Annotated in this window: 87 protein-coding genes and 1 riboswitch (1 of these 88 only partly in view); of the genes, 59 read left to right on the forward strand and 28 right to left on the reverse strand. The window is 42.5% G+C overall.

The genetic code is table 11. The annotated features are described in order from the left end of the window. The 3 genes from ptsH to crr form a co-directional block, all read left to right on the forward strand. On the forward strand, window positions 1–157 hold the 3' portion of the coding sequence (gene ptsH, locus HPC40_RS00325) for a phosphocarrier protein Hpr (RefSeq protein ID WP_208117484.1). Its footprint begins 101 nt before the window's first position; the window shows 157 of its 258 coding nt (coding positions 102–258); its start codon lies beyond the left edge, outside the window; the stop codon is at window positions 155–157. 54 nt (window positions 158–211) lie between these two features. Then, complete coding sequence (ptsI, locus tag HPC40_RS00330; RefSeq protein WP_208117485.1) at window positions 212–1,939, forward strand: phosphoenolpyruvate-protein phosphotransferase PtsI; 1,728 nt, start codon at window positions 212–214, stop codon at window positions 1,937–1,939. Window positions 1,940–2,000: 61 nt separating this feature from the next. Beyond that, complete coding sequence (crr, locus tag HPC40_RS00335; RefSeq protein ID WP_208117486.1) at window positions 2,001–2,501, forward strand: PTS glucose transporter subunit IIA; 501 nt, start codon at window positions 2,001–2,003, stop codon at window positions 2,499–2,501. 91 nt (window positions 2,502–2,592) lie between these two features. Here the strand turns inward: crr and arcA are convergent, their stop codons facing one another. Next, entirely contained in the window at window positions 2,593–3,306 is a 714-nt protein-coding gene (gene arcA, locus HPC40_RS00340) for a two-component system response regulator ArcA (RefSeq protein WP_208117487.1), read from the reverse strand. Window positions 3,307–3,479: 173 nt separating this feature from the next. Continuing rightward, window positions 3,480–5,069: a peptide chain release factor 3 gene (gene prfC, locus HPC40_RS00345; RefSeq protein WP_208117488.1), complete on the reverse strand. Its 1,590-nt coding sequence runs from the start codon at window positions 5,067–5,069 to the stop codon at window positions 3,480–3,482. 210 nt (window positions 5,070–5,279) lie between these two features. Between prfC and HPC40_RS00350 the strand changes: the two genes are divergently transcribed. The 5 genes from HPC40_RS00350 (at window position 5,280) to leuD (ending at window position 10,203) form a co-directional block, all read left to right on the forward strand. After that, complete coding sequence (locus HPC40_RS00350; RefSeq protein ID WP_208117489.1) at window positions 5,280–5,462, forward strand: hypothetical protein; 183 nt, start codon at window positions 5,280–5,282, stop codon at window positions 5,460–5,462. Between the two features lie 74 nt (window positions 5,463–5,536). Continuing rightward, window positions 5,537–7,093 carry a 2-isopropylmalate synthase gene (gene leuA / locus HPC40_RS00355; protein ID WP_208117490.1) on the forward strand — a complete coding sequence of 519 codons (1,557 nt, stop codon included), beginning with the start codon at window positions 5,537–5,539 and terminating at the stop codon, window positions 7,091–7,093. Next, window positions 7,093–8,178: a 3-isopropylmalate dehydrogenase gene (leuB, locus tag HPC40_RS00360; RefSeq protein ID WP_208117491.1), complete on the forward strand. Its 1,086-nt coding sequence runs from the start codon at window positions 7,093–7,095 to the stop codon at window positions 8,176–8,178. The genes leuA and leuB overlap by 1 nt, the downstream gene beginning before the upstream one ends. 16 nt (window positions 8,179–8,194) lie before the next feature. Further along, a complete protein-coding gene (gene leuC / locus HPC40_RS00365; protein ID WP_208117492.1) occupies window positions 8,195–9,601 on the forward strand; it encodes a 3-isopropylmalate dehydratase large subunit in 1,407 nt (468 codons plus the stop codon). Continuing rightward, window positions 9,601–10,203 (forward strand): 3-isopropylmalate dehydratase small subunit, encoded by a 603-nt coding sequence (gene leuD, locus HPC40_RS00370; protein ID WP_208117493.1) that lies wholly within the window; start codon window positions 9,601–9,603, stop codon window positions 10,201–10,203. Before leuC ends, leuD begins: the two co-directional genes overlap by 1 nt. 39 nt (window positions 10,204–10,242) lie before the next feature. Here leuD and HPC40_RS00375 read toward each other — a convergent pair whose 3' ends face one another. Further along, window positions 10,243–11,457 carry a pyridoxal phosphate-dependent aminotransferase gene (locus HPC40_RS00375; protein WP_208117494.1) on the reverse strand — a complete coding sequence of 405 codons (1,215 nt, stop codon included), beginning with the start codon at window positions 11,455–11,457 and terminating at the stop codon, window positions 10,243–10,245. A 139-nt stretch (window positions 11,458–11,596) separates the two neighbouring features. On the opposite strand from HPC40_RS00375, the gene HPC40_RS00380 reads away from it, so the two are divergent. From HPC40_RS00380 to accC, 9 genes are all read left to right on the forward strand, one after another. Beyond that, on the forward strand, window positions 11,597–12,907 hold the full coding sequence (locus HPC40_RS00380; protein ID WP_208117495.1) for an isochorismate synthase: 1,311 nt from the start codon (window positions 11,597–11,599) through the stop codon (window positions 12,905–12,907). Further along, window positions 12,888–14,591 carry a 2-succinyl-5-enolpyruvyl-6-hydroxy-3-cyclohexene-1-carboxylic-acid synthase gene (gene menD, locus HPC40_RS00385; protein ID WP_208117572.1) on the forward strand — a complete coding sequence of 568 codons (1,704 nt, stop codon included), beginning with the start codon at window positions 12,888–12,890 and terminating at the stop codon, window positions 14,589–14,591. The genes HPC40_RS00380 and menD overlap by 20 nt, the downstream gene beginning before the upstream one ends. Continuing rightward, window positions 14,584–15,321, forward strand: a complete 738-nt coding sequence (menH, locus tag HPC40_RS00390; protein WP_208117496.1) for a 2-succinyl-6-hydroxy-2,4-cyclohexadiene-1-carboxylate synthase — start codon at window positions 14,584–14,586, stop codon at window positions 15,319–15,321. The genes menD and menH overlap by 8 nt, the downstream gene beginning before the upstream one ends. Before the next feature lie 9 nt (window positions 15,322–15,330). Continuing rightward, window positions 15,331–16,188 (forward strand): 1,4-dihydroxy-2-naphthoyl-CoA synthase, encoded by an 858-nt coding sequence (gene menB, locus HPC40_RS00395; protein ID WP_208117497.1) that lies wholly within the window; start codon window positions 15,331–15,333, stop codon window positions 16,186–16,188. A gap of 43 nt (window positions 16,189–16,231) precedes the next feature. Next, a complete protein-coding gene (locus HPC40_RS00400) occupies window positions 16,232–16,678 on the forward strand; it encodes a hypothetical protein (RefSeq protein WP_208117498.1) in 447 nt (148 codons plus the stop codon). Further along, entirely contained in the window at window positions 16,675–17,664 is a 990-nt protein-coding gene (menC, locus tag HPC40_RS00405; RefSeq protein WP_208117499.1) for an o-succinylbenzoate synthase, read from the forward strand. Before HPC40_RS00400 ends, menC begins: the two co-directional genes overlap by 4 nt. A gap of 95 nt (window positions 17,665–17,759) precedes the next feature. Beyond that, window positions 17,760–18,200 carry a type II 3-dehydroquinate dehydratase gene (gene aroQ / locus HPC40_RS00410; protein WP_408021811.1) on the forward strand — a complete coding sequence of 147 codons (441 nt, stop codon included), beginning with the start codon at window positions 17,760–17,762 and terminating at the stop codon, window positions 18,198–18,200. Window positions 18,201–18,347: 147 nt separating this feature from the next. Then, window positions 18,348–18,809: an acetyl-CoA carboxylase biotin carboxyl carrier protein gene (gene accB, locus HPC40_RS00415; RefSeq protein WP_208117501.1), complete on the forward strand. Its 462-nt coding sequence runs from the start codon at window positions 18,348–18,350 to the stop codon at window positions 18,807–18,809. 49 nt (window positions 18,810–18,858) lie between these two features. Beyond that, the gene (gene accC, locus HPC40_RS00420) at window positions 18,859–20,199 is read left to right on the forward strand and encodes an acetyl-CoA carboxylase biotin carboxylase subunit (protein WP_208117502.1); all 1,341 of its coding nucleotides are present in this window, start codon (window positions 18,859–18,861) and stop codon (window positions 20,197–20,199) included. Window positions 20,200–20,245: 46 nt separating this feature from the next. Here the strand turns inward: accC and pssA are convergent, their stop codons facing one another. Beyond that, complete coding sequence (pssA, locus tag HPC40_RS00425; RefSeq protein ID WP_208117503.1) at window positions 20,246–21,613, reverse strand: CDP-diacylglycerol--serine O-phosphatidyltransferase; 1,368 nt, start codon at window positions 21,611–21,613, stop codon at window positions 20,246–20,248. 152 nt (window positions 21,614–21,765) lie between these two features. Between pssA and HPC40_RS00430 the strand changes: the two genes are divergently transcribed. After that, on the forward strand, window positions 21,766–22,773 hold the full coding sequence (locus tag HPC40_RS00430) for a TrmH family RNA methyltransferase (protein WP_208117504.1): 1,008 nt from the start codon (window positions 21,766–21,768) through the stop codon (window positions 22,771–22,773). On the opposite strand, the gene HPC40_RS00435 is transcribed toward HPC40_RS00430, so the two are convergent. Beyond that, on the reverse strand, window positions 22,774–23,034 hold the full coding sequence (locus HPC40_RS00435; RefSeq protein WP_208117505.1) for a YfhL family 4Fe-4S dicluster ferredoxin: 261 nt from the start codon (window positions 23,032–23,034) through the stop codon (window positions 22,774–22,776). Between the two features lie 80 nt (window positions 23,035–23,114). Between HPC40_RS00435 and HPC40_RS00440 the strand changes: the two genes are divergently transcribed. From HPC40_RS00440 to fbaA, 3 genes are all read left to right on the forward strand, one after another. Continuing rightward, window positions 23,115–23,837 carry a ribonuclease T2 family protein gene (locus tag HPC40_RS00440; protein WP_208117506.1) on the forward strand — a complete coding sequence of 241 codons (723 nt, stop codon included), beginning with the start codon at window positions 23,115–23,117 and terminating at the stop codon, window positions 23,835–23,837. 150 nt (window positions 23,838–23,987) lie between these two features. Further along, a complete protein-coding gene (pgk, locus tag HPC40_RS00445; protein WP_208117507.1) occupies window positions 23,988–25,157 on the forward strand; it encodes a phosphoglycerate kinase in 1,170 nt (389 codons plus the stop codon). Between the two features lie 52 nt (window positions 25,158–25,209). Beyond that, window positions 25,210–26,292 carry a class II fructose-bisphosphate aldolase gene (fbaA, locus tag HPC40_RS00450; protein WP_208117508.1) on the forward strand — a complete coding sequence of 361 codons (1,083 nt, stop codon included), beginning with the start codon at window positions 25,210–25,212 and terminating at the stop codon, window positions 26,290–26,292. 58 nt (window positions 26,293–26,350) lie between these two features. On the opposite strand, the gene cpxA is transcribed toward fbaA, so the two are convergent. The 3 genes from cpxA to mutH form a co-directional block, all read right to left on the reverse strand. Then, window positions 26,351–27,787, reverse strand: a complete 1,437-nt coding sequence (gene cpxA, locus HPC40_RS00455) for an envelope stress sensor histidine kinase CpxA (RefSeq protein ID WP_208117509.1) — start codon at window positions 27,785–27,787, stop codon at window positions 26,351–26,353. A 23-nt stretch (window positions 27,788–27,810) separates the two neighbouring features. After that, entirely contained in the window at window positions 27,811–28,524 is a 714-nt protein-coding gene (locus tag HPC40_RS00460) for a response regulator (RefSeq protein WP_208117510.1), read from the reverse strand. A gap of 61 nt (window positions 28,525–28,585) precedes the next feature. Continuing rightward, window positions 28,586–29,254, reverse strand: a complete 669-nt coding sequence (mutH, locus tag HPC40_RS00465; protein WP_208117511.1) for a DNA mismatch repair endonuclease MutH — start codon at window positions 29,252–29,254, stop codon at window positions 28,586–28,588. A gap of 559 nt (window positions 29,255–29,813) precedes the next feature. On the opposite strand from mutH, the gene rppH reads away from it, so the two are divergent. The 11 genes from rppH to HPC40_RS00520 all read left to right on the forward strand — a co-directional run bounded on the left by rppH (window position 29,814) and on the right by HPC40_RS00520 (window position 41,317). Then, window positions 29,814–30,404 (forward strand): RNA pyrophosphohydrolase, encoded by a 591-nt coding sequence (gene rppH / locus HPC40_RS00470; protein ID WP_208117573.1) that lies wholly within the window; start codon window positions 29,814–29,816, stop codon window positions 30,402–30,404. Between the two features lie 12 nt (window positions 30,405–30,416). Beyond that, the gene (locus tag HPC40_RS00475) at window positions 30,417–31,208 is read left to right on the forward strand and encodes a sulfite exporter TauE/SafE family protein (protein ID WP_208117512.1); all 792 of its coding nucleotides are present in this window, start codon (window positions 30,417–30,419) and stop codon (window positions 31,206–31,208) included. Between the two features lie 15 nt (window positions 31,209–31,223). Then, window positions 31,224–32,024, forward strand: coding sequence for a prolipoprotein diacylglyceryl transferase (lgt, locus tag HPC40_RS00480; protein ID WP_208117513.1), 801 nt, complete (start codon window positions 31,224–31,226; stop codon window positions 32,022–32,024). 21 nt (window positions 32,025–32,045) lie between these two features. Further along, window positions 32,046–32,897, forward strand: a complete 852-nt coding sequence (locus tag HPC40_RS00485) for a thymidylate synthase (RefSeq protein ID WP_208117514.1) — start codon at window positions 32,046–32,048, stop codon at window positions 32,895–32,897. 71 nt (window positions 32,898–32,968) lie between these two features. Then, window positions 32,969–33,415 (forward strand): peptidoglycan-binding protein LysM, encoded by a 447-nt coding sequence (lysM, locus tag HPC40_RS00490; RefSeq protein ID WP_208117515.1) that lies wholly within the window; start codon window positions 32,969–32,971, stop codon window positions 33,413–33,415. A 223-nt stretch (window positions 33,416–33,638) separates the two neighbouring features. Then, window positions 33,639–34,937: a trigger factor gene (gene tig / locus HPC40_RS00495; protein ID WP_208117516.1), complete on the forward strand. Its 1,299-nt coding sequence runs from the start codon at window positions 33,639–33,641 to the stop codon at window positions 34,935–34,937. Between the two features lie 137 nt (window positions 34,938–35,074). Next, window positions 35,075–35,674 carry an ATP-dependent Clp endopeptidase proteolytic subunit ClpP gene (gene clpP / locus HPC40_RS00500; RefSeq protein WP_208117517.1) on the forward strand — a complete coding sequence of 200 codons (600 nt, stop codon included), beginning with the start codon at window positions 35,075–35,077 and terminating at the stop codon, window positions 35,672–35,674. Window positions 35,675–35,676: 2 nt separating this feature from the next. Beyond that, window positions 35,677–36,948 carry an ATP-dependent protease ATP-binding subunit ClpX gene (gene clpX, locus HPC40_RS00505; protein ID WP_208117518.1) on the forward strand — a complete coding sequence of 424 codons (1,272 nt, stop codon included), beginning with the start codon at window positions 35,677–35,679 and terminating at the stop codon, window positions 36,946–36,948. Between the two features lie 123 nt (window positions 36,949–37,071). Continuing rightward, window positions 37,072–38,550 carry a ribonuclease G gene (gene rng / locus HPC40_RS00510; protein WP_208117519.1) on the forward strand — a complete coding sequence of 493 codons (1,479 nt, stop codon included), beginning with the start codon at window positions 37,072–37,074 and terminating at the stop codon, window positions 38,548–38,550. 21 nt (window positions 38,551–38,571) lie between these two features. Further along, the gene (gene tldD / locus HPC40_RS00515; RefSeq protein WP_208117520.1) at window positions 38,572–40,017 is read left to right on the forward strand and encodes a metalloprotease TldD; all 1,446 of its coding nucleotides are present in this window, start codon (window positions 38,572–38,574) and stop codon (window positions 40,015–40,017) included. Window positions 40,018–40,108: 91 nt separating this feature from the next. Further along, window positions 40,109–41,317: an aspartate aminotransferase family protein gene (locus tag HPC40_RS00520; protein WP_208117521.1), complete on the forward strand. Its 1,209-nt coding sequence runs from the start codon at window positions 40,109–40,111 to the stop codon at window positions 41,315–41,317. Here the strand turns inward: HPC40_RS00520 and lsrK are convergent. Both lsrK and lsrR read right to left on the reverse strand, forming a co-directional pair. Next, window positions 41,314–42,885, reverse strand: coding sequence for an autoinducer-2 kinase (gene lsrK / locus HPC40_RS00525; protein ID WP_208117522.1), 1,572 nt, complete (start codon window positions 42,883–42,885; stop codon window positions 41,314–41,316). The genes HPC40_RS00520 and lsrK overlap by 4 nt on opposite strands. A 28-nt stretch (window positions 42,886–42,913) precedes the next feature. Beyond that, a complete protein-coding gene (gene lsrR / locus HPC40_RS00530) occupies window positions 42,914–43,876 on the reverse strand; it encodes a transcriptional regulator LsrR (protein WP_208117523.1) in 963 nt (320 codons plus the stop codon). Between the two features lie 239 nt (window positions 43,877–44,115). On the opposite strand from lsrR, the gene lsrA reads away from it, so the two are divergent. The 7 genes from lsrA to HPC40_RS00565 are packed head-to-tail and all read left to right on the forward strand — an operon-like array spanning window position 44,116 to window position 50,622. Beyond that, a complete protein-coding gene (gene lsrA, locus HPC40_RS00535) occupies window positions 44,116–45,627 on the forward strand; it encodes an autoinducer 2 ABC transporter ATP-binding protein LsrA (RefSeq protein ID WP_208117524.1) in 1,512 nt (503 codons plus the stop codon). 2 nt (window positions 45,628–45,629) lie between these two features. After that, a complete protein-coding gene (lsrC, locus tag HPC40_RS00540; protein WP_208117525.1) occupies window positions 45,630–46,610 on the forward strand; it encodes an autoinducer 2 ABC transporter permease LsrC in 981 nt (326 codons plus the stop codon). 21 nt (window positions 46,611–46,631) lie between these two features. Further along, window positions 46,632–47,621 (forward strand): autoinducer 2 ABC transporter permease LsrD, encoded by a 990-nt coding sequence (gene lsrD / locus HPC40_RS00545; protein ID WP_208117526.1) that lies wholly within the window; start codon window positions 46,632–46,634, stop codon window positions 47,619–47,621. Window positions 47,622–47,646: 25 nt separating this feature from the next. Further along, window positions 47,647–48,672 (forward strand): autoinducer 2 ABC transporter substrate-binding protein LsrB, encoded by a 1,026-nt coding sequence (gene lsrB, locus HPC40_RS00550; protein ID WP_208117527.1) that lies wholly within the window; start codon window positions 47,647–47,649, stop codon window positions 48,670–48,672. 18 nt (window positions 48,673–48,690) lie between these two features. Next, window positions 48,691–49,569, forward strand: coding sequence for a 3-hydroxy-5-phosphonooxypentane-2,4-dione thiolase (lsrF, locus tag HPC40_RS00555; RefSeq protein ID WP_208117528.1), 879 nt, complete (start codon window positions 48,691–48,693; stop codon window positions 49,567–49,569). A gap of 54 nt (window positions 49,570–49,623) precedes the next feature. Further along, window positions 49,624–49,923, forward strand: a complete 300-nt coding sequence (gene lsrG, locus HPC40_RS00560; RefSeq protein ID WP_208117529.1) for a (4S)-4-hydroxy-5-phosphonooxypentane-2,3-dione isomerase — start codon at window positions 49,624–49,626, stop codon at window positions 49,921–49,923. A 3-nt stretch (window positions 49,924–49,926) separates the two neighbouring features. Continuing rightward, entirely contained in the window at window positions 49,927–50,622 is a 696-nt protein-coding gene (locus HPC40_RS00565; protein WP_208117530.1) for a beta/alpha barrel domain-containing protein, read from the forward strand. Window positions 50,623–50,649: 27 nt separating this feature from the next. On the opposite strand, the gene HPC40_RS00570 is transcribed toward HPC40_RS00565, so the two are convergent. The 6 genes from HPC40_RS00570 to murJ all read right to left on the reverse strand — a co-directional run bounded on the left by HPC40_RS00570 (window position 50,650) and on the right by murJ (window position 58,103). Further along, window positions 50,650–51,009 carry a ComEA family DNA-binding protein gene (locus HPC40_RS00570; RefSeq protein WP_235972246.1) on the reverse strand — a complete coding sequence of 120 codons (360 nt, stop codon included), beginning with the start codon at window positions 51,007–51,009 and terminating at the stop codon, window positions 50,650–50,652. A 115-nt stretch (window positions 51,010–51,124) separates the two neighbouring features. Then, window positions 51,125–52,069 (reverse strand): 4-hydroxy-3-methylbut-2-enyl diphosphate reductase, encoded by a 945-nt coding sequence (ispH, locus tag HPC40_RS00575; RefSeq protein WP_208117531.1) that lies wholly within the window; start codon window positions 52,067–52,069, stop codon window positions 51,125–51,127. Further along, window positions 52,050–52,562, reverse strand: coding sequence for a signal peptidase II (lspA, locus tag HPC40_RS00580; protein WP_208117532.1), 513 nt, complete (start codon window positions 52,560–52,562; stop codon window positions 52,050–52,052). The genes ispH and lspA overlap by 20 nt, the downstream gene beginning before the upstream one ends. A 34-nt stretch (window positions 52,563–52,596) precedes the next feature. Beyond that, on the reverse strand, window positions 52,597–55,401 hold the full coding sequence (gene ileS / locus HPC40_RS00585) for an isoleucine--tRNA ligase (RefSeq protein WP_208117533.1): 2,805 nt from the start codon (window positions 55,399–55,401) through the stop codon (window positions 52,597–52,599). Window positions 55,402–55,457: 56 nt separating this feature from the next. Next, window positions 55,458–56,438 (reverse strand): bifunctional riboflavin kinase/FAD synthetase, encoded by a 981-nt coding sequence (gene ribF / locus HPC40_RS00590; protein ID WP_208117534.1) that lies wholly within the window; start codon window positions 56,436–56,438, stop codon window positions 55,458–55,460. Between the two features lie 90 nt (window positions 56,439–56,528). Beyond that, window positions 56,529–58,103: a murein biosynthesis integral membrane protein MurJ gene (gene murJ / locus HPC40_RS00595; protein ID WP_208117535.1), complete on the reverse strand. Its 1,575-nt coding sequence runs from the start codon at window positions 58,101–58,103 to the stop codon at window positions 56,529–56,531. A 281-nt stretch (window positions 58,104–58,384) separates the two neighbouring features. Between murJ and rpsT the strand changes: the two genes are divergently transcribed. Continuing rightward, window positions 58,385–58,651: a 30S ribosomal protein S20 gene (gene rpsT, locus HPC40_RS00600; RefSeq protein WP_208117536.1), complete on the forward strand. Its 267-nt coding sequence runs from the start codon at window positions 58,385–58,387 to the stop codon at window positions 58,649–58,651. Between the two features lie 78 nt (window positions 58,652–58,729). On the opposite strand, the gene HPC40_RS00605 is transcribed toward rpsT, so the two are convergent. Beyond that, entirely contained in the window at window positions 58,730–59,386 is a 657-nt protein-coding gene (locus HPC40_RS00605; protein WP_208117537.1) for a YtjB family periplasmic protein, read from the reverse strand. 101 nt (window positions 59,387–59,487) lie between these two features. Between HPC40_RS00605 and serB the strand changes: the two genes are divergently transcribed. The 12 genes from serB (at window position 59,488) to HPC40_RS00665 (ending at window position 71,317) form a co-directional block, all read left to right on the forward strand. After that, window positions 59,488–60,441: a phosphoserine phosphatase SerB gene (gene serB / locus HPC40_RS00610; RefSeq protein WP_208117538.1), complete on the forward strand. Its 954-nt coding sequence runs from the start codon at window positions 59,488–59,490 to the stop codon at window positions 60,439–60,441. Window positions 60,442–60,464: 23 nt separating this feature from the next. Continuing rightward, window positions 60,465–60,956: a YajQ family cyclic di-GMP-binding protein gene (locus HPC40_RS00615; protein ID WP_208117539.1), complete on the forward strand. Its 492-nt coding sequence runs from the start codon at window positions 60,465–60,467 to the stop codon at window positions 60,954–60,956. A gap of 8 nt (window positions 60,957–60,964) precedes the next feature. Further along, window positions 60,965–61,129 carry a DUF5363 family protein gene (locus tag HPC40_RS00620; RefSeq protein WP_208117540.1) on the forward strand — a complete coding sequence of 55 codons (165 nt, stop codon included), beginning with the start codon at window positions 60,965–60,967 and terminating at the stop codon, window positions 61,127–61,129. Window positions 61,130–61,300: 171 nt separating this feature from the next. Continuing rightward, window positions 61,301–62,782: a carbon starvation CstA family protein gene (locus tag HPC40_RS00625; protein WP_208117541.1), complete on the forward strand. Its 1,482-nt coding sequence runs from the start codon at window positions 61,301–61,303 to the stop codon at window positions 62,780–62,782. A gap of 92 nt (window positions 62,783–62,874) precedes the next feature. Beyond that, a riboswitch (TPP riboswitch) is annotated at window positions 62,875–62,965 on the forward strand. Window positions 62,966–63,096: 131 nt separating this feature from the next. Beyond that, window positions 63,097–63,921 carry a bifunctional hydroxymethylpyrimidine kinase/phosphomethylpyrimidine kinase gene (thiD, locus tag HPC40_RS00630; protein WP_208117542.1) on the forward strand — a complete coding sequence of 275 codons (825 nt, stop codon included), beginning with the start codon at window positions 63,097–63,099 and terminating at the stop codon, window positions 63,919–63,921. Next, the gene (gene thiE / locus HPC40_RS00635) at window positions 63,918–64,571 is read left to right on the forward strand and encodes a thiamine phosphate synthase (RefSeq protein WP_208117543.1); all 654 of its coding nucleotides are present in this window, start codon (window positions 63,918–63,920) and stop codon (window positions 64,569–64,571) included. Before thiD ends, thiE begins: the two co-directional genes overlap by 4 nt. A gap of 321 nt (window positions 64,572–64,892) precedes the next feature. Further along, the gene (locus HPC40_RS00640; RefSeq protein ID WP_328805291.1) at window positions 64,893–66,800 is read left to right on the forward strand and encodes a TonB-dependent receptor domain-containing protein; all 1,908 of its coding nucleotides are present in this window, start codon (window positions 64,893–64,895) and stop codon (window positions 66,798–66,800) included. Between the two features lies 1 nt (window position 66,801). Next, entirely contained in the window at window positions 66,802–67,617 is an 816-nt protein-coding gene (locus HPC40_RS00645; RefSeq protein ID WP_208117544.1) for an alpha/beta hydrolase, read from the forward strand. A 123-nt stretch (window positions 67,618–67,740) separates the two neighbouring features. Beyond that, complete coding sequence (locus HPC40_RS00650) at window positions 67,741–68,694, forward strand: ABC transporter permease (RefSeq protein ID WP_208117545.1); 954 nt, start codon at window positions 67,741–67,743, stop codon at window positions 68,692–68,694. Continuing rightward, window positions 68,687–69,640: an iron chelate uptake ABC transporter family permease subunit gene (locus HPC40_RS00655; RefSeq protein ID WP_208117546.1), complete on the forward strand. Its 954-nt coding sequence runs from the start codon at window positions 68,687–68,689 to the stop codon at window positions 69,638–69,640. The genes HPC40_RS00650 and HPC40_RS00655 overlap by 8 nt, the downstream gene beginning before the upstream one ends. Then, on the forward strand, window positions 69,637–70,416 hold the full coding sequence (locus tag HPC40_RS00660) for an iron ABC transporter ATP-binding protein (protein WP_208117547.1): 780 nt from the start codon (window positions 69,637–69,639) through the stop codon (window positions 70,414–70,416). Before HPC40_RS00655 ends, HPC40_RS00660 begins: the two co-directional genes overlap by 4 nt. Window position 70,417: 1 nt before the next feature. Next, a complete protein-coding gene (locus HPC40_RS00665; RefSeq protein ID WP_208117548.1) occupies window positions 70,418–71,317 on the forward strand; it encodes a siderophore ABC transporter substrate-binding protein in 900 nt (299 codons plus the stop codon). 80 nt (window positions 71,318–71,397) lie between these two features. Here HPC40_RS00665 and gap read toward each other — a convergent pair whose 3' ends face one another. Next, complete coding sequence (gene gap, locus HPC40_RS00670; protein WP_208117549.1) at window positions 71,398–72,417, reverse strand: type I glyceraldehyde-3-phosphate dehydrogenase; 1,020 nt, start codon at window positions 72,415–72,417, stop codon at window positions 71,398–71,400. A 390-nt stretch (window positions 72,418–72,807) separates the two neighbouring features. Here gap and nhaB point away from each other — a divergent pair, with 390 nt between their 5' ends. Together nhaB and dsbB are read left to right on the forward strand one after the other, a co-directional pair. Continuing rightward, window positions 72,808–74,355 (forward strand): sodium/proton antiporter NhaB, encoded by a 1,548-nt coding sequence (gene nhaB / locus HPC40_RS00675; RefSeq protein WP_208117550.1) that lies wholly within the window; start codon window positions 72,808–72,810, stop codon window positions 74,353–74,355. Window positions 74,356–74,364: 9 nt separating this feature from the next. Further along, window positions 74,365–74,901, forward strand: coding sequence for a disulfide bond formation protein DsbB (gene dsbB, locus HPC40_RS00680; protein ID WP_208117551.1), 537 nt, complete (start codon window positions 74,365–74,367; stop codon window positions 74,899–74,901). Between the two features lie 48 nt (window positions 74,902–74,949). On the opposite strand, the gene cpdA is transcribed toward dsbB, so the two are convergent. Both cpdA and nudF read right to left on the reverse strand, forming a co-directional pair. Further along, entirely contained in the window at window positions 74,950–75,777 is an 828-nt protein-coding gene (gene cpdA / locus HPC40_RS00685; RefSeq protein WP_208117552.1) for a 3',5'-cyclic-AMP phosphodiesterase, read from the reverse strand. A 125-nt stretch (window positions 75,778–75,902) separates the two neighbouring features. Next, window positions 75,903–76,535: an ADP-ribose diphosphatase gene (gene nudF / locus HPC40_RS00690; protein ID WP_208117553.1), complete on the reverse strand. Its 633-nt coding sequence runs from the start codon at window positions 76,533–76,535 to the stop codon at window positions 75,903–75,905. 151 nt (window positions 76,536–76,686) lie between these two features. Between nudF and HPC40_RS00695 the strand changes: the two genes are divergently transcribed. Beyond that, window positions 76,687–78,042: a TolC family outer membrane protein gene (locus HPC40_RS00695; protein ID WP_208117554.1), complete on the forward strand. Its 1,356-nt coding sequence runs from the start codon at window positions 76,687–76,689 to the stop codon at window positions 78,040–78,042. Between the two features lie 63 nt (window positions 78,043–78,105). Here HPC40_RS00695 and HPC40_RS00700 read toward each other — a convergent pair whose 3' ends face one another. Then, window positions 78,106–78,429, reverse strand: a complete 324-nt coding sequence (locus HPC40_RS00700) for an AzlD domain-containing protein (protein WP_208117555.1) — start codon at window positions 78,427–78,429, stop codon at window positions 78,106–78,108. Next, the gene (locus HPC40_RS00705) at window positions 78,416–79,135 is read right to left on the reverse strand and encodes an AzlC family ABC transporter permease (RefSeq protein ID WP_208117556.1); all 720 of its coding nucleotides are present in this window, start codon (window positions 79,133–79,135) and stop codon (window positions 78,416–78,418) included. The genes HPC40_RS00700 and HPC40_RS00705 overlap by 14 nt, the downstream gene beginning before the upstream one ends. A 51-nt stretch (window positions 79,136–79,186) precedes the next feature. Here HPC40_RS00705 and HPC40_RS00710 point away from each other — a divergent pair, with 51 nt between their 5' ends. Beyond that, window positions 79,187–79,945 (forward strand): 4'-phosphopantetheinyl transferase family protein, encoded by a 759-nt coding sequence (locus HPC40_RS00710; RefSeq protein ID WP_208117557.1) that lies wholly within the window; start codon window positions 79,187–79,189, stop codon window positions 79,943–79,945. On the opposite strand, the gene HPC40_RS00715 is transcribed toward HPC40_RS00710, so the two are convergent. From HPC40_RS00715 to cmoA, 5 genes are read right to left on the reverse strand one after another with little or no spacing between them, the layout of a single operon-like run. After that, window positions 79,942–80,769 carry a D-hexose-6-phosphate mutarotase gene (locus HPC40_RS00715; RefSeq protein ID WP_208117558.1) on the reverse strand — a complete coding sequence of 276 codons (828 nt, stop codon included), beginning with the start codon at window positions 80,767–80,769 and terminating at the stop codon, window positions 79,942–79,944. The two genes, HPC40_RS00710 and HPC40_RS00715, sit on opposite strands and share 4 nt — an antisense overlap. A 38-nt stretch (window positions 80,770–80,807) precedes the next feature. Then, entirely contained in the window at window positions 80,808–81,374 is a 567-nt protein-coding gene (locus HPC40_RS00720; protein WP_208117559.1) for a DNA-3-methyladenine glycosylase I, read from the reverse strand. 1 nt (window position 81,375) lies between these two features. Then, window positions 81,376–81,789: a group III truncated hemoglobin gene (locus HPC40_RS00725; protein ID WP_208117560.1), complete on the reverse strand. Its 414-nt coding sequence runs from the start codon at window positions 81,787–81,789 to the stop codon at window positions 81,376–81,378. Window positions 81,790–81,798: 9 nt separating this feature from the next. Next, window positions 81,799–82,761: a tRNA 5-methoxyuridine(34)/uridine 5-oxyacetic acid(34) synthase CmoB gene (cmoB, locus tag HPC40_RS00730; RefSeq protein WP_208117561.1), complete on the reverse strand. Its 963-nt coding sequence runs from the start codon at window positions 82,759–82,761 to the stop codon at window positions 81,799–81,801. After that, window positions 82,761–83,492, reverse strand: a complete 732-nt coding sequence (cmoA, locus tag HPC40_RS00735; protein WP_208117562.1) for a carboxy-S-adenosyl-L-methionine synthase CmoA — start codon at window positions 83,490–83,492, stop codon at window positions 82,761–82,763. The genes cmoB and cmoA overlap by 1 nt, the downstream gene beginning before the upstream one ends. 267 nt (window positions 83,493–83,759) lie before the next feature. Between cmoA and dnaK the strand changes: the two genes are divergently transcribed. Together dnaK and dnaJ are read left to right on the forward strand one after the other, a co-directional pair. Next, window positions 83,760–85,676, forward strand: coding sequence for a molecular chaperone DnaK (dnaK, locus tag HPC40_RS00740; protein ID WP_208117563.1), 1,917 nt, complete (start codon window positions 83,760–83,762; stop codon window positions 85,674–85,676). Between the two features lie 116 nt (window positions 85,677–85,792). Further along, the gene (gene dnaJ, locus HPC40_RS00745; protein ID WP_208117564.1) at window positions 85,793–86,938 is read left to right on the forward strand and encodes a molecular chaperone DnaJ; all 1,146 of its coding nucleotides are present in this window, start codon (window positions 85,793–85,795) and stop codon (window positions 86,936–86,938) included. A 208-nt stretch (window positions 86,939–87,146) separates the two neighbouring features. On the opposite strand, the gene HPC40_RS00750 is transcribed toward dnaJ, so the two are convergent. After that, window positions 87,147–87,665: a MarR family winged helix-turn-helix transcriptional regulator gene (locus HPC40_RS00750; RefSeq protein WP_208117565.1), complete on the reverse strand. Its 519-nt coding sequence runs from the start codon at window positions 87,663–87,665 to the stop codon at window positions 87,147–87,149. 147 nt (window positions 87,666–87,812) lie between these two features. On the opposite strand from HPC40_RS00750, the gene HPC40_RS00755 reads away from it, so the two are divergent. Next, window positions 87,813–88,457 (forward strand): EamA family transporter, encoded by a 645-nt coding sequence (locus tag HPC40_RS00755; protein WP_208117566.1) that lies wholly within the window; start codon window positions 87,813–87,815, stop codon window positions 88,455–88,457. Window positions 88,458–88,616 lie beyond the last annotated feature (159 nt).

Here is an 88,616-nt window from a genome sequence, read left to right on the forward strand (position 1 = left end):
AGTTACGTCAAATGGTAAAAGTGCCAGTGCCAAAAGTTTATTTAAATTGCAAACCTTAGGATTGGTGCAAGGCACAACTATCACGATCAGTGCCGAGGGTGCAGACGAAGAAAAAGCCGTTGAGCATTTGGTTGCCTTGATTCCAACATTGGAATAACCGCACTTTTGATTAAATGTGGTTTGTGATTAACTCCTAAAATAAGGGTATATTATGATTTCAGGTATCCCAGCATCTCCAGGTATTGTGTGTGGAAAAGCATTGGTATTAAAAGAAGAAGATATTGTGCTTAACACCAAGCCTATTAGTGCCTCGCAAGTTGAAAGCGAAGTACAACGTTTTTACGATGGTCGTGCTAAAGCGGTTGAACAGCTTGAGGCGATTAAAGAAAAAGCGACGCGGACATTAGGCGAAGAAAAAGGCGCGATTTTTGATGGTCATTTGATGATTTTAGAAGATGAAGAGCTGGAAGAAGAGATCGTTGCTTTTATTAAAGATGAGTTAGTCACAGCCGATATGGCGGCAAGCACAGTCATTGATCAGCAAGTTGCGATGTTATCTGAAATCGATGACGAGTATTTAAAGGAACGTGCTGGGGATATTCGTGATATTGGTAATCGGTTGCTAAAAAATATTTTAGGGATGACGATTGTTGATTTGGGCGAAATTAAAGATGAAGTTATTTTAATTGCCAATGATCTTACACCATCAGAAACCGCACAGTTAAATTTAGAAAAAGTGCTTGGTTTTATTACAGATATTGGTGGACGTACATCGCATACATCCATTATGGCGCGTTCATTAGAGTTACCCGCCATTGTAGGCACTAATGTGGCGACTCAGCGGATTAAAAATGGCGATATGTTAGTGTTAGACGCTGAGAATAACCAAGTGTTGATAAATCCAAGTGCCAGAGAGCTTGAAAAAATTAAAGCACTGCAAAAGACATTGGCAGAAGAGAAGGCGGAATTGGCAAAATTAAAAGATTTGCCTGCGATTTCCCTTGACGGACAGCGTGTTGAAGTATGTGCAAATATTGGTACCATCCGAGATGTGGACGGTGCACTGCGTAACGGTGCAGAGGGCATCGGGCTTTATCGTACAGAGTTTTTATTTATGGATCGCGACCAGCTACCGACAGAAGAAGAGCAATTTAAGGCTTATAAAGATGTAGTTGAAGCGATGGATGGGCGTTTGGTGGTGCTACGCACGATGGATATTGGCGGCGATAAAGAACTGCCATATTTGAATTTGCCAAAAGAGATGAACCCATTCTTAGGCTGGCGTGCTATTCGTATCGCACTGGATAAACGTGAAATTCTAAATGCGCAATTAAGAGCGGTATTGCGTGCCTCAGCGTTTGGTCAATTAGCGGTGATGTTCCCTATGGTGATCTCCGTTGAAGAGATCCGCACGTTGAAAGCCGTGTTAGCCGAATTGAAGCAAGAACTGCGTAATGAAGGCAAGGCATTTGATGAAAATATACAAGTAGGTGTGATGGTGGAAACGCCATCAGCGGCGGTAAATGCTCGTTTCTTAGCAAAAGAAGTTGATTTCTTTAGTATTGGTACTAATGACTTAACCCAATATACATTGGCAGTGGATCGTGGCAATGAGTTGATTTCACACTTGTATAATCCAATGACGCCATCAGTATTAAATCTCATTAAACAAGTGATTGATGCTTCTCACGCTGAAGGCAAATGGACGGGAATGTGCGGTGAGTTGGCTGGCGATGAGCGAGCGACCTTATTATTGTTGGGTATGGGATTAGATGAATTTAGTATGAGTGCGATTTCTGTACCACGTATTAAAAAATTGATCCGAAATGTGAATTTTGCTGACGCACAACGGTTAGCAGAAGAGGTATTGGCACAACCGACGGCGGCTGATATTGAAGCCAAAATTGCAGATTTCTTAGCAGAAAATGGATTGAACTAGATACAAACACAGAAATTTCGGTTAATATACTACTGATTTGAATTAAAACAGGAGAGCAAAAATGGGTTTATTCGACAAACTTTTTGGTTCAAAAGACAATAAAGGCGCAGAGGTGGAAATCTATGCCCCCCTTTCTGGTGATATTGTGAATATTGAAGATGTGCCAGATGTTGTTTTTTCTGAAAAAATCGTAGGTGATGGTATCGCAATCCGTCCAACAGGCAATAAAATTGTGGCACCAATTGATGGTGTTATTGGTAAAATTTTTGAAACGAATCATGCGTTTTCAATGGAATCAAAAGAAGGGGTAGAGCTTTTCGTTCACTTTGGTATTGATACTGTTGAGTTAAAAGGCGAGGGTTTCACTCGTATTGCTGAAGAAGGGCAAGAGGTTAAAAAAGGGGATACTGTAATTGAATTTGACCTTGCATTGCTTGAAGAGAAAGCAAAATCAGTCCTCACACCAGTTGTGATTTCAAATATGGATGAAATTTCGAGTATGGAAAAAGCAAGTGGTCAAGCCGTTGTTGGAGAAACTGTGGTATTAAGACTGAAAAAATAACCGCACTTTATATTAAAAAAACCGCCTTTAATGGCGGTTTTTTTAGTGACCAAATAAACGCTAAATCAGAACTCAGCGGTTATGTGATTTTTTATTCAAGCTCTCCACAAAAACGATAGCCTTCTCCATGAATAGTTGCAATGATTTCTGGTGTTTCAGGGTGGCTTTCAAAATGCTTACGAATGCGTCGAATGGTAACATCAACAGTGCGATCATGTGGTTTAAGCTCTCGCCCTGTCATTTTTTTTAGCAAATCTTCACGTGTTTGAATTTTGCCCGGATTTTCACAAAAGTGCAACAACGCACGGAACTCACTACGCGGCAGTTTATTGGCTTCATCTGTTGGTGAAATTAATGTACGGCTATTGATATCTAGCGTCCAGCCATTAAAGCGATAAGCATCAATATGGTCATTACTGATGCTAACCTCTTTATCTCCCATCGTGCGTTGTAATAAATTACGTGCACGAATCGCAAGTTCACGCGGGTTAAATGGCTTAGTGATATAATCATCGGCACCAATTTCTAGCCCTAAGATTTTATCCACTTCATTATCACGCCCTGTTAAAAACATCAATGCAGTATCGGCATTTTCACGCAATTCACGTGCGAGCATTAAGCCATTTTTGCCTGGCAAATTAATATCCATAATAACCAAATGGATTGTGTTTTCGCTTAATATAGCGTGCATTTTATTACCATCGGCTGCTTCTAACACATCATAACCTTCTGCCTCAAAAATGCTTTTTAGCGTGTTGCGTGTTACCGCTTCGTCTTCAACAATTAATATTTTAGGCGTTTGCATAATCAGTCCATTTGCTTTATTCATAATGGTTAACAGTTGTTTACATCGTAAAAAATTTATTGCATCTTTGCAACGTGACTATAACATAACGTTGTATAAAAAATGTATTATATTTTACAATTTTTGATTTAAGTCATCGTAATATGTGCGTTAAGATCTAATTTTATTTTGGATCAGTGCTCTTTGGTTTTGAAAAATTGCACGTCAGGATACCGCTCTTGTGTTAAATTCAAGTTAACCATCGTTGGCGCAATATAGGTTAAATGATCACTGCCATCAAGTGCGAGATTTTGCTCATTTTTTCGCTTAAATTCGTCAAATTTTTTCTCATCGCTACATTCAACCCAACGTGCTGTCGCAACGTTAACTGACTCGTAAATAGCCTCGACATTATACTCACTTTTTAGCCGTGCAACCACCACATCAAATTGCAATATGCCGACAGCACCGACGATCAAATCATTATTGCTTAACGGACGGAAAACTTGCACGGCACCTTCTTCAGACAGTTGTACAAGTCCTTTGAGTAATTGTTTTTGCTTGAGCGGATCTTTTAGGCGAATGCGGCGGAATAGCTCAGGGGCAAAGTTTGGAATACCGCTAAATTTCAGGCGTTCCCCTTGCGTGAAGGTATCCCCAATTTGGATGGTGCCGTGGTTATGTAACCCAATAATATCGCCAGCAAATGCTTCATCTGCATGCGTCCTATCACCAGCCATAAAGGTTAACGCATCGGAAATAACAACATCCTTTCCTAACCGTACATGGTGAAACTTCATCCCTTTTTCGTATTTGCCTGACACCACACGCATAAATGCAACACGGTCACGGTGTTTAGGATCCATATTTGCTTGAATTTTAAACACAAAGCCGCTGAGTTTTTCTTCAAATGGGGAGACTTCACGCACATCGCTTTGGCGTGATTGTGGAGTTGGAGCCCATTCAGTTAAGCCCAAAAGCATATGGTCAACCCCAAAATTTCCCAGTGCGGTGCCGAAAAAGACAGGGGTGAGTTCACCTTTTAAAAATAGTTCTAAATCAAATGGATTAGATGCACCTTGCACCAGTTCTAACTCATCACGCAATTGTTGCGCTAAGTCTTCACCGACCGCACTTTCAAGTTCAGGATTATCCAGTCCCTTAATCACTCTTACATCTTGAATGGTATGCCCTTGTCCACTTTGATAGAGATAAGTTTCATCGTTATAAAGATGATAAACGCCTTTAAAGAGCTTGCCGCAACCAATAGGCCAAGTGATCGGTGCACAGTGGATTTTCAGCACACTTTCCACTTCATCGAGCAGCTCCATCGGGTCGCGAATATCACGGTCGAGCTTGTTCATAAAGGTCAAAATCGGTGTATCGCGCAAGCGGGTCACTTCCATCAATTTAATGGTGCGTTCCTCAACCCCTTTGGCGGAGTCGATTACCATCAGGCAGCTATCCACTGCGGTCAAAGTGCGGTAGGTATCCTCCGAGAAATCTTCGTGTCCAGGAGTATCGAGCAAGTTCACCAGACAATTGTTATAAGGAAATTGCATCACGGATGTGGTAATGGAAATCCCCCGTTGTTTTTCCATTTCCATCCAGTCCGATTTGGCGTGCTGTGCATTGCCACGCCCTTTTACCGTGCCCGCAGTTTGAATCGCTTGCCCGTAGAGCAGAACTTTTTCAGTAATGGTAGTTTTCCCCGCATCGGGATGGGAGATGATCGCAAAGGTGCGGCGTTTATTCACCTGCTCTGGATAGGCTTTCTCAGACATAATATTCACTTTAGTTCATTTTAAATGCGCTTATTTTCCCTGATTGCGGGCATAAAAACAAATAGAAATCATATTTTTGCCTAAAAGTAGGATTGACTAGCGTAATAAAAAATAGGTTATGACTTATACTGCTCAAGTTTTATATTTTAGATTTTTGTTTTGATTTTTATTTTATTTTTAAATTATTACACTGCTAATTGTGGTAAGATAATGATTATTTTAGATAAAAATACTAAAAAGGGAGTTGACTTTGGTTCTGGTGCAGGTATGATGATTTCCGACATTGAGTTTTTACTTTTTATTTTTCGTGGTTTAATTATGTTTACATTCCAAGTGTGTTCTCTACTTCTCGCTCTCTTGCGCATTTCCAATGTGCGGTTTGTGCGTGGATAGAACATAATTTTTGCCCACACAACCCGCACGTATTGCGGGTTTTTTTATAACTGTGTTTAACTAAAGGAGCGATTATGAGCGATAAAGTGATTATTTTTGATACAACACTGCGCGATGGCGAACAAGCATTAAGTGCCAGTTTAACGGTGAAAGAAAAATTACAGATCGCCTTTGCCCTTGAACGTCTTGGGGTGGATGTCATGGAAGTGGGGTTTCCTGTTTCTTCAGCGGGAGACTTCAAATCGGTGCAGACCATTGCACAAAACATCAAAAACGCTCGTGTTGCGGCCTTGGCGCGTGCGGTGGATAAAGACATTGATGCCGCCTTTGAAGCCTTGCGGGTGGCACAGCAGTTTCGTATTCACACTTTCATCGCCACCTCCGCATTGCATGTGGAGACCAAGTTAAAGCGCAGTTTTGAGGATGTGGTCGCCATGGCACAAAGTGCGGTTAAGCGTGCACGGAATTACACGGATGATGTCGAATTTTCGTGTGAAGATGCAGGTCGCACGGGCATTGATAACATCTGCCGTATTGTGGAAGCTGCCATCAATGCGGGGGCAACCACTATCAATATTCCTGATACTGTGGGCTATACCGTGCCTAACCAATTTGGGGACATTATTCATCAGGTGATGAACCGTGTGCCTAATGTGGATAAGGCCATTATTTCTGTGCATTGCCATAATGATTTAGGCATGGCAACCGCCAATTCATTAAGTGCGGTACAGCAAGGGGCACGCCAAATTGAGTGTACGATTAACGGCATCGGAGAGCGTGCGGGCAACTGTTCATTAGAAGAAGTGGTGATGGCATTAAAAACGCGCCGTGATGTATTTAATGTGGATACCAACATCAACACCAAAGAGATTTATCGCATCAGCCAAATGGTTAGCCAAATGTGCAATATGCCCATTCAACCGAACAAAGCCATTGTGGGGAGCAATGCGTTTGCCCACTCGTCGGGCATTCATCAAGACGGCATGCTTAAAAATGCCAACACCTATGAAATTCTCTCTCCTGAAAGCATTGGGTTGAAAAAAGAAAAGTTGAATTTAACTGCACGTTCAGGGCGAGCAGCGGTGAAAAGTCATATGCAGGATATGGGCTATAGCGAGCAAGATTACGACTTGGACAAACTTTACACTGCATTTTTGGCACTGGCGGATAAAAAAGGGCAAGTATTTGACTATGACTTAGAAGCATTAGCCTTCATTGATATGCAGCAAGGAGAGGGCGATCGTCTTCGGTTGGAATCGATTTCCGTGCAATCGGTTAGCCAACTTCCTGCCACAGCCTCAGTCCAAGTGACTTTAGACGATAAAGTGCGGTTAGATGCGGCAACAGGCAATGGGGCAGTTGATGCCGTGTATAACTGCTTGTTGCGGATTACTGAGCTGGATTTAAACATAGTAAGCTACAAATTAAGTGCCAAAGGCGAGGGCAAAGATGCACTTGGGCAAGTGGACATCGTGGTGGATTATCAATCACGCCGTTTTCATGGCGTGGGTTTGGCAACGGACATTGTGGAAGCCTCCGCGCGTGCGTTAATCCACGGCATTAATGCCATTTATTTAGCACAGAAAGTGGCGGATTTTAAAGATAAAAAATCACAGTTGGAGACAGTATAATGAACAAGTTTACGGTAGCAGTATTACCTGGCGACGGCATCGGTCCTGAAATTATGCGTGAAGCAGAAAAAGTGCTTCATGCCGTTGAACAAAAATATCAAGTGCGGTTTGATTTACACCATTATGACGTGGGCGGTGTGGCGATCGATAACCACGGCTGTGCCCTGCCGCAAGGCACCATTGAAGGCTGTGAGCAAGCCCAGGCAGTGCTATTTGGCTCGGTGGGGGGGCCAAAGTGGGAACATTTACCGCCAGCCGAACAACCTGAGCGGGGTGCATTATTGCCATTACGCAAGCACTTTGGCTTGTTTTGCAACCTGCGTCCTGCCACGCTTTATCAAGGTTTAGAAAAATTTTGCCCCTTGCGCGCTGACATTGCCGCTACAGGCTTTGATATTGCGTGTGTGCGAGAGTTGACGGGGGGCATCTATTTTGGGCAACCTAAAGGGCGTGCAGGCGAGGGCGCACAAGAGCATGCCTTTGACACCGAAATTTATCACCGTTTTGAAATTGAACGCATTGCTCGTATTGCCTTTGAAAGTGCCCGCAAACGCCGCAAACATGTGACCTCTATCGATAAAGCCAACGTGCTCACGAGTTCCGTGCTCTGGCGTGAGGTGGTATGCGAGGTGGCGAAAGAGTACCCAGATGTGACGCTCGATCACCTCTACATCGATAACGCCACCATGCAACTGATTAAGCAACCGCACTTTTTTGATGTGTTGCTCTGCTCAAATATGTTTGGCGACATCATCTCCGATGAATGTGCGATGATCACAGGTTCTATGGGCATGCTGCCGTCAGCCAGCCTTAACGAAAAAGGCTTTGGGCTTTATGAACCCGCAGGTGGCTCAGCCCCTGATATTGCAGGCAAAGGCATTGCCAATCCGATTGCGCAAATTTTATCGGCTGCCATGATGTTGCGTTACAGCTTTGGGCTTGATGATGCGGCTAATGATATTGAAAGTGCGGTCAAAACCGTGCTCGCCCAAGGGCATCGTACCGCTGATCTTAGCGACCAAAGTCAAGCCATTTCCACCAGCGAAATGGGCGATTTGATTGCTGCACAAATAACCGCACTTTAAGGCTACAGGAGTCGTTATGGCAAAAACCTTATACGAAAAATTATTTGATGCCCATGTGGTGCGCGAGGTGGAAGGCGAAACGCCGATTTTGTACATCAACCGCCACTTAATGCATGAGGTAACCAGCCCGCAGGCGTTTGATGGCTTGCGAGTGGCTGGGCGCAAAGTGCGGTCGCCAGAAAAGACGTTTGCGACCATGGATCACAGCATCTCCACCCAAAGCCGTGATCCCGCCGCCTGTGGCGAGCAGGCGCGCATTCAGGTGCAGGAGTTGGACAAAAACTGTCAAGCGAACAATATTTCACTCTACGATCTGCAAAATGAAAAGCAAGGCATTGTGCATGTGGTGGGGCCTGAACAGGGTTTGACGTTGCCAGGCATGACCATTGTGTGTGGCGATTCTCACACAGCCACCCACGGTGCCTTTGGTGCGTTGGCATTTGGCATCGGTACCTCGGAAGTGGAACATGTGCTTGCCACGCAAACCTTAAAACAAGCGCGCGCTAAAACCATGAAAATTGAAGTGCGTGGCAAAGTGCGGTCAGGCATCACAGCGAAAGACATTATTTTGGCGATCATCGGCAAAACGACGATGGCAGGCGGCACAGGTCATGTGGTGGAGTTTTGCGGGCAGGCGATTCGTGATCTCTCCATGGAGGGGCGAATGACTGTATGCAATATGGCGATCGAAATGGGGGCGAAAGCAGGTTTGATTGCACCCGATGAAACCACGTTTGATTACCTCAAAGATCGCCCTTATGCGCCGAAAGGTGAAATGTGGGAGCGCGCGGTGGCGTACTGGAAAACATTGAAAAGCGATGATGATGCGCAGTTCGATACGGTGGTGGTGCTTGAGGCGAATGACATTGCGCCACAGGTAACATGGGGAACTAACCCAGGGCAGGTGATTGCCATTGACCAGCGAGTCCCCGATCCCGCCAAAATGACAGATCCTATTGCACGCCAATCGGCACAAAAAGCCCTTGATTATATGGGGCTTGCACCTGAAACCGCACTTTGTGATGTGAGCGTGGATAAAGTCTTTATTGGCTCGTGCACCAATTCACGCATTGAAGATTTGCGTGCGGCAGCGGCGATTGCTAAAGGGCGCAAAGTAGCGCAAGGCGTGCAAGCATTGGTGGTGCCGGGTTCTGGTTTAGTGCGAGCGCAAGCTGAGCAAGAAGGCTTGGATAAAATTTTTATTGACGCAGGTTTTGAATGGCGTTTACCAGGCTGCTCAATGTGTTTGGCGATGAATGACGACCGCCTTGGGGAATGGGAGCGTTGCGCCTCAACCAGTAATCGCAATTTTGAAAGCCGACAAGGGCGCAACGGGCGAACCCACCTTGTCAGCCCCGCGATGGCGGCAGCGGCGGCGGTGTTTGGTAAATTTACGGATATTAGAACATTGGAGGAGGCATAATGGCAGGCTTTAAACAACATACAGGATTGGTCGTGCCCTTAGATGCCGCCAATGTGGATACGGATGCCATCATCCCAAAACAGTTTTTGCAAGCAGTTACCCGAGTGGGTTTTGGCAAGCATTTATTTCACGAATGGCGTTACCTCGACGAGCAAGGTAGCCAGCCTAATCCTGAATTTGTGCTCAATTTTCCGCATTATCAGGGGGCAACAATTTTACTGGCACGCGAGAATTTTGGTTGCGGCTCTTCGCGTGAGCATGCGCCGTGGGCATTGGCGGATTATGGCATTAAAGTGATGATAGCCCCGAGTTTTGCGGATATTTTTTACAGTAATAGCTTGAATAATCATCTGCTTCCCATTCGGCTCAGTGAAAGTGCGGTTGATGAAATATTCAACTGGGTGCAGGCAAATCCTCATCAAGCCATCACCATCGATCTTGAACAACAAACGGTATCTGTTGGTGAAATGGTCTATCACTTTGAGCTTGATCCATTTCGCAAACACTGTTTAATCAATGGGTTAGACAACATCGGCTTGACGCTCCAGCATGAACAAGCGATTGCCGATTATGAAAAAACTATTCCCGATTTCCTGCGTTAAACAAAAACCGCACTTTTAGATAAAGTGCGGTTTTTTGCGTTATTGACGGTAAGTGCTTAGGAAATTTTCTAGCTGTTTAAGTGCGGTTTCGAGCTGTTGGACGTGGGGCAGGGTCACCACGCGGAAGTGGTCTGGCTGGTGCCAGTTGAAGCCACGACCGTGTACGAGCAGCACTTTTTCTTGTAGTAACAGATCAAGCACAAATTTTTCATCATCGTAAATGTTGTACATGTTGGTATCGATTTTGGGGAACATATACATTGCACCCATCGGTTTCACGCAGCTAATGCCTGGAATGCTATTGAGCATTTCATAGGCTTTATTACGTTGCTCCAATAACCGCCCACCCGGAAGAATATATTCGTTAATGCTTTGATAACCGCCAAGTGCGGTTTGAATGGCGTGTTGCATTGGCACATTGGCACAAAGCCGCATGGAGGCAAGCATATCTAACCCTTCAATGTAGCCTGCTGCCGCGTGTTTTGGTCCGTGTAATAACATCCATCCTTGGCGAAAACCCGCCACACGGTAGGCTTTAGAAAGCCCATTGAAGGTTACGGTCAGTAAATCGGGGGCTAGGGCGGCGATATGGTGATGCACAGCACCGTCGTAGAGAATTTTGTCGTAAATTTCATCGGCAAAAATGATTAATTTATTTTGTCGTGCGATTTCGGCAATTTGCAATAGCAATTCACGACTATACACCGCCCCCGTTGGGTTATTTGGGTTGATGATCACAATCCCTTTGGTGCGTTCGGTGATTTTGCTTTTAATATCATCAAGATCAGGAAACCAATCCGCACTTTCATCGCAGATGTAATGCACGGCTTTACCGCCTGATAGGGTAACAGCGGCGGTCCATAATGGATAGTCAGGCATTGGCACTAGTACTTCATCACCATCGTTGAGTAAGGCTTGCATCGACATTACGATCAATTCTGATACGCCATTGCCGATATACACATCATTCACTGATGGGCTACGCAAGCCTTTGGATTGATAATATTGCACCACGGCTTTGCGGGCAGAATAGAGCCCTTTTGAGTCGCAATAACCTTGTGCGGTTGGCAGATTACGCATTACATCGACCAAAATTTCATCGGGGGCTTCAAAGCCGAAAGGCGCAGGATTGCCAATATTCAGTTTGAGAATTTTATGACCTTCTTCTTCCAGACGAAGGGCTTCTTTATGCACCACGCCACGAATATCGTAGCAAACGTGTTCTAATTTATCTGATTTAGGAAACGTGTTCATTGGCAATCCTTAACAATGAGAGAGTAGTGTTCTTACTTTACGCTTTTGATGCAAAAAATTAAAGATTTTCTCCGCACTTTTTCTAAAAGTGCGGTAAAATTTCCATTTTAAGTAAAATGAATGTATTTTGGAGTTTAGCGTGCCAACTTGTTGGGCATTATTAAAACAAGCGTTCAACACAGCGATCATTGCGGCAGAAAATCAGCATGATCAGGATTATTACGCACTAACATGTCGTGTGCCTGTTACGAATGAAGATGTTAATGTATTGGCGTGGCTAAAAGGGCAGACGTGTTTTCCGCAGTGTGTTTGGCGTGCACGTCATACCAATGAGTATGTGGTGGCATTAGGGCAAGTCATCGTCTTTGATGACATCACGTTAGCACAGCATTTTCTGGCACAGCAGCATGAGTTACGTTTAATTGGTGGCATGAAATTTGATGGGCAAGCACAATTTTTACTACCACGGTTACTGCTTCGTTGCTCAGCAACGGAGCTTCAGGCGACACTGTGTTTGCACGCAGATGAAGATAAAAGTGCGGTTATGGCGTGGTTGACAGCACTTGCTGAACCACGCTCAATCACACCACTTGACACCCAGCTTGTGTTTCATTCTCAGGCGTATAGTCAATCGCAGTGGTGTGCATTGGTTGAGCGTGCGTTGCAGGCGATCGCCTCAGGGGATTTTTTGAAAGTCGTCCCCGCACAAGTGAAATACTATACTGTGCAGGGTGAATTTAATCCCGTGGATTTTATTGCCCATGCCAGTGCAGAGCAACGTGAGTGTTATGGTTTTTTATGGGCAGATAGCCCAACCCATGCCTTTTTTGGCATTAGCCCAGAGCGTTTTTATTGTCGAGACGGCGAGCATTTATGCACAGAAGCCTTAGCTGGCACGGTAAAGTGCGGTCAGCATCCGCAAGAAAATCAGAATGCACTGGCGTGGTTGATGAAGGATGTGAAAAACAGCCATGAGAATGCGTTAGTAGTGGACGATATTGTGCAAAAACTGACACCGCTGGCTAAGCAAATTACCGTGGCGGATTTGGAAGGGCGGCAATTGCGTTATGTACAACATCTTGCTCGTCCCATTCGTGCCACGTTAAAAAGTGCGGTTGGAGATTGCGACTGCATGCGTGCGATCCATCCTAGTGCAGCGGTGGGGGGATTACCAACCGCACCAGCCAAGGCATTTCTGGCACAGCATAATATTGAACGAGCGTGGTATGCAGGCACATTTGGCGTGATGGCACGTCAACACAGTGAATTTTGTGTGACAATTCGCAGTGCGTATTATCAGCAAGATCAAATCAGTGTGTATGCAGGTGCAGGGATTGTGAGAGGCTCAGATCCCTTGTTAGAATGGCAAGAAATTGAGCGTAAAACAGCGGGTATATTATCGTTGTTTCGCAATATAAGGGAGAATAATGATGTCAGTAGCCCTGTTTAATCGTGTTTGGGCGCGAGTGATTTTAGAAAGTATTGTGCGCCAAGGTGTGAAGCATATTTGCATTGCGCCAGGATCGCGTTCTACACCCTTAACACTAGAAGCCGCAAGGTTGGAGCGAGAGCAAGGCGTGCAGCTGCATACGCATTTTGATGAACGCGGTTTAGGCTTTTATGCGTTAGGTATTGCAAAAGCAACACAGCAACGCGTCGCAATAATTGTGACCTCTGGCACGGCAGTGGCAAATGTGTATCCTGCGGTGATTGAGGCGTCTTTAACGGGGGCAAAATTGGTGGTGCTTACCGCTGATCGCCCGATTGAATTATTACAGTGCGGTGCTAATCAAGCCATTGATCAGGCTGGGATTTTTGCAAATTATCCCGTAGCGAGCCTCAATCTGCCTCGCCCTGATAGTCAATTAAGTGCGCAATGGTTATTAAGTGTGACTACAGATGCACTATTTAAGCAGCAAAACGGTGGCGTAGTGCATTTCAATGTGCCGTTTGCTGAACCGCTTTATGATGTTGATGAAAGTGCGGTGAATGTGCATCCGTGGCTTGCCCCGATTCAAACGTGGTTGAAAAGTAAGCAGTGTTGGCGTGTTTATCCGAGTGGCCAGCAAGATGTTATGGTGCATGCACAGTGGGACGAATGGCGTACGAAACGGGGTGTGATTATTGTAGGACAGCTTTCAGCGCGTGAATGTATGGGGCTGACACAATGGGCACAAACGCTAGGCTGGGTACTCATCAGTGATATTCAATCAGGCATTAGTGCGTCGTTGCCATATGCGGATATTTGGCTGGCAAATGACGCGGTGCGTGAAAAATTATTGCAAGCGGATATTGTGATTCAGTTTGGGCGACAAATCATCAGCAAGCGGGTACACCAGTTTTTGGCGACATTCCACGGTGAATTTTGGCAGGTAGATAGCAGTGCAACCGCACTTGATCCGCATCACCATCAAGGCACACGTTTTATTGCGCCTGTTCATCATTGGCTACGAGCACACCCTCCACTGCGACAACGTGAATGGCTACTTGAACCATTAGCATTATCAAAATTTTGCCGTCATTTTATTGCTCAGCAAGTGGGAAGCAAACTCAATGAGGCGTCATTAGCCCATTTTATTGAGCGTATTTTGCCACGCAATGGCGTATTATTTTTAGGCAATAGTTTATTTGTGCGTTTGGTCGATGCACTCGGTTTTCTGCCCGAAGAGTATCCTGTTTATACGAATCGGGGCGCTAGTGGCATTGATGGTTTAGTTGCCACTGCCGCAGGGATTGGACAGGCAACAGGGCAGCCTTTGGTTGCCATGTTAGGTGATGTGAGCGCACTTTACGATCTCAATTCGCTTGCACTGTTGCGTCAAGTGCCACAACCTACGATTTTATTTGTGATTAATAATAATGGTGGGGCTATTTTCGATATGCTCAATGTGGATCAACAGGTAAAAAATACCCTTTATCGAATGCCACATGGGCTTGAATTTGCGCAAGCGGCAGCAATGTTTGGGCTAAATTATCAACGACCATACACATGGGCGGATCTTAACAGCATATTGAAACAAGCCTACGCACGCAAAGAAACAACGCTTATTGAAATTAAATCAGCACCGAGTGAAGGAAGTCAAATTTATCAGAATTTATTAAGTCAAATTGCGAAGGCGGTGATTGGTGACTAAGCCTGTTGCGGTATTCTTGCATGGCTTGCTTGGTGATAAGCACGATTGGCAGGCGGTCTGTGCGCACTTGCGTATAGACAGTATCTGTTTGGATTTACCAGGTCATGGCGATCATCGTCATATTAATGTTGATAGTTTTTTTGATGTGGCATGCTGGCTAGATAATGCGCTTAAGCCCTATTACAACCGCCCATTGATTTTAATTGGCTACTCATTGGGTGCCCGTATTGCACTCTATTACAGTTATGCTTTTTTGCCAACGTCGCGCCAACCGCACTTATTGGTGTTAGAAGGTGCAAATATGGGGCTGCCAGAGGCAACGCAGCGGCAGTTGCGCTGGGAACATGATCAGCAGTGGGCAGATTATTTTCGACAACATAGCATGACGCAATCACTTATGGGGTGGTATCAACAAGAGGTATTTGCACACTTAACCGACTCGCAACGTCATGCCTTAATTGCCACTCGAGGCAGCAATGATCCTCACGCTATTGCCAAGATGTTATTGGCAACGAGCCTTGCTAAACAGCCTTATTTACTTGACTGTGCGCGCCAAAGTCCTTTCCCTGTGCATTATATCTGTGGTGAAAGGGATAAAAAATTTCGCCAATTGGTAAAGGAGTACGCATTACGCACCCATTTTATTGACCATGCTGGGCATAATGCCCATCGTGAAAATCCGGCGGCATTTGCTGCGGCACTGACCGCACTTTTACAACCATTTTTATAAGGAAAAACCATGTTATACCCAAGTGAAGAGATGTTATATGCCCCTGTTGAGTGGCATGACCACAGCCACGGTTACAGCGATATTTTGTATCACAAATCCAGCGATGGTATCGCTAAAATCACCATTAATCGCCCACACGTTCGCAACGCGTTTCGCCCACAAACGGTGAAAGAAATGATTCATGCGTTTGCTGATGCACGTTTTGATGAAAACATTGGCGTGATTGTCTTGACGGGGCAAGGCGAAAAGGCCTTTTGTGCAGGGGGCGATCAAAAAGTGCGGGGGGATTACGGCGGATATAAAGACGACAGCGGCGTGCATCATTTAAATGTGCTGGATTTTCAACGGGATATCCGCACATGCCCGAAACCTGTGGTCGCCATGGTGGCAGGATATGCCATTGGCGGTGGGCATGTGTTGCATATGATGTGTGATTTAACCATTGCCGCAGACAATGCTATTTTCGGACAAACAGGACCAAAAGTCGGCTCATTTGATGGCGGTTGGGGTGCAAGTTACATGGCTCGTATTGTTGGGCAGAAAAAAGCACGCGAAATTTGGTTTTTATGCCGTCAATATAATGCACAAGAGGCGTTAGATATGGGCTTGGTCAACACTGTGGTGCCTTATGCCGAACTGGAACGTGAAACCGTGCGTTGGTGTCGTGAAATGTTACAAAACAGCCCAATTGCCCTACGTTGCTTGAAGGCGGCACTCAATGCAGATTGCGACGGGCAGGCTGGACTACAAGAGCTGGCGGGTAATGCGACTATGCTGTTTTATATGACGGAAGAAGGCCAGGAAGGGCGCAACGCATTTAACCAAAAACGCGAGCCTGATTTCAGTAAATTCAAACGTAACCCGTAAGCCAAAGTGCGGTTGACCGCACTTTTAAGGTGAAGGAGAGAAAATGCGAAAGTTGTGGTTAAAATGGAGTTTATTGGTTGGGCTAAGTGCGGTGGTAAGTTTTGCATTTGGTCTTGGCGTGTTGAGTACACCGGCCTTTATCATTGGAATGGTGGCAGGCATAGCCTGTTTTATCATGTTTTATGTGTGGCTGGATAACAAACTTATCTTGTGGCAGCGTCCGCGGTGGCGTAAAGCCTTGCTACTCGGCGTGGTAATCAAAATGCTACTACAAGTTTGGCCTATGATTGAAATGTACTGTGGCATAGTATCACTTGCAGTACTAGACACCTTATTTGGGCAGTCTATTCCCTTATTTTGGCATGGCTTTTTAGGCACACTTGGCACAGGCACACTACTGTCGCTGGTGGTGGGTATTTTTACCGCACTTTCGTATGGGGTATTAGGCTTGTGGCAACGAACAATGACACATTCAAAGGAGAGGGTATGACAATGCGATCTTATCAACTTTATCATTACGCCATCCCGATGGACTCACAGGTAGTGTTACGCAATCGTTTTTTGAAAGTGCGGGAAGGGCTTTTGGTCAAGGTCAAGTGCGGTGAACACGAGGGCTGGGGCGAAATTGCCCCATTGCCTGAGTATAGTGTTGAAACGTTGGAACAAGCCAAAGCACAGGCGTTGAGCTGGCTTTCTGCATGGGATGAAGCACGTTGTAAAGGGGAAAAATTGCCGTTTGATGGGCTTTATCCATCGGTGGCATTCGGGCTAAGTTGTGCGATGGCAGAACTGAAAGGATTGCTTGGTGAGGCGAGCAACATGCGCAGTGCGCCACTGTGTTATGGTGATCCTGATGAACTTTATGCCAAGTTGGATAAAATTGAAGGCGAAAAAGTGGCGAAAATCAAGGTTGGCTTATATGAAGCGAACCGTGATGGATTGATTGCGGATATGTTTTTAGAAGCCATTCCTGATCTAAAGCTGCGCCTTGATGCCAATCGCACATGGACGCTCGAAAAAGCATTACAGTTCGCTAAATACGTTAAACCACAGCATCGTGCACGCATTCAGTTTATTGAAGAGCCGTGCAAAACGCCTGACATGAGTCTTGAGTTTGCACGTCAAACAGGCATTGCACTGGCATGGGACGAAAGTGTGCGCGAACCGCACTTTGAGGTGCGCAACGCGGAAAATGTGCGTGCGATTGTGATTAAACCGACACTCGTTGGCAGCCTTGAGCGTTGCATTGCGTTAATCGCACAAGCACATGCGCAAGGCATGCTCGCGGTGATCAGCTCGTCGATTGAATCCAGCTTTGGGCTAACCCAATTGGCGCGTATCGCTGCGCAATATACGCCAAATACCACACCAGGGCTGGACACGTTAGATTTAATGCAGTTGCAACTGGTGCGCCCTTGGCAGGGAGCAAGTTTGCCGTTAGTCGGGCTTGAAAGTGAATTTGTAACCGCACTTTAATGTTGAGTGAGGCACAAAATAAGGGAAATGCATAGAAAAGTGCGGTTATTTGATTAAACTTGCGTATAATGGCTGCGATGTGGAAAGGATATGATATGAAGATTTTATTACTCAATGGACCTAATCTGAATATGCTAGGCAAGCGTGAGCCTGAGCATTATGGGCGATTAACATTAGCACAGATTGAGCAAAATGTCGCGCAAGAAGCGCAAACATTAGGCGTGTCGTTGGATTGTTTTCAAAGTAATAGTGAGGTCGGGCTAATTGATAAAATTCACCAAAGTTTTCAACATATTGACTTTATTATTATCAATCCTGCGGCATTTACCCACACTAGTGTTGCCTTGCGTGATGCACTATTGAGTGTGGCAATTCCCTTTGTGGAAGTGCATTTATCAAATGTTCACGCACGCGAACCTTTTCGCCATCACTCTTATTTAAGTGATAAAGCGGTGGGCGTGATTTGCGGCTTGGGCGCACAGGGTTACCACTATGCGTTGCGGTTTGCCGTTGATTATTTGCAACAAAAAAGGTAAATTGGACGCAATATTCACTAATTTCAGTGAAATTTATCGCAATTTTCCCGAAATTAAGGTAACCTAGATAAAGTACCGTAACGTTATTTTTATAAGTTGAAACTATTTTGGCTTAATATTTTATACATGAACAAGTGAGCGAATGTAATGGATATCCGTAAAATTAAAAAACTAATTGAGTTAGTCGAAGAGTCTGGCATTATGGAAATTGAAATTTCCGAAGGTGAAGAGTCAGTTCGTATTAGTCGTGGCAGTGCAGCACCGCAAGCCGTGCAATATACATTACCTGCCAGTGCGCCTGTACAATCAGCCCCTGCTGCACCGAGTGTAAATGAAAGTGCGAATGTAGCAGCACCAGCACCAGCAACCCCAACAGGACATGAAGTGCGTAGCCCAATGGTCGGCACATTCTACCGCGCACCAAGCCCAGAAGCTGCACCGTTTGTCGAAGTTGGCAGCCAAGTTAAAGTAGGTGATCCGCTCTGTATCGTGGAAGCAATGAAAATGATGAACCGCATAGAGTCTGATAAAGCGGGTGTGGTCAAAGCAATCATTGTTGACGATGGCGATGCGGTTGAATTTGATCAGCCTCTAATCATTATTGAATAATTTTTAACCGCACTTTTAAGGTGTGGTTTGACGAGCGTGGATTGAGAGTATGTTAAAAAAAGTTGTGATCGCTAACCGCGGAGAAATTGCGTTGCGCATTTTGAGAGCCTGCAAAGAGTTAGGCATTAAAACAGTGGCGGTGCATTCCACAGCGGATAGAGATTTAAAACATGTTTTGCTAGCCGATGAAAGTATTTGTATTGGGCCTGCGCCATCAAGTAAAAGTTATCTAAATATTCCTGCACTCATTGCAGCTGCGGAAGTGACAGGTGCTGATGCCATTCACCCAGGTTATGGGTTTTTATCTGAAAATGCGGATTTTGCGGAACAAGTTGAGCGTTCAGGTTTTGTGTTTATCGGTCCGACCGCAGACGTTATTCGTTTAATGGGAGATAAAGTTTCGGCGATTAATGCCATGAAAGCAGCGGGTGTGCCGTGTGTGCCAGGATCAGATGGTCCTTTAGGAAGCGATATTAAGAAAAATCTTGCGATGGCAGAAAAAATTGGCTATCCGGTTATTATCAAAGCCTCTGGCGGTGGCGGTGGTCGCGGTATGCGTGTAGTGCGTAGTGCCGATGAGCTGGAGCAAGCAATTGCGATGACCAAATCTGAAGCAAAAGCGGCATTTAATAATGACGTGGTGTATATGGAAAAATATTTAGAAAATCCGCGTCATGTTGAAATTCAAGTGCTTGCGGATACCCATGGAAATGCCGTTTATCTTGCCGAGCGTGATTGCTCTATGCAACGTCGCCACCAAAAAGTGGTGGAAGAAGCTCCTGCACCAGGGATTGATGATCAATTACGCAAAGACATTGGGCAGCGTTGTGCCAATGCATGTGTGGAAATCGGTTATCGTGGTGCTGGTACATTTGAATTCTTATATGAGAATGGCGAATTCTATTTCATTGAAATGAATACCCGTATCCAAGTTGAGCATCCAGTTACTGAAATGATCACAGGTGTTGATTTGGTCAAAGAGCAGTTACGTATCGCTTCAGGGATGCCGTTATCGGTGAAACAAGATGACATTAAAGTACGTGGGCATGCTATTGAGTGTCGTATTAACGCAGAAGATCCACGTAACTTCCTGCCATCACCTGGGAAAGTGACACGTTTACATACACCAGGCGGCTTTGGTATTCGCTGGGATTCGCACATTTATGATGGCTACACCGTACCACCACATTATGATTCCATGATTGCAAAACTGATCAGTTATGGTGAAACGCGTGAAGAGGCGATTACACGAATGCGTAATGCACTTTCAGAAGTGATTATTGAAGGACTAAAAACCAATATTCCACTCCATGAAATGATTATGGATGACGACGCTTTCAACCGTGGCGGTAGCAATATTCACTATCTTGAGAAAAAACTGGGGTTATAATGTATAACCGCACTTTTTAACAAAACGGCGCATAGTGCGCCGTTTTTTATAATATCATTTTTACGATTTTATCTGCCTTTATGCGTTTAAACCGCTTAAGCAAACGTTTAACCTGCGTAGGGTAGTCTTGTAATTTATCTAAACATTGATAATTGTGTAAAATAGCCGTATGTTCACGGATAATTTCAAGTTCTTTTGTGGTTTGCTCCAGCAATGTATGTTCTGGATCGTGAATTAACAAACCATTTTCAGCGTCTAAACGCCATGCACGAGGGTTGAGATTGTTACCCGTTAACAAAATAAACTCTTCATCTACCCAAACGCCTTTGAGGTGATAGGAATTTTCACCGTGCTGCCATATACGAATAGTTAATAATTTATCATCAATAGCATGACGGAATTTTTTGCAAAAATTGCGTAGGTTCATTTCATATAAATACGGCAGAGCCGATGCCATATGAAAAGGCGCATCAGGTGGTGTATAAAAATCATTAGCGGTCTTATCGCCAACGATAATTTCAACCTGTTTTCCTTCATGTAGGCGTTGCTTAATTTTGTGTTGCAAATGGCGTGGAAAATTAAAATAAGGGGTGCAGATAGTCAGCTTTTGCTGTACGGCATCAAATAACTGTTCAATTGTCGCATTGAGCAAATTATTGCTCCCTAAACCAAAAATAGGGGCAATTTGTAATTGTGTATTGCTCAACGTGTGTGCATTCTCAACACGATATTGCCCCTGAGACGCAAGCATTTTGCGGTATTGACGTATTGATGGACGCAAAGTGCGGTCAAATGTTACGCCTTGATCTAAGCGTTTTACCACGGGTGCATCCAATATATACTCCTGCACGAATGCCACGATGGTATTGGCTAATTCGGGATTGATAATTTTTTGATAGCGGTCATAACGATAACGCTGATGTTGGTGTAAATAGACATCATTAATGCTTGCGCCGCTATAAAGCACGGTGTCGTCGAACACAAAACCTTTTAAATGCAGCACCCCAAATAGCTCGCGCGTGTTGATGGGAACACCTAAAAAACGAATTTCCTGTTCGGCAGGCAAATTATGTGCAAGGCGTTGCTGTTCATACCATTGCGCGTTGGTTTGGCTTTCTTCTTCACCTAAACGTCCACGTTGTGCACGGTGCATATCCACTAAAACGGTAATATCAAGCTGTGGGCAAATCTGCTTGGCGTGATATAATGCGTCTAAAATCTCTTGTCCCGCGGCATCGTTTTGCCAATAAAGTGCGGTCATCACAATGCGTGATTTGGCATTTTTGATTAATGCTAACAGCGTTTGTTTGAACGCAGCACTGGAATAAATAAATTCAACATCACTGGCCTTTTGAGGCAAAAACGCTAAACGATTAAGCTGTGTTATTGCATGAGAATAGTGAGTATTTTGCATATCGTATTATGGTAAAGCCAAATTCATAATCCTTTAGTTTACTCTGAAATGAGATTATTTAACAGTAAAATCAAAAACCGCACTTTGTGTCACAAAATTTGCTATACTGATAGCCATACCATTCTATTTAACTGCAACAATTAAGGCATGCAATGAGCGAGCAATTTAAAAAGCAACCCCACTTTCAACACGATAACGGTAAACAACGTTTTGCCGAGAAGAAATCGCCACGCAATGATCGTCAAAAAGAGCGCACTCAGACACTGCGAGGGGCGAGAAACACTAAAGCTGAGGCTGATGGATTTGTGTGGAAACAGACGGAAATGGCGGCACAAAAAGCAGGAAAAAACGCAAGTGGCAGCGTAAGCGTGATGATAAAAGGAGAGGTGAGTGGTAAAAAAACAGGCCCACTTTCCCCTCGAGCGCCCGAGAAAATTCGCAAAAATCGTGATGAAGAGATGAAAATTTATGGGGTTGAGGCTTGCCTTGCTCGCTTTAAACAACACCCAGATAGTATTGTTCGCTTGTGGGCGACAGTGGAAATGAGCCATAAATTGGGCGAGCAGTTGCGTTTTTTAGCCAGTCAACGGAAAGCATATCATGTGGTCAGTAGTGAGGAATTGGCGTTAGTGAGTGGTAGCGAACATCATGGTGGAATCTGTTTATTGGTGAAAAAAACGCTACCTATGGATTTGGAACGTTATCTTAAACAGGTAAAATTGCAAGACTGCGTACTGATTTTGCATGATATTCACAACGCACACACGATAGGGGCTATTTTGCGTACAGCGGCATTTTATGGCGTTACAGGGGTTATTAGTCAACGGCCTGAAAAACTGCCAAGCCCAGCAGCGGCGCGTGTGGCAGAAGGGGCGTTGGAGTATGTGAATTTTATTGCTAGTACGCATCTTGATGCGACGATCGCACGCCTGCAGCGAGCAGGTTATCAAGTGATTGCGCTCACGCAAGACAAACAAGCAACAGCATTAAATAAAGTGCGGTTTGGTGACAAAGTGGCGTTGATTTTAACGGAAAATGCAACCGCACTTTCAGCGTCAGTGGATGAACAGGTTGTGTTGTCATTTGACAGTCCTTTAGCCAATGGCGTGAATAGTGCAGTCAGTGCGGGAATTGTGCTTTCTCGGTGGTATTTTCGATAATCATAATTTATCGCTGTGATGCAAGAGTGCGAAGCGTTCCCATAGCGTCTCTTCTGATTCAATGTGTTCGGGGTCGGTGATAATACAATTGTTGATCGGGCACACTTTTTGGCAGGTGGGGGTATCGTAATGCCCCACGCATTCCGTGCAAAGGGCGGGATTAATCACGTAGATCTCTGCCCCGAAACTGATTGCCTCATTTGGGCACTCAGGCTCGCACATATCGCAGTTAGTACATTTTTCGGTGATTAATAACGCCATTGCTGAATACTTGTTGGTGTTTAAAAAAAGCGTAGATTATAATCTAAAAGCACGCTGAAAACCAATTTTATGGATATACTATGACTTATTCTCCCGCTCAATTACGCCGTATTGTGCGTATTATTGTGATTTTTATCTCTGTGGTCGTTACCGCACTTTTCTATTCTCGCCAAGATAAACAGGCTGAAAATGATGTAGCGCAAGACTCGCCAAACATACAAAAAACGGACGCTAATCCCCATTATGATGTGTCGTTGGCACAAGATAAACTTGGACAAAATAAGCACGCCAGTGTTGATTACTATATGTTAGTGTTGTCATGGTCGCCTGGTTTTTGTGCTGAGCAGCGTGAGCACTATGGCAATCATCTTCCAGCAGGATTGCAATATCAATGTGATTCCCAACAACAATTTGGGTGGGTTGTACACGGACTTTGGCCGCAAAATGCGAATGCACGCAGTATTCATCAGCACCCTCGTTTTTGCCAAGGGGATCTTCCGCCAGTTGACCGCACTTTGCTAGTGCGTTATTTATCGATGTCGCCAGGCTTGCAGTTATTGCAAGGAGAATGGGAAAAACACGGTGCTTGTGCTTTTAATCAAGCGCAAGCCTATTTTGATCAGGCGCAGCGTTTATTTAACAGCTTAACGTTGCCATCAGAAAAATTGAGTAAAGGGGAATTATTTCGCTTTATGCGTAAAAACAATCCGCAATTAGCGGGCAAGTATATGAATGCTTCACATAATGAATTGAAAATTTGCTACGATCTTGCTTGGCAACCAATGGATTGCCCAATGAAATAGTAAAGTGCGGTTGAGTTTGACGTTAATCAAGGAATTAATTAATAGCCTAAAATAATAGCGTCTTTCTTGCATTTTACATTGAGATGAAAGATTAACTTGTTATAATTTAACCGTGTTGATTTTTATTTTTAACCCAAAAGAGGACTTATTATGTCAGTAATCAAAATGACCGATTTAGATCTGAATGGCAAACGTGTGTTGATTCGTTCAGATTTGAACGTGCCTGTTAAAGATGGCAAAGTAACATCTGATGCGCGGATTAAAGCATCTATTCCAACCATTAAGCGTGCTTTAGAGCAAGGTGCAAGCGTGATGGTTACCTCTCACTTTGGTCGTCCAACTGAGGGGGAATACAATGCCGAGTTCTCTTTACAGCCTGTTGTGGATTACCTTAACAATGCGTTAGATGTGCCTGTGCGTTTAGAAAAAGATTACTTAAATGGTGTTGAGGTAAAACCTAACGAATTAGTTGTGTTGGAAAATGTACGTTTTAACAAAGGCGAGAAAAAGGATGCTGATGAGTTGGCAAAACAGTATGCCGCACTTTGTGATGTATTTGTGATGGACGCATTTGGTACAGCACACCGTGCACAAGCCTCTACACATGGCGTAGCAAAATTTGCGCCTGTTGCTTGCGCAGGTCCATTGCTTGCGAATGAATTAGACGCATTGGGTAAAGCATTAAAGAACCCAGCTCGCCCAATGGTTGCGATTGTGGGCGGGTCTAAAGTATCAACGAAATTAACCGTGTTGGATTCATTGTCTAAAATTGCGGACCAATTAATCGTGGGTGGTGGTATTTCCAATACATTTGTGGCAGCTCAAGGGTTGAATGTGGGTAAATCGTTACATGAACCTGATCTTATCCCTGAAGCACAACGTTTACTTGGCGAATCGGATATTCCATTACCAACAGATGTACGCGTTGGCAAAGAATTTTCAGAAACTGCACCTGCAACTGTGAAACCAGCAACCGATGTTCAAGATGATGAAGAAATTATGGATTTGGGTGATCAATCGGCAGAAAAATTAGCTGAGATTATCCGTGGTGCGAAAACCATTTTGTGGAATGGCCCGGTTGGGGTATTCGAGTTCCCGAACTTCCGTAAAGGAACTGAAATTGTGGCTCGTGCGATCGCAGATAGTGATGCGTTCTCCATTGCTGGAGGCGGCGACACACTGGCGGCAATTGATCTATTTGGAATTGCAGATCAAATTTCATATATCTCAACAGGAGGCGGTGCATTCTTAGAGTTTGTGGAAGGTAAAGTGTTACCAGCCGTTGCGATTTTAGAAGAACGTGCAAAAGAACAAGCGTAATAATCCTCAAGGCGAGCGTCGCTCGCCTTCCCTTTAATATAAGGAAATGACTATGTCTAAAATTTTCGATTTTGTAAAACCAGGTGTTATCACTGGTGATGATGTGCAAAAAGTATTTAATGTTGCAAAAGAAAACCAATTTGCATTGCCTGCGGTTAACTGTGTTGGTTCGGATTCAATTAATGCGGTACTTGAAACGGCAGCACGTGTAAAAGCACCTGTCATTGTGCAGTTTTCAAATGGTGGTGCAGCCTTCTATGCGGGCAAAGGAATTAAATTACCTGAGGGGCAACGTGCTGACGTGCTAGGTGCAATTGCCGGGGCAAAACATGTGCATCAAATGGCTGAACATTATGGCGTGCCAGTCATTTTGCATACAGACCACTGTGCGAAAAAATTATTGCCATGGATTGATGGCATGTTAGAAGCAGGTGAAAAACACTTTGCTGAAACGGGTAAACCGCTCTTTTCTTCTCATATGATCGATCTATCTGAAGAGCCATTAGAAGAAAATATGGAAATCTGTAAAAAATACCTTGAGCGTATGTCTAAAATTGGTATGACATTAGAAATTGAATTAGGTATCACTGGTGGTGAGGAAGACGGTGTGGATAATTCAGACCGTGATCCAATGGAATTGTATTCTAAACCAGAAGAGATTGATTATGTATATACCGAGCTCTCAAAAGTTAGCCCACGTTTTACTGTGGCTGCGGCATTTGGTAACGTGCACGGTGTGTATAAACCTGGTAATGTGAAATTGACGCCGAAAATTTTGAAAGCTGGTCAAGATTATATCCGTGAAAAACACGGCTTGAGCAGTGAAAAACCAGTGTCTTATGTATTCCACGGTGGCTCAGGCTCAACACATGAAGAAATTCAAGAGGCGGTTAGCTATGGTGTGGTAAAAATGAATATCGACACCGATACCCAATGGGCATCTTGGGATGGTATTTTACAATACTACAAAGCCAACGAAGCCTATCTACAAGGTCAGTTGGGTAACCCAACGGGTGAAGATGCGCCAAACAAAAAATATTACGATCCACGTGTTTGGTTGCGTAAAATGGAAGAGTCTATGTCTAAACGTTTAGAGCAGTCATTTGACGATCTAAATTGTCGTGATGTTCTATAATTCTACATTCGACAGAAAACCGCACTTTTATAAAAGTGCGGTTTTTCTATGTACTTGATTATAGCTTTAATGGCAAGATAATTTGAATACGCAATCCACCAAGAGGGCTTTTGCTCGCTTGTACACTGCCACCATGTTGCTCAATGGCATTAGCGACAATTGAGAGACCTAATCCCGTTCCACCAGTCGTTCGTGCGCGAGCTTCATCAGTGCGATAGAATGGTTTGAAAATACGCTCATATTCACTTTCGGGCACCCCTTCGCCGTTATCGTCGACCAAAATTTCCAGTTTTGAACCATGTAGCTGGGTGGTGGTTAAATGGACTTCGCCATTCGCATATTTGAAAGCATTACGAATGACATTTTCCAGTGCGCGCGCTAAAATTTCACTATTTCCCATCATTGAGAGCTTTTCGGGGTGTTGTATAAATTGCGAGAAGATAAAAACGATATTACGCTCTTGGCTTTCAAAATAGGCATCTTCAACGACACTTTCCCAAATATCAACTATCGGAAAAGCGGTACGGTTAATCTCAATGGTGAAATAGTGGCGTGACATTTGTAATAATTGCGCAATCATTTTATCCATACGCTCTATTTCTGTTTCGATCCGAGTCACTTCCGTTGTTTCGCCATTACGACGACGTAGCAGTGATGTCGCCAGTTGTAAGCGTGTCAATGGCGTGCGTAATTCATGGGAAATATCGGATAAGAGACGTTGTTGTGAATGAATCACATTGTCAACAGAATTGATCATCTGATTGAAACTTTTACCCACTTCGCGCAGCTCCATTGGACCTGATGATTCAAGTTCAGGCATCACTTGCAGATGTCCATGACTAATGTCATTTGCTGCATTACGCAGGCGTTTAATTGGTCGCGTTAAACTAAAAATGAGCAGAATCAGTAAAGGTGTACTCGTTATCATTAATAACGAAAGCATAATAAGCGGGTGGTCAAAAATAAAATTCACGAATTCTTGCTGTGGATTGACGGTTTCAATAAAGTACAGCAAGTAAGGTTCAGAATCTGAAAAGGGATAGGAGGACACAAAAGGCCCAACAACGTCCAGGTTCGAGAAGCGTTTTTTCTTTGGCTCTAAAGGATTGGCTGATTCTCGAACAAATTGATATAAGATAGATGACTGGTCGGAATCTAATGCACCGATAATATTATCGTAATTATTTGGATTGACGAGGGCGATGTTACGAGTAAATTTTTTACTGTCTTTTTCTTTAAGAATAGCATCATGCGAAATGGCATTTTTGTCAAAATATTGTAGGTCATGCAAGGTATTATCAGATGAGGCTTTGATCACTTTGGTTTGGAAAAGATGGATCTCTTCATCTGATAACAGGCTTAGATTGCGGGCATCCATATTGGGAATAAAAAATGCCACGCCCATCAGTGCAAAGAAAGCAAACCAAATTAACCAAAAAAGGGCGAAGATTTTAACATTAATGGAATTGATTGCAGGGTAACATTTTAGCCCCATATCTACACCCTTTTATACGATGATTAATTTTCGGTTACCAGTAAATAACCCCGCCCTCTCAAGGTTTTTACCCACGGTAGATCATCATTACGCTTAGGTAATTTTTTACGGAGATTGGATACGTGCATATCAATTGAGCGATCAAATGGCGCAAGGCGTTTACCGAGAATTTCGAGGCTGAGCAATTCGCGTGATAAAATTTTACCTTGATGTTTAATTAACGTGTAAAGCAATGCAAATTCAGTGCCTGTTAAATCCAAGTCTTGTGTGCCGTGCATGGCTTGCTGACGACCAGGATAGAGTGTAACACCTGCAAAGGTAATGTGTGTATGTTCGTCAATGTCGTGATGGACTTTATCGCTGAGATCATCATTAAGTGCGGTGCGACGTAAAATAGCTTTAATTCTCGCAACCAATTCACGATCATTAAACGGCTTAGCAATGTAATCATCTGCGCCTAATTCGAGCCCTAATACGCGATCAATATCATCTCCGCGCGCAGTTAGCATAATGATTGGTGTAGAGTAGGATTGGCGGATACGCTTTAAGGTTTCGATCCCATTTAATTCAGGCATCATGATATCCAATAAAATTACGTCATGACTGGAATTTAGCGTATCTAACGCTTGCACGCCATTATGCACTGTTTCTACCTCAAATCCTTCTAATTGCAGTACTTCTGCAAGTAGCTCTGTCAGTTCGATATCATCATCGACCAGTAAAATTTTCTTTGCCATTGCTAACTTCCTTATGTTTAATACATTAGCCTCGCCTACTGAACAATAATCTTACTACACTTTAACGGTTGAGAAAATCCTGCAAGATTTTTTGAGTGAAAATTTTACGTAAATAAAATCCCAATGGTAGCGTTTGAATTGAATTTCCTTTTACATCAATCCCTAACGTGCGGGATCGGCTATTAGCTCCCTTAGGGCGCAATTGTAAAACTTCCCCAATACGCGCATTAATTTTGCCGTAATCACCCAGCACAATCAGCTCCATTAATTCTTCCCAATCTTGTGCTAATTGCCTTTCTTGTTCTATGCTAGGTTGCCATAAAATAGGTACACCCACTCGTCTTTGCTCTAGCGGAATCTGGCGTTCACCTTCAACAGGAATCCATAGCACTTTTTGTAACTTTTTGCGTACATGGCTATTTTCCCACAGTACTCCCGTATTTTGTGTCAACGGAGCAAGACTGACAAAGGTGGTCTCTAAAGGTTGTCCAGCCGCATTAATAGGAATTGTTTTAAGCTCAATGCCGAGAGCGTGAAAATCTTGCTCCGCTTTGCTTCCTGCACTTGCCCCAAGTGCGGTTTCGAGCAACATGCCTACCCAACCTTTATGTTTTTGTAAGTTTCTAGGAACAACAATGCCGAGCTCTTCTGCGATCTCTGCCAAGGTTAGCCCCGCTAAACGCTGTGCATTTGCTAATAATTCCTGTTCTGTTTGAGGGGTATAACTCATCACTATTCCAATTTATTTTTTAGGCGTCTGTCACATATCGATTTTTCCATCAATCTTTTATTGCCTACAACAGATACAAGTGCTTTGTTTTATCTTATTGATTTTACTTTTAAAAAACAATATATCAAAGTGCGGTTAATGACCATAAACAATCTATAAATCATTCACTCACACTGTTATCCACAGAAATATGGGATAACTTACCGCACATTGTGAGGTTTGTAAAAAAGCGTTTATAATCTTTTTTCTTTGTTGAAAAAATAAGTCAAAATTGAGTGGATTCTCACCTGTGATGTTTTTTTGAACACGGTGATCATCACATTTTTGTCTCGCGCTGTGCTAAGCCAAAAAACCTTATCATTATTCACATTTGACCGAAAGAAAGTGAAAAGGTTCACAGAGGATATACCGTTAACACACAGCGTTATCCACAGAAATTGTGGAATCCTAAACCTCACTTTGTATTTTTTGTGATCGCGACCGTGTGAATTGGTTGTCAGCGTTGGCAGAATATGAAACAATCAACGCATTATACGAGTTGAATAAAAAGGTTTCGACAGTGATCGATTTTGATGGATATAGACCAAATGTTGGGGTCATTATCTGTAATAGACATGGTCAAGTGCTGTGGGCAAAGCGTTTTGGACAAAATTCGTGGCAATTTCCTCAAGGTGGCATTAATGAAGGGGAAACACCAGAGCAGGCAATGTTTCGTGAATTATATGAAGAGGTTGGACTTGGTGCCCAGGATGTGCAAATCTTAGCGACCTCTAAAGGCTGGTTGCGTTATAAGTTGCCAAAAAGATTAGTGAGAGCCGATACAAATCCCGTCTGTATTGGGCAAAAACAACGCTGGTTTTTATTACGTTTAACGTGTGCAGAGAGCCAGATTAACTTAAATGCGACGAAACACCCGGAGTTTGATGGTTGGCGATGGGTCAGTTATTGGTATCCCGTTCGCCAAGTGATTGCGTTTAAACGTGATGTGTACCGTAAGATAATGAAAGAATTTGCCCCTGTGGTGATGGCATATGCCCAGCAGCAAAGTGAAGGGGGGCAACATCAAAGTGCGGTTGCCCGCCGAGGAAAAGGGCATAAAAAACGCCCGCGTCGCTGGCGAAATGATCATAAAAATGTACAACATGATTAGGAGAGGGCATAAATGACCACTGTAATCATTGCCTGCTTATTAACGGGGGCAATAGCGGGTTTTTTCTCGGGGTTATTTGGGATTGGTGGCGGTGTGATTATCGTGTCCGTCATGATCTATATTATGCCGTTAGTTGGCGTGCCTGATGCACAATTAATGAATGTGGCGTTAGGTACAACGTTTGCTTCAGTTATGATGACATCTTTTGCATCGGCATTGCGCCATTACCGCCTTGGCAATGTGGATATGCGGGCAGCAACATATTTGACTCCTGCGCTTGTGATATCGATTTTTATTGCTGGGCAGTTTGTTGCGTATTTGCCAAAGGCAATTACCAGCAAATTATTCGCCTTGATGGTACTGTATTTGGCAATTAAAATGATTGTATCAATAAAGCAAAAGCCAGCAAATAAACCATTGACACGCTCAGCATGTTTTATTGGTGGTGGGGTGATTGGCGTATTGTCGAGTTTTGCGGGCATCGCTGGTGGGAGCTTCATTGTACCATTTTTAAATGCGCGAGGGGTGGAGATGAAGCGAGCAATTGGCACGTCTTCAACCTGTGGTATTTTTTTGAGTATGTCAGCGATGATGAGTTTTATTATCAGTGGCTGGAATCACGGATTAATGCTTGATTATTCCATTGGCTATGTTTATTTACCTGCGGTTATTTTATTAACACTGACCTCATTTATCACCACGAAACTTGGTGTGCACCTTGCCAGTTCGTTACCCGTTGCCACTTTGAAAAAAGCCTTTGCTGTGCTGTTGCTGGTGATGGTCGCAAACATGTTAATGCACTAATATTTAAGGAAAATTATGAATGCGTATATTGCCTTCCCCAATTTTGATCCTGTGATTTTTGAATTTGGACCTATTGGGCTGCGTTGGTATGGTTTAATGTATTTAATTGGGTTTATTTTTGCGCGTTGGTTAGCCGTGAAACGTGCGAAAAAGCCTCATAGTGGTTGGACAGTTGAGCAAGTTGATAACTTACTTTTTAATGGTTTTTTAGGGGTGTTTCTCGGCGGTCGTATAGGCTATGTGTTGTTTTACCACCTCGACTTTTTTTTGCAAGATCCACTTTATCTATTCCGTGTATGGGAAGGGGGAATGTCGTTTCATGGTGGCTTAATGGGCGTTATTATTGCCATGTGGCTTACAGCAAAGTGGCAACAACGCCCGTTTTGGGCGATGGCTGATTTTGTTGCACCATTGATTCCATTTGGTCTAGGTGCAGGACGGATTGGTAATTTTATTAATGATGAACTTTGGGGACGTGTTACGGATGTACCGTGGGCGGTATTATTCCCATCTGGGGGATATGTGCCACGTCATCCATCACAATTATATGAAGCAGTTTTAGAAGGCGTTGTGCTGTTTATTATTTTAAATTGGTTTATCCAAAAGCCGCGTCCACAAGGTGCAGTTGCAGGATTATTTCTGCTGTGCTACGGCATTTTCCGTTTTGTCGTGGAATTTTTCCGTGAGCCAGATGCGCAGTTAGGACTGTTTTTTGGACAAAATGTATCGATGGGACAGATTTTATCATTACCTATGATTATTATTGGGGCGTTGATTATGGTTATTGCTTATCGACGCAGGCAAAGTGCGGTTTAAAAGTGCGGTTTAGGAGATGCAATGCGACAATATCTTGATCTATGCCAACGTATCATTGACCAAGGGCAATGGGTAGAAAATAAACGGACAGGAAAACGTTGTTTAACCGTAATCAACGCTGATTTAGAATATGACGTTGGGGCTGGTGAGTTCCCACTTATTACTACGCGGAAAAGTTATTGGAAAGCAGCGATTGCGGAGTTTTTGGGCTATATTCGAGGTTTTGATAATGCGGCCGATTTTCGTAAGCTAGGCACAAAAACATGGGATGCGAACGCGAATCTTAACCCCGACTGGCTAAAAAATCCTCATCGCAAAGGGGAAGATGATATGGGGCGGGTTTACGGTGTGCAAGGTCGGCGTTGGCGTAAACCTAATGGCGAACACGTAGATCAGCTTGCGAAAGTGGTGGCGAATTTACGTCAAGGGATTGATGATCGCGGCGAAATCATCACTTTTTATAATCCTGGCGAAGTTGACCTAGGGTGTTTACGCCCTTGTATGCACACCCACACATTTTCATTATTAGGCGATACTCTGTATTTAACCAGTTATCAACGCTCATGTGATGTGCCATTGGGACTAAATTTTAATCAAATTCAAGTGTACGTATTTCTGGCCCTAATGGCACAAATCACTGGGCATAAGGCAGGTAAGGCGTATCATAAAATTATCAATGCGCACATTTACGAAGATCAGCTGGAATTAATGCGTGATGTACAGCTCAAACGTGAGCCATTACCCCTGCCAAAACTGATCATTAACCCAGAGATCAAAACATTACAGGATTTGGAAACGTGGGTAACGATGGCAGATTTCAAAGTGGAGGGGTATCAATCTCATGCACCTATTGCATACCCATTTTCGGTATAAGGATTGATCTAAAACATAAAGTGCGGTATTAATAACACGAACTTTTAACGCGTTTAACTAAGGATGAAAAAATGGGACTATTTGATTTTGTGAGTGATATTGGTAAAAAATTATTCAGTAAAGAAGAGGACGCCTCTAAAGCGGTAACCGAGCACATTAGTGAAGACAATCCTGGGGTCGAAAATGTGAACGTGACTGTTGAAAATGGTGTAGCCAAAATAGAAGGGCAAGCCAAAGATGCAAGTGCACTGGAAAAAGCGATTTTAATGGCAGGTAACATCGCGGGAATCACCAAAGTGGAAGCCGATGGCGTAACGGTGGCAAGTGGTGAAACAGTGGACGATTCTGACGATGCATTTTACGTCATTCAAAAAGGTGATACATTGTGGAAAATTGCTGAGCGTACCTATGGCAATGGTGCAAAATACACCGCAATCGTTGAAGCGAATAAAGAAGTGATTAAAGATGCGGATAAAATTTTCCCTGGGCAAAAAATTCGCTTGCCAAAAGGATTATAATCATCCGTTCGTACCAAAAGCCTAGATTGATCTAGGCTTTTTCACATGATAACAGACCGCACTTTGCTGTTTTTGTTTAATTTATCAACAAATATGCGCTTTTCACCGTTTACATCTCGACGAAATTTGTTTGAATCGGTATAATCTAGCATCTATTGTTAGTTATTCGGTGTTTGTCGATCAGTTTTGTGACGCCGAGATCATCTGAATTTTGAGGTAAAAAATGCAATCTTCTGTAGAAACAACACAAGGTCTTGAGCGCCTTATCACCATTACTGTACCCGCAGCCGATATTGATGCAGCGGTGCGTGAAGAAATGAAGCGTGTCGCCAAAAATGCACGTATTGATGGTTTCCGCAAAGGCAAAATTCCACCCGCCATTTTGGAGCAACGCTTTGGCGCGTCTGTGCGTCAAGATGTGTTGAGTGATTTAATGCAAAAAAGTTTTTTTGATGCGGTTATGCAAGACAAAATTAACTTTGCTGGTCGTCCAACATTTGAGCCTGAGCAATATGAATTAGGCAAAGATTTTGTCTTTAAAGCCCGTGTGGAAGTTTACCCTGAAGTTGAATTAAAAGGTTTAGAGGCAATCAATGTTGAAAAACCTGTAGTTGATGTAACAGAAGCTGACATTGATAAAATGGTTGATGTGTTGCGTAAACAACAAGCGACATGGAAAACCATTGATGGAGCTGCAAAAGCTGATGATCGCGTTACGATTGATTTTGATGGTAGCGTTGATGGCGAAGCATTTGACGGCGGTAAAGCACAAGATTATGCGTTATTGATGGGGCAAGGTCGTATGATCCCTGGGTTTGAAGACGGGATTGTGGGGCATAAAGCGGGTGAGCAATTTACCATTGATGTCACATTCCCTGAAGATTACCACGCAGAGAACTTAAAAGGGAAAGCGGCTAAATTTGATATCAACTTGAAAAAAGTTGAAGAAATGGAATTGCCAGAGGTTACCGATGCGTTTGTACAAAAATTTGGTCCAAACACAAAAACTGTAGCGGATTTGCGTGCCGAAATTAAGAAAAATATGGAACGTGAGTTGAAAAATGCGGTGATGACTCGAATCAAAAATCAAGTGATTGATGGTCTTTTAGCACAAAATGAGATTGACGTGCCAAAATCTGCGGTAGAGCAAGAGATTGATGTATTGCAACAGCAAGCAATGCAACGCTTTGGTGGACAAGCACCAAAAGATTTCCAATTGCCACGCGAAATTTTTGAAGAGCAAGCTCGTCGTCGTGTACAAGTTGGCTTATTGTTAGGTGCGGTAATCTCTAGCAATGAATTGAAAGCCGATGAAGCGCGTGTGAAAGCGATGATTCAAGATATCGCAGCAGCGTATGAGCAACCAAAAGAAGTGGTAGAATATTACAATTCAAACAAAGAATTGCTAAACAATATTCGCAATGTTGTGCTTGAAGAACAAGCTGTTGAAAAAGTGTTAGAAAAAGCACAAGTGAGCGACAAAGCAGCAACATTTGATGAGATTATGAATCCGCAAGCGTAATGCGAATTGTGAATATCAAAGTGCGGTCTAAGACCGCACTTTTTGTTTGTAGCATAAATAATATGCGGTTTTTAGGATTTTTATGATGATTTAGGCTAGAATATGCCTCAGTTATGAAGAAGAGTTAAGAGGATTATATGGCATTAGTACCAATGGTGGTGGATCAAACCTCACGTGGCGAGCGTTCTTATGATATTTATTCGCGTTTATTAAAAGAACGTATCGTCTTTTTAAGCGGTGAGGTGGAAGATAATATGGCAAATTTAATTGTTGCCCAATTACTTTATCTCGAATCAGTTGATCCAGAGAAAGATATTCATCTTTATATTAACTCTCCTGGTGGTGTGGTAACGGCAGGATTGGCAATTTATGACACGATGCAATTTATTAAACCTGATGTTAGCACGTTATGCGTAGGGCAAGCTTGTTCTATGGGAGCATTTTTGTTATCGGGCGGTGCTGCGGGTAAACGTTTTGCATTGCCGCATGCACGGGTAATGATTCACCAACCGTTAGGCGGCTATCGTGGGCAGGCAAGTGACATTCAAATTCACGCACAGGAAATTTTAAAAATTCGCAAAACCTTAAATGAGCGTATTGCTTATCATAGCGGTAAAGCACTAGAACAGGTTGAAAAAGATACCGATCGTGATAATTTTATGTCCGCACAACAAGCGAAAGAGTATGGTTTGATTGATGAGGTGTTAACGTCTCGTAATGAGGCAGTGAGTAAATAATTATGGCAGATGAGAAAGATAAATCCAAATCGCATCGTTGTTCGTTTTGTGGGAAAGATGAGCATGAAGTTGAACGCTTAATTTCAGGCGTTGATGGTTACATTTGTAATGAATGTATTGACCTGTGCCACGATTTGTTATCGGATGAAGCAGACGATAAAAGTGCGGTTGACACAACATCAAGTGATGATTTTGCTACCCAAAAATTACCTACCCCACACGAAATTCGTCAACATCTTGATGATTATGTCATCGGGCAAGATCATGCGAAAAAAGTGTTGGCTGTGGCGGTATATAATCACTATAAACGTCTGCGTAATGAAGTTAAAGGGGATGTGGAATTAGGCAAAAGTAATATTTTGCTGATCGGGCCGACGGGCAGTGGCAAAACCTTATTGGCGGAAACCTTGGCGCGGATGCTTAATGTCCCATTTGCCATGGCGGATGCGACCACATTAACCGAAGCGGGTTATGTGGGCGAGGATGTGGAAAATATCATTCAAAAATTGCTGCAACGCTGTGATTATAAGCCAGAGCAAGCTGAACGCGGCATTATCTACATTGATGAAATCGATAAAATTACGCGTAAATCTGAAAATCCGTCAATTACCCGTGATGTTTCAGGAGAAGGGGTGCAACAAGCCTTATTGAAACTGATTGAAGGTACGATTGCTTCAGTGCCGCCACAAGGTGGGCGAAAGCATCCGCAACAAGAGTTTTTGCAAGTTGATACCTCCAAAATTTTATTTATTTGTGGTGGTGCGTTTGTTGGGCTGGATAAAATTGTTGCGCAACGTGAAAATGTACATGTTGGCATCGGCTTTGGTGCAGAAGTGAAAGGTAAAAAAGAGCAAGAAGACATCAGTCAGTTGTTGCAAAAAGTGGAGCCTGAAGATTTGACTAAATTTGGTCTCATTCCAGAATTTATCGGGCGTTTACCTGTGGTTGCTTCGCTAAGCGAATTAGACGAAGATGCGTTGGTGAAAATTTTAACCGAGCCTAAAAATGCACTAACGAAGCAATACCAAGCCTTATTTGCGTTAGAGGATGTGGCATTAGATTTCAGTGATGATGCACTGCGTGCAATGGCGAAAAAGGCCTTAGCGCGTAAAACAGGTGCACGAGGTCTGCGTTCAATTTTAGAGGCCGTGCTGTTAGATACGATGTATGACCTGCCATCTATCGAAAACTTAGACAAAGTGATCATCGACAAAGGCGTGATTGAAGACAACGAGCCGCCAAAATTGCACTATAAACAAGCCAACGCAGGCTAATTATTCATTATTCAGATACATTAAAAGACTAAGTGTGAACTTAGTCTTTTTTATTTAAAAAGTCGATTTTGCAAAACCGCACTTTGCGTTAGAATAATGCCATTGAATTAATTAGGAAAATATATGAGCTCAAGTGTTGAACTGTTAGTGAATGTGACGCCCAATGAAACACGCATTGCACTGTTAGATACAGGGGTGTTAAAAGAGGTGCATATTGAGCGCGAAGCCAAGCGAGGCATTGTTGGCAATATTTATAAAGGGCGCGTAATGCGTGTGTTGCCAGGTATGCAATCCGCGTTTGTTGATATTGGGTTGGATAAAGCTGCTTTTTTACATGCCTCGGATATTGTATCTCACACCGAATGTGTTGATGAGTGTGAAAAACAGCAATTTGTTGTAAAAGATATTGGTGAGTTGGTGCGTGAAGGGCAAGATATTGTAGTACAGGTGGTAAAAGATCCGCTTGGCACAAAAGGCGCACGCCTGACAACCGACATCACATTGCCGTCACGTTATTTGGTGTTTATGCCCGAAAATAGCCATGTAGGGGTATCGCAACGGATTGAAAGCGAAGAAGAGCGATTACGGTTAAAGGAATTGGTTAGCACGCATTGTGATGAGCTGGGCGGTTTCATTGTGCGAACGGCGGCAGAAGGGTGTAGTGAAGATGAGATCAAACAAGATGTACAATTTCTCAAACGCCTATGGCGTAAAGTTATGGAGAGAAAAAGCCGTTATCCAACTCGCTCAATGTTATATGGCGAATTGGCGTTAGCGCAGCGTGTGTTGCGTGATTTTGTCGGAACACCGTTAGATTTGATCCGAATCGACTCAAAATTGACACACCAAGATGTCAAAACATTTACCGAAGAATTTATGCCTGAATTGACAGATCGCGTGAGTTTATACACGGGTAATCCGCCATTATTTGATCTTTATGGTGTAGAAGAGGCGATAGGACGAGCGTTAGATAAACGTGTTAATCTCAAATCGGGTGGGTATTTGATCATCGAACAAACGGAAGCGATGACGACCATTGATATTAACACTGGTGCATTTGTTGGGCATCGAAATTTAGAAGAAACCATTTTCAACACCAACATAGAAGCCACACAAACCATTGCTCAGCAGCTACAATTACGCAATCTTGGCGGCATTATTATTATTGATTTCATTGATATGCAAACTGAAGAGCATCGTGCGCGCGTGTTACAATCGCTAAGTGAAGCATTGTCGAAAGATCGTGTGAAAACAACCGTCAATGGCTTCACCCAACTGGGTTTAGTGGAAATGACCCGTAAGCGTACTCGTGAAAGCCTTGAGCATGTATTGTGTCAAGAATGTCCCGCCTGTCACGGGCGTGGTATGGCGAAAACAGTGGAAACGATCAGCTACGAAATTGTACGGGAGATCGTACGTATTCATCATCAATATGACTGCGAACAATTTCTTGTGTATGCCTCGCGTGCCGTGGCAGATTATTTGATTAACGAAGAAGCGCACGGTATTTTAGCCGAATTGGAAGTTTTTATCGGCAAACAAGTGCAGATAAAAACCGAAGTTTTTTATCACCAAGAACAATTTGATGTGGTTATGATCTAACCGTACTTTAAGGAATAAGCTATGTTGCCACAGGTGAGTAACGCACTATTAGGCCCTGAGAATTTAACGTTTGATGATCTCAGTAATTTGCTCGATCAATACAGTGATCGCCGAGTGGATTATGCCGATCTTTTTTTCCAAAGTAGCAAAAATGAAAATTGGGTGCTAGAAGATAGCATTATCAAAGAAGGCGGTTTTTATATTGATCGTGGTGTTGGCGTGCGTGCAATCAGCGGTGAAAAAACAGCGTTTGCATATGCTGATCAAATTACGCTTGCACAACTGAATCAATGTGTGAAGGCGACTAAAGGCATTGCACAGGCAAAGGGTGATCTCAAGTGCGGTTTGCAACTTAGTGGCGTGCATGCAATGCAACGCTATGCTCCCATTGATCCGCTGGAGAGCCTTACGCGTGAGGAAAAAATTGCACTGCTACACTTAATCGATCGGACTGCGCGAGCAGAAGATTCTCGCGTGGTGCGTGTGTCGGCCAGCATTAATGCACTTCATGAAGAAGTTTTGATTGCCGCCACTGATGGCACGCTAGCGGCAGATATTCGACCACTAGTCCGACTGTCGATTTCGGTTCTGGTTGAACAAGATGGCAAGCGGGAAAGTGGTAGTGCTGGCGCGGGTGGACGCTTCTCGTTACAGTGGTTTATGCAAAATTATCAAGGGGTTAGCCGAGTAGAATGGTTTGCTAAAGAAGCCGTTCGCCAAGCCTTAGTCAAACTGAGTGCAGTGCCAGCACCAGCAGGTATGATGCCAGTGATTCTCGGAGCTGGCTGGCCCGGCGTATTACTGCACGAAGCTGTTGGGCATGGGCTTGAGGGCGATTTTAATCGTAAAAAATCATCGTTGTTTACGGATCGTATCGGAGAGATGGTTACATCGCCATTGTGTACGATTGTGGATGATGGCACATTACCTGATCGTCGTGGTTCGCTTACGATTGATGATGAAGGCGTACCAAGTCAGCATAATGTATTAATTAAAGCGGGTGTATTGCAAGGCTATATGCAAGACAAAATGAATGCTCGCTTGATGGGCATGCAACCAACGGGAAATGGGCGGCGAGAATCGTATGCTCATCTGCCAATGCCTCGTATGACCAACACTTATATGCTTGCCGGTGAAAGTCAGCTAGAGGATATGATCGCCAGTGTGGATTATGGCATTTATGCTCCGCACTTTGGTGGAGGGCAGGTGGATATTACATCGGGTAAATTTGTTTTTTCCGCTTCTGAGGCCTATTTAATCGAAAAAGGAAAACTGGGAAAACCCATTATTGGTGCGACACTCATTGGTTCAGGTATTGAAGCCATGCAGCAGATTTCTATGGTGGGGCATGAAAGTGAACTTGATCCTGGGATTGGTGTATGCGGCAAAGAAGGGCAAAGTGTACCTGTCGGCGTCGGGCAACCGGCATTGAAAATCGATCAAATGACTGTTGGTGGAACGTCATAATAATTGACAATAAATGCTATATTATTGCATAATTATTCAAAAGTGCGGTTTTGACCGCACTTTGTATATCATTCAATATTAAGGACAGGTTATGCAACTGACACGCGATCTATTTGATAAGGTTTTAATGCAAAATTATGCACCCGCCCACTTTATTCCTGTGCGGGGGCAGGGTTCTCGCGTGTGGGATCAGGCTGGCAAAATGTATATTGATTTCACCAGTGGCATTGCTGTCAATGCGCTTGGGCATTGCTATCCTGAATTAGTGGAGGTATTGCAGCAACAAAGTACACGCTTGTGGCACTCAAGCAATTGGTTTACCAATGAGCCCGTATTAGCATTGGCGTCGAAATTAGCCGATTTGACCTTTGCTGACCGCACTTTTTTCTGCAATTCAGGTGCAGAGGCAAACGAAGCAGCGTTAAAACTTGCCAGACGCTATGCGGTGGATCATTTTGGCGCATATAAGAGTAAAATCATTGCGTTTAAACAAAGTTTTCATGGACGTACCTTGTTTACGGTTAGCGTCGGTGGGCAACCAAAATATTCCGATGGATTTGGACCAAAGCCTGCCGATATTGTCCATATTCCGTATAATGATCTCAATGCAGTGGATGCGGTGATGGATGACCACACCTGTGCTGTGATTATTGAACCTATTTTAGGCGAAGGTGGCGTTATTCCTGCCGAACCGCACTTTTTAAAGGGATTGCGTGAACGTTGTGATCAGCACAACGCGCTCTTGATTTTTGATGAAGTACAAACTGGCGTTGGGCGTACTGGAAAACTGTATGCCTATATGCACACGGATGTTGAGCCAGACATTCTAACGACCGCTAAAGCCCTTGGAAATGGTTTTCCAATTGGCGCAATGCTTGCCCGAGAACATATTGCCAACAGTTTTGCGCCAGGCGTGCATGGAACAACATTTGGTGGCAACCCACTGGCGTGTGCCGTGGCGAATAAAGTGATTGATATTATTAGTCAACCGCACTTTTTATCTCATGTTAGCATACGTTCACAACAGTTATTTGACGAATTGCATCGCATTAATAAAAAAGTGCGGTTATTTCATCAAATCCGTGGGCAAGGGCTCTTGCTGGGTTGTGAACTGCACATGCACTATCACGGCAGAGCAAATGACATTAACGCACTTGCTAATCAACATGGCTTAATGCTACTACTGGCAGGCCCTAACGTAATCCGACTCGCCCCAGCCTTGAATATGACGGATGATGAGTTTACCCAAGGTATAGCACGCTTTGAACAAGCAGTTGAAGTATTTGTTCAAGATGCTTAAATACCAGGTGCTTTCCAAAGTGATTTAGTGAGCCCATCGTTTACAAGAGCTAGTTGAGCTGAATAGACTTTTTCCCATTTTTGCATATTTACTTGGTATAATTTGTTATTTTCAGGATTTGGATAGAATGTATGTTCAATTTTTACGAATTTTTTAGCAGCTTCTTGCATTGATGAATACAAGCCTACTCCTACACCTGCGGCAATAGCACAGCCTAAAGCTGTTGCTTCTTTAACGATAGGAACATGAATTATAAGCCCTGTTACGTCAGAGAGAATTTGTGACCATAGCTTTCCTTTTGCACCACCACCAGCAAAGATAATAGAAGATAATTTAATACCAGAAAAATATTCGACTTGTTTTAAATTGTAAGCAGAAACAATAGCAGCATTTTCTTCTAGTGCTCTAAAAAGAACAGCTTTATTACATTTTTCAGGAGAGATTGATAAGTTGATAAAAGAAGGTGCAGCATGATACCAGTTGGCATAGTGCATAGCATCAGAAAAAATCGGTATTACATCATTTGAACCGATAGGAACATGTTTTGCTTGTGCTTCTAGTAAACTATAAGCATCTACTCCCTCTTTTTCCGCTTGGACAATTTCTTCATGGCAGAATGCATCTCTAAACCAACGCATTGTAAGTCCGGTAAAAAAACTGATAGATTCGGCTTGAACCATAGGTGGAATAACATGAGGATTAATTCTCACATTCATACTAGGATCGGTTTTAGCTTTGGGTAAATTAACAACTTGTTGCCAAAATGTTCCTCCAATAATTGCAGCTTGCGAGGGGGCTACTATACCTAATCCAATACACCCTAATTGTACATCTCCACCACCTACAACCACTGGTGTATTGACAGCCAGCCCAGTTTGATGAGCAATGCTTTCAGTAATATTACCTAGTCGTTCACCCGTTTCTTTTACCTGGGGCAGCATACTGGAGTTAAGTCCAACATTTTCAAGTAACGTTTTATCCCACTGCCTAGTTTCGAGATTAATTAATCCTGTTGTACCTGCATTGGAGGGTTCTACCGCAATTTCACCTGTTAGCATGAACCCAAGCCAATCACTAAGCATTGTCATAAAATGAGCTTGATTATAGACATCTGGTTGATTGTCTTTCAACCACAGTAATCTTGGAACCGCACTTAGAGATAGTGTTTGTCCAGAGCTATGGTACATCGCTTTTTCGTAGTCATCATGACGATTTTTTAGCTGTTTAACTTCTTTTATTGCCCTGGCATCTACATTGCCACAGGCCCATATTGGGTTCTTGTTTACATCGTATAACACAATTGCTTCACGCATAGAACAGGTAGATATTGCTTTGATATTGGTAGACTGAATCTGAGATTTTTTGATAGCCTCTGTTATACACCAACGAGCAAGTTGCCAATTTTTCTCTAAATTAAAGTTCATAGATCCTGGAATATTAGGATCAGTTTGGTGAGTCCATTCTTTTTGTGCTGTTGCAATTTGATTACCTTGAAGATCAAATATGACAGCACGTACACTGCCAGTACCAGCATCTAACGCCATTAAATATTGATTTTGACTAGTCATAAGAACTCCCCGAACAAGTTGAATTAATCTAAATGTGTTTGGCAAGTAGCTGTTTTGCAGTATTCTCCTCTGTTACAAGAGAATTGATATATTTACCCATAAGAGCACTATATATGGCATCAACTTTATTCTTACCACCTGCAATGCCAACTACCGTAGAAATTTGTTTTAATTTGTTAAGTGGTACACTAATCAGTTCATCATGTAGAGATACATTGTCTTTAAGATTTCCGTCAGCTTGCATAAAATAGCCCAAGATATCGCCAATAGCTCCTTCATTGCGTAGCTGTTGTTGACTTTCTTCTGTGATATAACCTGATCGAAGTAATGTTGCCTGTCCTTTTTGCAAAGTTGCGCCAATGCCAACGATGGCAACATTAGCAGAACTTGCTGCAAGCATAATATTTTTGATAGAGGCCTCTTTTTTAAAAAAGTTAGCAGCCTCTCGTGATGAAGCTCTTAATGGTGCTGGAATAATGCTGACATTGCAATTGCTGCTGAGTTGTCCAATACCTTTCATATAAGGTCCTACACCGCCTGATAGTGTAATAAGCTTGATATTATTGTGGCTAATAAATTCATTACTGTGTTTTATGGTTTCCATGATGGTTTCACCAAATCCAATTGCCAATAAATCATTTGGACTCATCAGCGTACTTAGTAGCTGTGAAGCAGCGATACCAAGGCGAGAATTAATTTCATGAGCTTCTAAAGCTGGAATCACTCGAATATATTTTAAAGAAAATGTTTGCTTTATAGCTTCTTCTAGTTCTAGGCAACCCGTAAAGCGGGAGCGAATCTCTACCTTGATTAACCCTATTTGACGTGCTTTTTCTAATAGTCTTGATACCTTTAGTCTAGGAATATTAAGCAGTTTCCCAATCTCATTTTGAGTGAGATTATCATGGTAATAAAACCAACCAATTCTAGCCAAAAGCTCTTCTTCACAATCTGAGCTAAAAGTAAACTTATTACTATCCAGATCATTCATGTTGATATCCTCTACTATATATGTTCTAGCATAATCATATGATAATTATTTTACCAATTGTTCTTTTTAAAAAAAGTAATTTTTGTGACTGAGTTCAAAAAACTGTTTTTTTGGTTAGTAAAAATGATTAAAAATAAATTTTTTAAGAATTATGTGATTTTAATCACAGAAAAATATTTATTTTATGCTATCTTTTTGAACATATGAATTTTTAAAATATTTTTGTTCAATGGTGGGGTATGGTTAATATAGTTGAACCAATGACATTACTCAATGTACATGGGGTGAGCAAATCATTTTCTGGTGTCAGCGTATTAAAAAATATTAATTTTGCACTGCTTGCTGGGAAAGTACATGCTCTACTTGGTGGTAATGGTGCAGGAAAATCGACATTGATGAAAATTATAGCAGGGGTTGAAATGCCTGATAGCGGAGAAATTAAGATTAATGGGATTGTGCCGAACCACTTAACACCGCATAAGGCACATACATTAGGTATTTATTTAGTTCCACAAGAGCCTTTACTGTTTCCAAACTTAAGTGTGCGAGAAAATATTTTATTCGGTCTTGCTCAGCATAAAGATAGCCTCCAAAAACTTGAAAAACTATTAGGTGAGTTAAATTGTCGTTTATCACTAGATTCGCAAGCAGGTTTACTTGAGGTTGCTGATCAACAGCTTGTTGAAATTATGAGAGGCTTAATGAGGGATGCAAAGATCTTAATTTTAGACGAGCCTACCGCATCTTTAACGCCAGTAGAAACAGAAAATTTATTTAAGCAGATCCAAAAGCTTTTATCAAAAGGTGTCGGGATAGTTTTTATTTCTCATAAGTTACCCGAGGTTTATAGAATTGCTGATGAGATTAGTGTGATGAGAGATGGTTATATCGCTTTGCATGGTAACACGTCTGATTTAAATAAAGATGACGTTATTAATGCCATTACTCCAGGCTCAAAAAATGCAAAATTAAGCGAGACACAAAAGTTATGGCTGGAGTTACCAGGTCATAATCGTATAAAAGATAAAGCCAAGCCTGTATTGACAGTTCAAAATCTGCGTGGTGAAGGATTTAAACAGATTAATTTAGATGTTTTCCCAGGAGAAATTTTAGGGCTTGCTGGTGTAGTGGGTGCAGGACGTACAGAGCTTGCGGAAACTATTTATGGACTTCGTCATGCAAGAGAGGGAGAGATTATATTTCTTGATAAAGTAATAAATAATTTATCCATTCGTGAGCGATTAGATCAAGGTATTGTTTATTTGCCTGAGGATAGACAAGCCTCAGGTCTCTATTTAGATGCACCATTATCTTGGAATACGAATGGTTTAACTTATAACAAAATGGGATTAATGATTAATAATGCCAAAGAAAATGCTATTTTTGAGCGTTATCAACGCGCTATAGGTATTAAATTCAACAGCCCTGATCAGAGTGTACGTACGCTTTCAGGTGGCAATCAACAAAAGATATTAATTGCAAAATGTTTAGAAGCCAATCCTGCATTATTAATTGTTGATGAGCCCACTCGTGGTGTTGATGTGGGTGCTAGGGCAGATATTTATCAATTGATCAAAAATATTGCTAAACAAAATGTAGCTATTTTATTTATTTCTTCTGATTTAGAAGAAATAGAGTTGATGTCTAATAGAGTTATCGTTATGCACGATGGAAAAATAAGCTCTCCTTTGATTGGCGATCAAATATCATCAGATCGAATCATGCAGATGGCATTTAGTGGAGGGCAGTAATTATGTGGAAATTTATTCAAAGAAATCGTGAGCTGACAATATTTTTTGCCATTATGTTGATGTTTATATTTTTATTTTTATCTTCAGGAGATGGTTTTAGTCTGCAAACAATCACCATGATTTTTAGTTCTTCACAGATAGTTATTTTATTAGCGATTGGCGCAACGTTTGTGATATTGACTCGTAATATTGATGTTTCGGTAGGCTCTATAATGGGGCTAAGTGCGGTCATAATGGGAAGCATGCTTAACGAGGGATACAGTTTTTTTGTTGCCTTAGTCGGAACGGTGGGAACTGGATTGTTAGCGGGGCTTGTTAATGGCATTTTAGTCACTAACTTGCGGATTCCAGCCATTGTAGCGACCTTAGGAACACTAGGCTTATATCGAGGCATTATGCTGCTTATTACGGGAGGGAAATGGATAGAAGGTCTCCCGCAATCACTAAAATTGTTATCAGAGCCATATTTCATGAATGTTTCTCTTATTGGGATTTTTATTATATTCGTTAGCGGATTGAGCTATTTCTTTTTAGCTAAAATACAATTAGGCAGACAATTTTATGCGGTGGGGGACAACTTACAAGGTGCATTACAACTAGGTGTACATATCAATTATATTCGAATTTCTGCATTTATGATTAACGGATTGATGGCATCTTTAGCAGGAATTGTATTTGCGTCTCAAATTGGATTTGTACCTAATTCAACAGGGAATGGTTTAGAGATGAAAGCAATAGCCGCTTGTGTATTAGGTGGAATAAGTTTGCTTGGTGGTTCAGGGAATATCTTAGGTGCAATTCTCGGCGCATATTTTTTGATACAAATTGATACTGTTCTTGTACTGTTAAAAGTGCCTGCGTATTGGAATAATTTTATTGCAGGAATCGTATTGCTCGCAGTACTTGTTTTTGATGGTCGAATTCGAGTGATGATCGAAAAGAGTATTAAGACACAAAAATATCTTCGCTTTTTAAAAGATTAAAGTGCGGTCACGAGGTGAAAAATGCATATTATAAAAAAATATTCTTGGGAAGTGACTCTACTATGCTTGATTGTGATTGAAATAGTAGGCTTCGGTATCTTTAATCCTAGGATGTTAGATATTAATGTATTGCTATATAGCACAAGTGATTTTATCTATATTGGCATGCTTGCCCTTCCTTTAACACTCATTATTGTTAGTGGTGGAATTGATATTTCATTTGGTTCTACAGTAGGATTATGTGCGATATTTTTAGGTGTTTTATTCAAATTAGATGTATCTCTCATGATTGCCATACCGCTTACGTTTATATTGGGGGGCTTTTGTGGATTATTAAATGCACTTTTGATTATTTACACTAAGGTAAACCCGTTAGTGATTACCCTTGGAACAATGTATCTATATGGTGGTGGAGCGTTGCTGATGTCAGGCTTTGCTGGGGCCACAGGTTATGAGGGTATTGGTGGTTTTCCTGATTTTTTACTTGAGTTTGCCAATCAAACACTATGGATAATCCCTATGCCTATCATTTATTTTGCTGTAATGACCGCACTTTTTTGGTTATTAATGCATAAGACAACGATTGGTCGAAATACATTCTTGGTTGGTCAAAGTGAACGTACAGCACGTTATAGTGCCGTTCCAGTGAATAAGACATTAGTTATTATTTATTGTGCCTTAGGCATTGTCGCTGCGTTTGTTGGTATTTTATTAGTCTCGTATTTTGGCTCAGCACGCTCTGATCTAGGCAGCTCTTTATTAATGCCGGTGATAACCGCTGTTGTACTCGGTGGTGCTAATATTTATGGTGGAGCAGGATCGGTTATCGGTACTGCAATTGCGGCAATTTTAATTGGCTATTTGCAACAAGGATTACAAATGGTTGGTGTACCGAATGAAATTTCGAGCGCTTTATCTGGTGCACTTTTGATCATTGTATTAATTGGCAAATCATTGAGTTTATATTCAAGTTCAATATTTGCTTGGTTTAGTCGTAAATGTTCACATTAGCATTTTACACATAAGGAGAAAGACCATGAAAAAGCCATTCTTTAAAACAACTGCTTTAGCTGTTGCATTAGGTCTAGGATTAACACTCAGCACTGGAGCATTAGCTAAAGATAGAATTGCATTTATTCCTAAATTAGTGGGAGTGGGATATTTTACTAGTGGTGGACAGGGTGCAGAAGCAATGGGAAAAGAGCTTGGGGTTGATGTAACCTATGATGGTCCAACAGAACCTAGCGTATCAAATCAAGTACAATTGATTAATAATTTTGTTAATCAGGGATATAATTCTATTGTAGTAGCGGCTGTGTCACCAGATGGTTTATGCTCAACGTTAAAACGTGCAATGAAGCGAGGTGTTAAGGTACTTACATGGGATTCTGATACTAATCCAGAATGTCGAAGTTATTATATAAACCAAGGCACACCAACACAACTTGGTTCTATGTTGGTAGAAATGGCTTCATCTCAAATTAGTAAACCAAAAGCAAAAGTTGCATTTTTCTATTCAAGCCCAACAGTAACCGATCAAAATCAGTGGGTTAATATTGCAAAAGAGAAAATCCAAAAAGAACATCCCGAATGGGAAATTGTTACCACTCAATTTGGCTATAATGATGCGATTAAATCCTTACAAACTGCGGAAGGTATCTTAAAGGCTTATCCAGATTTAGATGCGATTATTGCGCCAGATGCTAATGCATTACCAGCTGCTGCTCAGGCTGCAGAAAACTTAAAACGTCAAGATGTTGTTATTGTTGGTTTTAGTACGCCAAATGTTATGAGACCTTATGTTAAGCGAGGCACTGTGAAACAATTTGGATTATGGGATGTTGTTAAACAGGGTAAATTATCCATTGCGATCGCAAATGATATGCTCAAAGGTAAGACATTTAATATAGGAGACAAGTTAAATGTGCCAAATATTGGTGAAGTAGAAATTTCACCAAATAGTGTGCAAGGCTATAATTATGAAGCTGATAATAACGGTATTATTGTTTTACCTGAGCGGGTAGTTTTTACGAAAGATAATATCGATGATTATAATTTTTAAGTTATATGGAGAAAAGAAATGGCTGATTTAGATGATGTTCGTGATGGCAAAGATTTCGGATTAGATAAGCCTCAAAAAAATGATACTTTTTACATGAAAGGATTGGGGGCATTAGACTGGGGAATGCAATCACGATTAGCGAATATTTTTAATCCAAAATCAGGTAAGACAGTAATGCTTGCGTTTGACCATGGTTATTTTCAAGGCCCGACAACAGGTTTAGAGCGTATTGATCTTAATATTGCTCCATTATTTGAATATACTGATGTATTAATGTGTACAAGAGGGATTTTACGCAGTATTGTTCCACCTAAAACACGTAAACCTGTTGTGTTAAGAGCATCTGGTGCTAATTCAATTTTAACAGAGTTATCTAACGAGGCGGTTGCTGTTGGAATTGAGGATGCATTGAGATTGAATGTATCTGCTATGGCTGCTCAAGTCTATATTGGTTCTGAGTATGAACATCAATCAATTAAAAATATTATCAAGTTGATTGATGATGGTATGCGTTTTGGAATGCCAACTATGGCCGTGACAGGCGTTGGGAAGGATATGGCTCGGGATCAGCGATATTTCTCACTAGCTACACGTATTGCTGCAGAAATGGGTGCTCATGTGATCAAAACCTATTATGTAGAACAAGGATTTGAGCGCATTACAGCGGGATGTCCAGTGCCTATTGTGATTGCTGGGGGGAAAAAACTTCCAGAGAAAGAAGCTTTAGAGATGTGTTATAAAGCAATTGATCAGGGAGCTGCAGGTGTTGATATGGGAAGAAATATTTTCCAATCTGATTCGCCAATTGCGATGTTGAAAGCAGTCAATTCTATTGTACATGATAATGAAACAGCAGAAAAAGCTTATCAATTATATTTAGAATTGAAATCTGACTAATATATTATGGAGATAATGGTTTAATTATCTCCATTTTTTAGAGGAGTGAAATTTATGTTTGCTATGTTAGTTGAAATCAATATTAAAGAAGGAAGGGAAGAGGAATTTTTAGACGTTTTTTCTCGAAATCACTATGGAACTCGCAATGAAAAGGGTAATATTCGCTTTGATGTATTGCGTGATCCAGAGATACCCACTCGATTTTATGCTTATGAAGTATATAAAAATGAGCAGGCGTTGGAAGAACATAGGATGACAGAACATTATAAACGTTGTGTTAAAGAGCTTGAACCATTAATGTCCAAACCGAGAAGTAAGAAGATTTTTAATTGGCTTTTGCCTAAATTGGACTAGTATATGGAAAATAAGTTTGATTTTATTCAAAAAATAAAATTTGAGAGCATTAGTGCAGGTATATTGTCTTCAGATTGGCTTCATTTTGCGGATACATTATCATTATTAAATCAATCTGGTATAAATCTATTGCACTTTGATATTGCTGACGGTAGTTTCTCCCGATTATTTACAGCAGGTCCAATGGTAATACCTAAGTTTCCTAATCATTTTTATAAAGATGTACACTTATTAACAAATAATCAGTGTGAATTAGTACCGTTGTGTCTTGAGATGGGAGCTAATATTATTACTCTGCAAGTTGAAAAAACGCAAGGACTACTAAAAACATTAAAGTGGTTATCTACACAATATTCGGAAAATAAAAAGGTTATATCAGGGGTAAGTTTATGTCCAACAACAAATATTGAGGCATTACAACCTTATCTACAGTACGTGGATCTGATTCAGATATTATCGCTAGATCCACGAAACAATGAAAAAGCATCTATTGATTTTATAATTGAGCGTATTAGCCTAATTAATCAGATGATTTCTGAAAATAGAGAAAATAAAATCATTAGTGTTGATGGCTCGATGACATTAGATATGGCAAAAGCGTTCTATCAATATGACATTGATTGGATTGTTTCAGGTAGTGCACTATTTTCTGAGGCTGATCTTTATACGTCTATTATGCGTTGGAAGCAGTTAATCTAGCTGCATTATAAGTGCAGCTAGGTTTTTTTATAGTGCTAACAAATGGCGGTTTTTGTCTACTGTGGCTTTTCCGATGCCTTTAACATCTTCTAGTTGATCAATGCTGATAAAATCACCATTTTTTTCGCGATAATCCACAATTGCTTGTGCCTTTTTCGCACCGATGCCAGAGAGAATTTGTTGTAGTTCACCTGCTGTTGCGCTATTGAGATGCACTTTTTTGTGCTCTGATTTTTCTAGTTTTGAGCTATCAATTTTTACTTCGGTCTGTTGAGTGGTTTGTGTTTCTGCTTCTGCTACTTTATCTTTCGCATAGGCACTGGAGATAAATACACTGGAGCATAAAATGCAAAGTGCGGTTAGCATTAAGTTTATTTTTTTAAACATAGTATTTCCTTTCGTTAAATAAAAATAGCGTCGGATAATCGACGCTATTAGTGTGTAAGAAATATGAGGATGTGGCGATCAAATAAATTAAGTTTTACGATTGAGATCGTAAAAATTATTCAACTTCTTTAATGCGTAATTCTTTAGGGACTTCAAATACGGTATTTTCTTCACAACCTTCCAAGTCTACTACGTCGTTTGCACCAAGTTCTTGGAGGCGACTGACAACGGATTGCACTAATACTTCGGGTGCTGACGCGCCTGCGGTAATACCAATCGTTTCAACCCCTTCAAGCCAATTAGGGTCAATATCATCTGCATCATCAATTAACTTTGATGGCACGCCCATTCGTGATGCGAGCTCAGCTAACCGATTAGAATTAGAGGAATTTTTAGAACCGACGACGATAACTAAATCTGATTGCTTTGCCAATTCCGCCACAGCATTCTGGCGATTTGTGGTGGCATAACAGATGTCATTTTTGCGTGGGCCTTGAATGCTTGGGAATTGCTGTTTTAATTCATCAATAATGCCACTGGTGTCATTGATAGACAACGTAGTTTGCGTCATAAATGTCAGATTATCATCGTCATTGACGGGTAATGTCGCTACATCGTCAATCGATTCAACTAGATAGATGCCGCCTTCAGGATTATCATATTGCCCCATTGTTCCTTCGACTTCAGGATGTCCCTGATGCCCGATAAGGATGGCTTTTGTCCCTTTTCGACTGGCTCTGGCAACTTGCATATGTACTTTAGTCACCAATGGGCAGGTCGCATCGAAGACTTTTAAGTTACGATTTTTGGCTTCTTGGCGTACTTTTTGAGAAACACCATGTGCTGAGAAAATGACAATTGCACCATCGGGCACTTCATTTAATTCTTCAACAAATACCGCACCACGCTGTTTTAAGCCTTCTACGACAAAACGATTATGTACGACTTCGTGGCGTACATAAATTGGTGGCTTGTGAATTTCCAGTGCAAGTTCCACAATGCTTATCGCGCGATCAACACCAGCACAGAATCCGCGAGGATTAGCGAGTAAGATTTTCATTTTTATCCTTATTTTGGGGTTCTGGGTGTTTGAAGTGATCTAAGATCAACATTGCCGCGCCGAGGGTGACAGCAATATCTGCCACATTAAATACGGGGTAATGGTAAATATCCCAATACACATCAAAAAAATCTACCACAAAACCGTTATAAGTGCGGTCAAGCATATTGCCTAAAGCACCGCCAATGATACTGGCATAGCCACAATTGGCTAAAGTGCGGTTGGCTGGGGTGCGAGCAAGCCAATAGATCAAAATAGCCGAAATGACGATGGCAATAATAATGAAAAAATATTTTTGCCAGCCGTTGTGATCCGATAAGAAACTAAAGGCTGCACCGTAGTTGCGTACATAGGTAAGATTAAATATGGGCAATAGTTGCACGCTCTCATACAGCTCGAAGGTACGAGTAATCAGGTATTTTGACCCTAAGTCTAACACAATAATTACCGCACTTAGCCAAAGAAAAATGAGTCCGTTTTTTGTTTTCGTCATATCGTGTCCAATAAAGGGGCATGAGCCCCTTGTGCTAGGCAAATTGGCGGATTTCACCATGTCCTGCGACATTTTCAACACAGCGTGCACACAGATGTGGGTGCGTCGCATCTTGTCCAATAGTATCAGAATAGTGCCAGCAACGAGGGCATTTTTCTGCACTTGAACGCACCACTTCCACTGCCAAGCCAGGTAATTCTCCTTCACTGATGTCACTTTCATTCAGCGGTTTGACTTGGGCACTTGAGGTGATTAACACAAAGCGTAATTCCTCGCCAAGTTGCGCTAATAATGGACGTAAATTATCGTCAGCATAGACGGTAATATCGGCTTCGAGAGCTGAGCCAATCACTTTATCATTCCGTGCTTGCTCTAGTACGCGATTAACTTCTGCTCGTACGGTGAGAATTTTCTGCCAGTAAGCATCGTTCATCGGTTGATTGTTATCCAATGCGAATAAACCGTCATAAAATTCTTCGGTAAATACAAATTCTGAGCGATTACCTGGCAAGTGCAGCCACACTTCATCAGCCGTGAAGGAAAGAATTGGCGCAATCCAGCGTACAGCGGCTTCAGCAATATGATAAAGTGCGGTCTGGCAACTGCGACGTGCGAGGCTATCGGCTTTAGTGGTATATTGTCGATCTTTGATAATATCTAGATAAAACGATCCCATCTCAATAGAGAAGAAGCGCATTAAGCGTTGTACCACTTGGTGGAATTGATAGTTATCATAGCTATTTTTAATTTCTTCTTGAGCCTGTAATGCACAATCTACCGCCCAGCGATCGAGGCTGATCATCTCTTCTTTTGCTACGCTATCGTGTGCAGGATCAAAGCCATTTAGGTTTGCCAATAGAAAGCGCATTGTATTGCGAATGCGGCGATAGCTGTCGGCAGCCCGTTTTAAAATTTCATCAGAAACGGTCATCTCGCCCGTGTAATCGGTCGAAGCAACCCATAAACGAAGAATATCGCCTCCGAATTTGTCCATCACTTCTTGTGGTGTCACAATATTGCCAATGGATTTTGACATCTTACGTCCCTGACCATCCACCGTGAAGCCATGAGTGAGAACTTGCGTATAAGGTGCTTTATTATCTGTTGCGGTAGACAGCATCAGCGATGACATAAACCAACCACGATGTTGGTCAGACCCTTCTAAGTACATATCAGCGTGACGACCTTCAAATTCTGAGCGATTTGCCACCACTGATGAGTAAGTTGAACCCGAATCAAACCACACATCTAACGTATCTTGCACCTTATGATAGTGAGTGCTGTCGTCACCGAGCAACGCATTCGCATCAAGATCCCACCATGCTTGGATGCCGTCTTTTTCCACGTGTTGTGCGACAATTTCAATAAATTCATCGGTGCGTGGGTGAAGTTGTTCTGTTTCATTATGGATGAAAAGCGGAATTGGCACACCCCATGTCCGTTGACGTGAGATACACCAGTCTGGACGGTTAGCCACCATCATTTCAATTCGTGCTTGCCCCCAATCAGGAATCCAACGCACGCCTTTAATTTCAGTTAATGCTTTAGCCCGTAAGCCTTGCGTTTCCATGCCAATAAACCATTGTGGCGTTGCTCGAAAGATAATAGGGGTTTTGTGTCGCCAGCAATGTGGGTAGCTATGATTGATTTTTTCGAGCTTGAGTAGTGCGCCCACATCACGGAGTTTTTCCACCACTTTCGGATTGGCATCAAATACATCGAGACCTGCAAAAAAGTCCGCTTTCGAGTTAAATTTTCCGTCATTGCCAATTAAACCAGACATCGGTAAGTTGTAGCGTTGTGCCACGACAAAGTCATCTTGACCATGATCAGGCGCAGTGTGTACTAATCCCGTACCTGCATCATCACCAACGTGATCACCTAAAATAACAGGCACCGTATAGTCATAGAATGGATGTCGGAATTCCAGCAATTCAAGCTCACGTCCACTGACAGTACCAAGCACTTGATAATCAGCCGCATCAATAGCTTTCATCACGTTATCGACTAAATTTGCGGTGAGAATAAAATACTTACCTTGGCTTTCAATTAATTGATAATCCAGTTCGGCATTCACGGCAATTGCGCGGTTAGACGGAATAGTCCACGGGGTTGTTGTCCAAATGACTGCATTTACATCGCCTGACACATTCGTATTAAACTTACTTAAAACCGCACTTTGATCAACGGCTTTGAATGCAACATAGATAGACGGCGAGGTTTTATCATAATATTCCACTTCAGCTTCTGCCAATGCGGAGCCACAATCTAAGCACCAATGAACGGGCTTTGATCCTTTATATAAATGACCGTTCGCCACCGCTTTGCCGAGTGTGCGAATAATATTGGCTTCTGTATCAAAATTCATGGTGAGGTATGGATGTTCCCAATCACCTAACACGCCCAAGCGGATAAAGTCTTTTTTCTGTCCTTCCACTTGCTCTTTCGCATATTGACGACATGCTTGGCGAAATTCGGCTGCACTGATTTTATCGCCTGGTTTGCCCACCAAACCTTCTACTTTTAATTCAATTGGCAAGCCGTGGCAATCCCAACCAGGAACATAAGGGCTGTCATACCCAAGTGCGGTTTTGGATTTTACAATAATGTCTTTTAAAATTTTGTTTACAGCGTGTCCGATATGAATAGTACCATTGGCATAAGGAGGACCATCGTGCAAGATAAAGCTCTTTTTGCCTTTACGGCTAGCACGAATTTTTTGATAAAGTTGTTTGTCGTACCAATTTTGGAGCATTTTGGGCTCACGTTTTGCTAAATCGCCACGCATTGGAAAATCGGTGTGTGGCAAATTGAGCGTATTTTTATAATCGGTTGTCATAGTCGGGTGTCCACTTACTTAAAACAAATTAAAAAGAATAAAAGATAATCGGCTAGTTATAGCGTTTTTTTAGGCGTTATGCAAACATCTGACCGCACTTTAGCGACTTTTTTTCTAAAAAAGCGTTTGGCATTTTCTACATCCTGTAAAATTTGGGTTTTGAGTTCAGTGATGTTGGCAAACTTGACCTCTGGACGCAATTTATGGTGGAAAATTACCTCAATGCTCTGCCCATAAAGAGAGCCTGAAAAATCAAAGAGATGCACTTCTAATAAAGGGCGAGAAAGCCCATCTACTGTGGGACGATTGCCCACATTGGCGACGCCCAAATACCGATTCTGTTGTGCAATGACCTCGACGGCATACACGCCTTGAATAGGAATCACTTTGCGATTTAAAAAGACATTTGCGGTTGGAAAGCCAATCGTGCGTCCTAATTTTTTGCCGTGCACTACACGCCCATGAATGGCGTAAGGTCTGCCAAGCATTTTCGTCGCGAAGGCTAGGTTATCCTGTGCTAATGCCTGACGAATGAGCGTGGAACTAATGCGTTGGTTTTCTTGGGTAAAACTGGTGTTGTCTTGCACTTTAAATCCATTATGCTCGCCTGCTTGAGCCAGCGTAGCAAAGTTGCCTTGGCGATGTGCGCCAAAGCGAAAGTCGTCACCAATAATAATATGTTTGACGTGCAATCGGTTTACTAAAATCGTACGAATAAACTCATCGGGGGAAAGGGAGGCCAAAGTGCGGTCGAAGCGCAGGCAGAGCAGATAATCAATTTGGGTGCTTTGCAAAAACCGCACTTTATCACGCAAACGCATCAGGCGTGCTGGCGTATGTTCCAGTGGCGCAAAAAATTCGTTGGGTTGCGGCTCAAATAGCAACACAACGCTGGGCAAGTCCAAGTGTTTTGCTTGTGCAACGAGCTGGCTTAAGATCGCCTGATGACCACGATGACAGCCGTCAAAGTTGCCAATCGTCAGCACGCAGCCGTTTTCAAAGTGCGGTAGATTGTATAAGCCACGAATCAGTTGCATAGCATGCCTAATCAGTTAAAAATGGGGCTATTATACCGATTCTCACGGCGTGGCGGAAGATGTTCAACCGCACTTTGTCTGTTGAGCATGTCATCCGCCACCGTTGAGATCACGCTTTTTGATTCGCAAGACAGCCAGCATGAAAAAATAGGTTAACACGGCGACGATAATGAGCCACGCAAGCCAATGCACTCGTGTCAAAAATGACATTTTCGCCCATATGTCCAGCGTTGGGCTGAAATAATATATCGTTGCGCCCATCGTGCAGGCAGCAACGGTGATTTTGACTAAAAAGACCGCACTTTGGGATGAAAAACGATAGACATTCGTTTGGTGTAAGCCGCGGTAGAGCAGGGCTGCGTTGAGTGTGGCCGACATCGCGGATGCAATCGCTAATCCAACATAGCTAAACGGAATCGCAAGCAGATTAAAGCCCATATTACTGACCATTGCAATGATCCCAAAACGCACAGGGGTTTTGGTATCTTGGCGTGCATAATAGCCATTGGCAAGGATTTTAATCAGCATAAAACTGAGTAATCCTGCATTGAACGCCCATAACGAATAGGACGCAGCTTGCACATCGGTGAGTGCAAATTCACCACGCATAAACAGCACCATTAACATTGGTTGAGCCAGTACGGCAATGCCGATCATAGCGGGTACACCGAGTAGTAAAATCATGCGCACTCCCCAATCCATCGTGGCACGAAAGTGTTGGGCGGACAGGTGCTGATTATCTGCACGATTGACGTGGTGGCGTGAAAGTGTTGGCAAAATCACCGTCGAGATGGCAATTCCGAACAAACCAAGAGGAAATTCAAGCAGGCGATCAGAGTAGTACAACCAGCTAATTGAGCCAGTCATTAAAAAGCTGGCAATGAAGGTATCAAGCAATAAATTGATTTGGCTGACAGACACCCCAAAAAGTGCTGGGATCATCAATGTGCGAATTTTTTTCACACCTGGGTCATTCCATGCCCATTTCGGTTTAACCAATAAATTGGCTTGTTTTAAAAACGGAATTTGGAATAAAAATTGTAGCAAGCCACCTAAAAAAATCCCGATCGCCAACGCTGTATCAGGGCTGTCAAAGTGCGGTGCAAGAAAGAGGGCACTGGCGATCATCGCAATATTGAGTAACACGGGAGAAAATGCCATTACTCCGAATTTGCCGATGGTATTTAAGATTGCCCCAGACAGGGCTACAAGCGTGATAAACCATAAATAGGGAAACGTAATACGCAGCAAAAATGAGGCTTGTACATATTTCTCACCATCTGCACCATCGTTGAGCCACTCTACAAACCAGCCAGTTCCAAAAATAGCGGCGATGACAGGCGAGCCGATCATCGCAAGTGCGGTGACTATTGCGACTAAGCCCCCTAATGTACCATTGACTTTGGCAATAAATTCTTGTGTTTGGCTAAAGTTCCCTTCTTTACGATATTCAGCGAGTACAGGAATAAACGCCTGCGAAAATGCCCCTTCCGCAAACAAACGGCGTAAAAAATTAGGAATACGATTGGCAAATAAAAAGACATCGGCGGTTGCACCTGCACCAATAATATTGGCAATCACGACATCCCGAATAAGCCCTAACACGCGTGAGAGTAAGGTCATCACGCTAACAACCATACCCGATTTTAAAAGTCCTTTACTCAAAACTGCACTCTCAACTAAATATCAACGAGGCTAATTGTATAGAAAATTTCGCTTTTCGCTATATTCTTAGGCAAAAAACTGTTAAAATGTTGCCCACATCGTCAAAATGGATAAACGTTACTGCGTTTTGAAGGTGATTTTCGGTTGTGTCTCACCGAACCAAACCATTGGCATATGCCAATTTAAATAAATTCATTGACAAGCGCATAAAAAAAGGGCATATTTTACCACCTTATTTTATGTCTTAATTTTTATTTACAGAAATTCTTGGGAGTTTGACCTTGGCTAATATCAAGTCAGCTAAAAAACGTGCGATTCAATCTGAAAAACGCCGTCAACACAATGCAAGCCATCGCTCTATGATGCGCACTTATATTAAAAAAGTTTACGCTGCAGTAGAAGCGGGTGAAAAAGAAGCTGCGCAAGCTGCTTATCTTGAAATGCAAAAAGTTGTGGACAGAATGGCATCTAAAGGCTTAATCCACAAAAATAAAGCTGCAAACCACAAAGCGAAATTAAGCGCGCAAATCAAAAAATTAGCGGCTTAATCTCTTTTATCTAACGATAAAACCGCACTTTTAAAAGTGCGGTTTTTTTATGTTATTTGAACGGTCAGGATTATTGACTTATTTCAACAAACGGCGTTTAGAATAAAAACGCTGTGAGGCACTTTTGAGTTTGAGAGGATGACGCGTTAGCAGTGGTTGGGCATCTTCATTTAGGCGAGTCTTTTTATGCCAAAAATGTAAACTGCTGGCAAAAATACCACCACATAAAAACACGATAATGAGTTGGGCATATAGCTGATGAAAGAGTGAATCAAGTTTCACTGAAGGCGTATGAGTGTATTGGGTATCAAATGTCACGCGTAGGTAGCCTTGCATGCCGTTGTCGTTACTGATCGGCTCGACAATTTGCTGCGTACGGTTGTTATCTTGCAGGGATTTTGCACTAAACGTTGTCTCGCCCGCATTGGCAAGAATCGTTCCATTAGTGGCATAAAGTGTTGCATCAAGCACAAAATCTTGTTGGTAAAATTGTGTTAGGCTGGCATTGAGCGTTTCTTGGTTAGCTTGATTGGTAAGTAGCACAGATAATAAATTTGCCTGTTGACGCACGAGCGCATGAGAAAGATGTGATACCTGTGTGTTACCGGCTAATTGTGAGCCGACTTTAAATTGCTTGACCCCATAAAATACCAACGACAAAATCACGGCGCACAGGACTATAATGCAGATAAATAGCCCAATTTTGTTCAGTTTTGATCGTGTGAATGTTAACATAGCACCTCTTTTGTGACATTCCCTGTTATCAGGGGATTGTAACACGAAATTGAATCGGGTAATCTAGATTGAATCGTGCCCGTCGTATTGTGGAGTGAAAAATGCCCAACGTCAATTCGCTAAGTTTAGCACAAGCCAACTTATCATACCCTTACTCACTAAATCATCGTAATGAGATGGGAGAAACTTCACCGTTTTCAGTTGTTTATGGAAAGCAACTGACACTTGAGCAGTTGACCGCACTTTTCGCACATGCACAACATGCAATTATGCTGTGTGATCACTTCACTGTTGGCGAATTTCAGTGCGCCATTGTTCGTGGGCATGGTGCCCCATCGGATACACAGTTACAACAGTTTTCGCTTGATTTTGCGCCCTTAACGCATATACCTGATATATCAAAACCAGGACTGTTGGTCATGGATATGGATTCTACCGCGATTGAGATTGAGTGTATTGATGAAATTGCAAAACTGGCTGGCACAGGGGATGAAGTTTCACAAATCACCGAACGAGCTATGCGTGGTGAGCTAGATTTTGCACAAAGTTTACGCCAGCGTGTCGCTACGCTGAAAGGTGCGCCCGAATCGCTTTTAGCTAAAGTGCGGTCAACTTTACCGATAATGTCTGGGTTGGCATTGGTCGTGGAATGGTTGCATACCCACCACTGGCATGCGGCAATTGCCTCGGGTGGATTTACCTATTTTGCGGATTATTTAAAAGATAAATTTGGCTTGGTGGCGGCAGTATCGAACCAATTTGAGATTGTTGACGGCAAATTGACAGGACAAGTTCAAGGCGATATTGTAGACGCAAATTATAAAGCCAAAACATTAATCGCGTTGCGTAAGCAATATAGCATTGCACCAGAGCAAGTGATTGCAATTGGTGATGGTGCGAACGATTTGGCGATGATGGCGCAAGCGGGTGTTGGAATCGCTTATCATGCGAAGCCTAAGGTGCAACAACAGGCGGACATACAAATCAATTTTTGCGATTTAACCGCACTTTATATTTTGCTACTCGCCAAGCAACGCATTATGGCACAGGTTTAATTGAATATAAGTAAGGAGCATTTATGCCATCATTTGACATCGTTTCAGAAGTGACTGCCCACGAAATAAAAAATGCGGTCGATAATGCCAATCGAGATCTTGGAAACCGTTGGGATTTTAAAAATGTAGAGGCATCTATCAGCTTGAACGAAAAAGATCTGCTGATTAAAGTGAGCAGTGAATCGGATTTCCAAGTGGAGCAGTTGCTGGATATTTTGCGTAATGCCATGATGAAACGGGGAATTGAGCAAGCCAGTCTTGATGTGAGTGAAAACCTTGAACATAGCGGTAAAATTTACAGTAAAGATGTGAAAGTAAAGCAAGGTATTGAATCTGATATGGCAAAAAAATTGACCAAATTGATTAAAGATGCCAAATTAAAAGTACAAACCCAAATTCAAGGAGATCAAGTGCGGGTGAGTGGTAAATCACGCGATGATCTGCAAGCCGTGATCCAATTGGTAAAAAACGCCGAGCTTGGGCAGCCATTTCAATTCAATAATTTCCGTGATTAGGAGTGCGTATGGGAAATACAGGGGAAAAAAGGGGCATTTTGCGTCGTCTGTTAGACAAATATAATGAATTGTGCCGCGATCTTAACGTGGATAATGGGGGATGCCGTCGCTGTGTGCCAGTGATTAAGCAAGATCCCGAACCTGTGAAAAAAACGCAAACAGAAAAAAACTAAAGTGCGGTCAACCGCACTTTTTTATGGCAAATTATCGGCGAGATAAAAGAAAAATGTGTGTTAGCTCACATTTTTAGTATTTGAGTTTAGCATATTTGTTTACATCTATTTTACAGAAAAAAATTTCTGTTAAAATTCTTGCGATTTTCCCTTTTCTTAGAGGTCTATATTATGTTGTGGTTTTTATGCTGTCTTGGCTTATTGCTAGCAGGATATTTTATTTATGGCTCGATTGTTGAGCGTATTTTCAAAATTAATCCAAAACGGGAAACACCGGCACACCAATTACGTGATGGCGTGGACTATGTGCCGATGTCAAAACGGAAAATTTGGTTAATTCAGTTGTTGAATATCGCAGGTACAGGTCCGATTTTTGGTCCCATTTTAGGGGCTCTTTATGGACCTGTTGCGATGGTGTGGATTGTATTCGGCTGTATTTTTGCAGGTGCGGTGCACGATTATTTCAGTGGTATGTTAAGCGTTCGTAATGGCGGATCGTCAGTGCCTAATTTATCGGGTAAGTATTTAGGGCGTCCTGTAAAACACTTCATGAATATCTTGGCATTATTGTTGCTCGTATTGGTGGGCGTGGTATTTGTGGTCAGTCCAGCCGCACTTTTAACTAATATCACACAAGATAATTACGGTGCCAGTGCAGGTTGGGCGCAGCCACAAGTGCTTATGATTTGGACCGCGATCATTTTTGTGTATTACATTATCGCCACGTTAGTGCCAATTGATAAAATCATTGGGCGTGTGTATCCGTTGTTTGGTGCATTATTGCTATTTATGTCATTCGGCATGTTTTTTGCGCTGATGTTTGAAGATAAGTCTCTATTCCATTCTGTTGGAGGCATGAGTTTTGATAAAATTTTCCAAAACTTTTCGCCAAAAGATTTACCAATTTGGCCTTTATTGTTTGTAACAATTGCTTGTGGTGCTGTTTCAGGCTTCCATGCAACGCAATCACCGTTGATGGCTCGTTGTATGGAAAATGAAAAAGAAGGGCGTTTTGTATTCTACGGTGCGATGATTGGCGAAGGAGTTATTGCATTAATCTGGTGTTCGGTCGGATTGACATTCTATGATAGCCCTGCACTTATGCAACAAGCTATTGATGCAGGCACACCAGCGAAAGTTGTGTATGATTCTGCAACGCATATGTTGGGCATGTTTGGTGGCTTGTTAGCGGTGCTTGGCGTGGTGGTATTGCCAATTACCTCTGGGGATACATCATTCCGTGCAGCACGGTTAATCATCGCTGAATTCTTCAAACTGGATCAGCGTAACATCATTAAACGTTTAATTATCGCTATTCCTCTGTTCGTGATTGGTTTCATCATCAGTAAAGTGGATTTTGGTGTGATTTGGCGTTATTTTGGTTGGGCAAACCAAACCACGGCTATGGTGATGCTATGGACGGCGGGTGCTTATCTCTATCGTTACGGTAAATTCCACTGGATTTGCACCATCCCAGCTATCTTTATGACTATGGTTAGTGCAACATATCTTGCTTATGCACCGATTGGCTTCCATTTGCCGTATGATATTGCCGTATGGGTAGGGCTTGCGTTAACTGTAGCGGCTGTTTTATGTTTCTTCTTCCTTTTAAAACCGATTGCTAAAGGCGATCCCGATTCAGAAGTGGCATAAATGTAAGTATTGATAAAGGCTGCGAAATGCAGCCTTTTTTCGTTAAAGTGTGTGAAAAGTGTTGTAATTTCTTATAACTACTTGTACATTATCCAAATTAGTCGGGGTGCAATTGATTGCTGAGATGATACCCGTGAACCTGATACAGTTAACACTGACGTAGGAAACTAACTATGCACACAATATTCTTTTCTCTCAACTATTTCGCTATTTATTCTTATACGACACCCCGTTACCGTTAACTTTTCGTTATTCATTTTCACGAGTTACAACCGCACTTTTATATTCTAATTTCACCTAAAAGGAGACAGTCGATGTTAAATAGCGTTAAACAAGCGTTAACCGTTGCAGGATCAGATAGCGGCGGCGGTGCGGGTATTCAAGCCGATTTGAAAACGTTTCAAATGCGTCATGTATTTGGTATGAGTGTTGTTACTGCGGTAACGGCACAAAATAGTCAAGGGGTGCATGCCATTCATTCAATCCCAATTGAAATGGTGTTAGCACAATTGAATGCCATCGCAGACGATTTTACCCCAAGTGCGGTGAAAGTCGGTATGTTGGGTACACAGCCTGTGATTGAGTGTGTGGCAGAAAAATTGTCTTGTTATCGTTTCGGACCAATTGTCGTTGACCCTGTAATGATTGCTAAAGGCGGATCTCGGCTTTTAGATAAAAGTGCGGTCAGTGCCCTTAGTTCGTTACTGGTGCCATTATCTGATGTTATCACGCCAAATTTACCAGAGACGAAAGCCCTCACGGGAATGGATGTTGTAGATAAGCTCAGTGCCACTAAAGCTGCCCTAATTTTGCAATCTATGGGGGCAAAAACGGTGGTGATTAAAGGAGGGCATAGTGAGAATAGCAAAAGCACATTGTGCTGTGATTGGGTATTTACCGAGACGAGTGATTTTGTACTAGAAAGCCCTAGAATGATAACGCGCCACACACACGGCACGGGCTGTACATTTTCGGCGTGTATTGCCGCAGAGCTTGCGAAAGGTGAGGGGATGGAGCACGCTATTCGTACTGCTAAAGCGTTCATCACTGCCGCCATTAGTCACCCGTTAAATATTGGCAAAGGGCACGGTCCGACCAATCATTGGGCTCATGCACTACAAACTGGGAAAATAAAATGAAAGTGCGGTCAATATTACGTTGCTATTGGATTGCAGGCAGTCAAGATTTTAATTCGGCAACCAATCGCCCACAGGCTCTGCTGACGTGTCTTGAGCAAGCGTTAAAGTGCGGTATAACGTGCTATCAATTTCGAGAAAAAGGGGCTGGGGCATTATGTGATCGCACTCAAATTAAACAACTTGCAATTGCAGCACAACAGCGTTGTCGTGCGTATAATGTGCCCTTTTTTATTAATGATGATCTTGAGTTGGCGCTTGAGTTGCACGCCGATGGTATTCACGTTGGACAAGATGATACGCCTATTTTAGAGCTGATTGAACGGGTAAATGGGCAAATGCTGATCGGACTTTCTACGCATAATCTTGCACAATTCCAAGCGGCTGATGCGATTGAAGGCATCGATTATTGCGGTTTTGGCCCTATTTTTCCCACACTATCCAAACCCGATGCTGACCCCGCAATTGGGATAGCAGCAATCCAACAGGTGCGTCAAGCTAATTTGTGTAAGCCGATGGTGGCAATTGGTGGCATTACCGTGGAAAATGCAAGTGCGGTGCGACGCACTGGTGCAGACGGTATTGCGGTGATTTCAGCCATTACGCAAAGCCGTAATCTTCCTCAAACAATAACGCAGTTATTAACAATTTGAGGCTATTTTTCAGCACATATTACAGTGTGTAATAGCATTTATTTTATGCAAATAAAAATTGTTATCAATAGTATTTAATGTTATGATTTCGTTACTTTTTAATGTGAGGAGAAATCAGATGCCATATTCAAAACTTACGCTTGCGGTTTTAGTCGCATTATCGTCTAGTGCCGTTTATGCTAACGCAGCAAGCAAGCAAGCAAGCAAGCAAGCGAAGCGTTAGATACCGTTGTTGTTACCGCAGCAGGTACATCACAAGATTTTAAAGATGCACCCGCCAGTATCAGTGTGATTAACCAAAAAACGCTTGAAACAACACCTGTGAGTAATATTGCAGATGCGGTGCAGTTTGTGCCTGGGGTTGCAATCGGTGGCTCTAATGTTAACAGAGAAGATATTGCGATTCGGGGATTGCCAGGTGATTATACGTTATTGATGACCGATGGTCGTCGTCAAAATACACGAGAATCTCGCCCAAATGGTAACGGTGGTTTTGAATTTGGCTTTTTGCCGCCTGTTGGAGCGATTGAACGTATTGAAGTGATTCGTGGACCAATGTCATCACTTTATGGCTCTGATGCGATGGGTGGTGTGGTGAATGTGATCACCAAACCTGTTACTGATCAATGGACAGGTGCATTGTCACTCGGCGGTATCGCACGTCAGGGGCAAGATGGTGAGGAAGGACAAGGCAGTTTCTTTGTATCTGGACCATTAATTGCGAATACGCTAGGCATTCAAGTTTATGGTGGCGGCAATTTACGCCAAGAAGATCATGTCGAAGGTGGTGCTAACAAGAATAAAAATGGCAACCTCACATCAAAATTAGTGTTTACACCAAATGAAAATCATAAATTTGAGTTTGAAGCAGGGCGTGCTCGCCAAGAGAAAACGGCAACACCAGGGGAATCCTTGGCATTAACCACAAATCGTGGCGGCTCTATTACAAATAATGTGCAAAATATTACGAAAGCAACACGTAATCATTGGGCATTGAGTCATTTTGGAACATGGGGCGAAACATTACGTTCTGAGCTCAGTTTGTATCAAGAAAAAGCAAAACGTGAAGTCTGGAATGCGAGACTCAATGATTATGATAGCCGTCGTCCACAAATTACCAATACAGTTTTTGACGCTAAGTTTATGTTGCCACTGAGCTCCCACTTTTTCGTTTTTGGTGGGCAGTATCAGCACGCCAAATTAAATGACGACAGCGTTGAGCGTGTTGTAACGAGAACCAATCCGAAAACAGGCAAACCTGTCAGTCGAGCGGTATTTGTTGGTACAGAAGAGAAAGTGACGCAGAAAGCACTCTTTTTGGAAGATGAAATTAACTTAACTCAAGACCTGCTACTCACTCTTGGGGTACGCATGGACAGTCATAAAAAATACGGCACACATTGGAATCCTCGTGCGTATTTAGTTTATCACATCAACCCTGAGTGGACTGTAAAAGGTGGGGTTGCGAAAGCATTCCGCGCACCAACTATTCGTGAGATCAGTCAAGGTTATGTTACATCAACCCAAAGTGGTGCGGGGGTAATCTACGGTAACCCTGACTTGAAACCTGAAACCAGTTGGAACCAAGAAATTGGTTTTGCGTATAATCATGCCAATGGCTGGCAAGTGAGTGCAACCTTATTTAATACCGAATTTAAAAATAAATTAATTAGTTATCAACGCTTTAATGCACAAGGAAAACCAGTCAAAGATGCATTAACTGGGGCTAATTTATATGAGTTTGGTAACGTTGGGCGTGCTAATGTGCGCGGATTAGAGCTTGCGACGCATATTCCACTCGCTGAAAAATGGAGTGCCGATGTGAACTATACTTATCAGCATTCTAAACGTAAAGAGGATAAATTGCAGGGCTCAAAATTTGATTATAACGGCTTCCCACTAACAAACACACCAAAACATCAGCTTAATGCTAAAGTTGACTGGCAAGTGACACCAGCGTTGAGTGCATTTGGACGCTATAATTATGTGGGTAAACGCATTTGGGCGGATCAACGCACGGGCTATAGCAAAGGTCCTGCACGTTATGCGAATGCGTACAGCACGTTTGATTTAGGGGCGAATTACCAGCTCAGCAAAAATGTGCTATTTAACGTTGCTGTGTTGAATATTGCCAACGAACGTGGTGATAAAATTGATGCAGATAATGGCGGAAACTGGTCTGTTGTCGATGGTCGTCGCTATTGGGCAAATGTGAACATCAGTTTCTAATATGCCTATCGTGTATGCGATTGTATTCGTGATGAGTTTATTCACACATAGTCTATCCCTTGCCAACCCAGCGTTGGTAAGGGATTACCATATTGAGCATATTGACCGCACGTTTGATGGCAAACACTATCGCCTATTTATTGCTACCCCAAAAGTGCGGTTCAATCAAACCGCACTTTATCTTTTAGACGCCAATGTGCATTTACCCAAAGCCCTCAATGAGATTGATTACAGCAAGCCGCTACCAATGCTTGTTGGCATTGGTTATGTTGGTGAGGCACGTTATTTTGTGCCTGAACGCACGCGTGATTACACGCCGCCAGCACAAGGCGAGGCATTTCGTGATGGCGGTGGTAGTGCACAATTTTTAGCGTTTATTGAAACAGATGTGAAGCCCTATATCCAGCGGCATTATGATGTGCAGAAAAGTCTTTTTTTTGGGCACTCATTTGGGGGATTGTTTGGGCTTTATGCTATGACACAACATAGCCATCTCTTTGAGGGATATATCTTGGCGAGTCCATCGTTATGGTGGGGAGAAAGCCAATGGCTGATGCCTTACTGGCACGACTTGCCAAAACCGCACTTTGTTGTGTTCACACTAGGTGAGTTTGAGGCACATCCCATGCGGGATCCAACCATTGATAAAGCGCGTTTAGCACGTATTGAAGCACGCAGAGCAGGGTTGAAAGTTGAGCAAGTCGCAAAGGAATTTCAGCGACAAGGGGTAAAAAGCGAGTTTGTGTTATTACCGAAGGTTAATCATGGGGCGGCAATTTCGCCTGCGTTACATATCGCACTGCAGTACGCGCAATAGGTTTTTTTCAATATAAAAAGTGCGGTTGTAGTCAAAAATATAGGCAAGGATAACTTGCCTTTTTATTTTCAGTTATTTCAATGGTATAGTAATAACAATCATTTTTATTTTTATGTGGATTGAATGCGCATATTTTTAAGTTTAACGGTTCTTTTGCTCGTGGCCGCAATGTGCTCGCTGTTTATTGGCGTATCGAGCTTAACATTGTCTGGGTTATGGCAGTTTGACGCACAACAGTGGCAATTACTGATGGTTAGCCGATTGCCACGACTTGTGAGCATTCTGATTGCAGGAGCTGCGTTGAGTGTGTGCGGTCTAGTAATGCAAAATTTAAGCCGTAATCGTTTTGTTTCACCCACAACTGCAGGCACGATGGACAGTGCCAGATTAGGCATTTTGTTGGCAATCGTGCTATTTCCGAATGCGTCGATGTTATTAAAAACAGGCATTGCAGTGGTGGTGGCATTTATTGGTACGGTTTTGTTTATGTTGATTTTACGGAAAATTAAGTTTAAAGATGCCATTTTTGTTCCATTAGTCGGCATCATGTTTGGCAATATTATCAGTGCGATCACGCTGTTTTTAGCGTTGAAATTAGATGTACTGCAAAATCTGTCGGGCTGGTTGCAAGGCGATTTTTCCTTGATGATGACTGGGCGATTTGAGCTGCTTTATCTCAGTGTGCCGGCATTATTGGCGGTTTATGCGTTAGCCCGTTATTTTGCCATTGTTGGTTTAGGTGAAGATATGGCGCGTACATTGGGGTTAAATTATCATATTATGCTTTACCTCGGCTTGTTAATTGTTGCACTTGTCACGGCGATTGTGCTGGTAACAGTGGGAATGATTCCGTTTTTAGGCTTAATTGTACCGAATTTGGTTATTCTCTATTGGGGAGAGAATTTGCGTAAAGTCTTGCCTTATACCGCACTTTGTGGGGCGTTATTTGTGCTGTTGTGCGATATTGTCGGGCGCGTGATTATTTATCCTTATGAAATTGCGATTAATACGATTGTTGGCGTGCTCGGTAGCGGTATTTTCTTGCTCATTTTATTGAAAGGGTATCGCCATGCTTAACACCACATTGACACGATTGCTATTTTTAGGTGTGCTTGCGTGCGTGGCAAGTGTCATTTTTTTAAGTTTTAATTTACCGAATCGTTGGCAGTATGCGTTGCATTACCGCAGTATAAGCTATATGGCGATTGTGCTAAGTAGTATCGCGATTGCGGTGTCAACGTTTGTTTTTCAAACGTTGGCGAATAACCGTATTTTAACCCCAAGTATACTGGGGCTTGATTCACTGTATGTGCTGTTATATACCACCGTGGTCTTTTTATTTGGCAGTCAAGTTTTAATGCACATGGGCCAATTCTGGCAGTTTGTGATAACAACCGCACTTATGGTGTTATTCGCTTTTGGATTGTACCAATTTATGTTGAAAGAGGATTCGCCTAACCTCTATTTTTTATTGTTAGTGGGGATCATTTTTGGCACATTTTTCCATAGTTTAACGCTATTTATGGAAGTTTTAATTGACCCTAATGAATTTCAGATTGTGCAAGATGTGAATTTTGCCAGTATTAATAATGTTAATCGCCAGATTTTACCGATTGCGGCAATTTGCATTGGGCTGCCGTGTTTTTATGTGCTAAGGCATATTAATACGCTTAATGTGCTTGCCTTAGGGAGAGATAATGCGATGACGCTTGGAATTGATTATGCCATATTAAGTAAGCGGTTATTGATTGTGGTGGCGGTGCTAATGTCGGCAGCAACGGCATTGATCGGACCGATTATGTTTTTGGGGTTATTGGTGATGAATTTGACGTTTGAATTTATGCAACATCAGCGTTATCAAACCCTGATCCCAGCTAGCATTTTGATCACCATCATCGCATTACTTGGTGGGCAATTTTTAGTCAGTCATGTATTTAATTTTAGTACAACGATTACCGTGATTATTAACTTTATCGGCGGTATTTATTTTATTTATCTTTTATTAAGGCGTAATTTCCGATGAGTATAATCGTATCCAAGGTCAGTAAAACTCTCTCAGGAAAAACGATTTTAAGTGATGTGAACTGTGAGATTATGAAAGGCAAAATGACCGCACTTATTGGACCAAATGGGGCGGGCAAAAGTACCTTGCTAAGTATTATAAGTCGTTTATTGTCGCCTGATAGTGGTGAGGTGTATTTAGGGGGGAAGGCGTTATTACAAATTCCCACAGCACAAATTGCGCAGCAGTTGACGGTGTTAAAACAAAGTAATCATCTTGATTTACGCTTGAGTGTGGAAGAATTGGTTGCATTTGGACGGTTTCCGTATAGTAAAGGGCGGTTAACCGATAACGATCAAATGCACATATCGCGTGCACTCTCTTTTATGGCATTAGATGATATTCGTCATAAATACATTCACCAACTGAGCGGTGGGCAGCGTCAGCGAGCGTTTATTGCCATGACATTGGCACAAGATACAGATTATATTTTACTTGATGAGCCGTTGAATAATCTGGATATGAAACACGCCGTGCAAATTATGCAACGCTTACGCCAATTATGTGATGAATTCGGTAAAACAGTCGTTATTGTTATTCATGATATCAATTTTGCAGCAAGTTATGCGGATTTTATGATTGCCTTGAAAGCAGGACGAGTATGCGCGCAAGGGCGTGTTGCTGAGATGATGTCAAGTGCGGTTTTATCTGATATTTACGATTTTCCGATTGCCATCCATCATGTCGGCAATCACCCGTTAGCACTCTATTTTAAATCAAATAATGAAGGAGAATAAGATGAGAAAATGGTTTATTGCGTTAATGGCTATGCTAGGGACTTTACCGTTTACCTTGAATGCTAAAACAATTTCTGTGCAAAGTGTGCAAGGCATAGAGACATTGCCCGTTAAGCCAAGCAGAATTGCCGTATTTGATTTAGGGGCGTTGGATACCGTATCAGTTTTGGGAGGAGAGGTTGTTGCACTACCAAAAGCTACGGCTTTACCCCCGTATTTAACAAAATTTAATGACGAGCATTATCTTGATGTAGGCTCTTTAAAAGAGCCTAATTTTGAAAAATTGAATGAGGCTGAGCCTGATTTAAATATTATTTCAGCACGTCAAGCTCGACTAGAGGCACGTTTTGATGAGATCGCGCCGACTTATTTCAGTGGGATTGATATGCAAAATTTCTACCCGAGTTTTCAACAAAATGTACGCAATATTGCCGCTATACTGGATCAAAAACCGCTTGCTGAATCAAAACTCTTACTCTTAGATAAGCAAATGCAAGCAATCAAACAAAAAACAAAAAGTAAAACCGCACTTTTATTGTTAGTAAATGAAAGCAAATTAAGCACTTATGGGCAAGATTCACGATTTGGACTGCTGTTCCAAGGTTATGGTTTTACGCCTGTGGATAACGATATTAAAGCAGCTACGCATGGTATGAGCGTCAGTTTTGAGTATGTGTTAGCCCACAATCCTGATTATATTTTTGTAATCGATCGCACCGCAGCGATTACTGAGAAAAAAGATAATGCGAAAAAGGTGCTTGATAATGATATTATTCGCCGAACACAAGCCTATCAACATGGGCGAATCGTTTATCTCGATCCGGCAAATTGGTATTTAGCCATGGGCGGTTTACAGGCTATGCAAATGATGAATGATGAAATTGAGGCAGCATTAAAATAGTACAAAAGTGCGGTTCAACCGCACGTTGATTCAATAAAAATACCGCACAATGTGCGGTATTTTATTTTTACAACGTTGGATTAACCTTTGTAATCGTAAACGTGTTTGACGAGATCCAATACTTTGTTTGAATAACCTGTTTCATTATCATACCAAGAAACAAGTTTCACGAAAGTATCTGTTAACGCAATACCAGCGTCTGCATCAAACACAGAGGTGCATACTTCACCGTTGAAGTCAGTTGAAACAACCGCATCTTCAGTGTAGCCAAGCACGCCTTTTAATTCGCCATTGAATGTTTTACCTTCAGCAGCATCTTTTAATGCTTTTTTGATGTCGTCGTAGCTTGCGCCTTTTTCAAGGTTTACTGTTAAGTCAACAACTGACACGTTTGGTGTTGGCACACGGAATGCCATACCGGTTAATTTACCATTCAATGCAGGCAATACTTTACCAACTGCTTTTGCAGCACCAGTTGATGAAGGGATGATGTTTTGGCTTGCACCACGTCCACCACGCCAGTCTTTTGCTGATGGACCATCAACTGTTTTTTGTGTTGCAGTGGTTGCGTGAACGGTGGTCATCAAACCATCTTTGATACCAAAAGTTTCATGGATAACACGGGCTAATGGTGCTAAGCAGTTGGTGGTACAAGAAGCATTAGAAACGATGTCTTGACCTTTATAATCATTGAAGTTAACGCCACGCACGAACATTGGGGTGCTGTCTTTTGAAGGACCAGTTAAAACCACTTTTTTCGCACCAGCAGTGATGTGTTTACGAGCGGTTTCATCAGTTAAGAATAAACCTGTTGCTTCAACAGCGATGTCAACGCCAATTTCGCTCCAATTAAGGTTTGCAGGATCGCGCTCTGAAGTTACGCGAATTTTTTTACCATCAACAACAAGGTGACCGTCTTTTACTTCAACGTTACCATCGAAGCGACCATGTGTTGAATCGTATTTCAACATATATGCCATGTAGTCAACATCAATTAAGTCGTTGATACCAACAACTTCGATATCATCACGTTTTGCAGCAGCACGAAATACGATACGGCCGATACGACCAAAACCGTTAATACCAATTTTAATTGCCATAAGATTTTTACCTTTGGTTAGTTTAACAAAATTACTACATTTTGCTTATTTTACAACAAATTAATAACGTAATATGTTGTTTCATTTGCTTAATGTAACTGTGTGAAGTATATCACAAATTGAATCTTTTCTGAAACAATAAAAATTTGAGAAAAATCAAAACAGCCAAAAATAAAATGATCCATAATACAGACGTTTTCAAAAAAAAGAACAAGGTTTCATATTTATCGGTATGTTCATCTGCCTTAAAAATGTGATGAACTTAACATTTTTTTTATGAGAATAAATAAATGCTTATTTTTTTGCCTCAGTTGATTAAAATAGGACACTTGGAGCATATTAAAAATAAGTAATAGATTTTCACCCTGAAATACTAATTAGGATTAGACAATGAATATGAGTAGTGCATTTCTACGGAACTTTTTAGGGAAAAGCCCAGATTGGTACAAAATGACGATTATGTTATTTTTGGTTCTCAATCCAATTCTCTTTTTCTTTATTAGCCCATTTGTTGCGGGTTGGGCATTGGTTGTAGAGTTCATCTTTACACTGGCAATGGCATTAAAATGTTATCCACTGCAAGCAGGTGGGCTGTTAGTGATTGAAGCACTTTTTATCGGCATGACATCACCTGAACATGTTTATCATGAAGTAGTCGCCAATATGGAAGTGTTGCTCCTACTGATGTTTATGGTGGCAGGCATTTTCTTTATGAAACAACTTTTGTTGTTTATTTTCACGAAGTTATTGTTAGTCATTCGCTCTAAAATGTTGCTTTCGTTGTCTTTTTGTTTAAGTGCGGCATTTTTATCTGCATTTTTAGATGCGTTAACAGTTGTTGCGGTGATTATCAGCGTCGGAACCGGATTTTACGCTGTTTATCATAAAGTTGCATCGGGTTATCAATTTGATGATGATCATGGTGACTTGCTCAACGATCAGAGCATTACCAAACGCCGTAATACCTTGGAACAGTTCCGTGGTTTTTTGCGCAGTTTGATGATGCATTCAGGTATTGGAACCGCACTTGGTGGTGTTATGACAATGGTGGGTGAGCCGCAAAACTTAATTATTGCAGAACGTGTACAATGGGGATTTGGCGAGTTTTTCTTGCGTATGTTGCCAGTGACGCTGCCTGTCTTACTGTGTGGTTTAGTAACATGTGTGGCATTGGAAAAGTTTCGGGTATTTGGGTATGGTGACCGCTTACCGCAGAAAGTGTGGGTCGTACTGGCACGTTTTCAACAAGAACAAAATAAAAAACAAACGCCACAAGATAAGATGAAATTATATGTTCAAGCAGCCGCGGGCATTTGGTTGATTATTGGGCTTGCGTTTCACCTTGCTGCAGTCGGTCTAATTGGCTTGAGCGTGATTATTTTTGCGACCGCACTGTGTGGTATCACAGAAGAGCATTCGCTAGGAAAAGCCTTTGAAGAAGCGTTGCCGTTTACCGCACTTTTAGTCGTGTTTTTTGCGGTTGTCGCTGTGATTGTCGATCAAGATCTATTCCAACCGATAATTCAGTTAGTACTACATGCGTCTGATGAAACGCAGTTAGCATTGTTCTATATTTTTAATGGGGTGCTTTCTGCCATTTCGGATAATGTGTTTGTGGGTACCGTTTATATTAATGAAGCGAAAGCGGCATTACAGGCAGGCATTATTGGGCAAGAACAATTTGAGATGATTGCCGTTGCGATCAATACAGGGACAAACTTACCTTCCGTCGCAACACCAAATGGACAAGCTGCATTTTTATTCTTATTAACGTCATCATTTGCACCACTAATTCGTTTATCTTATGGTAAAATGGTTTATATGGCGTTGCCTTACACGATCGTGTTGTCAATGGTTGGCTTGGCTTGCGTTGAGCTTGTCTTGCCTTCAGTTATGCACTGGTTTGAAGTGTTAGGCTGGATTGTTACCCCATCATAAGGATAATGAATGTTAAGTTACCTCAAGCAAATTTCACTTGGTCGTTTTAGTTGGTTTTTAGTCTTGTTATCAGCACTTGTGTTTGAAGGCGTAGGACTTTATTTCCAACATATTAAGCAACTTGATCCTTGCGTTATGTGTATTTATGAACGAATTGCTTTCTTTGGTATTGCATCAAGTGGTTTGCTTGGGTTTTTGGCCCCTCGTTTAACAATTATACGGTTGTTGGCAATTGTATTGGGCATATTTAGTGCGGTGAAAGGGCTTTTATTAGCGATTAAGCATGTTGATTTCCAGCTTAATCCTGCACCTTGGAATCAATGTCCTTTATTTGTCCAATTTCCTAAAACATTACCGTTAGATCAATGGTTACCACACGTGTTTCAAGCGACAGGAGCGTGTAGTGATATTAAATGGCAATGGTTAGGCTTTTCTATGCCGCAGTGGCTGATTGTAGTGTTTGCTATTTATACAGCAATTTTTGTGTTGGTAGCATTAAGTCAGTTTAAACGTCACCGTGAGCGTAGCCGTTCATTATTTCGATAAACCAAAAACCGCACTTTAAAAGTGCGGTTTTTGTTAGCATTTCATCAGTTAATAACCTGAGATATTGACATCTGGCGTGAAGCTATTTTCTGTGATGCGTAAAACGTCGGTTTCGATATGTCCGTCATCAAAGAGTGAAAATTCACGCCAACCCGGTGATATTTCATCTAAACTGAAATTGTAGCTGTCAGATTTAAATTGAATACAGGTTGATGGTGTTGTCATAACGGGATAATCAAACCATTGGCTATCCATTGCTTGATGGATATGCCCAGACACAATACCTTTGATGTGTTTGTGCTGTTGTAAGCAACTCAAAAACTCCGACGCATTGCGCAAATTATGCTGATCAAGCCACGCAGAACGCGTAGGGACAATATGGTGATGCAATACGATTAGCGTGAAGCGGTCAGGATGCTGCATTAATTTGGCTTGCAGCCAGTCAAGCTGATATTGATTAAGATAGCCATGCGGCACATTTAATACCTGGCTATCCAGCATTAAAATTTGCCAATTATCATTAATTAAAATGTGCTTTAGTGGCGAAATCAGCGGTTGTTGAGCTAACTCTTCTACCATATAAGGTTGAAAATCGTGATTGCCTGGAATCCAAAATACGGGTTTTTGTAAGCGGATAATTTCATCACTGAAATAGCGGTAACCCTCACGGCTGCTATCTTGCACTAAATCACCTGTTGCCAAAATAAATTCAAAAGGAAATTTTCGCATTTGAATTTCACGCAACACAGTGGTGTAGCTTTCAAATGTATTAATCCCTAAAAGTTGTGCATTTTTATCAGCAAATAAATGGCAATCAGATACCTGAATGAAGCGTACAGGCTGAGTTTGCGTGTGATGAATAAAGGCTGTTTTCACAAAATACCCATAATGTTTAATCGTTAGATGACTCTAGCATATAAGATAATACGTTTTGAAATAAAGTCAGCTTTTTTCTCTTAAAAATGTTAATAATCGCACATTTTTAAATAATTTTTATTATGTTATAGCGTAACATCTGCGGCTAGCCAGCGGCGTTGAATATCTTGATAATGTAATTGCAACCACTGTAATCCCATAACAGCAATGGCATTATCAATTTTGCCCTCTTCTAGCCATTGATAAGCAAGTGAGCGCGCAATAACGTGCACTTTAATATCTTCTTGCTCTTCGCTTAAGCCATAAAGTCCACCGGCTTGCGTGCAATCTACTTCGCCGACAAACAGATGTATGCGTTCTGTGATACCACCAGGGCTGTCCCATACTTGCATGACAGGCTCAAGTCGTTGGATTGTTAATCCAGCTTCTTCTAAGGTTTCACGTTTAGCAACCTCTGCGGGCATTTCTCCTGTTTCAATCATGCCTGCAACTAATTCGAGTAGCCAAGGCGAGCGAGTTTGGTCGCCGATATACGCTCCAATGCGGACTTGTTCGACCATAACAACACTATCTTGTTTAGGATCATAAGCAATTACTGCTGCTGCGGAACCTTTATCGAGCAACTCTCGGCGCACTAACCCACTTTCGCCACCAGCAAACAATTTATGCTTAAAATCAATAGTATAAAGTTTAAAAAAACCATCATAGACCAATTCTTTGCGTTCAAGTTGTATATCTTCAGCAGTAAATTGTGGCATTGTTTACTCATTTTTCTGATTATCATGAGACTAGTTTAGCAAATTTCTCATCATTTTTACTTACATTTTAGTGAATTTTGTGTAAAATGAACGTTCGTTCATAAGAACAGAAAGAATACAGTAGAGAATCGATTAAACTCGGAGAATAATAATGAAAAAAATGCGTATGTTGGCAAGTGTAATGCTCTTGGGCTTGGCGCAATCTGCATTGGCAACAACCTTATCGGCAGCCTATGAACAAGCGAAAAGTAGCGATCCAGTAGTGAAAAAAGCCTTTGCCGATAGCCAGCAAATTATGGAAGGGCGAGAGCAAGCTAAAGGGGCGTTGTTACCACAACTTTCTGCCAAAGGCAGTGCAAGTACGAGTCGTTATATTGATCATGGCAGTGATCGTGGCACGTTCACCGATAACAGTTTCAATCAAAACCGCACTTTTACGGTTGGGCTAAATTTAAGCCAATCACTTTATAATATGAGCTTATGGCGTACATTATCTTTGCAAGAAAAAGCGGCTCAGCAAGCGCAAGTATCTTATCAAGCCGTGCAACAAAATCTACTTTATCGTGTAGCACAAGCGTATATTGAGGTGTTGACCAGTTTGGATTCGTTAGAATCAGTGCGTGCAGAAAAGCGAGCAGTGCAAAATCAATTAAAAGATACTAATCAGCTTTACAAAGTAGGCTTGGTGGCTATCACTGATGTTAATGAAGCACGAGCTCAATTTGATAGCGTGCTCGCCAGTGAAATTGCTGCAAAAAATGCTGTGGATAATAGTATTGAAAATCTGTATTCAATTACTGGGGAGTATCCAACTGAGCTTAATAAATTGAATACCGCTAAATTCAAAACAGCATCTTACGGTAATCCAGCACAATATATTCAAACAGGGGAAACACGCAATCTCACGCTGGCGTATTATAAAATGGCAAAAGAATTAGCTAAAGAAGGGATTAAAGTAGCAGAGAGTGCGTATCTGCCTACGGTAAATTTAGTGGCAGGATTAAATCGTACCAATTCTCGCTTGCCTCGTGCGGCAACCTATGGCATTCCTGATCACACGTTGGATCAAGCCTCCATTGGGGTTGAGGTGTCACTGCCGTTATACACGGGCGGGCGTACAAGCTCGAAAGTTCGCCAGCAGCAACATGCTTATGTGAGTAGTGCAGAAAGTTTGGAATCAACACACCGTGATTTAGTGAAAAATATTCGTTCGACGGTAAATGGGCTCAATGCCACAGCAAGTTCTATTAAGGCGTATCAACAATATGTGGTTTCTTCAAATAGTGCTTACAATGCCACGCGTGAAGGTTATGAAGCGGGCACGCGCACGATACTCGATGTGTTAACCGCCACACGTAATCGCCACAATGCACAACGTCAGCTTTCTCAAGCACGTTATCAATATTTATTGTTGGAATTACAACTGCGTCAACTAGAAGGCACACTGGATCAACGCGATCTTGAGCGTTTAAATAGTGTGTTAACAGTGAAAACGAAATTGCAATAAACGTTGCTCTCAATTACGCGACATACAAAGTGCGGTTAAGGAAACGATAACCGCACTTTTTATTTAGAAGAGTAAGTAAATTGCATTAATACTGACAATGCCAATTACCACACTCAGCAAGGTATTATGCCACATACGGTAACTCAGCAGCACAATGCAAAGTGCGGTAAGCTCCCGTAAGAAGGGGAGCCAATTTCCCGAAAAATGTGGCAAACTTAAACTGCTTAGCAGCAAAATCAACATAATACACAGCGGCAACATTTGATTAAGGCTTTGTAGCCAACGCATTTGCAGCCAACTGGCTGGCATTAACAACGGTAACCCACGACAGACAACCATCGCAACAGTCATGCCCGCAAGGCTTAGCAAAATATCATAGGTTGTCATTCGCTCCTCCTTGTGCCATTCGGCGTTGCTGATAATGATAGCGTAACAAAATAACGGTCGCACACAATAATACTGCGGTTAGCATTGTCCACTCTGGCATGATGGCTTTTGCCACAAAAAAGCTAATAGCAGCCAGCCCAAAAGGCAGCCATTGCTGTGCTTGGCGGAATTGTTCATAAGCTAAAATAGCAAAAAGGCAGGGCAGCGCAAAGTCTAAGTGCGGTATGACATTGGCAAATTGATTACCTAATACCACGCCAATGGCACTTGCGCTGACCCAGTAAAATTGGCACAACAAATTAACACGTACAATATTGGCTTTGCGTTCAGCACGCGATTGGATAGACAATAGCGCATAATTTTCATCGGTCAGGGCTAAGGCACTGTACCAACGCTGAAGTCGCTGCTTGGGTAAATCAGGGTGCAGTGCTAAGGTATAAAATAAGTGGCGTAGGCTAATTAAAAATGTACTTAAGACGAGCGGAATAAATCCTGCATTGGCAACAAATAAGGGAATGGCTGCATATTGTGCAGCACCAGAGAAGACCACAATGCTCAACGCAATGCTCAGCCAACTTGGGAGCCCTGCACTGATTGCTAAAATACCATAGGCAATGCCCGCGGCATAATACCCCATCGCAATAGGTAAGGTTATGCGTAATAATGTTCGCCAGTTAAGCGGTTCGATGCGTTGATCGCTCGTCATTTATTCAAAAGCTCGCTACAATAGAAAAATGCCAACAGTTTAACGAAAATTATGATGCCTGTCATGGAGAATAATCAGCAGCCCGATGTCACGCTTGCCTTAGCGTGGGGGCATATTCAGACAATGCCTGATGAGGCTATGCTGACCGCACTTTTACCCGCCTCGTTGCGAGCGACATTATCCAACGCCAGTGTGTACAGTGCTGAACGCGACCAATGCCGCTTGCTTGCCTATTTTTTATTAGCAAAACTGCTACAAACATTTGATTTGCCACTGACGTTAATGAATGGAGTTGAACGCACTGATACAGGACGCCCCTATTTTAATGGCGCGCCGAGGCTGGATTTTAATATTAGTCACTCGGGGCAGTGGGCAGCGGTTGCGTTGATAATGTCAACGCTAAAAAGTGCGGTTGCGGTGGATATTGAAGTGCCAAAACCGCGTGATTTTAGCAAATTACTGACACATATTGGCGATAAGCAGGAATATGCGTGGTGGCGCGCACAACGTGATCCCTGTCAGGCATTTTATCAAGCGTGGTGTTTGCGTGAAGCGGTGCTGAAATCGCAAGGTTTTGGCATTGCCAAGTTGCGATCCGTACGCCATTTACCATCAACACAAGAGATCATTACCCCTTTTGCACCAATAGGGCAAGTCCGTTTTTATGCACACTTGCCGTTTTATTTGGCACTCTTTAATCAAGGCACAATACAGCCTATTCATGCGTTTGAATGGCGAGAGCATAAACTTAACGTACGAACGTTAAAAAGTGCGGTCTGTTATCAGGTCAAACCGCACTTTATGCGTTAGCGTTGTATGCGGATGATGGCATCCATATGCTCTTTTTGCACAAGTTTATGGCGAATGCGGGCAGTTTCCACGCAAATCATTGTTTTATATCCCTCAGGTCGCATTTGGCTTGGTGTATTTTCCCACGGATTCCACACCACAATATCGGACGCATTAAGATGTTCAATCTCAATAATGCGATTGTGTGCTTGATCGTCGATGTGGGTGATGTGTTGTTCTGCGCTAAAAATGCCATCAAATGCCGCTTGAAGGACCAGTGGCGATGGCACGTCCACATCTTGTTGTAGTGCGTTGTTAAATGCAACATTAGGCAGCCCAAACAAGGTGGTTTGGGTAATATCGCCAATATTGAAATAGGTATGTAATGCCACTTCCGCAGGCGTATTACCATAATGCGTGAAACGTAGATGGCAATGATCGCTGAAGGTCATTTTCAGTTTTGCTTCGACTAAGTTATTCTGATCAAATAAGCAAAATGTGAGGCTGACGTCATTGTCATTGACATGCCAGGTGCTGAGTTGCCACAGTGATAGGCGAGCGTAGCCGTGCATTGGTGTGCCATGGCGACCAAACCATGGATAGCATACCGGAACGCCACCACGAATTGCCACGCCTTGCGTGAAAGGTTCGCTGTCGCTAAGCCAAATCACATCGTGTTTGGCAAAGTGCGGTTGCCAGCTTAAAAGTTGAGCACCTTGTAACGAAATGGCAGCTTTGCCAACGGCGTGTTCAAGCACGATCACAGGAATATCGCCGACAGTTCTAAGGCTAATATTGGGGTGAATGTGTTGGCTGAGATTAAGTAATTGATAGTCTAAATTCATCGTCTGCTCCTAGGCTGTTTGCTGTTATTGTACGCCGATTATTTTTTTCTGCCACTGTCGCACCCTAGCCATGGCGGGGAAAGTGCGGTGATTGTTTGATAGATAGGGCAGTGAGGCTGATGCGCGCCGCTGAGATAACCACTGCTCATCAAAAATTCGTGCACAATCTCATGTCCAACAAATTTAAAGGTACGTTTAAAGAGCGTTACCCACTCGTTAAGTGGCATTGGGTGGTGGCGATCAAGCCACGCTTTGAAAGAACCAAATTGCTGTTGTAAGATGAGAATTTGTTGGGCGTTATAAATGGCAGCATTAATTTTCATTCGATTGCGAATAATGCCGCTATCGGCCAGCAACCGCACCTTGTCATCGTCATCAAATGCCGCCACGCGTGCAATGTCAAAATCGGCATAAGCACGGCGAAATGCAGCGTGTTTTTTTAAGATTAACGTCCAACTTAGCCCCGCTTGGTTGATTTCTAACACGAGCCTCTCAAATAAGGCATTGTCGTCATCTATTGGGAAGCCGTAGTGATGGTCGTGATACGCTCGGTTCAGCGTATCATCAGGATGTGCAAGCACATAATCGCAGTAAGTTTCGCTCATATCATCTCACAGGACGGATGCGTTGCATAAAGTGCGGTAATTCATCGCTGAGCACTCGCTGGGTCATGAGGGTTTTAATGGATTGCGCGCGGAAAAGTGCTTCGTTAGCTTTTTCACCAATGAAAAGCGCGTTGACGGTTTCTTGCCATAGCGTTAGCCACACGTCGAACATCGCGTCGTTGAGCGGTTGGCGTTTGTGTAGCTTGATATGGGCGAGCATAGGGTTACCTTGGTAGCTGTCTTCGTCCAGCAGCACCGATGCCCAAAAGCGATACATTTTCTCCAAATGTTTTTGCCAGTGGCTGCCGACAATGTGTTGAAAGACATAGCCAATGCGATCATCGGCGAGTACTTTGTCATAAAACGTATTAACCAAAAGTTCAATATCGGCGCGACTTTCCAGTGGTTTTGGCATAGTAAATCCTTATTTATTGGCAATTAACACCGCACGTTTCGGCGCGGGGTAGCCCTCTACGGTCAGCGACGGATTGTTGGGGTCTAAAAAGTCAATTAAACTTTCTTTGCCGACCCATTCGGTGGCACGTTGCTCTTCAGGTGTGGTGGTGGCGACATCCACACAACGTATGTTGCGAAAACCGCACTTTTCAAGCCACACTGTCAGTGCCGCCACAGACGGAATAAAATAGACGTTTTTCATTTTGCCATAACGCCCCACAGGCACGAGCACGGCGTTTTCATCACCGTCGATAATCAGTGTTTCAAGCACTAACTCACCGCCTGATTTGAGCTGATCACGCAGTTGGCTGAGATGTTCCAGTGGGGATTTACGATGGTATAACACGCCCATTGAAAAAACGGTATCAAACGCACCCAGTGGCTGCATTTGCTCAATCCCAAGCGGGATAAGGTGTGCTCGGCGGTTGTTGTTTAGGAGTTTGCGTACCACTTCAAATTGGCACAAAAATAGCTCCGTAGGATCAATGCCTACCACCAATTCTGCGCCTTCGCCTACCATACGCCACATGTGATAGCCACTGCCGCAGCCGACATCAAGCACCGTACGCCCCGCTAACGGGCTTAAGTGCGGTTTAACACGATCCCATTTGAAATCACTGCGCCATTCGCAATCAATATATACACCTAATAGCTCATACGGCCCTTTTCGCCATGGCTTGAGTTGGCTTAAATGGTGGCGCAGTTGTTGCGTTTCACCTTGTGAAAGTGCGGTTTTGGCACGTGCACTGACCGCACTTTTCAGATCAATGTCGCACTCACGCTCGGGCAAAAACTCTAAGACCTTGCACCATTTGGCAAAATCACCGTGAGTATTGGCTTGCCAGTGGCGCAGCTGTGCAGGTAGGGTTTCAAGCCAGCGACAAAGTGCGGTGCCAGCCAGTTGTTGATAAAACGGGTTGAAATCGAGCATTATTCCCCCTTAATCGCCAGCATGGATCCAAAGTTAAAGCATTGAAACCACATATTCACATGGTCAAAACCGATATTTTCGAGTAATGCTTGCTGACTGGCGATGGTGTCAGGCTTCATGACATTTTCCAGTGCGGTACGTTTTTGGCTGACTTCCAGTTCGCTGTAACCATTGGCACGCTTAAAGGTGTGGTGCAGATCGATCAAGAGATCATTGACAGCATGATCGGCAAAGCGGTATTTTTCCGACAGCACCAAAACGCCACCTGCATTTAAACCGTGATAAATCCTTTCCAGCAACACACGGCGTTCGGCGGGGGCAATAAATTGCAGTGTGAAGTTTAAAATCACCATCGAGGCGTTTTCAATGTCTATGTCACGAATATCCCCGTGCACAATCTCGACCGCACTTTTACCCGCGTAGGCGTTGATGTGCGTGCGGGCACGTTCCACCATAGCAGGGGAGTTGTCCACCCCAATAATACGCACCCCCTCACAATTGACATTACGCTTCACCGCCAGCGCCGCCGCCCCGCGTGAGCAACCGAGATCGTACACGCGGGTATTAGGCTTGACAAAGCGTGAGGCAAGCATACCGATAGCAGTGATGATATTGCTATAGCCTGGTACGGAGCGTTGGATCATATCAGGGAAAACTTCCGCTACCGCATCATCGAAGGTAAAATCACCAATCTTTTCAATCGGTGCGGAAAATAAAGTGTCTTTGTTCATTTGTATTATCTCTTTTTTTGCTTAGGTGTATTGTAGGCAAAAGCATACAGTTCAACAATTATTTCTTCATCTTCGGATAAAAATCCATATCTCCTCTTGAAAAATGATTTTTCAACCTTATCTATTAGGCATACCAAGCAGTGCGTGATGAGCTATAAAAAAGTGGAAAATTTTTTCATTTTGACTATTGAAATTCAAAATCGTGTCCACATCTTTATAAGCATCAAGCGACATGCTTAACAAAATAGATTACTTAGGAGAAGAATTATGGGAAAAATTATTGGGATTGACTTAGGTACAACCAACTCATGTGTTGCGGTGATGGACGGCGATAAAGTACGCGTGATTGAAAATGCAGAAGGCGATCGCACCACGCCATCGATTATTGCTTATACACAAGACAATGAAACTTTAGTCGGGCAACCAGCAAAACGCCAAGCGGTAACGAACCCGAAAAATACTGTGTTTGCGATTAAACGTTTGATTGGTCGTCGTTTTGAAGACGAAGAAGTACAACGTGATGTGAGCATTATGCCATTTAAAATCGTGAAAGCTGACAACGGTGATGCGTGGGTGGAAGTGAAAGATACTGACAAATTAGCACCGCCACAAGTGTCTGCTGAAGTGTTGAAAAAAATGAAGAAAACCGCTGAAGATTTCTTAGGTGAAAAAGTGACTGAAGCGGTTATCACCGTACCAGCGTACTTCAATGACGCACAACGTCAAGCAACTAAAGATGCAGGACGTATCGCTGGCTTGGAAGTAAAACGTATCATCAACGAACCAACCGCCGCAGCATTGGCATATGGCTTGGATAAAAATAAAGGCAACCATACCATTGCCGTTTACGACTTGGGTGGTGGTACATTTGACTTATCTATCATCGAAATTGATGATGTTGATGGTGAAAAAACCTTCGAAGTATTGGCGACCAATGGTGATACACACTTAGGTGGTGAGGACTTTGACAATCGTGTGATCAACTACCTTGTTGATGAGTTCAAAAAAGAACAAAGCATTGACTTGCGTAACGATCCGCTTGCGATGCAACGTTTGAAAGAAGCGGCTGAGAAAGCGAAAATTGAGCTTTCTTCTTCACAACAAACCGATGTGAATTTGCCATATATCACAGCTGATGCGACAGGTCCGAAACACTTAAACATCAAGTTGACCCGTGCGAAATTAGAATCCCTCGTGGAAGATTTGGTACAGCGTTCACTTGACCCAGTGCGTACCGCACTTAAAGATGCGGATCTCAGTGTGTCTGACATCAACGATGTGATTTTAGTTGGTGGTCAAACCCGTATGCCATTAGTGCAACAAAAAGTGGCGGAATTCTTTGGTAAAGAACCACGCAAAGACGTCAACCCAGATGAAGCTGTGGCTATCGGTGCAGCGGTACAAGGCGGTGTATTAGCAGGTGATGTAAAAGATGTGTTGTTGCTTGACGTAACACCACTATCACTCGGTATTGAAACCATGGGTGGCGTAATGACCGCCTTGATTGAGAAAAACACCACGATTCCAACGAAGAAATCGCAAGTGTTCTCAACCGCAGAAGATAACCAAAGTGCGGTGACCATCCACGTGTTGCAAGGTGAACGTAAACGTGCAGCGGATAACAAATCGCTCGGTCAATTTAACCTTGAAGGCATCAACCCAGCACCACGCGGTATGCCACAAATTGAGGTAACATTTGACATCGACGCTGATGGTATTATTCACGTGTCAGCCAAAGACAAAGGCACAGGTAAAGAGCAACAAATCACCATCAAAGCCTCATCTGGTTTGAGTGATGATGAAATTCAACAAATGGTACGTGACGCTGAGGCAAACGCTGAAGCTGACCGCAAATTTGAAGAGTTAGTGCAAGCGCGTAACCAAGCTGATCACTTAGTACACGGCACACGCAAACAACTACAAGAAGTGGGCGATGGCTTAAGTGCTGATGATAAAGCTGCGATTGAAAAAGCTGCTAGCGAGCTGGAAACCGCTGCGAAAGGCGAAGATAAAGCAGAAATTGAAGCGAAAACACAAGCCCTTGTGCAAGCCTCAGAAAAACTGATTCAAGCCGCGCAAGCGAAAGCCCAAGCGGGTCAGCAACAACAAGCGCAAGGTCAAAGCCAAAATAACGGCGGCGACGATGTGGTTGATGCTGAGTTCGAAGAAGTGAAGGATAAATAATCTTTCATATCATAATTGAAGGGCGTAGTAATACGCCCTTTTGACGTATCAGCATGATAAAATGCGAGTTGTTCAGAGAAAAATCTGATGACTGAAATCAACATAATAGGTAAACAATGTCGAAACGTGATTATTATGAAATTTTAGGGGTTGAACGCAGTGCCGATGAAAAGGCGATCAAAAAAGCGTACAAACGCCTGGCGATGAAATATCACCCTGACCGTAATCCGGGCGACAAAGAAGCGGAAGCGAAATTTAAAGAAGCGCAAGAAGCTTACGAAATCTTAACGGATAAACAAAAACGTGCCGCCTATGATCAATATGGGCATGCTGCGTTTGAACAAGGCGGTTTTGGCGGTGGTGCTGGCGGCTTCGGTGGTGGTTTTGGCGGTGCCGATTTTGGTGATATTTTCGGTGATATTTTTGGCGATATGTTCGGCGGCGGTAGCCGTGGAGGGCGTCGAGTTGTGCGTGGCGAAGATTTACGCTACGACTTAGAAATTACGCTCGAAGAAGCCGTGAAAGGCACAACTAAAGATATTCGCATCAATACACTGGCTGAATGTGATAAATGCCACGGCAGTGGGGCGGAAAAAGATTCCAAAGTGGAAACCTGCCCAAGTTGTCACGGCAGTGGACGTGTGCGTCGTCAGCAAGGTTTTTTTGTTACTGAACAAGTTTGTCCAACCTGTCACGGTAGTGGTAAAAAAATTGAAAAACCATGCTCGGCTTGTCACGGGGAAGGACGTGTTCACAAAGCGAAAAACTTATCAGTTAAAATCCCAGCGGGTGTGGATACAGGCAATCAACTTCGCTTAAGTGGCGAAGGGGCGGCTGGCGAAAATGGTGCGCCAGCGGGTGATTTGTATGTGGTTATTCACGTCAAAGAGCACCAAATTTTTGAGCGTGATGGAAACAATCTTTATTGCGAAGTCCCAATTAGCTTTACTATGGCAGCCCTTGGCGGTGAAATTGAAGTTCCGACCCTTGATGGACGAGTGAAACTCAAAATCCCAGCTGAAACGCAAACCGGTAAACTGTTTAGAATGCGTGGCAAAGGCGTGAAATCCGCTCGTAGTAACTATGCAGGGGATTTGATTTGTAAAGTGATTGTAGAAACCCCAGTCAAACTCAATGAGGAGCAAAAAGAGCTACTCAAAAAACTGGAAAAAAGTCTTGAGGGCACCAGCAAACACCGCCCGAAATCATCGAGTTTTTTAGATGGTGTGAAAAAATTCTTTGATGATTTAACGGGAAAATAAAGTAGAAAAAACCGCACTTTAATTTAAAGTGCGGTTTTTTTATGATTATATTTCAGGCTTGATGTGGTTTCATTGTATTCTTACAGCCTTCAGATTATAAGAATCGTTATTTTGTTAGATTTTATGCTAGGCAAAGTTCTCTTGTTATTAAATCTGATGGTTACATACCATAAAAGTGATTGAATATATCTTTATGACAAGATAAAAATCAAATCTTTGGTAGTTGATTTTCGATTTTCTTTAATAACACATTGAGAATAAGCAATTCCTCTTGGCTCATGCCACTGACCAGTTCGTTTTCAAGTTGGATATGTGAGGCAACGGCTTGGTTGATAACATCCAAACCTTGAGAGGTTAATTTAACCAGCAAACTTCGCTTATCATCAGGGTTATCGATACGTTCAATGAGCTGTTTTTTCTCTAAATTTTGTAGGCGATTGGTCATGGTGCCTGAGCTGACCATCATGCTGTCGAATAATACTGTTGGGCTCATCACATACGGCTCGCCTGAACGGCGTAGCGTTGCCAGCACGTCAAATTCCCAGTGTGATAAGTCGTGATGATGTTTGTAGTTGGCAGAAAGTCTTTTCATCAAGAGAACTTCTAGGCGTTTAATGCGTCCGATGGTTTCCATGGCGAACAGATTATCCGCTGAAAAACCTTCTTTTTGCCATTGGCTAATAATGTATTCCACCGCATCTTTTTCGTTAATTGGTTTATTTTGCATGGTTTTTATCTCTATTTGCTTGGCAGGGGTAGATCCAGCATGGATTGAGTGCCATCTATATTACAGTAAAAATTTTATCTTGATATCAAAATAAATAATCGCATATTCTTGACACCAAGATAAATGTTAACTCAATAAGGCCGTCTGATGAAAGCACATACTCAATATTCTTGGTTGATACCGCTGGCTTGCCTGATAAGTGGCGGTGCGTTATTGGGGCTGTCGACGAATATCGCCAAATATGCTGCTCATCACGGTTTGACGCCGCTTGCCTTTTTATTTTGGGCAATTTTGGGGGCGGCGATAGCGTTGTCGTTGATTGGCTGGTGGCGAGGTGAATATCCACCGCTGACAAAACGCAGTGTGGAATATTATTTTTTTGCGGCGTTTGTCAGCGTTGCGGGGTCAAATTTATTGTTGTTCTCGGCTATTCCCCATGTTGGGGCGGGCTTTGTTGCCTTAATGCTGACTTTGCCACCGCTACTCACTTATTTAGGGGCATTACTGCTGGGCATGGAGCGTTTTCAATGGCTGCGTGCGTTGGGTGTGGTCGCTGCGTTGTTGGGTGCGGGGGGGGGGGGGCAGCACGCAAAGTGTCTGCTCCTGATGCCAGTTTTTTCTGGATTGCTATTGCCTTGCTCGGCCCTGTTTTACTGGCGATTGGCAATATTTGCGTTGGCCACCAGGTGCGTCACCCAGTGCGTTAGCACCAGGGATGTTAATCGCTGCCGTGATTTGGCTCGGCATCACGGGGTTATTGCCGCATTTCTCACTGGCAGTGCCTGTGAATGACGGATTGGCAGTCGGCTTAATCATCTTACAAGCCATCATTTTTGCGGCTCAGTTTCAGCTATTATTTTTACTACAAAAAACAGGCGGCCCCGTGCTATTGAGCCTGCTCGGCTCGGTTGGTGCGATTGTTGGTGTGCCCGTTGCCGTGTTGCTACAAGG

This window comes from Spirabiliibacterium falconis, assembly GCF_014885015.1.
Taxonomy (GTDB): domain Bacteria; phylum Pseudomonadota; class Gammaproteobacteria; order Enterobacterales; family Pasteurellaceae; genus Spirabiliibacterium; species Spirabiliibacterium falconis.

What these genes read in the sequence shown, in the direction of transcription:
- lsrC (WP_208117525.1), top strand. Translation starts at nt 45,630, where the DNA reads ATGTGGAAATTTATTCAAAGAAATCGTGAGCTGACAATATTTTTTGCC.
- HPC40_RS00570 (WP_235972246.1), bottom strand. Translation starts at nt 51,009, where the DNA reads ATGTTTAAAAAAATAAACTTAATGCTAACCGCACTTTGCATTTTATGC.
- HPC40_RS00350 (WP_208117489.1), top strand. Translation starts at nt 5,280, where the DNA reads ATGATTATTTTAGATAAAAATACTAAAAAGGGAGTTGACTTTGGTTCT.
- leuA (WP_208117490.1), top strand. Translation starts at nt 5,537, where the DNA reads ATGAGCGATAAAGTGATTATTTTTGATACAACACTGCGCGATGGCGAA.
- tig (WP_208117516.1), top strand. Translation starts at nt 33,639, where the DNA reads ATGCAATCTTCTGTAGAAACAACACAAGGTCTTGAGCGCCTTATCACC.
- leuC (WP_208117492.1), top strand. Translation starts at nt 8,195, where the DNA reads ATGGCAAAAACCTTATACGAAAAATTATTTGATGCCCATGTGGTGCGC.
- HPC40_RS00660 (WP_208117547.1), top strand. Translation starts at nt 69,637, where the DNA reads ATGAGTATAATCGTATCCAAGGTCAGTAAAACTCTCTCAGGAAAAACG.
- HPC40_RS00440 (WP_208117506.1), top strand. Translation starts at nt 23,115, where the DNA reads ATGACTTATTCTCCCGCTCAATTACGCCGTATTGTGCGTATTATTGTG.
- HPC40_RS00665 (WP_208117548.1), top strand. Translation starts at nt 70,418, where the DNA reads ATGAGAAAATGGTTTATTGCGTTAATGGCTATGCTAGGGACTTTACCG.
- HPC40_RS00565 (WP_208117530.1), top strand. Translation starts at nt 49,927, where the DNA reads ATGGAAAATAAGTTTGATTTTATTCAAAAAATAAAATTTGAGAGCATT.
- leuB (WP_208117491.1), top strand. Translation starts at nt 7,093, where the DNA reads ATGAACAAGTTTACGGTAGCAGTATTACCTGGCGACGGCATCGGTCCT.
- dnaJ (WP_208117564.1), top strand. Translation starts at nt 85,793, where the DNA reads ATGTCGAAACGTGATTATTATGAAATTTTAGGGGTTGAACGCAGTGCC.
- HPC40_RS00655 (WP_208117546.1), top strand. Translation starts at nt 68,687, where the DNA reads ATGCTTAACACCACATTGACACGATTGCTATTTTTAGGTGTGCTTGCG.
- arcA (WP_208117487.1), bottom strand. Translation starts at nt 3,306, where the DNA reads ATGCAAACGCCTAAAATATTAATTGTTGAAGACGAAGCGGTAACACGC.
- lsrF (WP_208117528.1), top strand. Translation starts at nt 48,691, where the DNA reads ATGGCTGATTTAGATGATGTTCGTGATGGCAAAGATTTCGGATTAGAT.
- serB (WP_208117538.1), top strand. Translation starts at nt 59,488, where the DNA reads ATGCCCAACGTCAATTCGCTAAGTTTAGCACAAGCCAACTTATCATAC.
- lsrR (WP_208117523.1), bottom strand. Translation starts at nt 43,876, where the DNA reads ATGAATGATCTGGATAGTAATAAGTTTACTTTTAGCTCAGATTGTGAA.
- cpxA (WP_208117509.1), bottom strand. Translation starts at nt 27,787, where the DNA reads ATGGGGCTAAAATGTTACCCTGCAATCAATTCCATTAATGTTAAAATC.
- HPC40_RS00725 (WP_208117560.1), bottom strand. Translation starts at nt 81,789, where the DNA reads ATGCCAAAACCACTGGAAAGTCGCGCCGATATTGAACTTTTGGTTAAT.
- ribF (WP_208117534.1), bottom strand. Translation starts at nt 56,438, where the DNA reads ATGCAACTGATTCGTGGCTTATACAATCTACCGCACTTTGAAAACGGC.
- dnaK (WP_208117563.1), top strand. Translation starts at nt 83,760, where the DNA reads ATGGGAAAAATTATTGGGATTGACTTAGGTACAACCAACTCATGTGTT.
- HPC40_RS00750 (WP_208117565.1), bottom strand. Translation starts at nt 87,665, where the DNA reads ATGCAAAATAAACCAATTAACGAAAAAGATGCGGTGGAATACATTATT.
- pssA (WP_208117503.1), bottom strand. Translation starts at nt 21,613, where the DNA reads ATGCAAAATACTCACTATTCTCATGCAATAACACAGCTTAATCGTTTA.
- HPC40_RS00700 (WP_208117555.1), bottom strand. Translation starts at nt 78,429, where the DNA reads ATGACAACCTATGATATTTTGCTAAGCCTTGCGGGCATGACTGTTGCG.
- HPC40_RS00605 (WP_208117537.1), bottom strand. Translation starts at nt 59,386, where the DNA reads ATGTTAACATTCACACGATCAAAACTGAACAAAATTGGGCTATTTATC.
- tldD (WP_208117520.1), top strand. Translation starts at nt 38,572, where the DNA reads ATGTTGCCACAGGTGAGTAACGCACTATTAGGCCCTGAGAATTTAACG.
- HPC40_RS00755 (WP_208117566.1), top strand. Translation starts at nt 87,813, where the DNA reads ATGAAAGCACATACTCAATATTCTTGGTTGATACCGCTGGCTTGCCTG.
- HPC40_RS00475 (WP_208117512.1), top strand. Translation starts at nt 30,417, where the DNA reads ATGACCACTGTAATCATTGCCTGCTTATTAACGGGGGCAATAGCGGGT.
- ileS (WP_208117533.1), bottom strand. Translation starts at nt 55,401, where the DNA reads ATGACAACCGATTATAAAAATACGCTCAATTTGCCACACACCGATTTT.
- menC (WP_208117499.1), top strand. Translation starts at nt 16,675, where the DNA reads ATGACAATGCGATCTTATCAACTTTATCATTACGCCATCCCGATGGAC.
- HPC40_RS00615 (WP_208117539.1), top strand. Translation starts at nt 60,465, where the DNA reads ATGCCATCATTTGACATCGTTTCAGAAGTGACTGCCCACGAAATAAAA.
- crr (WP_208117486.1), top strand. Translation starts at nt 2,001, where the DNA reads ATGGGTTTATTCGACAAACTTTTTGGTTCAAAAGACAATAAAGGCGCA.
- nudF (WP_208117553.1), bottom strand. Translation starts at nt 76,535, where the DNA reads ATGCCACAATTTACTGCTGAAGATATACAACTTGAACGCAAAGAATTG.
- HPC40_RS00430 (WP_208117504.1), top strand. Translation starts at nt 21,766, where the DNA reads ATGAGCGAGCAATTTAAAAAGCAACCCCACTTTCAACACGATAACGGT.
- thiD (WP_208117542.1), top strand. Translation starts at nt 63,097, where the DNA reads ATGTTAAATAGCGTTAAACAAGCGTTAACCGTTGCAGGATCAGATAGC.
- mutH (WP_208117511.1), bottom strand. Translation starts at nt 29,254, where the DNA reads ATGAGTTATACCCCTCAAACAGAACAGGAATTATTAGCAAATGCACAG.
- menB (WP_208117497.1), top strand. Translation starts at nt 15,331, where the DNA reads ATGTTATACCCAAGTGAAGAGATGTTATATGCCCCTGTTGAGTGGCAT.
- leuD (WP_208117493.1), top strand. Translation starts at nt 9,601, where the DNA reads ATGGCAGGCTTTAAACAACATACAGGATTGGTCGTGCCCTTAGATGCC.
- lsrD (WP_208117526.1), top strand. Translation starts at nt 46,632, where the DNA reads ATGCATATTATAAAAAAATATTCTTGGGAAGTGACTCTACTATGCTTG.
- HPC40_RS00485 (WP_208117514.1), top strand. Translation starts at nt 32,046, where the DNA reads ATGCGACAATATCTTGATCTATGCCAACGTATCATTGACCAAGGGCAA.
- HPC40_RS00705 (WP_208117556.1), bottom strand. Translation starts at nt 79,135, where the DNA reads ATGACGAGCGATCAACGCATCGAACCGCTTAACTGGCGAACATTATTA.
- menD (WP_208117572.1), top strand. Translation starts at nt 12,888, where the DNA reads ATGTCAGTAGCCCTGTTTAATCGTGTTTGGGCGCGAGTGATTTTAGAA.
- prfC (WP_208117488.1), bottom strand. Translation starts at nt 5,069, where the DNA reads ATGTCTGAGAAAGCCTATCCAGAGCAGGTGAATAAACGCCGCACCTTT.
- HPC40_RS00620 (WP_208117540.1), top strand. Translation starts at nt 60,965, where the DNA reads ATGGGAAATACAGGGGAAAAAAGGGGCATTTTGCGTCGTCTGTTAGAC.
- HPC40_RS00375 (WP_208117494.1), bottom strand. Translation starts at nt 11,457, where the DNA reads ATGAACACGTTTCCTAAATCAGATAAATTAGAACACGTTTGCTACGAT.
- HPC40_RS00400 (WP_208117498.1), top strand. Translation starts at nt 16,232, where the DNA reads ATGCGAAAGTTGTGGTTAAAATGGAGTTTATTGGTTGGGCTAAGTGCG.
- HPC40_RS00695 (WP_208117554.1), top strand. Translation starts at nt 76,687, where the DNA reads ATGAAAAAAATGCGTATGTTGGCAAGTGTAATGCTCTTGGGCTTGGCG.
- clpP (WP_208117517.1), top strand. Translation starts at nt 35,075, where the DNA reads ATGGCATTAGTACCAATGGTGGTGGATCAAACCTCACGTGGCGAGCGT.
- ptsI (WP_208117485.1), top strand. Translation starts at nt 212, where the DNA reads ATGATTTCAGGTATCCCAGCATCTCCAGGTATTGTGTGTGGAAAAGCA.
- fbaA (WP_208117508.1), top strand. Translation starts at nt 25,210, where the DNA reads ATGTCTAAAATTTTCGATTTTGTAAAACCAGGTGTTATCACTGGTGAT.
- HPC40_RS00650 (WP_208117545.1), top strand. Translation starts at nt 67,741, where the DNA reads ATGCGCATATTTTTAAGTTTAACGGTTCTTTTGCTCGTGGCCGCAATG.
- HPC40_RS00625 (WP_208117541.1), top strand. Translation starts at nt 61,301, where the DNA reads ATGTTGTGGTTTTTATGCTGTCTTGGCTTATTGCTAGCAGGATATTTT.
- lgt (WP_208117513.1), top strand. Translation starts at nt 31,224, where the DNA reads ATGAATGCGTATATTGCCTTCCCCAATTTTGATCCTGTGATTTTTGAA.
- HPC40_RS00645 (WP_208117544.1), top strand. Translation starts at nt 66,802, where the DNA reads ATGCCTATCGTGTATGCGATTGTATTCGTGATGAGTTTATTCACACAT.
- HPC40_RS00720 (WP_208117559.1), bottom strand. Translation starts at nt 81,374, where the DNA reads ATGAGCGAAACTTACTGCGATTATGTGCTTGCACATCCTGATGATACG.
- lsrG (WP_208117529.1), top strand. Translation starts at nt 49,624, where the DNA reads ATGTTTGCTATGTTAGTTGAAATCAATATTAAAGAAGGAAGGGAAGAG.
- HPC40_RS00460 (WP_208117510.1), bottom strand. Translation starts at nt 28,524, where the DNA reads ATGGCAAAGAAAATTTTACTGGTCGATGATGATATCGAACTGACAGAG.
- HPC40_RS00715 (WP_208117558.1), bottom strand. Translation starts at nt 80,769, where the DNA reads ATGAATTTAGACTATCAATTACTTAATCTCAGCCAACACATTCACCCC.
- aroQ (WP_408021811.1), top strand. Translation starts at nt 17,760, where the DNA reads ATGAAGATTTTATTACTCAATGGACCTAATCTGAATATGCTAGGCAAG.
- lsrK (WP_208117522.1), bottom strand. Translation starts at nt 42,885, where the DNA reads ATGACTAGTCAAAATCAATATTTAATGGCGTTAGATGCTGGTACTGGC.
- HPC40_RS00435 (WP_208117505.1), bottom strand. Translation starts at nt 23,034, where the DNA reads ATGGCGTTATTAATCACCGAAAAATGTACTAACTGCGATATGTGCGAG.
- lysM (WP_208117515.1), top strand. Translation starts at nt 32,969, where the DNA reads ATGGGACTATTTGATTTTGTGAGTGATATTGGTAAAAAATTATTCAGT.
- HPC40_RS00710 (WP_208117557.1), top strand. Translation starts at nt 79,187, where the DNA reads ATGATGCCTGTCATGGAGAATAATCAGCAGCCCGATGTCACGCTTGCC.
- clpX (WP_208117518.1), top strand. Translation starts at nt 35,677, where the DNA reads ATGGCAGATGAGAAAGATAAATCCAAATCGCATCGTTGTTCGTTTTGT.
- rng (WP_208117519.1), top strand. Translation starts at nt 37,072, where the DNA reads ATGAGCTCAAGTGTTGAACTGTTAGTGAATGTGACGCCCAATGAAACA.
- HPC40_RS00520 (WP_208117521.1), top strand. Translation starts at nt 40,109, where the DNA reads ATGCAACTGACACGCGATCTATTTGATAAGGTTTTAATGCAAAATTAT.
- nhaB (WP_208117550.1), top strand. Translation starts at nt 72,808, where the DNA reads ATGAATATGAGTAGTGCATTTCTACGGAACTTTTTAGGGAAAAGCCCA.
- dsbB (WP_208117551.1), top strand. Translation starts at nt 74,365, where the DNA reads ATGTTAAGTTACCTCAAGCAAATTTCACTTGGTCGTTTTAGTTGGTTT.
- lsrA (WP_208117524.1), top strand. Translation starts at nt 44,116, where the DNA reads ATGGTTAATATAGTTGAACCAATGACATTACTCAATGTACATGGGGTG.
- lsrB (WP_208117527.1), top strand. Translation starts at nt 47,647, where the DNA reads ATGAAAAAGCCATTCTTTAAAACAACTGCTTTAGCTGTTGCATTAGGT.
- cmoB (WP_208117561.1), bottom strand. Translation starts at nt 82,761, where the DNA reads ATGCTCGATTTCAACCCGTTTTATCAACAACTGGCTGGCACCGCACTT.
- ispH (WP_208117531.1), bottom strand. Translation starts at nt 52,069, where the DNA reads ATGAAAATCTTACTCGCTAATCCTCGCGGATTCTGTGCTGGTGTTGAT.
- pgk (WP_208117507.1), top strand. Translation starts at nt 23,988, where the DNA reads ATGTCAGTAATCAAAATGACCGATTTAGATCTGAATGGCAAACGTGTG.
- cmoA (WP_208117562.1), bottom strand. Translation starts at nt 83,492, where the DNA reads ATGAACAAAGACACTTTATTTTCCGCACCGATTGAAAAGATTGGTGAT.
- gap (WP_208117549.1), bottom strand. Translation starts at nt 72,417, where the DNA reads ATGGCAATTAAAATTGGTATTAACGGTTTTGGTCGTATCGGCCGTATC.
- lspA (WP_208117532.1), bottom strand. Translation starts at nt 52,562, where the DNA reads ATGACGAAAACAAAAAACGGACTCATTTTTCTTTGGCTAAGTGCGGTA.
- accC (WP_208117502.1), top strand. Translation starts at nt 18,859, where the DNA reads ATGTTAAAAAAAGTTGTGATCGCTAACCGCGGAGAAATTGCGTTGCGC.
- accB (WP_208117501.1), top strand. Translation starts at nt 18,348, where the DNA reads ATGGATATCCGTAAAATTAAAAAACTAATTGAGTTAGTCGAAGAGTCT.
- thiE (WP_208117543.1), top strand. Translation starts at nt 63,918, where the DNA reads ATGAAAGTGCGGTCAATATTACGTTGCTATTGGATTGCAGGCAGTCAA.